General features: G+C 62.1%; 105 protein-coding genes and 3 pseudogenes (2 of these 108 cut by a window edge). 48 read left to right on the top strand and 60 right to left on the bottom strand.

The window, feature by feature from the left end; genetic code table 11:
* The 4 genes from D8767_RS15740 to D8767_RS15725 form a co-directional block, all read right to left on the bottom strand.
* Positions 1-448, bottom strand: the 5' portion of a protein-coding gene (locus D8767_RS15740) for a DUF2589 domain-containing protein (protein ID WP_016714114.1). Its footprint begins 107 nt before the window's first position; the window shows 448 of its 555 coding nt (coding positions 1-448); its start codon is at positions 446-448; its stop codon lies off the left edge, out of view.
* 74 nt (positions 449-522) lie between these two features.
* Positions 523-1167, bottom strand: a complete 645-nt coding sequence (locus D8767_RS15735) for a DUF2589 domain-containing protein (RefSeq protein ID WP_016714113.1) — start codon at positions 1165-1167, stop codon at positions 523-525.
* Between the two features lie 61 nt (positions 1168-1228).
* Positions 1229-1609: a Mor transcription activator family protein gene (locus D8767_RS15730; protein ID WP_016714112.1), complete on the bottom strand. Its 381-nt coding sequence runs from the start codon at positions 1607-1609 to the stop codon at positions 1229-1231.
* Positions 1610-1860: 251 nt separating this feature from the next.
* Positions 1861-2319 carry a hypothetical protein gene (locus D8767_RS15725; RefSeq protein ID WP_016714111.1) on the bottom strand — a complete coding sequence of 153 codons (459 nt, stop codon included), beginning with the start codon at positions 2317-2319 and terminating at the stop codon, positions 1861-1863.
* A gap of 151 nt (positions 2320-2470) precedes the next feature.
* On the opposite strand from D8767_RS15725, the gene D8767_RS15720 reads away from it, so the two are divergent.
* Complete coding sequence (locus D8767_RS15720) at positions 2471-2659, top strand: hypothetical protein (protein WP_003248064.1); 189 nt, start codon at positions 2471-2473, stop codon at positions 2657-2659.
* Between the two features lie 36 nt (positions 2660-2695).
* On the opposite strand, the gene D8767_RS15715 is transcribed toward D8767_RS15720, so the two are convergent.
* Entirely contained in the window at positions 2696-3070 is a 375-nt protein-coding gene (locus D8767_RS15715) for a fe2+ zn2+ uptake regulation protein (protein ID WP_016714110.1), read from the bottom strand.
* A gap of 196 nt (positions 3071-3266) precedes the next feature.
* Here D8767_RS15715 and D8767_RS15710 point away from each other — a divergent pair, with 196 nt between their 5' ends.
* Positions 3267-5573 carry an acylase gene (locus D8767_RS15710; RefSeq protein ID WP_016714109.1) on the top strand — a complete coding sequence of 769 codons (2307 nt, stop codon included), beginning with the start codon at positions 3267-3269 and terminating at the stop codon, positions 5571-5573.
* 61 nt (positions 5574-5634) lie between these two features.
* On the opposite strand, the gene D8767_RS15705 is transcribed toward D8767_RS15710, so the two are convergent.
* Both D8767_RS15705 and D8767_RS15700 read right to left on the bottom strand, forming a co-directional pair.
* Positions 5635-6357, bottom strand: a complete 723-nt coding sequence (locus D8767_RS15705; protein WP_016714108.1) for a UDP-2,3-diacylglucosamine diphosphatase — start codon at positions 6355-6357, stop codon at positions 5635-5637.
* Entirely contained in the window at positions 6354-6854 is a 501-nt protein-coding gene (locus tag D8767_RS15700; RefSeq protein WP_016714107.1) for a peptidylprolyl isomerase, read from the bottom strand. Before D8767_RS15700 ends, D8767_RS15705 begins: the two co-directional genes overlap by 4 nt.
* 248 nt (positions 6855-7102) lie before the next feature.
* Between D8767_RS15700 and D8767_RS15695 the strand changes: the two genes are divergently transcribed.
* Together D8767_RS15695 and cysS are read left to right on the top strand one after the other, a co-directional pair.
* Positions 7103-8806, top strand: a complete 1704-nt coding sequence (locus tag D8767_RS15695) for a glutamine--tRNA ligase/YqeY domain fusion protein (RefSeq protein WP_016714106.1) — start codon at positions 7103-7105, stop codon at positions 8804-8806.
* Positions 8807-8815: 9 nt separating this feature from the next.
* The gene (gene cysS, locus D8767_RS15690; protein ID WP_016714105.1) at positions 8816-10198 is read left to right on the top strand and encodes a cysteine--tRNA ligase; all 1383 of its coding nucleotides are present in this window, start codon (positions 8816-8818) and stop codon (positions 10196-10198) included.
* Between the two features lie 38 nt (positions 10199-10236).
* Here the strand turns inward: cysS and D8767_RS15685 are convergent, their stop codons facing one another.
* The 3 genes from D8767_RS15685 to csiR form a co-directional block, all read right to left on the bottom strand.
* Positions 10237-11628: a HAMP domain-containing sensor histidine kinase gene (locus D8767_RS15685; protein ID WP_016714104.1), complete on the bottom strand. Its 1392-nt coding sequence runs from the start codon at positions 11626-11628 to the stop codon at positions 10237-10239.
* Positions 11606-12286: a response regulator transcription factor gene (locus tag D8767_RS15680; protein ID WP_016714103.1), complete on the bottom strand. Its 681-nt coding sequence runs from the start codon at positions 12284-12286 to the stop codon at positions 11606-11608. The genes D8767_RS15685 and D8767_RS15680 overlap by 23 nt, the downstream gene beginning before the upstream one ends.
* 74 nt (positions 12287-12360) lie before the next feature.
* Positions 12361-13056, bottom strand: a complete 696-nt coding sequence (gene csiR, locus D8767_RS15675; RefSeq protein ID WP_012272506.1) for a DNA-binding transcriptional regulator CsiR — start codon at positions 13054-13056, stop codon at positions 12361-12363.
* Between the two features lie 194 nt (positions 13057-13250).
* Here csiR and glaH point away from each other — a divergent pair, with 194 nt between their 5' ends.
* The 6 genes from glaH to proP all read left to right on the top strand — a co-directional run bounded on the left by glaH (position 13251) and on the right by proP (position 20956).
* The gene (glaH, locus tag D8767_RS15670; RefSeq protein ID WP_016714102.1) at positions 13251-14228 is read left to right on the top strand and encodes a glutarate dioxygenase GlaH; all 978 of its coding nucleotides are present in this window, start codon (positions 13251-13253) and stop codon (positions 14226-14228) included.
* Between the two features lie 114 nt (positions 14229-14342).
* Positions 14343-15593, top strand: coding sequence for an L-2-hydroxyglutarate oxidase (lhgO, locus tag D8767_RS15665; RefSeq protein WP_016714101.1), 1251 nt, complete (start codon positions 14343-14345; stop codon positions 15591-15593).
* A gap of 152 nt (positions 15594-15745) precedes the next feature.
* Positions 15746-17137, top strand: coding sequence for a GABA permease (gabP, locus tag D8767_RS15660; protein WP_016714100.1), 1392 nt, complete (start codon positions 15746-15748; stop codon positions 17135-17137).
* Between the two features lie 87 nt (positions 17138-17224).
* Entirely contained in the window at positions 17225-18118 is an 894-nt protein-coding gene (locus D8767_RS15655; RefSeq protein WP_063977187.1) for a PA4780 family RIO1-like protein kinase, read from the top strand.
* A gap of 174 nt (positions 18119-18292) precedes the next feature.
* A complete protein-coding gene (gene hemB, locus D8767_RS15650; protein ID WP_013972900.1) occupies positions 18293-19267 on the top strand; it encodes a porphobilinogen synthase in 975 nt (324 codons plus the stop codon).
* Between the two features lie 186 nt (positions 19268-19453).
* Positions 19454-20956, top strand: coding sequence for a glycine betaine/L-proline transporter ProP (gene proP / locus D8767_RS15645; RefSeq protein ID WP_016714098.1), 1503 nt, complete (start codon positions 19454-19456; stop codon positions 20954-20956).
* On the opposite strand, the gene D8767_RS15640 is transcribed toward proP, so the two are convergent.
* The 4 genes from D8767_RS15640 to D8767_RS15625 all read right to left on the bottom strand — a co-directional run bounded on the left by D8767_RS15640 (position 20957) and on the right by D8767_RS15625 (position 25465).
* Positions 20957-21658 (bottom strand): YoaK family protein, encoded by a 702-nt coding sequence (locus D8767_RS15640; protein ID WP_016714097.1) that lies wholly within the window; start codon positions 21656-21658, stop codon positions 20957-20959. It lies immediately after the preceding gene.
* A gap of 9 nt (positions 21659-21667) precedes the next feature.
* Positions 21668-22297, bottom strand: coding sequence for a riboflavin synthase (locus D8767_RS15635; protein ID WP_016714096.1), 630 nt, complete (start codon positions 22295-22297; stop codon positions 21668-21670).
* An 83-nt stretch (positions 22298-22380) separates the two neighbouring features.
* Entirely contained in the window at positions 22381-24447 is a 2067-nt protein-coding gene (gene treS / locus D8767_RS15630; RefSeq protein WP_016714095.1) for a maltose alpha-D-glucosyltransferase, read from the bottom strand.
* Positions 24448-24547: 100 nt separating this feature from the next.
* A complete protein-coding gene (locus D8767_RS15625) occupies positions 24548-25465 on the bottom strand; it encodes a LysR family transcriptional regulator (protein ID WP_016714094.1) in 918 nt (305 codons plus the stop codon).
* Between the two features lie 121 nt (positions 25466-25586).
* Here D8767_RS15625 and D8767_RS15620 point away from each other — a divergent pair, with 121 nt between their 5' ends.
* The 9 genes and pseudogenes from D8767_RS15620 to D8767_RS15580 all read left to right on the top strand — a co-directional run bounded on the left by D8767_RS15620 (position 25587) and on the right by D8767_RS15580 (position 32733).
* Positions 25587-26345: a 5-oxoprolinase subunit PxpA gene (locus tag D8767_RS15620; RefSeq protein WP_016714093.1), complete on the top strand. Its 759-nt coding sequence runs from the start codon at positions 25587-25589 to the stop codon at positions 26343-26345.
* A gap of 89 nt (positions 26346-26434) precedes the next feature.
* Positions 26435-27322, top strand: a complete 888-nt coding sequence (locus D8767_RS15615) for an allophanate hydrolase subunit 1 (RefSeq protein WP_016714092.1) — start codon at positions 26435-26437, stop codon at positions 27320-27322.
* Complete coding sequence (locus tag D8767_RS15610) at positions 27319-28296, top strand: biotin-dependent carboxyltransferase family protein (protein WP_016714091.1); 978 nt, start codon at positions 27319-27321, stop codon at positions 28294-28296. Before D8767_RS15615 ends, D8767_RS15610 begins: the two co-directional genes overlap by 4 nt.
* A 114-nt stretch (positions 28297-28410) precedes the next feature.
* Positions 28411-28687: pseudogene (locus D8767_RS29670) on the top strand (DotU family type IV/VI secretion system protein); the annotation flags it as partial.
* 2 nt (positions 28688-28689) lie between these two features.
* Positions 28690-30702 (top strand): type VI secretion system Vgr family protein, encoded by a 2013-nt coding sequence (locus D8767_RS15600; protein WP_122048340.1) that lies wholly within the window; start codon positions 28690-28692, stop codon positions 30700-30702.
* Positions 30699-31214: a hypothetical protein gene (locus D8767_RS15595; protein ID WP_016715651.1), complete on the top strand. Its 516-nt coding sequence runs from the start codon at positions 30699-30701 to the stop codon at positions 31212-31214. Before D8767_RS15600 ends, D8767_RS15595 begins: the two co-directional genes overlap by 4 nt.
* 18 nt (positions 31215-31232) lie before the next feature.
* Positions 31233-31670 (top strand): hypothetical protein, encoded by a 438-nt coding sequence (locus D8767_RS15590; protein ID WP_174442271.1) that lies wholly within the window; start codon positions 31233-31235, stop codon positions 31668-31670.
* Complete coding sequence (locus tag D8767_RS29665) at positions 31667-32482, top strand: DUF6708 domain-containing protein (protein ID WP_230852990.1); 816 nt, start codon at positions 31667-31669, stop codon at positions 32480-32482. Before D8767_RS15590 ends, D8767_RS29665 begins: the two co-directional genes overlap by 4 nt.
* The gene (locus tag D8767_RS15580) at positions 32479-32733 is read left to right on the top strand and encodes a PAAR domain-containing protein (protein WP_016715649.1); all 255 of its coding nucleotides are present in this window, start codon (positions 32479-32481) and stop codon (positions 32731-32733) included. Before D8767_RS29665 ends, D8767_RS15580 begins: the two co-directional genes overlap by 4 nt.
* On the opposite strand, the gene D8767_RS15575 is transcribed toward D8767_RS15580, so the two are convergent.
* Both D8767_RS15575 and D8767_RS15570 read right to left on the bottom strand, forming a co-directional pair.
* Entirely contained in the window at positions 32688-33575 is an 888-nt protein-coding gene (locus tag D8767_RS15575) for a TIGR03915 family putative DNA repair protein (RefSeq protein ID WP_016715648.1), read from the bottom strand. The two genes, D8767_RS15580 and D8767_RS15575, sit on opposite strands and share 46 nt — an antisense overlap.
* Positions 33566-34786, bottom strand: a complete 1221-nt coding sequence (locus tag D8767_RS15570; protein WP_016715647.1) for a putative DNA modification/repair radical SAM protein — start codon at positions 34784-34786, stop codon at positions 33566-33568. Before D8767_RS15570 ends, D8767_RS15575 begins: the two co-directional genes overlap by 10 nt.
* Before the next feature lie 151 nt (positions 34787-34937).
* On the opposite strand from D8767_RS15570, the gene mqo reads away from it, so the two are divergent.
* Complete coding sequence (mqo, locus tag D8767_RS15565; RefSeq protein ID WP_016715646.1) at positions 34938-36515, top strand: malate dehydrogenase (quinone); 1578 nt, start codon at positions 34938-34940, stop codon at positions 36513-36515.
* A gap of 39 nt (positions 36516-36554) precedes the next feature.
* Here the strand turns inward: mqo and D8767_RS15560 are convergent, their stop codons facing one another.
* Positions 36555-37892 (bottom strand): UDP-glucose/GDP-mannose dehydrogenase family protein, encoded by a 1338-nt coding sequence (locus D8767_RS15560; protein ID WP_016715645.1) that lies wholly within the window; start codon positions 37890-37892, stop codon positions 36555-36557.
* A 48-nt stretch (positions 37893-37940) separates the two neighbouring features.
* Positions 37941-38876, bottom strand: a complete 936-nt coding sequence (locus tag D8767_RS15555) for a LysR family transcriptional regulator (RefSeq protein WP_019096775.1) — start codon at positions 38874-38876, stop codon at positions 37941-37943.
* 109 nt (positions 38877-38985) lie between these two features.
* Here D8767_RS15555 and D8767_RS15550 point away from each other — a divergent pair, with 109 nt between their 5' ends.
* A complete protein-coding gene (locus D8767_RS15550; RefSeq protein ID WP_019096776.1) occupies positions 38986-39849 on the top strand; it encodes a type 1 glutamine amidotransferase domain-containing protein in 864 nt (287 codons plus the stop codon).
* A 119-nt stretch (positions 39850-39968) separates the two neighbouring features.
* Entirely contained in the window at positions 39969-41015 is a 1047-nt protein-coding gene (locus D8767_RS15545; RefSeq protein WP_016715641.1) for a class I SAM-dependent methyltransferase, read from the top strand.
* A 56-nt stretch (positions 41016-41071) separates the two neighbouring features.
* On the opposite strand, the gene D8767_RS15540 is transcribed toward D8767_RS15545, so the two are convergent.
* The 6 genes from D8767_RS15540 to yghU all read right to left on the bottom strand — a co-directional run bounded on the left by D8767_RS15540 (position 41072) and on the right by yghU (position 47991).
* Positions 41072-42316, bottom strand: a complete 1245-nt coding sequence (locus D8767_RS15540; protein ID WP_016394970.1) for a saccharopine dehydrogenase family protein — start codon at positions 42314-42316, stop codon at positions 41072-41074.
* A gap of 33 nt (positions 42317-42349) precedes the next feature.
* On the bottom strand, positions 42350-43447 hold the full coding sequence (gene nspC / locus D8767_RS15535; protein WP_016715639.1) for a carboxynorspermidine decarboxylase: 1098 nt from the start codon (positions 43445-43447) through the stop codon (positions 42350-42352).
* Between the two features lie 187 nt (positions 43448-43634).
* Positions 43635-44552 carry a pyridoxal-phosphate dependent enzyme gene (locus D8767_RS15530; protein WP_016715638.1) on the bottom strand — a complete coding sequence of 306 codons (918 nt, stop codon included), beginning with the start codon at positions 44550-44552 and terminating at the stop codon, positions 43635-43637.
* Positions 44549-45223: a transcriptional regulator gene (locus D8767_RS15525; RefSeq protein WP_016715637.1), complete on the bottom strand. Its 675-nt coding sequence runs from the start codon at positions 45221-45223 to the stop codon at positions 44549-44551. The genes D8767_RS15530 and D8767_RS15525 overlap by 4 nt, the downstream gene beginning before the upstream one ends.
* 84 nt (positions 45224-45307) lie before the next feature.
* Positions 45308-47011, bottom strand: coding sequence for an amidase (locus D8767_RS15520; protein WP_016715636.1), 1704 nt, complete (start codon positions 47009-47011; stop codon positions 45308-45310).
* A gap of 140 nt (positions 47012-47151) precedes the next feature.
* Positions 47152-47991: a glutathione-dependent disulfide-bond oxidoreductase gene (gene yghU / locus D8767_RS15515; protein WP_016715635.1), complete on the bottom strand. Its 840-nt coding sequence runs from the start codon at positions 47989-47991 to the stop codon at positions 47152-47154.
* 202 nt (positions 47992-48193) lie between these two features.
* Here yghU and D8767_RS15510 point away from each other — a divergent pair, with 202 nt between their 5' ends.
* A complete protein-coding gene (locus tag D8767_RS15510) occupies positions 48194-49240 on the top strand; it encodes a dienelactone hydrolase (protein ID WP_029380354.1) in 1047 nt (348 codons plus the stop codon).
* On the opposite strand, the gene D8767_RS15505 is transcribed toward D8767_RS15510, so the two are convergent.
* The 3 genes and pseudogenes from D8767_RS15505 to D8767_RS29260 form a co-directional block, all read right to left on the bottom strand.
* Entirely contained in the window at positions 49202-50395 is a 1194-nt protein-coding gene (locus D8767_RS15505; RefSeq protein ID WP_016715633.1) for an MFS transporter, read from the bottom strand. The genes D8767_RS15510 and D8767_RS15505 overlap by 39 nt on opposite strands.
* Positions 50396-50639: 244 nt before the next feature.
* Complete coding sequence (locus tag D8767_RS15500) at positions 50640-52226, bottom strand: ABC-F family ATPase (protein ID WP_016715632.1); 1587 nt, start codon at positions 52224-52226, stop codon at positions 50640-50642.
* Between the two features lie 20 nt (positions 52227-52246).
* Positions 52247-52652: pseudogene (locus tag D8767_RS29260) on the bottom strand (site-specific integrase); the annotation flags it as partial.
* Between the two features lie 524 nt (positions 52653-53176).
* On the opposite strand from D8767_RS29260, the gene D8767_RS28765 reads away from it, so the two are divergent.
* Both D8767_RS28765 and D8767_RS15490 read left to right on the top strand, forming a co-directional pair.
* On the top strand, positions 53177-53317 hold the full coding sequence (locus D8767_RS28765; protein WP_162998267.1) for a hypothetical protein: 141 nt from the start codon (positions 53177-53179) through the stop codon (positions 53315-53317).
* Positions 53318-53571: 254 nt separating this feature from the next.
* Positions 53572-53880 carry a hypothetical protein gene (locus D8767_RS15490; protein WP_016715630.1) on the top strand — a complete coding sequence of 103 codons (309 nt, stop codon included), beginning with the start codon at positions 53572-53574 and terminating at the stop codon, positions 53878-53880.
* 282 nt (positions 53881-54162) lie between these two features.
* Here the strand turns inward: D8767_RS15490 and D8767_RS15485 are convergent, their stop codons facing one another.
* Positions 54163-54381: a hypothetical protein gene (locus D8767_RS15485; protein ID WP_016715628.1), complete on the bottom strand. Its 219-nt coding sequence runs from the start codon at positions 54379-54381 to the stop codon at positions 54163-54165.
* 157 nt (positions 54382-54538) lie between these two features.
* A complete protein-coding gene (locus D8767_RS15480; protein WP_016715627.1) occupies positions 54539-54739 on the bottom strand; it encodes a hypothetical protein in 201 nt (66 codons plus the stop codon).
* Between the two features lie 169 nt (positions 54740-54908).
* Here D8767_RS15480 and D8767_RS15475 point away from each other — a divergent pair, with 169 nt between their 5' ends.
* The gene (locus D8767_RS15475) at positions 54909-55268 is read left to right on the top strand and encodes a hypothetical protein (protein WP_016715626.1); all 360 of its coding nucleotides are present in this window, start codon (positions 54909-54911) and stop codon (positions 55266-55268) included.
* A 104-nt stretch (positions 55269-55372) separates the two neighbouring features.
* Here D8767_RS15475 and D8767_RS15470 read toward each other — a convergent pair whose 3' ends face one another.
* Positions 55373-55579: a hypothetical protein gene (locus tag D8767_RS15470; protein ID WP_020371287.1), complete on the bottom strand. Its 207-nt coding sequence runs from the start codon at positions 55577-55579 to the stop codon at positions 55373-55375.
* 227 nt (positions 55580-55806) lie between these two features.
* Between D8767_RS15470 and D8767_RS15465 the strand changes: the two genes are divergently transcribed.
* The 6 genes from D8767_RS15465 to D8767_RS15440 all read left to right on the top strand — a co-directional run bounded on the left by D8767_RS15465 (position 55807) and on the right by D8767_RS15440 (position 61138).
* The gene (locus D8767_RS15465) at positions 55807-56787 is read left to right on the top strand and encodes a quinone oxidoreductase (protein ID WP_121757657.1); all 981 of its coding nucleotides are present in this window, start codon (positions 55807-55809) and stop codon (positions 56785-56787) included.
* Between the two features lie 13 nt (positions 56788-56800).
* The gene (locus D8767_RS15460) at positions 56801-57649 is read left to right on the top strand and encodes a TauD/TfdA family dioxygenase (protein ID WP_016715623.1); all 849 of its coding nucleotides are present in this window, start codon (positions 56801-56803) and stop codon (positions 57647-57649) included.
* 54 nt (positions 57650-57703) lie between these two features.
* Positions 57704-58756 carry a 3-keto-5-aminohexanoate cleavage protein gene (locus D8767_RS15455; RefSeq protein WP_016715622.1) on the top strand — a complete coding sequence of 351 codons (1053 nt, stop codon included), beginning with the start codon at positions 57704-57706 and terminating at the stop codon, positions 58754-58756.
* A gap of 120 nt (positions 58757-58876) precedes the next feature.
* A complete protein-coding gene (locus D8767_RS15450) occupies positions 58877-60157 on the top strand; it encodes an MFS transporter (RefSeq protein WP_016715621.1) in 1281 nt (426 codons plus the stop codon).
* Between the two features lie 4 nt (positions 60158-60161).
* The gene (locus tag D8767_RS15445; RefSeq protein ID WP_016715620.1) at positions 60162-60815 is read left to right on the top strand and encodes a DsbA family oxidoreductase; all 654 of its coding nucleotides are present in this window, start codon (positions 60162-60164) and stop codon (positions 60813-60815) included.
* Complete coding sequence (locus tag D8767_RS15440) at positions 60812-61138, top strand: Rieske 2Fe-2S domain-containing protein (RefSeq protein ID WP_026020371.1); 327 nt, start codon at positions 60812-60814, stop codon at positions 61136-61138. Before D8767_RS15445 ends, D8767_RS15440 begins: the two co-directional genes overlap by 4 nt.
* On the opposite strand, the gene D8767_RS15435 is transcribed toward D8767_RS15440, so the two are convergent.
* Positions 61135-62145, bottom strand: a complete 1011-nt coding sequence (locus tag D8767_RS15435) for an AraC family transcriptional regulator (protein ID WP_016715618.1) — start codon at positions 62143-62145, stop codon at positions 61135-61137. The genes D8767_RS15440 and D8767_RS15435 overlap by 4 nt on opposite strands.
* Before the next feature lie 194 nt (positions 62146-62339).
* On the opposite strand from D8767_RS15435, the gene D8767_RS15430 reads away from it, so the two are divergent.
* The 9 genes from D8767_RS15430 (at position 62340) to D8767_RS15390 (ending at position 74803) form a co-directional block, all read left to right on the top strand.
* Positions 62340-62918, top strand: coding sequence for an alpha/beta hydrolase (locus D8767_RS15430; RefSeq protein ID WP_016715617.1), 579 nt, complete (start codon positions 62340-62342; stop codon positions 62916-62918).
* Between the two features lie 74 nt (positions 62919-62992).
* Positions 62993-64948 carry a DUF1302 domain-containing protein gene (locus D8767_RS15425; protein ID WP_016715616.1) on the top strand — a complete coding sequence of 652 codons (1956 nt, stop codon included), beginning with the start codon at positions 62993-62995 and terminating at the stop codon, positions 64946-64948.
* Between the two features lie 38 nt (positions 64949-64986).
* Positions 64987-66345, top strand: a complete 1359-nt coding sequence (locus tag D8767_RS15420; protein WP_016715615.1) for a DUF1329 domain-containing protein — start codon at positions 64987-64989, stop codon at positions 66343-66345.
* A 22-nt stretch (positions 66346-66367) separates the two neighbouring features.
* Positions 66368-67363: a YCF48-related protein gene (locus D8767_RS15415; protein ID WP_029380353.1), complete on the top strand. Its 996-nt coding sequence runs from the start codon at positions 66368-66370 to the stop codon at positions 67361-67363.
* Between the two features lie 15 nt (positions 67364-67378).
* Positions 67379-69844 carry an RND family transporter gene (locus D8767_RS15410; RefSeq protein ID WP_016715613.1) on the top strand — a complete coding sequence of 822 codons (2466 nt, stop codon included), beginning with the start codon at positions 67379-67381 and terminating at the stop codon, positions 69842-69844.
* The gene (locus D8767_RS15405; RefSeq protein WP_016715612.1) at positions 69837-71615 is read left to right on the top strand and encodes an acyl-CoA dehydrogenase C-terminal domain-containing protein; all 1779 of its coding nucleotides are present in this window, start codon (positions 69837-69839) and stop codon (positions 71613-71615) included. The genes D8767_RS15410 and D8767_RS15405 overlap by 8 nt, the downstream gene beginning before the upstream one ends.
* 11 nt (positions 71616-71626) lie before the next feature.
* On the top strand, positions 71627-73267 hold the full coding sequence (locus tag D8767_RS15400; RefSeq protein WP_028698795.1) for a fatty acid--CoA ligase: 1641 nt from the start codon (positions 71627-71629) through the stop codon (positions 73265-73267).
* A 162-nt stretch (positions 73268-73429) separates the two neighbouring features.
* A complete protein-coding gene (locus D8767_RS15395; protein ID WP_016715611.1) occupies positions 73430-74230 on the top strand; it encodes an LPS biosynthesis protein in 801 nt (266 codons plus the stop codon).
* Between the two features lie 72 nt (positions 74231-74302).
* Positions 74303-74803 (top strand): methylated-DNA--[protein]-cysteine S-methyltransferase, encoded by a 501-nt coding sequence (locus D8767_RS15390; protein WP_016715610.1) that lies wholly within the window; start codon positions 74303-74305, stop codon positions 74801-74803.
* Positions 74804-74807: 4 nt separating this feature from the next.
* Here D8767_RS15390 and D8767_RS15385 read toward each other — a convergent pair whose 3' ends face one another.
* From D8767_RS15385 to D8767_RS15375, 3 genes are all read right to left on the bottom strand, one after another.
* Positions 74808-75050 (bottom strand): hypothetical protein, encoded by a 243-nt coding sequence (locus D8767_RS15385; protein ID WP_016715609.1) that lies wholly within the window; start codon positions 75048-75050, stop codon positions 74808-74810.
* The gene (locus tag D8767_RS15380; protein WP_016715608.1) at positions 75047-75790 is read right to left on the bottom strand and encodes a carbon-nitrogen hydrolase family protein; all 744 of its coding nucleotides are present in this window, start codon (positions 75788-75790) and stop codon (positions 75047-75049) included. Before D8767_RS15380 ends, D8767_RS15385 begins: the two co-directional genes overlap by 4 nt.
* Positions 75791-75865: 75 nt before the next feature.
* The gene (locus D8767_RS15375) at positions 75866-76381 is read right to left on the bottom strand and encodes a DUF3016 domain-containing protein (protein ID WP_016715607.1); all 516 of its coding nucleotides are present in this window, start codon (positions 76379-76381) and stop codon (positions 75866-75868) included.
* A 75-nt stretch (positions 76382-76456) separates the two neighbouring features.
* Here D8767_RS15375 and D8767_RS15370 point away from each other — a divergent pair, with 75 nt between their 5' ends.
* Positions 76457-77188 (top strand): metallophosphoesterase, encoded by a 732-nt coding sequence (locus D8767_RS15370; RefSeq protein ID WP_016715606.1) that lies wholly within the window; start codon positions 76457-76459, stop codon positions 77186-77188.
* Here the strand turns inward: D8767_RS15370 and D8767_RS15365 are convergent.
* Together D8767_RS15365 and D8767_RS15360 are read right to left on the bottom strand one after the other, a co-directional pair.
* The gene (locus tag D8767_RS15365) at positions 77136-77750 is read right to left on the bottom strand and encodes a LysE family translocator (RefSeq protein WP_016715605.1); all 615 of its coding nucleotides are present in this window, start codon (positions 77748-77750) and stop codon (positions 77136-77138) included. The genes D8767_RS15370 and D8767_RS15365 overlap by 53 nt on opposite strands.
* Positions 77751-77837: 87 nt before the next feature.
* Positions 77838-78647 carry an AraC family transcriptional regulator gene (locus D8767_RS15360; RefSeq protein ID WP_016715604.1) on the bottom strand — a complete coding sequence of 270 codons (810 nt, stop codon included), beginning with the start codon at positions 78645-78647 and terminating at the stop codon, positions 77838-77840.
* 131 nt (positions 78648-78778) lie between these two features.
* Here D8767_RS15360 and D8767_RS15355 point away from each other — a divergent pair, with 131 nt between their 5' ends.
* Positions 78779-79402: a LysE family translocator gene (locus D8767_RS15355; RefSeq protein ID WP_028698799.1), complete on the top strand. Its 624-nt coding sequence runs from the start codon at positions 78779-78781 to the stop codon at positions 79400-79402.
* Here D8767_RS15355 and D8767_RS15350 read toward each other — a convergent pair.
* The 19 genes and pseudogenes from D8767_RS15350 to D8767_RS15255 form a co-directional block, all read right to left on the bottom strand.
* The gene (locus tag D8767_RS15350) at positions 79399-81798 is read right to left on the bottom strand and encodes an autotransporter outer membrane beta-barrel domain-containing protein (protein WP_016715602.1); all 2400 of its coding nucleotides are present in this window, start codon (positions 81796-81798) and stop codon (positions 79399-79401) included. The two genes, D8767_RS15355 and D8767_RS15350, sit on opposite strands and share 4 nt — an antisense overlap.
* A gap of 121 nt (positions 81799-81919) precedes the next feature.
* On the bottom strand, positions 81920-82195 hold the full coding sequence (locus D8767_RS15345; protein WP_016715601.1) for a peptidylprolyl isomerase: 276 nt from the start codon (positions 82193-82195) through the stop codon (positions 81920-81922).
* A 32-nt stretch (positions 82196-82227) separates the two neighbouring features.
* A complete protein-coding gene (locus D8767_RS15340) occupies positions 82228-84186 on the bottom strand; it encodes an acetoacetate--CoA ligase (RefSeq protein WP_016715600.1) in 1959 nt (652 codons plus the stop codon).
* 104 nt (positions 84187-84290) lie between these two features.
* Complete coding sequence (eco, locus tag D8767_RS15335; RefSeq protein ID WP_016715599.1) at positions 84291-84770, bottom strand: serine protease inhibitor ecotin; 480 nt, start codon at positions 84768-84770, stop codon at positions 84291-84293.
* 55 nt (positions 84771-84825) lie between these two features.
* On the bottom strand, positions 84826-85596 hold the full coding sequence (hbdH, locus tag D8767_RS15330) for a 3-hydroxybutyrate dehydrogenase (RefSeq protein ID WP_016715598.1): 771 nt from the start codon (positions 85594-85596) through the stop codon (positions 84826-84828).
* A gap of 10 nt (positions 85597-85606) precedes the next feature.
* Positions 85607-86998, bottom strand: coding sequence for a GntP family permease (locus D8767_RS15325; RefSeq protein WP_016715597.1), 1392 nt, complete (start codon positions 86996-86998; stop codon positions 85607-85609).
* Positions 86999-87209: 211 nt separating this feature from the next.
* A complete protein-coding gene (locus D8767_RS15320) occupies positions 87210-88592 on the bottom strand; it encodes a sigma-54-dependent Fis family transcriptional regulator (protein WP_121757660.1) in 1383 nt (460 codons plus the stop codon).
* 41 nt (positions 88593-88633) lie between these two features.
* A complete protein-coding gene (locus D8767_RS15315) occupies positions 88634-89650 on the bottom strand; it encodes an ABC transporter permease (protein ID WP_016715595.1) in 1017 nt (338 codons plus the stop codon).
* On the bottom strand, positions 89650-90708 hold the full coding sequence (locus D8767_RS15310) for a microcin C ABC transporter permease YejB (protein WP_016715594.1): 1059 nt from the start codon (positions 90706-90708) through the stop codon (positions 89650-89652). Before D8767_RS15310 ends, D8767_RS15315 begins: the two co-directional genes overlap by 1 nt.
* Positions 90705-92630: an extracellular solute-binding protein gene (locus D8767_RS15305; RefSeq protein WP_122048339.1), complete on the bottom strand. Its 1926-nt coding sequence runs from the start codon at positions 92628-92630 to the stop codon at positions 90705-90707. The genes D8767_RS15310 and D8767_RS15305 overlap by 4 nt, the downstream gene beginning before the upstream one ends.
* Before the next feature lie 13 nt (positions 92631-92643).
* Positions 92644-92925, bottom strand: coding sequence for a peptidylprolyl isomerase (locus D8767_RS15300; protein ID WP_016715592.1), 282 nt, complete (start codon positions 92923-92925; stop codon positions 92644-92646).
* Between the two features lie 79 nt (positions 92926-93004).
* Entirely contained in the window at positions 93005-94066 is a 1062-nt protein-coding gene (locus D8767_RS15295; protein ID WP_016715591.1) for a 3-deoxy-7-phosphoheptulonate synthase, read from the bottom strand.
* 575 nt (positions 94067-94641) lie between these two features.
* A complete protein-coding gene (locus D8767_RS15290; RefSeq protein WP_016715589.1) occupies positions 94642-94962 on the bottom strand; it encodes a hypothetical protein in 321 nt (106 codons plus the stop codon).
* 110 nt (positions 94963-95072) lie between these two features.
* On the bottom strand, positions 95073-96371 hold the full coding sequence (locus D8767_RS15285) for an MFS transporter (RefSeq protein ID WP_016715588.1): 1299 nt from the start codon (positions 96369-96371) through the stop codon (positions 95073-95075).
* Positions 96372-96739: 368 nt separating this feature from the next.
* A complete protein-coding gene (locus tag D8767_RS15280; RefSeq protein WP_016715587.1) occupies positions 96740-97333 on the bottom strand; it encodes a hypothetical protein in 594 nt (197 codons plus the stop codon).
* 92 nt (positions 97334-97425) lie between these two features.
* Positions 97426-98559 carry an HlyD family secretion protein gene (locus D8767_RS15275; RefSeq protein WP_028698806.1) on the bottom strand — a complete coding sequence of 378 codons (1134 nt, stop codon included), beginning with the start codon at positions 98557-98559 and terminating at the stop codon, positions 97426-97428.
* Positions 98556-100205 carry an MFS transporter gene (locus D8767_RS15270; RefSeq protein WP_016715586.1) on the bottom strand — a complete coding sequence of 550 codons (1650 nt, stop codon included), beginning with the start codon at positions 100203-100205 and terminating at the stop codon, positions 98556-98558. Before D8767_RS15270 ends, D8767_RS15275 begins: the two co-directional genes overlap by 4 nt.
* Positions 100206-100276: 71 nt before the next feature.
* Positions 100277-100544: pseudogene (locus tag D8767_RS29255) on the bottom strand (hypothetical protein); the annotation flags it as partial.
* Between the two features lie 179 nt (positions 100545-100723).
* Complete coding sequence (locus D8767_RS15255; protein WP_016715585.1) at positions 100724-103240, bottom strand: excinuclease ABC subunit UvrA; 2517 nt, start codon at positions 103238-103240, stop codon at positions 100724-100726.
* 160 nt (positions 103241-103400) lie between these two features.
* Between D8767_RS15255 and D8767_RS15250 the strand changes: the two genes are divergently transcribed.
* From D8767_RS15250 to D8767_RS15230, 5 genes are all read left to right on the top strand, one after another.
* A complete protein-coding gene (locus D8767_RS15250; RefSeq protein ID WP_016715584.1) occupies positions 103401-104213 on the top strand; it encodes an RHS repeat-associated core domain-containing protein in 813 nt (270 codons plus the stop codon).
* A gap of 182 nt (positions 104214-104395) precedes the next feature.
* Complete coding sequence (locus D8767_RS15245; RefSeq protein ID WP_016715583.1) at positions 104396-105571, top strand: M20 aminoacylase family protein; 1176 nt, start codon at positions 104396-104398, stop codon at positions 105569-105571.
* Between the two features lie 82 nt (positions 105572-105653).
* The gene (locus D8767_RS15240; RefSeq protein WP_063977184.1) at positions 105654-106964 is read left to right on the top strand and encodes a citrate-proton symporter; all 1311 of its coding nucleotides are present in this window, start codon (positions 105654-105656) and stop codon (positions 106962-106964) included.
* Complete coding sequence (locus D8767_RS15235) at positions 106961-108415, top strand: amidase (protein ID WP_063977183.1); 1455 nt, start codon at positions 106961-106963, stop codon at positions 108413-108415. Before D8767_RS15240 ends, D8767_RS15235 begins: the two co-directional genes overlap by 4 nt.
* Before the next feature lie 68 nt (positions 108416-108483).
* Positions 108484-109257 (top strand): IclR family transcriptional regulator, encoded by a 774-nt coding sequence (locus D8767_RS15230; RefSeq protein WP_016715580.1) that lies wholly within the window; start codon positions 108484-108486, stop codon positions 109255-109257.
* A 307-nt stretch (positions 109258-109564) separates the two neighbouring features.
* Here the strand turns inward: D8767_RS15230 and D8767_RS15225 are convergent, their stop codons facing one another.
* From D8767_RS15225 to D8767_RS15205, 5 genes are all read right to left on the bottom strand, one after another.
* Entirely contained in the window at positions 109565-109828 is a 264-nt protein-coding gene (locus D8767_RS15225; RefSeq protein WP_020371286.1) for a PAAR domain-containing protein, read from the bottom strand.
* 799 nt (positions 109829-110627) lie between these two features.
* Complete coding sequence (locus D8767_RS29460; RefSeq protein WP_060710057.1) at positions 110628-111851, bottom strand: RHS repeat-associated core domain-containing protein; 1224 nt, start codon at positions 111849-111851, stop codon at positions 110628-110630.
* 125 nt (positions 111852-111976) lie between these two features.
* Positions 111977-112189: a PAAR domain-containing protein gene (locus D8767_RS15215; RefSeq protein ID WP_042131384.1), complete on the bottom strand. Its 213-nt coding sequence runs from the start codon at positions 112187-112189 to the stop codon at positions 111977-111979.
* A gap of 185 nt (positions 112190-112374) precedes the next feature.
* Positions 112375-112842, bottom strand: a complete 468-nt coding sequence (locus D8767_RS15210; protein ID WP_028698813.1) for a hypothetical protein — start codon at positions 112840-112842, stop codon at positions 112375-112377.
* A protein-coding gene (locus D8767_RS15205) for an RHS repeat protein (protein WP_177412725.1) crosses the window boundary here: on the bottom strand, positions 112839-114374 show its 3' portion. Its footprint extends 1884 nt past the window's final position; only the last 1536 of its 3420 coding nucleotides appear in the window; its start codon lies off the right edge, out of view; the stop codon is at positions 112839-112841. The genes D8767_RS15210 and D8767_RS15205 overlap by 4 nt, the downstream gene beginning before the upstream one ends.

Below are 114374 nucleotides of genomic sequence, written 5' to 3'. Positions count from 1 at the left end.
TCAGGGCTTCGGGTGGTTCGCTGGCCTGGAACTGCATGCGTATCTGCACTTCGTCAGGGTCACGGCTGTCACCCTGACGGCCCTGGCCGCCGATGGTGACCTTGAAGCTGGCGGCCTTGTTCTCGCCTGCCGTCAGCAGGGCCTGCTGCGCTTCAGTACCTTTGACCCGCACCGACAAGTCGACCTGCATGCGCTCCAGGGCCAGGCCTTTGGGCGACACCAAAGCAAACAGGGGAACGCGCATGATGTGCTGGCCGTCCATTGCCACTTCGACCATCTTGGCCTTCATAGGGGCGCCCAACGCCTCGGTGTCGCACTCGAAAAATTGATCGAACAGGTTGATGTACTGTTGTGCAATCAAGCTGTTGGTGGCGCTGGCGGCTTCTTGCAGACCACGGGTGATTTCGCGCAGGTCGATGGAGGTCATGGGGGCGGGGGGCTTTTGCAACGATTCGACTCCTCAAGCCAGTTGGTGCCCCTCCCGTTGCGGGCAGGAGGGGTTGATGGGGGCACTCAAGCGTCTCACGGCGCCGGTGGGCCTTCGGGTTTTGGCCCTTTCAGGGTATCTGCCTGAGAAATCTCGTCCGGGCTTTCCAATGCGGCGGTTCTGACAACGGTTGGCTTGGTCGCGGCGTCCGTCAGGAACTCGATCACCCTCATCATCGCTTCGGGCGGCTCCTGGCGCTTTAGGGTGGTGTTGAAGGCATAGCGGGCGCGTGTATCCGTCTTGCGGGTTTGCGTGGACTTGTGGCTGACGCTGCCTTTCACGTTCAGCTTGAACGGCCCCCAGCCCAGTGAGCCGGTCGCTTCTGCGTTCATGTCCTTGCTGGATGTATCCTCCGACATCTGGTTGATCACCAGTTCGAACTCTACGTTGCCCTCTTCAATCGAGATGTTCGGGTGCGTAATGGCAGCCAGCAGCGGCACTTTCATGGTCTTGCTGACCACGCCTTTGTATTCGCCCTGTTCATCGACGATGGTTTCGTCGTAGTCGAACTGGATGGCGACCGCCTTGCCATCCTGGACGCACACCTGCATCAGGAAGTCGGCGTACGATTTGCTGGCGGTTACCTGCGCCTGGACCATGGCCTGCAGGGGGCCGGCGATCATGCGGTCCATCGGCAGGGCGTTGATGACCGAGCCAATAAGGCTGTTGTCTATCGACATATCGGGATGCTCTTTCTAGTGGGGTAAGGAAGCCGCCAATGGCGGCCACGGGGCAGTGGCGTCAGCGAGGGCAAGGCTCCTGGCGCCGAATGTTGCCGATCTGGCGCAGGCTCAGGCCGTACTTGTTGGCCAACAGGCTGCGGGACAAGCCGTTGGCGCTTTCCTTCTGGATCTGCTGGTTGCGCAGCTGGCGCAGGAAGTGGTCAGCCTTGGGGATCTCCAGGGCAACCCCGGCAAAGCGCTTGATCAGCGCATCGAGCGCATCGGCCGGCAGCACGTCGGCAAGCTTGGTACGCTCGCGGTGCTTGGGGATGTACTTGGGCCTGCCACCAAAGGCGCAGGTCAGCTGGTAGGCGTTTTCGATGCCGATGCAGTCGATCAGGGCCTGTAGCGAGTGGGGCAGTTGGCTGATATCGATCTGGCTCAAGTCTGGCGTTTGCATATGGCGCTCCTTCGGGATGGGTGGGATGTGCGACCCGATCACCCGCGGCGGTATGTCGAAGGTGTGAGCAAATTCTGTGCGACTGCCAAGGCGCGTCGCTAGGCGGCATATGGGTTGGGAGTTGTAGCTTCGGTGAACAGGTTTTGCAGGCAGCGATATCCGGTGCTGTAGGAAATGGCATCGACATTTGGCGGGGACTGGCGATTTCTCATCTGATCATGCCAATGGTTGTGGGATGGGGCCGGTAACCTTCACTCGCACGGATAGCTGCTCAGCAAGCTGGCGCTACTCAGGTAGGCTTGAGGGGTGGCGCGCATGCCCTGGGGCAATGTGCGCCAGTCAACCAGCAGGCACAGCGCATGCAGGGGCTGGCCGTTGCGCTGGCCGATGACCTGGCCCGCAAAGTGGCGGCGGTACAGGGCCTGGGTCTGGCGCTGAGCCTGTACCTGATCGGCCTGGGCCAGGGTTTGCCGGGCCAGGTCGGGTAGCCGGGCCGCAGGCACGCTGAAATGGACCTGCGCCGCATTGGCCTGCAGGTACCCGGCCTGGCGCACGCGTTGCCACAGTTGTTGCCATTGGCTGCTGCCGGCATGGGCAGCCAGCTCGCGCCCCAGTTCGAGCAGGTGCTCGGCGGGTGTCTGCCGGGTGTCTAACGCATGAAGGGAAAAGGGGGTCAGAAACAGCGAAGTGAACAGCAGGGGTTTGTACATGGTGACTCCGGCTTGGGTGCTTGGGAGCCTCATGCTTTCAGGCTGACCCCGCCCCACCCAGCAGGAAATGCAGCGCCGGGGACGGTGGCCGTTGTATCATTGCCGCGGCTCGTTGCGAGCCTTTTGCCCCTGATGTTGCAAGGAACCTTCGATGACACACGTGCAGCGCCTGAAATATTCCCTTTTGATCATCCTGGTTGTACTGGGCCTGATGCTGGGCCTGTCCCACCTGCAGAAGCAGGGCACGATCAGTGAGCAGACCTTCCAGATGCTGGCCATTGCCATTGCGGTGGTGGTCGTGGTGATCAATGGCATCCTGCGGCGCAAGGTCAAGCCCTGACCTGTGCGGGCCGGCCAGGTCTGGCCGGCCATACGCTCAGCGCAGCGGTGTTTGCTCCAGCACGGCGCGGGCCTGAGGGTTCAGGCTGTAGCACTTGTCGCTGCCCAGCTGAATGACGCCTTCGGCGCACAGGCGTTTGAGCACTTCGCGCACGCTGAGAAACGACAGCGGGATATCCAGCTGTTCCAGTTGGGCATGCACTCCGCGCACGCCAATGCTGCGGCCGTTGCGGTCGGCGGCGTGCAGGGCGTCGATCACCTTGAGGCGAATCAGGCTGGTACGCAGGCCAAAAGTGCGCAGCAGTTCGCGGATCTGTTCGTTGCCGGTGCGTTCCTCAGCAAAAATGCCCTGTCCCTTGGGCGCTTTGCCTGGGACGCGCCCAGCCTGGATCGAGGGTTGCGGGTTGTACATGTGAATGCTCCTTTTCGTGGACGAACCCGAAATGTGGTTGCCTCACTTACTAGGACGAATGAGAACGCAAAAACTGCAACCCACTCGTGAAAAAAATGCCGCTTTCTCATCAAGACGTTCCATCGCCTTGTAATACGTAAAATTTTCATCTGGCCATTCGTCTGATCGGGATGACCCCCGAACCCGAGGAGTGCCCGTGTTTCCACTTTCCCGTCCCATGACTTGCGCTGGCCTGGCCGCCGCGCTGGTGGCCTTCAGCGTTACCGTTCAGGCGCAGCCCGACCTTGATGCCAGTGCGCAGATCCGACGTACCAGTTACGGGGTGCCGCATATCGTGGCCAAGGATGAGCGTGGTCTGGGCTATGGTGTCGGCTACGCCTACGCGCAGGACAACTTGTGCCTGCTGGCCAACGAGGTATTGACCGTAAGCGGCGAGCGGTCCCGCCATTTCGGCGCCAAAGGCAAGACCCTGGAACAGCGTGACAACTTGGCCAGTGACCTGTTCTTCACCTGGCTCAACAGCCCGGCGGCGGTCAGCGCGTACTTGCAGGCGCAGCCCGCGCCGGTGAAAGCGCTGCTGGAGGGCTATGCCACCGGCTACAACCGGGCGTTGGCTGAGCGCCGCAGCCAAGGCTTGCCTGCCGAGTGCGGCAATGGCGAGTGGGTGCGGCCCATCCGTAGCGAGGACCTGGTCAAGCTGACCCGTCGGCTGCTGGCCGAAGGCGGTGTCGGGCAGTTCGTCGAGGCGCTGGCGGGGGCGCAACCACCAGCACAGACCAGCCAACAGGCACCGGCTGGCTTCGGCGCCGCACTGGCGAGGCAAGAGCGCTTTGCCACGGAGCGCGGCAGCAACGCAGTGGCCGTAGGCGCGCAGCGTTCGGCCAATGGCCGTGGCTTGCTGTTGGCCAACCCGCACTTCCCGTGGATGGGCGGCATGCGCTTTTACCAGATGCAGCTGACCATCCCCGGCCAGCTTGACGTCATGGGTGCCGCATTGCCGGGCCTGCCGGTAGTCAACATCGGGTTCAACCGACACCTGGCCTGGACGCACACCGTCGATACGTCGAATCACTTCACCTTGTACCGTTTGCAGCTCGATCCCAAGGACCCGACCCGGTACCTGCTGGATGGCAAATCGCTTCCACTGGCGAGACAAACCGTCAGCGTTGCGGTCAAGGCCGAGGATGGCAGCGTGAGCCAAATGGAACGGCAGGTCTACAGCTCGCAATTCGGCCCGGTGGTGCAGTGGCCTGGGCGCCTGGATTGGGATGCACAGGCGGCCTACAGCTTGCGTGATGCCAACCTGGACAACACCCGGGTGCTGCAGCAGTGGTACCAGATCAACCGTGCCGACAGCCTGGCCGCGTTGAAAGGCTCGGTCGAGCAACTGCAGGGCATCCCATGGGTCAATACCCTGGCGGTGGACCAAGGCGGCCGTGCGTTGTACCTGAACCAGTCGGTGGTGCCCTACGTGGATCAGCCACTGCTGGACGCCTGCAGTAACCCGAAAGGGCAGGGACGCCTGGTGGTGCTGGATGGTTCGCGCAGCGCATGCCAGTGGAAGGTCGATGCGCAGGCTGCGCAACCGGGTATTTTTCCGGCGCGACTGCTGCCGAGCCTTGAGCGCGAGGACTTTGTGCAGAACTCCAACGACCCTGCCTGGATGGCCAACCCGGCCCAGCCGCTGACCGGTTATTCACCGTTGGTCAGCCGCAATGACCAGCCGTTGGGCATGCGCGGGCGCTTTGCCCTGCAACGCCTGCAGGGCACGGCAAAGCTGGGCGTGGATGACCTGCAGCGCATGGTGACCGACGACGAGGTTTACCTGGCCAGCCTGGTGCTGCCAGACCTGCTGCAGTGGTGCAAGGGCGCAGCCGTGGATGTGCAAGCCGTCTGCAGCAGCCTGGCGGCCTGGAATGGCAAGGCTGACCTGGACAGCGGCATTGGCCTGGTGCACTTCCAGAACCTGTTCAATGCCCTGGCCGAACACCCGGAAAGCTGGCGGGTGGCCTTCAACCCGACCGATCCGCAGCACACCCCGCGAGGCTTGGCAGTAGAGCAAGCGGCCGTGAGCAGGCTGGTGCATGAGGCTGCGCTGGCTTCGCTCAAGGAGGTGGATGAAAGCGGCGTGGCGGCTGAGGCGCGTTGGGGGCAAGTACAGCAGGCGCTCGATGGCACGCCGGTGCCGGGTGGCCCGCAGGCGCTGGGCGTGTACAACGCGATGTACAGTGTGCCGCACGGGCAGGGCAAGCGGCTGGTGGTGAGTGGTACCAGCTACCTGCAACTGGTCAGCTTCACCGACAAAGGGCCAGAGGCCCGTGGGATATTGGCATTTTCGCAGTCGAGCGAAGCGGCTTCAGCGCATGCCAGCGACCAGACCAAGGCGTTTGCGGCCAAGCAGCTGGCAGTGATTCCGTTTACCGAAGAGCAGATCAAGGCTGACCCAGAGTATCGGGAAGTGGTGATCAGTGAGCGAGACAAGGGGGCAGTGGCTCAGCAGTAAGCCATTCCGGCCCTTTCGCGGGCAAGCCCGCGAAAGGGGCAGTGCGGGCAACCCTGCACTCTCAGGAAAACTCGAAAGGCGCCAGCTGAAACCCTTGCTCGTCCACCTGCAAGGCCCAGCCCCGGCGGTCCCAGTCCCCCAGCACGATACGCCGTGCCGGCTCCCCATCGACCACCAGCTTGTGTATCGCCGGCCGGTGGGTATGGCCATGCACCAGCGTGCGCACGCCATGTTCCGCCATCACCTTGGGCACTTCCTCCGGCGTGACGTCGACAATCTCGGTAGACTTCATCCGCGTTTGCGTGCGGCTTTCGCTGCGCAGCTTGCGCGCCAGCTTGTAGCGGGCCGACAGCGGCAGGTGACGCAAGATCCACAAACTCAGCGGATTGCGCAGTAACCGGCGCATCTTCATGTAGCCCAGGTCGCGGGTGCACAGGGTGTCGCCATGCATCAGCAGCACCTGCTCACCGCCCAGCTCGATCACGCTGGGGTCACTCAACAGCGTGCAGCCAGCAGCGTCGCAAAAGGCTTGGCCAATCAGGAAGTCGCGGTTGCCGTGCATCAGGTAGATGGCCGTGCCGCTGTCGCTCAGCCGGCGCATGGCCTGGCAGATCGACTGCTGGAAGGGCGTCATGGCATCGTCGCCAATCCACGCTTCGAAAAAATCACCCAGGATGTACAGCGCCTTGGCGTGGCGGGCGCGGCCATCGAGCAGATCAAGAAACGCCCGGGAAATATCCGGGCGTTCTTCTTGCAAATGCAGATCGGAGATCAGCAGGATCACTCAATGATCTCGGCTTTCTCGATGATCACGTCGTCTTTCGGAACGTCCTGGTGGCCAGCTTTGGAGCCGGTGGCGACCTTTTCGATGGCGTCGACGATTTCACGGCCTTCGATCACTTCGCCGAACACGGCGTAGCCCCAGCCCTGCACGTTCTTGCCGCTGTGGTTGAGGAAGTCGTTGTCGGACGAGTTGATGAAGAACTGCGCCGAGGCGGAGTGCGGCTCCATGGTACGGGCCATGGCGATGCTGTACTTCTTGTTCTTCAGGCCGTTGTCGGCTTCGTTCTGGATGGTGGCGCGGGTTTTCTTCTGGCTCATGTTGGTGTCGAAGCCGCCACCCTGGATCATGAAGCCCTTGATCACGCGGTGGAACACGGTGCCATTGTAGTGGCCGTCCTTGACGTACTGAACGAAGTTTTCGGTGGTCTGCGGCGCTTTCTCGGCGTCCAGTTGCAGGACGATGTCGCCGTGGTTGGTGCTCAGTTTGACTTTGGACATGCTGAAACTCGCTTTTTCAAGGCAATCAGAAATTAGGGTGCGCAGGGCGCGGGTTATTACCTGACGCAGGATCAGGTGATCGCGACACATGGCGCGCACTGGCCATTTTGCCAGGCTGCGGCAAAAAGCCGTGATAAATCACGCCAGTTTGTCCGGGCCCGACTGTCAGCAGCTTGACTGCTTCGGCTATGATAGGCCCTTTGATTCAATCGGCCTACCCAGGCCGGACACGTGCATTCAAGGATCCTATGAGCAAGCCCACTGCCGACAACGCGCCCAACGCCGCTGCCAAAGGCGCCCCCGCTGTCCCTGCGAACTTCCTGCGGCCGATCATCCAGGCCGACCTGGACTCGGGCAAGCACAGCAGCATCGTCACCCGTTTCCCGCCGGAGCCTAACGGCTACCTGCACATCGGCCACGCCAAGTCGATTTGTGTCAACTTCGGCCTGGCCAAGGAATTCGGCGGTGTCTGTCACCTGCGCTTCGACGACACCAACCCGGCCAAGGAAGACCAGGAGTACATCGACGCCATCCAGAGCGATGTGAAGTGGCTGGGCTTCGATTGGGCGGGCGACGTGCGCTACGCCTCTGACTACTTCGACCAGTTGCACGACTGGGCAGTCGAGCTGATCAAGCAGGGCAAGGCTTACGTTTGCGACCTTACCCCCGAGCAAGCCAAGGAGTACCGTGGCAACCTCAAGGAGCCGGGCAAGAACAGCCCGTTCCGCGAGCGCAGCGTGGAAGACAACCTCGACCTGTTCGCCCGCATGAAGGCTGGCGAGTTCAAGGACGGTGAGCGCGTGTTGCGGGCCAAGATCGACATGGCCTCGCCAAACATGAACCTGCGCGACCCGATCCTGTACCGCATTCGCCATGCCCACCACCACCAGACCGGTGACAAGTGGTGCATCTACCCCAACTACGACTTTACCCACGGCCAGTCGGATGCCATCGAGGGCATTACCCACTCGATCTGCACCCTGGAGTTCGAAGGGCATCGTCCGCTGTACGACTGGTTCCTCGACAACCTGCCGGTGCCGGCGCACCCGCGTCAGTACGAATTCAGCCGCCTGAACCTGAACTACACCATCACGTCCAAGCGCAAGCTGAAGCAGCTGGTTGACGAGAAGCACGTCGACGCCTGGGACGACCCGCGCATGTCGACCCTGTCCGGCTTCCGTCGCCGTGGCTACACCCCGGCTTCGATCCGCAACTTCTGCGAAATGATCGGCACCAACCGTTCCGACGGCGTGGTCGACATGTCGATGCTCGAATTCAGCATCCGTGACGACCTCGACCGCACCGCGCCGCGCGCCATGTGCGTGCTGCGCCCACTGAAAGTGGTCATCACCAACTACCCGGAAGGCCAGGTCGAGCAGCTTGAACTGCCGCGCCACCCGAAAGAAGACATGGGCATGCGCGTACTGCCGTTCTCCCGTGAGCTGTACATCGATCGCGACGACTTCATGGAAGAGCCGCCGAAGGGCTACAAGCGCCTGGAACCGGCCGGCGAAGTGCGCCTGCGTGGCAGCTACGTGATCCGCGCCGACGAGGCCATCAAGGACGCCGACGGCAACATCGTCGAGCTGCGCTGCTCGTACGACCCCGACACCCTGGGCAAAAACCCAGAAGGCCGCAAGGTCAAGGGCGTGATCCACTGGGTACCGGCCGAAGGCAGCGTCGAGTGTGAAGTGCGCCTGTACGACCGTCTGTTCCGCTCGCCGAACCCGGAAAAGACCGAGGAGGGCGGCAGCTTCCTGGACAACATCAACCCGGATTCGCTGCAAGTGCTCAGCGGCTGCCGTGCCGAGCCTTCGCTGGCCAAGGCCCAGCCCGAGGACCGCTTCCAGTTCGAGCGCGAAGGCTACTTCTGCGCCGACCTGAAAGACAGCCAGCCGGGCCGCCCGGTGTTCAACCGCACTGTCACCCTGCGTGACTCCTGGGGCAGCTGAGGAAACGCCGTGCTTACCATCTACAACACCCTGAGCAAAGCGAAGGAAACCTTCAAGCCGCTGGATGGCAACAAGGTGCGCATGTACGTGTGCGGCATGACCGTGTACGACTACTGCCACCTGGGCCATGGCCGCAGCATGGTGGCCTTCGACCTGGTCACCCGCTGGCTGCGCAAGAGCGGCTACGACCTGACCTACGTGCGCAACATCACCGACATCGATGACAAGATCATCAACCGGGCCAACGAGAACGGTGAAACCTTCGACGCCTTGACCGCCCGCATGATCGATGCGATGCACGAAGACGAGCGCCGCCTGAACATCCTGCCGCCAGACCAGGAACCGCGTGCCACCGACCACATCGCCGGCATGCACGCGATGATCCAGACCCTGATCGACAAGGGTTACGCCTACGCCCCGGGCAATGGCGACGTGTACTACCGCGTCGGCAAGTTCGTCGGTTACGGCAAACTGTCGCGCAAGAAGATCGAAGACCTGCGCATCGGCGCGCGCATCGAGGTCGACGAAGCCAAGCAGGACCCGCTGGACTTCGTGCTGTGGAAGGGTGTGAAGCCGGGCGAGCCGAGCTGGGAGTCGCCATGGGGCCCGGGCCGTCCGGGCTGGCACATCGAGTGCTCGGTGATGTCCACCTGCTGCCTGGGCGAGAGCTTCGACATTCACGGCGGTGGCAGCGACCTGGAGTTTCCGCACCACGAGAACGAGATTGCCCAGAGCGAAGCGGCCACTGGCAAGCAGTACGCCAACGCCTGGATGCATTGCGGCATGATCCGTATCAATGGCGAGAAGATGTCCAAGTCGTTGAACAACTTCTTCACCATCCGTGACGTGCTGGAAAAGTACCACCCGGAAGTGGTGCGTTACCTGCTGGTGGCCAGCCACTACCGCAGCGCGATCAACTACTCCGAAGACAGCCTGCGTGACGCCAAGGGCGCGCTGGAGCGCTTCTACCACGCCCTGCGCGGCTTGCCACGCGTGGCAGCCAAGGGTGGCGAAGCGTTCGTCGAGCGCTTCAGCGTGGCGATGAACGACGACTTCGGTACCCCTGAAGCCTGCGCCGTGCTGTTCGACCTGGTGCGTGAGATCAACCGCCTGCGCGACAGCGACCCGCAGGCCGCTGCCGGCCTGGCGGGTCGCCTGCGCGAGCTGGGTGATGTGCTGGGTGTGCTGCAGCTGGAAGCCGATGACTTCCTGCGAGCGGGCGCCGAAGGCAAGGTCGATGCGGCCGAGGTTGAAAGCCTGATTCAGGCGCGCCTGCAGGCACGCGCGGACAAGAACTGGGCTGAGTCGGACCGGATTCGCGACCAGTTGACCGCCATGGGTGTGGTGCTGGAAGACAGCAAGGGTACCACTACCTGGCGTCTGGCTGACTGATCGGCTTGATGATTGGGGCCGCTCTGCGGCCCCAATGGTTACTTGGTTAGCCCCGCCAGCGGGCAATGCAGCACTAACTTCGCCCCACCCAACTCGCTCTCTCCAATCTCCAGCCCGAACCCATGCAGGTCGACGATCGCCGCAACGATCGATAACCCCAGCCCGAACCCGGCATGGCGATGGCCTTCATCGCTGCGATAGAACCGCTTCAACACCGCAGCACGCTCTTGCTCGGGAATACCCGGCCCGCTGTCCTCGATGGCCAGGTGCACGCCGTTATCGTCCTGTGTCGCGCAAATCCGCACTTGCCCACTCTCGGGCGTGAACTTGATAGCATTGCCCACCAGGTTGGCCAGTGCCTCGAACAGCAGCTCGCGGTCACCGTGCAGAGTCGACAGCTGCGCGGGCTGGTGCAATTCCAGATGAATACCACCATCTTCGGCCAACGGTAGATAAAAGTCGTGCAGTTCGACCAGCAAATCATGCGGGTCCAGCTGAACGAAGCCGGCCCGGCGCTGGCGGTCTTCCAGTTCGCTGATGCGTAACAATCCGCGAAAACGTGCCATCAGGGTGTCGGTTTCGCCAATGGCCTGGTCCAGCGCCTCGGCTTGCGCAGAGTCGACATCGCTCTGCTGGCGAATGCGGTACAGCTGGGCGCGCAGACGAGTCAGAGGGGTGCGCAGGTCATGGGCAATGTTGTCGCACACACCTTTCACCTCATGCATCAACCGCTCGATACGGTCGAGCATGGCATTGACGATGGCGGCCAGCATGTCCAGTTCGTCGCGCCTGGCCGACAAGGGCAGGCGGTGAGTCAGGTCACCGGCGACGATAAGCTCGGCCTGGGCCTGGATCGCGCGGATACGCTTTAGCGGCCGACGGCGCAACAAATACCAGCCTGCAAAGCCTGGAATCAGCGTCAAGGAGATACCCCAGAGCAGGGCATCGAGAATGATCCGGGTCACCACGAACAGTGAGCCGTTATCGCGGAACAGTACCAGCCAGCGGCCATCTTGCACTTTGATCGCCACCGCATCGCAGCTGTCGCGGGGCAGGTGTGGGTCGTCGGCATCCAGGCAGCGTTTCAACTCATGGATCTTGCCGTCCAGCCTGAGCTCCGGGGGCAGGGCACGCACACTGCCGCCCATCGGGTTGAGCTGGGCGTCAAACAGGCCGTAGGCGTCGAAGCTGCGTTCTTCGAAGGCCTGGCTGGCGATCAGGGCGTCATCCAGCTGCTTGCCGCTCATGTGCGCGAACAGGTGTTGGCGTTGCAGCATGGAGTGGCGGGTGAGTTTGTTCAGGTAGCTGGACACCTCGAAATACAGCACCCCCATGAGGATGCTGCTCCAGGCCACGAACAAAAAGCTGTACAGCGCCAGCAGGCGGCTGGTCGAAGAGCTCCAGCCTTTAGACGGGTTCAGCAATGGCATAGCCGGAGCCCCGCACCGTACGGATCAGCGGCGACTGGCCGGGGGAGTCGATTTTCTTGCGCAGACGGCCGATGTGCACGTCGATCAGGTTAGTGCCCGGGTCGAAGTGGTAGCCCCAGACTTCCTCGAAAATCATCATCCGTGTGATTACCTGGCCGCTGTGGCGCATCAGGTACTCCAGCAGCTTGTACTCGGTGGGCAGCAGGTTGAGGGTGTTGTCTCCACGGCGCGCCTCGTGGCTGATCAGGTCCAGCTGCAGGTCGGCGACCTGCAGGCGGGTCTGGGTCATGGGCACGCTGTTGCGGCGCAGCAATACCTCGACCCGCGCAGCCATCTCGTCGGAGGCAAACGGCTTGGTCAGGTAGTCGTCACCGCCGGCACGCAGGCCGCGCACCCGCTCATCGACGTCGGAGAGGGCGCTGATCATCAGGATCGGCGTGGCGATCTTGAGGCTGCGCAGGGTGGTAACGATGGTCAGGCCGTCGACCTCGGGCAGCATGCGGTCGAGGGTGATCAGGTCATAGCCGCCGGCAATGGCTTTGGCCAGGCCTTCACGGCCATTGTCGGCCCAATCCACGTCCAGGCCGTGGCTGGTAAGTTCGGCGACGATTTCCTGGCCGGTGACGGCGTCGTCTTCGATGGTCAGTACGCGAGGCATGCTGGTTCCTGGGCATCTAATAGAGATTTGATTGTGCCAAAGAATAGACAACCGGCGATTTAAGAAAAATTCATCTAGCGTGCGCCGATACCCTCGGCATGCATGATCTGCGCAATGATCGGCACCGGAGTCATCAGGTGCGAGCGCATCATGGCGCTGGCGCGCTTGGCGTCGCGGGCGAGAATCACCTCCACCAGTGCCGCATGCTCCTGGCGCTTGAGCTCCAGCGCCTGTTCGGAAAACACCGTCTGCGTCAGCCACAGGTGGCGATAACGCTCGGCCTGGTCGAACAGGTAGGTGCGCGCCTGCAGCAGGTGCTTGGAACCGCAACCCGAGGCAATGGCAGTGTGAAACGCCTTGTGCCGTTCGTCCCACACATCCAGGCGCTGTTCGCGGGTTTTTACTTCCACGACCTTGGCCAGTGTATGCGAGTGGGCCAGCACTGACGCCTCCCAGGCGTCATCACCGCGCTCGATGGCCAAGGCAATGATCATCGCCTCCAGGTTGGCGCGGGCATCGTAGATGTCGTTCATCTCGTCCAGCGACATGGGCGCCACCCGGTAGCCTTTCTGGCTGATGGCGTTGACCAGGTGTTCGGCCACCAGTTGCGAAAGCGCTTCGCGCAGCGGGCCCACGCCCAGGTCGTAGCGTTCCTTCAGGGCGCTCATCAACAGTTTTTCACCGGGCTTGAATACACCACGGATGATGTCCTTCTTGAGCCTCTCATACCCGCTGAATGCTGAGTTTTGTCGGGGGGCGAGCGCTTCCAAGATCCTGTTCCTCAAAACGTTTTGGCGATCATACCGAAACCGTCTGCGGACGAAAAACAATGGACAATAACGACTAATAGCTATGAAAAATAAAAATGTAGACATTTTGATTGAGTGGCGATATTTTTAGCTCGCCCGCACTGATCCAGGTCATCACTGGATAGCGCCAACCACCTTTTTGCCAGGACACTGCCATGAACGCCTTTACGCAGATCGACGAACTTGTGATGCCGCTGCCGCTCGAACCGCGTGGTTACACCATCGCTCCCTCGAAACAGTCGCCGCGCCTGCTGGAACTGACCTTTGCCCGAGAAACCGTCGAAGCGTTCGTCCAGGCCGTCGCCCAATGGCCGGTGCAGGCGCTGGAGTACAAGTCGTTCCTGCGCTTCCGGGTAGGTGAAATTCTTGATGAGCTGTGCCAGGGCACCTTGCGCCCCGTGCTGCTCAACACCATCCTCGACCGCACGACCGGCGGCATGCTGATTACCCCGATCGGCCTGGATGACGTGAGCCAGGCCGAGGACATGGTCAAGTTCACCACCGCCTGTGCACACCTGATCGGCCGTTCCAACTACGACGCCATGAGTGGGCAGTTCTATGCGCGCTTCGTGGTGGTCAACAGCGACAACTCCGACAGCTACCTGCGCCAGCCGCACCGGGTCATGGAGCTGCACAACGACGGCACCTTCGTGAACCAGATCACCGACTACGTGCTGATGCTGAAAATCGACGAAAAGAACATGGAAGGTGGCAACTCGCTGCTGCTGCACCTTGACGACTGGGAGCAGTGCGAGGAATTCTTCCGCCACCCCATGGCACGCCGCGAAATGCGCTGGACCGCGCCACCCAGCAAAAAGGTTGCCGAGGATGTGTTCCACTCGGTGTTCGACACCGATGGCGAAGGCCGCCCGACCATGCGCTACATTGACCAGTTCGTGCAGCCGGAAAACTACGAGGAAGGTATCTGGCTGAACGCCTTGTCCGACTCGCTGGAAGGCAGCGAGAAGAAGGTGTCGGTACCGGTAGGTGTAGGCAGCTTCCTGCTGATCAACAACCTGTTCTGGCTGCATGGCCGCGACCGCTTCACCCCGCACGAGGGCCTGCGCCGTGAACTGATGCGTCAGCGTGGTTACGTCGCCTTCCCAAAACCGCTGTACCAGCGCGGGCAATAATCAAGGGTGCCGGGCGGGCGCCCGCCCACGCGCTTTTGCAAAAAAACGATGCCACCAAGGCCCGTGCGGGCCTTGGTGAGCCAGCCAGGCAATGCCTGCGTGTGAGGTAAGGCTGTGTACGATTTCATCATTATTGGCGGTGGCATTGTGGGCATGTCCACGGCCATGCACCTGATCAAGGTCTACCCGGACGCGAAGATTCTCCTGCTGGAGAAGGAGTCCGGCCCGGCCCGCCATCAGACCGGCCACAACAGCGGTGTGATTCATGCCGGCGTGTATTACACCCCCGGCAGCCTCAAGGCGCGTTTCTGCCTGGAAGGCAACAAGGCCACCAAGGCCTTCTGCACCCAGCACGGCATCCGCTTCGATGAGTGTGGCAAATTGCTGGTGGCCACCAACGACCTGGAAATGCAGCGCATGAAGGCGCTGTGGGAACGCACTGCGGCCAATGGCCTGGAGCGCTATTGGCTGTCGGCGGACGAACTGCGCGAGCGCGAGCCCAACATCGTCGGCATGGGTGGCATCTTCGTGCCGTCCAGTGGCATCGTCAATTACGCGCAAGTGACCGCTGCCATGGGGGCTGAGTTTCAGCGTGCCGGTGGTGAAATCCGCTATGGCGCCGAGGTGGTCGGCTTGCAGGAGCAGGCCAGCGAAGTGATCGTACGCACGCAGCGCGACGAGTTCCGCAGCCGTTTCCTGGTAACGTGCTCGGGCCTGATGGCCGACCGCGTGGTGAGCATGCTGGGGCTGCGCACCGAATTCGTGATCTGCCCGTTCCGTGGCGAGTACTACTTGCTGCCCAAGCAGCATAACCAGATCGTCAACCACCTGATCTACCCGATTCCTGATCCGTCGATGCCGTTCCTGGGCGTGCACCTGACCCGCATGATCGATGGCACCGTCACCGTCGGCCCCAACGCCGTACTGGCGATGAAGCGCGAGGGCTACCGCAAGACCGACGTCAGCCCTGGTGACCTGTTCCAGACCCTGACGACCCCCGGCATTCTCAAGGTACTGGCGAAGAACTTCCGCCCGGGCCTGATCGAGATGAAAAACTCGCTGTTCAAGGGCGGCTACCTCAAGCAGGTGCAGAAGTACTGCCCGAGCATCACCAAAGCCGACCTCACGCCGTACCCGGCCGGCGTACGCGCCCAGGCGGTGTCGCGCGACGGCAAGCTGATCGACGACTTCCTGTTCGTCAACACCGCGCGCAGCGTCAACGTGTGCAATGCGCCGTCGCCGGCCGCCACCTCGGCCATTCCGATCGGCGCCTACATTGTCGAAAAGGTGTGCGAGCAGGTCAGCCTGCAAGGGGGGCACTTCCCCAAGGCTGATCGTGCAGCCAGCCAGCGGGCTGCCAGCTGACACACCCGTAATACGTTTTGCGGTCTCCTCTTACTCAACCCGAACTGCCCTACTCACCATTTGGGGCAGGGCGGGCTTTTTCGCGCCTGCGTCGGTGATCGTGCCAGCCGACGGCCCCTTCGCGGGCATGACAAAAACAACAAGGTAGCGCCATGCAAACCCACAAGAACAATTTGAGTCATGGATTGAAATCACGGCATGTCACCATGCTGTCCATTGCCGGCGTGATCGGTGCAGGCCTGTTTGTCGGCTCTGGCCGTGCCATTGCTGAAGCCGGGCCGGCCACCATCCTGGCCTATATTCTGGCCGGTGGCCTGGTAGTGCTGGTGATGCGCATGCTGGCCGAAATGGCGGTTGCCTCGCCGGATACCGGGTCGTTTTCCACCTATGCCGACCTCGCCATCGGCAAATGGGCCGGCTACACCATCGGTTGGCTGTATTGGTGGTTCTGGGTGCTGATCATCCCGATCGAAGCCAACATCGCCGCCACCATCATCAATTCCTGGGTCCCGCAAATGGAGATCTGGGTATTGTCGCTGGTCATCACGTTGCTGCTGACCGCTACCAACCTGTTCAGCGTGAAGAACTACGGTGAGTTCGAGTTCTGGCTGGCACTGGTCAAGGTGGTGGCTATCGTCAGCTTCATTGCGCTTGGCGTATGCGCTATTTTCGGTTTGTTGCCGGGTTCCGGCGTCAGCGGCGTCTCGCGCCTGTGGGACACCGGCGGTTTCATGCCAAATGGCTTCGGCGCAGTGCTCAGCGCCATGCTGATCACCATGTTCTCGTTCCTCGGCGCCGAGGTGGTGACGATTGCGGCAGCCGAGTCTGACGAGGCGGGCAAGCACATTTCCAAGGCCACCAATTCGGTGATCTGGCGGATCACGCTGTTCTACATCCTGTCGATCTTCATCGTGATTGCACTGGTACCGTGGACCGACCCGCGCCTGGCCACCGAAGGCTCATACGTTACGGTGCTGGATACCCTGGGTGTGCCAAATGCCAAGGCCATCATCGACTTCGTGGTACTGACATCGGTGACCAGCTGCCTTAACTCGTCGTTGTACACCGCCTCACGCATGGTCTATTCGCTGAGCCGTCGCGGTGATGCACCGGCTTGCGCCCAGGTGACCAGCCGCAGCGGCACACCGGTGGTAGCGGTGCTGCTGTCTACCGGCGCTGCGTTCCTGGCGGTGATTGCCAATTACCTGGTGCCGGCCAAGGTGTTCGGCTTCCTCATGGCAAGCTCTGGCGCCATTGCCCTGCTGGTGTACCTGGTGATCGCCGTTTCCCAGCTGCGCCTGCGCCAACGCTTGACTGCACAGGGCAAGACGTTGGGTTATCGCATGTGGCTGTTCCCGTGGCTGACCTGGGGCGTGATCCTGTTCATCAGCGGCGTATTGGTGCTGATGCTGTTCCGGCCGGATCACCGCCTTGAGGTGGTGTCGACCATGGTGCTGGCGGTGCTTGTGGTGTGTTCCGGCCTGCTGGTCACGCGGCGCCGGGCACGCGCTGTGCCGGCGAACAGCATAGGGCAGGGTGCCTGACACGTCTGGTCTGAAGACAGACGAGCAAGTCGCATCAGGCTGTGAGAGGATGTCCGCCATTGCAGCCAGGACCCCGAACACAGCCTGATGAAGACACCCAAAAGAATCGAACCCCTGATCGAAGACGGCTTGGTCGACGAAGTACTGCGGCCGTTGATGAGTGGCAAGGAGGCCGCCGTGTACGTGGTGCGCTGTGGCAGCCAGGTGCGTTGCGCCAAAGTCTATAAAGAAGCCAACAAGCGCAGCTTCCGCCAGGCCGCCGAGTACCAGGAAGGCCGCAAGGTGCGCAACAGCCGTCAGGCCCGGGCCATGGCCAAGGGCAGCAAGTACGGCCGCAAGGAAGCCGAAGACGCTTGGCAGAACGCCGAAGTGGCGGCGTTGTTCCGCCTTGCCAGCGCGGGCGTGAGGGTGCCCAAGCCCTACGACTTCCAGGACGGCGTGCTGTTGATGGAGTTGGTAACCGATGCCGATGGCGACGCCGCACCAAGGTTGAACGACGTGCACCTTGAAGCCGAGGATGCCCGCACGTTCCATGCCTTTGTCATTCGTCAGATCGTGTTGATGCTGTGTGCCGGGCTGGTGCATGGCGACCTGTCGGAGTTCAACGTGTTGCTGGGCCCGGACGGGCCGGTGATCATCGACTTGCCACAGGCGGTGGATGCGGCGGCCAACAACCATGCCTTCAACATGCTGCAGCGCGATGTTGACAATATGGCCCACTATTTCGGGCGTTTTGCGCCGGAGCTGAAAAACACCCGGTATGCGCAGGAAATGTGGGCGCTTTACGAGGCCGGTGACTTGCTTCCCGACAGCCCTTTGTCTGGGGTGTTCGAGGATGACGAACATGAAGCTGACGTGACGGGGGTCATGCGCGAGATCGATTCAGCCCGGCTGGATGACGTCCGCCGCCGTGCAGCGCGCGCTGAGGCCGAGCATGGGCCGGCCAAGGCAGAAGAGCCGACGCCGCCCTGGCTTCAGTAATAGGTTGCCTGTACCGGCCTCTTCGCGGGCACGCCCGCGAAGAGGCCGGTACAGGATAACCAGGGCGCAAAACAGTCATTGCCTTTGACGCAAGACAATATCTCGTCATTTGTCCTTTTCACTGGCGCGTCACAGGCATAAGGTATACGCCGTTCAAAATGCCCTGGAGCTGTCATGTCCAACCAATTCCCGTCCGTTCGTCCCCGCCGCCTGCGCCAGAACGAGTCCCTGCGCACGATCTTCCAGGAAACCGAATTCCGCCTGGAAGACCTGATCCTGCCGATCTTCGTCGAGGAGGGCATCGATGACTTCGTGCCGATCACCAGCATGCCCGGTGTCAATCGCATCCCCGAAAAGCTGCTGGCCCAGGAAATCGAGCGCTACGCCCGTGCCGGCATCAAGTCGGTGATGACCTTTGGCGTATCGCACAACCTGGACGCTGTTGGCAGCGACACCTGGAACGAAAACGGCCTGGTTGCGCGCATGTCGCGCATCTGCAAAGACACCGTGCCGGAAATGGTGGTGATGTCCGACACCTGCTTCTGCGAATACACCAGCCATGGCCACTGCGGCGTGCTGCATGACCACGGTGTGGACAACGACGCCACCCTGGCCAACCTGGGCAAGCAGGCGGTCATCGCTGCCGCTGCCGGTGCCGACTTCATCGCCCCGTCGGCGGCAATGGACGGCCAGGTACAGGCTATCCGCAGCGCGCTGGATGGCGCCGGTTTCCATGACACGGCGATCATGGCCTATTCGACCAAGTTCGCCTCGTCGCTGTATGGCCCGTTCCGTGAAGCCGGTGGTACCGCGCTGAAGGGCGACCGCAAGAGCTACCAGATGAACCCGATGAACCGCCGCGAAGCGGTGCGCGAGTCGCTGCTGGATGAGCAGGAAGGGGCAGACGTGCTGATGGTCAAGCCGGCTGGCGCCTACCTTGACGTGATCGCCGACATCCGCGCCGCGTCGCGCCTGCCACTGGCGGCCTATCAGGTGAGTGGCGAGTACGCGATGATCAAGTTCGGCGGCCTGGCCGGCGCCATCGATGAAGGCCGCGTAGTGCGTGAAAGCATTGGCGCAATCAAGCGTGCCGGTGCTGACCTGATCCTGACCTACTTCGCCATGGACCTGGCCCGCGAAGGTATCTGACTGATAGGGCGCCGCTTTGCGGCGCCTCTGTTCACCTGTGCCCTGAAGCCGTGTAATACCCCTGTGGGAGCGGCTTCAGCCGCGAAGAGACCAGCAAGCCGATTCACAAAAAATCGGTAAGCGCTGAATTATTTAGTGTCCCGTTGTATCTGAACCCTTAGAGCATTCATCGACAGGGATACGGGCATGAAACCTCGCAAGAAAAGCGTCCAGCCAATCGGCCTCAAGGACATCACCATCGTCGACGACGCCAAGATGAAAAAGGCGATCACCGCGGCGGCGCTGGGCAATGCCATGGAGTGGTTCGACTTCGGCGTTTATGGCTTCGTCGCCTACGCATTGGGCAAGGTGTTTTTCCCCAACGCCGACCCCGGTGTGCAGATGATCGCGGCGCTGGCCACCTTCTCGGTGCCGTTCCTGATCCGGCCACTGGGCGGGCTGTTCTTCGGCGCCTTGGGCGACCGCTTCGGCCGGCAGAAAATCCTCGCCGCGACCATCGTGATCATGTCGCTCAGCACCTTCGCTATCGGCCTGATACCGTCCTATGCCAGCATCGGCATCTGGGCGCCGATTCTATTGCTGCTGGCCAAGATGGCCCAAGGGTTCTCGGTGGGTGGCGAGTACACGGGGGCGTCGATCTTCGTCGCCGAATACGCCCCCGACCGCAAGCGGGGTTTTCTCGGTAGCTGGCTGGACTTCGGCTCCATTGCCGGTTTTGTGCTAGGTGCAGGCGTGGTGGTGCTGATTTCTACCGTTCTCGGCGAGGAAAAGTTCCTGGAGTGGGGCTGGCGCCTGCCGTTCTTCCTGGCCCTGCCGTTGGGTATCATCGGCCTGTACCTGCGCCATGCGCTGGAAGAAACACCCGCGTTCCAGCAGCATGTCGACAAGCTGGAGCAGGGCGACCGCGAAGGGCTGGCCTCTGGGCCCAAGGTGTCGTTCAAGGAGGTGGCCACCCAGCATTGGCGCAGCCTGGTGACTTGCATTGGTGTGGTGATTGCCACCAACGTCACCTACTACATGCTGCTCACCTACATGCCCAGCTACCTGTCGCACAACCTGCATTACAGCGAAGACCACGGCGTGCTGATCATCATCGCGATCATGGTCGGCATGCTGTTCGTGCAGCCGATGATCGGGCTGCTCAGCGACAAGTTTGGCCGCCGGCCATTCATCATCGCCGGCAGTGTCGGCCTGTTCGCACTGGCCATTCCGGCGTTCATGCTGATCAACAGCGGTGAGCTGGCGGTGATTTTCGCCGGGTTGCTGATCATTGCCGTCATGCTCAACTTCTTCATCGGCGTGATGGCCTCGACGCTGCCGGCGATGTTCCCCACGCACATCCGCTACAGCGCCCTGGCCAGTGCCTTCAACATATCGGTGCTGATCGCCGGCCTTACCCCGACGCTCACTGCCTGGCTGGTAGAGAGCACCGGCAACCTGTACATGCCGGCTTATTACCTGATGGCGATTGCCGCCGTGGGCCTTGTCACTGGCCTGACCATGAAGGAAACCGCCAACAAGCCGCTGCGCGGTGCGGCACCGGCGGCATCGGACATCGAGGAAGCGCGTGAATTGCTGCAGGAGCACCACGACAACATCGAGCAGAAAATCGAAGACATCGACGCGCAGATCGCCGAGCTGGAAGCGAAACGCAAGGTGCTGGCTCAGCAGCACCCGCGCATCGACTGATCAGCGTGGCATGTAGCCACGCTGCCAGGCGCGCGGGATGAACCGCGATACCAGGGCCAGCACACACGCCAGCGCGCAGCTGCCGGCCAGTGCCTGCAGGCCCAGGTGTTGTTGCAACCAGGCGCCGAGCGCGGCCCCCGACAGCATGCCGGCCCAAGGCACCAGTTGCACCCGCCAGCCGTTACGCCGCTCGCCCAGCAGCCAGCGCCCCAGGCCACGGCCGAAACGGGACAAGGCGCCAGTAACGTAGGTCAGGCCGATGGGCAGGCCGTTCACCTGTTCGACCACGGCATTGATCATGCCCATCGCCAGTGTGGCGGCCAGTAATGCCGGGAAGGTGGCTGCCAACGGCCACACGGCCGCGAACGCCAGCAGTGCGGCGACCACCAGCAACACGGGCCAGGCCCGGCGGTGAAAGCCGCGCGCCAGCAGTACGCCCAGCGCATTGCCGGCGACAAAGCCCAATACCGCGCCACTCAGGCGCAGCACCAGGGCCAGGTCGGCTTCACTGATGGCCACCGCCAGGCGCGTGGTGTTGCCGCTCATGAACGACACGAAGTCACCCAGCGCCAGCAGGCCAATGGCATCGGTCATGCCAGCCAGGACCGACAGGGCGGCGACCAGGCCGAGGCCGACACGACCACGCAGGGTTTGCAGCCGCAGCCGCCTGGCCGTGCGCGCGGGAAGGGTATTGGGCAGCATGCGCAGACCTCAGGGCAGCAGTTTTTCGCGGGCCAGGGTGCCTTTGATGGTGCGCTCCACCACGTCGACCAGCACCATGGTCTGGTGATCGACCTCGATATTGAGCAGCTCGCCGGCCTTGTAGCGGGCGAAGGTGGTCTGGCGCAGGGTTTCCGGGATCAGGTTGATGGTGATGACATTGTCGTCGACATCGGCAACGGTCAGGCTGCAGCCGTTGACCCCGATGAAGCCGCGCGGGAACACGTACTTGCCCCATTCCGGCGGCATGCGAAACGTGATGAATGCACCGGTTTCCTTGATGGACAGCTGGACGATTTCCGCAGTGGTGGCGATGTGGCCGGCCATCAGGTGGCCGCCGACTTCGGCGTTCATTTTTGCCGAGCGTTCGATGTTGACGCCTTGGCCGGCCTTGAAATTGCGCAGGTTGGTACGTTCCAGGGTGGCGTTCATGGCGTCGAACCTGACCTGCGTACCGTGAATTTCGGTGACCGACAGGCAAGTGCCCTCGACACTGACGCTGGCGCCGATCTTCAGTTCGTCGAGCAGTTCCGGGGTGAGGTCGATGGTGAACTGGTTGTGGCCCGGGTAGGTGGTCACATCAAGCAGAGGGCGGACGGCCTGGACGATGCCGGTGTACATGGAGTTGCTCCTGGGCACAAAAAGAAATCACCCGAACGCTATGCCTCTGGTGCTGCAAAATCAAGGTCGGCCTCTGCGCGGGTTTACAAATGCCCGCTGCTGTTGACGATCCGCAGGCACAGCGCCTCGTACGGGTCCAGGTTCACCATCAGGCGCCCATCCTCGGTCAGGTCGCCTTCAACCGTCTCGTTGATCATGTCCACCACCGGCCCCGGCGTGAACCCGGTCAGTTGCAGTTCCTCCGCAATCACGTCCTGGCCAAAGTTCAACGCGCTGATCTGGATACCCCGCCCGGCCGGCAGTTCGTGCACCATCACCAGCAACCCCGGGCTGCTGACTTCAGGCACCAGCACCTGGCGGCTGGTGGCGATCCCATAGGCCTGGCGTACGGCCAGCAGTTTCTTCACCTTGCAGGCAAACGAATTGCTGTTTTCCAGCTGGCTGTCCAGGCTTCCGTAAAGGGCGCGTGCACGGGGCATGCCGCGCACCGATTGCTCGGCCTGCGTGTCCAGCCCGGCCAGGTCGTAACCGCCCCGGTGAATCCAGCGGGTGTCGCCATCGAGCATGCGCTCGGCCACCGCGTCAGCAGGCAAGGGCAGGGCACCGACCAGGTCCCAGCCAGACAACGCGACCACCCCCGGCTGCATGGCGTTGTACATGACCAGCAGCAGGTGCACCTTCTGGATCTGTTCGATTTCTGCCGTGCCGATCTGCTCCAGGTCGCGCAGGCCCAGTGCTGCGGCGATCAGGCTGGCCGTGGTGCAGGCGATGCCGTTGGTGACGAAGCGCAGGTTGTACGGCGCGTGTTCGCCCGATAGCCGTTCGTAAATCTCTTCACGGATGTGTTCGCGCAGGATGCTGCCGGGCAGCGTCTGGCCCTTGTACAGGTACATGTCATGGGCGTGCAGGGTCCAGAAATGCACCAGTTCCACGGTCAGCTCGTCATGGTTTTGCAGGGCATGGATCAGCGAAGCCGGGTCGATGCCGAAGGCGTGCATTTCCTTGAGCATCAGGCGCAGGAATGCAGTGTCGCCGGTCAGCAGTGCATGCTGGTAGGCCGGCCGGGTAATGAAATCGTAGGACAGGTCGGCGCCGCCCTTGGACATCTGTGCGATGTCGTCCAGGGTGAGGTTAAGCTCCTGGAAGCTGAAACCGCCGGCTTTGCGGATCATCCCGCCGATCAGCTGATTGCCGACAATCGACAGGGGGTGGCTTTCCGACCAGGCGGTGTCGCTGGCCCGTGTTTCCACGCCGAGAAAGCCGTTAGCGTCCAGGCGCAGGCCACGGGCGCCCAGGCAGTCCAGGGCGTGCAGGGCATCGCCAATGATCATTTGCTGGGCGGCGAAGGTTGGGTCCAGCCAGTTCAGAGACGGCTGGCCTTCCTTGAAATAGTGCAGGTATACCCAGCGCCGCGTCTTGCCGTCCACGCCGGTAACCGGTGGTGTAGCGCTCCAGTCGGTTTCCTTCACACCTGGCTCGAAGAAGATGACACGTTGCAGTTGGCCGACGATGTAATGGCGGGCCTTGAGCTCATCGCACTGGGCCGGCAGCAGGTTGACCGCGTCACGGCCGGCGGGCACTTGCGGCAACAGCGGCCAGTCTTCCTCGCGTATTTCGACCATGTGGTACAGCCCCGGGTACGGCCCATGTGCCAGTTCTGCCAGGCGGAAGTCAGCACCCTTGCCAGTGTGTGAGGGGATCAGGTCGTCGATGGTCACGGCGTTGTGCGCCGCAGCCATGCGGCTCATCTGGATCAGTTCCTGCTCACTGCCGTACAGAGGGTCGATGTCGAAGCTGATGCGGTCGAAGTTGCCGTCCACGCTGGGGGTGAGTTCGCGACCGCGAATACCGCCGGACAACTTGATCGGGCCGGTGTGCAGGCCCTGGATGCCGATATCCGACAAGCGCTTCCACAACGCTTCGTGGGCCAGGGCGCCGAGCACCGAGCAGCCTGGCGGGGCGATGATGGCGTCGGGGTATACCGTCAGCCACACCGAGGCGATTTCGGTGGCGCGGCGGGGCTGAGCTTCGGCGTACGGCTGCTGCCACAACCGGGACTGGCCTGAATACAGGCTGGCACGCGCTTGGGAGGCCTTGAGCATGGCGCGGTCTTCGAGCCATTTGACGTATGACGGGTCGGGCTGGGTCATTTCGCGTCCTCTTTGCGTGTCGGCACCGGCTCAGGTTATGACGGCATTGTTGCCTGATCGTTCGGCTGGGAGCTGTTTCAGGTGCCGCTGCAGCCGACGATCAACGCCGCGCCGACAACTGCTGCGGCGCCAGAAAAGCATCATGAAAGTAGTTACGCACGGCCTGCATCGCCGGGCTGAACGCTCGCTCCCGGTGCCAGGCCAACCCCACGCTCATCGGCGTAACCGGGTCGCTGATGGTCACTGTCTCGATGCGTTTGCCCTCCAGCGACCAGGGCCGGTGTACCAGGTCCGACAGGATCGCTACGCCACTGCCATTGGCAACCATGCTGCGCACGGCCTCCACCGAACTGGTCCGCACCCGCACGCTTGGCCGTTGCCCGGCGTGTTCCCAGTAGCGCATGGCGCTTTGCTCGGCTTCGTCCACGGTCAGCAGAATGAACGGCTCACAGGCCACGTCGGCCAGGCTCACCGACGAGCGCTCGCACAGCGGATGGTGGCCGGGCAGCCATAACCGGCGCTCGGAGTTGAACAGCGTCTCCGAGACGATATCGGGGTGGGTGAGGTTGGCGGTGAGCACTACCGCCATGTCGAAACGCCCCTCCAGCAAGCCTTGCTCGATGGCACTGCGCTCTTGCTCGTACAGCTCCAGGGTTACGTCCGGGTGCCAGTGTTCAAGGCGCTGCAGGTGGTGAGGCAGGAAGTAGCCAATCACGGTGTAGCTTGCCGCCAGGCGCAGCAGGCCGCTTGCACGCACGTTCGGCAGCGGGCTGTTCAACGCGTCATCGACACTGCGCAGAATCACATAGGCGCGGTTCAGAAAGTGCCGGCCAGCCTCGGTCAGGTTCATGCCCTGAGCCGAGCGCTGGAACAGCAGCACGCCAAGCATGGCTTCCAGTTCCTTGATGGCCGTGGTTACCGCCGACTGGGAGATATTCAGGTGGATCGCTGCCTGGGAAATCTGGCCGATCTCGGCGGTTGCGACAAAATAGCGGACCTGGCGCAGGGTCAGTGACACGGTTGGCTCCTGTGGTATCTGATTTTCCGAAGACACCCTATCTGTTTATAGATCTTCCCAAGGGGGGTGTGGAGAATCTAACGTGGCTTGCATGCGGTCACAAGCGCCAGGAGAAACAGTCATGCAGGTGGTGGATTTCAACTCGGACATGGGTGAGGGGTTTGGCCCGTGGACCATTGGCGATGGCGTCGACAACGAGCTGATGGGCCATATCAGCACGGCGAACATCGCCACGGGCTTCCATGCCGGCGACCCCGGTACCATGCGCCGCACCGTAGCGCGGGCCAAGGCGTTGGGCGTTGCGGTGGGCGCCCACCCGGGTTTCCGAGACCTGGTGGGCTTTGGCCGCCGGCATATCAACGCCCCGGCCCAGGAGCTGGTCGACGACATGCTTTACCAGCTGGGCGCCCTGCGAGAAATTGCCCGTGCACAAGGTGTGCGCCTGCAGCACATAAAGCCGCACGGTGCGCTGTACATGCACCTGGCGCGCGACGAAGAAGCCGCGCGCCTGCTGGTGGAAAACCTGCGGGTGATAGAGCCAGAGCTGTTGCTGTACTGCATGCCGGGCTCTGTGATTTGCCATATTGCCCAGGAACTTGGCCAACCGGTGGTCCGCGAGTTCTACGCCGACCGCGAGTACGACCTGAGCGGTTCTATCGTCTTTACCCGCAATGTGCGTGGCTACGACCCCACGGCTGTTGCAGAGCGGGTACTGCGTGCTTGCCAGCAAGGCGTGGTACGTACGGTCGAAGGCCAGGACCTGGCCATCGCGTTCGATTCCATCTGCCTGCACAGCGATACCCCCGGCGCGCTCGACCTGGTAGAAGCCACGCGTAAGGCGCTGGACGCGGCCGGTATCGTGGTGCGTGCGCCACGCTGAGCCCATGAGGCATCCGGCAGGCACAAGCCGGAGCCCGTATAGGTTGTTTTCGCCTGCCTTTCTATAAAGATTCCAAAAAAGGAACAGTCATGGCCGAATCGCTTGCTACAACCCCGATCCGCTACAGCTTCGGCGCGGACGAGCACCTGTTTGCCGAAGTGAGCGACAGCATGTCGCTGGAAGCCTTCTTCAAGGGCATGGCCGTCACCCGCGCTGTAGAGCGGCTGGCCCTCGAGGGCGTGCTGGACGTGTGCCTGGCCAACGCCTCGTTCCAGATCCGCTTCGACCCGGACCGTATCGCCCCCGATGCACTGCTTGAAGCCGTGCGCGGTGCTGAGGCGCAGGCCGTGGCCGAGCGTTCGTTGCAGACGCGAATCATCGAGATCCCGGTGCTGTACAACGACCCCTGGACCCATGAAACCCTGATGCGCTTTCGTGACCGTCATCAAGACCCGACCAGCACCGACCTGGAGTACGCGGCACGTATCAATGGCCTGGCCGATGTCGAGGCATTCATCGCCGCGCACAGCGGCGCGCCGTGGTTCGTGTCGATGGTCGGCTTCGTTGCCGGCCTGCCCTTCATGTTCCAGATGGTTGAGCGCGAACGGCAGTTGCAGGTGCCCAAGTACCTGCGCCCGCGTACCGACACACCCAAGCTCACCCTGGGCCATGGCGGCTGTTTCGGCTGTATCTACTCGGTGCGCGGAGCAGGGGGCTACCAGATGTTCGGCGTTACCCCGGCACCGATCTACGACCCGCAGCAGACCTTGAACTACCTGAAAGCGCACATGGTGTTCTTCCGTCCGGGTGACATCGTGCAATTCAAACCCATCGATCGCCGTGCCTATGACCAGGCCGTGGCGGATGTTGAAGAAGGCCGCTTCGACCTGCGCATTCGCCCTGTGGCGTTTTCCCTGGACGCCTTCCTCGCCGACCCGGTCGGCTACCCCAAATCGCTGCAGGAGGTATTGGCATGATCAAGGTCCTCAAACCGGGCTTGGCGACGTCTGTGCAGGACTTGGGGCGCGAAGGCTACTACCACTTGGGTATCCCGCCGTCAGGCGCCCTCGACCAGTACGCCCTGAGTGCGGCCAACCACCTGGTGGGCAACCCGGCCGGCGCCGCAGGCCTGGAGTGCGCGCTGGTGGGGCCGGAACTGGCGTTCCAGCAGGACGCACTGGTGGCCGTGTGCGGTGCGCAAATGCCAGCGTTGCTCGATGGCCGCGAGCAGCGCCCTGACACGGCGTTTGCCGTACGTGCCGGGCAAGTGTTGCGTTTCGGCTTTCCCACCGCAGGCGCGCGGGCTTACCTGGCGGTGGCCGGTGGCATCGATGTGCCCGAGGTACTGGGTAGCCGTTCCACCTACGCGTTGGGAGCGTTGGGCGGCTTCCAGGGGCGCAAACTGATGGCGGGCGACCTGCTGCCGGTCGGCATGCCCAGCGGCAAGACCCGCGCGGGTGCAAGCCTGCCCATGGCCCTGCGCCAGGCCTTGGGCGGCGAAGTGGTGTTGCGTGTGGTGCCGGGGCTGTACTTTCACCGCCTTACCGAAGCAGCAGCGCAGAGCTTCTTCACTGAAGCCTGGACCGTCGGCTCCGAAGCGGACCGTATCGGCTATCGCTACAAAGGCGGCAGTGCCTTGAGCTTTCAGCCACGGGAACAACCGTTCGGTGCGGGGTCGGATCCGTCGAACATCGTCGACAGCTGCTACCCGATCGGCTCGATCCAGGTGCCGGCAGGGTTGGAACCGATCATCCTGCACCGCGATGCCGTGTCGGGTGGCGGCTACGCCATGATCGGAACAGTGATCAGCGCCGACCTGGACCTGATCGGCCAGATGCAGCCCAACCAGCAGGCACGGTTCTTGGCGGTGACCTTGGACCAGGCGCTGGAGGCGCGGCGTTCGTACAAGAAGAAGCTGGCTTGCCTGGCCAGGCTCTTCGGAAATATTTAAAAACTAGACGAAGAGAAGAATCCTACAACCGTTTAGGAAGCCTCAGACTCCTTGAAGAATTGATTCCCCGATAGTGTGCCTGTCTTCAGCCTGCTGGAAGACAAGGACCACTTCATGCCCGGCCCACTCGATATTCCTCCGGTACAACCTGAGGGCGCTGCCGATGCCCGTGATGTAACCGAAAACACCCTGCACGGGATGCTCGATGGCCCGCATACGCGGCGGCTTCAAGAACCTGATGCTCGATGCGGCAACCCCGCTGTTCGGCCTGGTCATTCGCCTGCGTACGCTGGATGACCTGCCCAACATCGCCTACGTGCACAAGGCCGTGCAAAACCAGGTCAGTAACATCCGCAAAGAAATCCGGCAGCACGGCTACCCCATTGCCCAACAGTGTCGTTCGAGCTGGACGAGGCCATCAGCACGCCGTTCCAGTTGCAGCTGGAACTGATCAGTTTCGAAGACGATGTCGACTTCGGCCAGCTGCTCGACAAGCCGGTGCTGTTCACGATCTGGCGTGGTGAGCGCCCGTTGCGCTATGTGCACGGGCTGGTCAGCACCTTCAGCCAGGGCGAAACGGGGTTCCACCGCACCCGTTACCGCGCTCTGGTCGAGCCCGTGCTGGCCCGCGCGGGGCTGCGTTCGAACTGGCGCATCTTCCAGCAGAAAACCGTGCCACAGATTCTGCAGATCATGCTCGAGCGCCAGGGCATCACCGGCTACACGCTGCAGAGCATCGACAAACACGAGGTGCGCGAGTTTTGCGTGCAGGCCGGTGAAACCGACCTCGACTTCATCGCCCGCCTGGCCGCCGAAGAGGGCTTCGTCTACCGCTTCGAACACACGCCAAAAGGCCACACGCTGATCATCACCGACCGGCTGCTGGCGCTGGGGCAGATCAGCCGAGGCGCCATTCAGGCCGACGATGATGACGAAGGTTTCTTCGAGCCGGACGACATCGACCCCGACCAGGTGCTGTACCACGCCACCAGCGGCGGCAATCAGGCCAGGCCTTGCCTGCGCCGCCTGCGCTACAGCGAACAGGTGCGAACCGCCCGCCAGGTGCAGCGCGACTACACCTTCATCCACCCGGCGTACCGCCTGGAGCAGCGTGCCCAGGGCAACGACCTGACACACCAGTCCACCGGCTACGAACGCTTCGACTACCCCGGTCGCTACAAGCGTGAGGCGGTCGACGTGCGCTTCACTGCCACCCGCATCACCGCCCTGCGCCATGACGCCCGCCTGGCCGAAGTGGAAGGCGACGATGTACGCCTGCAACCGGGCCTGAGTTTCACCCTGATCGAGCACCCGCGCGAAGACCTGAACCTGCATTGGCGGGTCAACCGCGTGCACCACGAAGGCGTCCAGTTCACCAGCTTGCAAGAGGAAGCCGCAGATGCCCAGCAAGGCACACGGTACAAGCAGAAAGCCGTGCTGGTCCCCGGCAGAACCGAATGGCGGCCGGCCCCGTTGCCCAGGCCGCGCATCGACGGCCCGCACATGGCCATGGTGGTCGGGCCGAAGGGCGAAGAAATCTATTGCGACCAATGGGGCCGGGTGAAAGTCAGTTTCCCGTGGGACCGTGAAAGCCAGAACAACGAGTTCAGCTCTTGCTGGGTACGCGTGTCGCAGGGCTGGGCCGGTGGCAGTTGGGGCTCGATGGCCATTCCGCGCATTGGCCAGGATGTGATCATCCAGTACGTCAACGGCGACCCGGACCAGCCGATGATCACCGGGCGCACCTACTGCGGTGATCAGTTACCGCCCTACGACCTGCCCGAACACAAGACACGCATGACCATCAAGAGCCAGACCCATAAAGGTGATGGTTACAACGAACTGCGTTTCGAGGACGAACTGGGCAAAGAGGAAGTGTTCATCCATGCCCAGCGGGACAAGAACAATGTGGTCGGCAATGATGAGACCACGCGTGTGGGGCGCAATCGTGTCGAGCAGGTCGGTAATGATGAGCAACTGAGCATTGGCAACAACTTCCGTCAGGAAACGGCATACAACCATACCCAGGTCATAGGGCAAAACAGCCTGTTGGACATCAAGCGTGACCTGGTCGAAAACGTGGCCAACAACCGCACTGAGTCAACGGGTGGCAATCACCGCGTTGTCAATGGAAGCAACTGCGAGCTTGTGGTCAAAGGGGCTCAGTCGATCAGCGTCGGGCAGGGCGTGCAACAACGCACGACAGTATTCCAGTTGCTGGCCAGTGAGCGCATCGAATTGAGAAGCCCAGGCGGCAGCATCGTGCTGGATGCGCAGGGCATTACCATCAATGGCCTGACACTCGACTTGAAAGGGCAGACCAAGGCCGTTGCGAAAGGGGATGGCGATAGCCCGTCTTTTGAGCTTACGCCTGACGCCAGTAGCAAGTGCGAGGTCAAGGCATGAATGTCGAGAGCCTGATCAGCCGCATCGAAGGGCATCATGCGGCGCACCTGCATTGCCATGTATTGGTCGACCCGCTCGCGATAGCTGGCCAGAGTGACCATGCCTTGCTTGCACACCTGCGCGAAGCGTTGGGCGAGGCGGCATTGATGCGCGTGCACAGGGCCGATCTGGCCCATGTGCCCCACCTGCATCCCGTGTTGGCTTGCCTGGCTTCACCCGGAACGTTGCCCTGCCGTGAGTTGCTGGCGCTGACTGCGCGTGCAGCGTATAGAGGGCTGCACCACCCTCGGCGCTACCTGAGTGGCTGGCTGTTCAGTGAAGCAGCTTCGGCCACGGTAGCCGCCCATCTCACGGCCATGTGCCGAATACCCGATGCCAAACGGGCGTTCAGCTTCTATCCGGTGTACGAGCCGGTTCGCCTGGAGCTGCTCGCGGCGACGTTCAAGCAGGTCGAGCATGGCCCATGGTGGCCGATCAACGACTGGTTGTTCCTGAGTAGCGGTGGCAGGTAAATAGGAGGGTTGGTCAGCTTGGAGTTGGAGCATAAACTCAAGTTTAAAGTCGTATTGCCTGGCTATAGTGATGAACGCTCGGCTCTTCGTGTGACCCTCATAGTGCATCGGAGTGGTGATGGTGAATTGCCCGATTTCATTGGCGGGGAGACTGTGTTTGTAGATGAATATCAAGCCCTCCCGATCGAGGCTCTCACTAAAGCGGTAAAATTCCCTGGTTTTTCTCAGCCAAAATTGCCCGACTATAGACGTAAAGTTTCAGTGGATAGAAAACGTAAGTCGCCAAGCTTAGAGGGGGCGACAATATCCTGGCTGGAAATAACTGGATCTGTAGAGTTGTTGGCGACTATCGGACCACACACAATTTGTGCTGCGACGCTGCTAGTAATGTACTGGCCCGATAGATCGCTGGTGAATGCTTATGCTGAAGCTTGTGTCAGGGAAGTTAACGAATGAAAGTCAGATCTGGACCTCTTTGGAGGCGAGCTTTATTTTGGAGTTATGACCTGCCAGGTGTCAGTTCTCAGGAAGTGTCACGTTTCAGTGTGGAGGATATAAAGCCAGCGCCAAATTATTTTAATGACGTGTATCTAGAGTTGCCTCGGTCTACGGTCAGTTTGCGTGGTGTGGCAGCGCTGGTAGGAGGGGCGACTTTGGTCCTGTCTTTTGGTGCGGCTATATATCTGTATTCGCTCTTACTGAATTTTAGCTGGTCGCGTGATTGGTTTATGGGTCTTGTTCTGTTGCTCCTGCCACCATTCGCTATGTGGGCTGTTGCGTGCCATGTAAAAATTGACCTAATGCTCCCAAGAGATGAGCCAATCCGTTTCAATCGCCAGCGACGAAAGATATATTTCTATCAATACAGATTCCATTACGTCTACCTGTTCAGCCGAAAACACTGGGGCGTCAAACCGGTCGCCTACAACTGGGACGACGTAACCGCGGAGGTCTACCGCGTCTACGCCCCCGGCCACGGCGGCCTGATTGAAAACGTCATGCTGTCAGTCCGTAGTCCCGAAACCGGCGAAGTCATTGATCGTGTCTTCTTCACGCATACCCTGCACCAAGGTGAAGCCTACTGGGCCATCGCCCGTCTGTTCATGCAACAAGGCCCCGAAGCCTTGCCAAAATTCGTGCACCCACCCCGCGACTGGAACGACGACGACGGCCTCAGCCACATGCATTGCTTGGCCCCAAAGGTTGTGTGGCCAGCAGACATTGACCGTGAATCCCGTACAGCACCGTCTGAAGGAGAAAACCAATGAACCCGGTTGTACTTGTAGGCCACCGACATGAATGCCCGCTGCATGGTGTCAATCAGGTAGAGAGCGGCAGTGCGAGCTATACCTTCAACGGCAGGGCAGTTGCAAGGGTAGGTGACCGCACCACGTGTGGTGCGGTTATCGAGAGTGGGGCAGAGCATTTCCTGATCGAAGGCGCGGCGGTGGCGCGCAAAGGCGACCGTACGGATCATGGGGGTGTGCTGGATGAGGGCGATGTTGGGTGGTTGCTGTAGGACTGTGTGGGTTTACTGATCTGTTTGCCGGCCCGGGAGGCCACTTCAAGGGCTTGGCCGTCCCGTTGCTTGCCTTGGCGAGCAAGGCCTTCAAGCTGCGGTATCAGCATGCCTTCCGGCAAATGCCGCCAGAAACGCCCGGGCATGTGCAGGCGCAAGGCATCCGGGTTGAGGCGGGCAGGGTTGAAGGTATGGCGGTAATAGGTGCGCCACAGTTCGGCGCCAGGGTCGTCGGCATTGCGTGCCCATTGCTGCCAATACTCAGGGCAATGGCGTTGGTAATCGAAATGCTGGCCGTCGAAGCGAATGCCATCCTGTGGGGTGGCGATCAACCAGCGTAAACGCCCCAGACGGTCGGCAAAATGGGGGCTGGCACTTTCCAGAACGTCATGCGCCGGTTCGTGATAGGCCACCAGATCTAGTTGCAGGCGATCGGCCAGCGCCTCTGGCAGCGGTACGAAGCGCACAAAGGCATGCAGGTGATGCGCCTCCCGGGTGACTTGCTTGATGCGCCGTTGCAACTCACTGCCCAATCGGTCACCTGCCAGCATCGCCGTGCGGTCGCCATGGGCAACACGCCAGAGCACTTCATACAGCAGGTTCCAGCGCTGTTCGCCACGATAACGGGCAGCCTGTTCCAATTGGCTCAGCAGCACCGCCGGGACTTTGGCACGAAAGGGGCCTGGGCCTTCCGGGGGCGCTGTCGGTACTGCCAGCAGGTCGGCCATCGGGCCTTGCGACCAGGTGACCTCGGCGGGGTCGATGCCATGCCCCAGCAACACCCGGGCCTGATCCCGCCAAGTGGCGAACTGGTCATCACAATCGAGCGCGATCATCCCCACAACCCCATCTGCACGGGCGCCTGCGGCTCACGCAAACGCGCCCTTAGCAGGCCGCTGCGCAGCTCGGCCTGGGCCGGGCGATAATCGCTTGTGACGATGAACGGCCGTGCCTTGTCCAGTACGCAGCGCAGCTGAATGAGGTCGTCATAGCGAATGCGCCGCTCTCGGCGCAGTGCGACCAGGCGCTGTACGCTACGCAGGCCAATGCCGGGAATACGCGCCAGCAGCGCGGGCTCGGCGCGGTTCACGTCCAGCGGGAATACCTCCCGGTTGGCCAGCGCCCAGGCCAGCTTTGGGTCGATGTCCAGCGCCAGGTTGCCGCTCTGGCCCAGCAGTTCACCCGCCTTGTAGCCGTAGCCACGCAGCAGGAAGTCGGCCTGGTACAGGCGGTGCTCGCGCAGTAGCGGCGGGGCAGCCAAGGGTACGCTGCCCGGGCTGTCTGGGATCGGGCTGAACGCAGAGTAATACACGCGTTTGAGGCCGTAGCCTTGATACAGCGACTCGGCATTGCGCAGCAGGGTGCTGTCGTCGGTGCTGTCGGCACCGACGATCACTTGAGTGCTTTGGCCGGCAGGGGTGAAGCGCGGGGCCTTGGGTTCGTTGGCCACGGCTTGTTGGCCCAGGTGAATCACGCCCATTGCCTGGCGGATGGTGTGCGCCTGTTTTTCCGGTGCCAGGCGCTTGAGGCTGGCGTCGGTGGGCAGCTCGATGTTGACGCTGAGTCGGTCGGCCAGGCGGCCGGCTTCTTCGATCAACAGGGGGTCGGCATCCGGGATGGTCTTGAGGTGAATGTAACCGCGGAAGTTGTGTACTTCGCGCAGTAACCGGGCTACGCGGATCAATTGCTCCATGGTGTAGTCCGCCGAGCGGATGATGCCGGAGCTAAGGAACAGGCCGCTGATGCAGTTTCGCCGGTAGAAGTCCAGCGTCAGGCGGACCACCTCTTCGGGGGTAAAGCGCGCCCGAGGTACGTTGCTGGAGCGGCGGTTGACGCAGTACTGGCAGTCGTACAGGCAGAAGTTGGTCAATAGCACCTTGAGCAGCGACACGCAGCGGCCGTCGGGGGTGTAGCTGTGGCAGATGCCCATGCCGTTGGTGGCGCCCAGGCCGTCACCGCCGCGTGAATTACGCTTGGGCGCGCCGCTGCTGGCGCAGGAGGCGTCGTACTTGGCGGCGTCGGCGAGGATACCGAGTTTGGCGATGAGCTGCATGTGACTGACTCGCAATACTGAATATTCATACAGTATTTTGAGAATTCATGAATTGCAAGGGGCACGTCGCTTCGCCTTGAACATACCCGAGTAAATCCATCAGCTAAGCTTGTGCCGGACTAACGGACAGCAACGAGGCACGGGAGAGGTTATGAAGATCACCATCAAGCCGGAACTGGCGCTGGCCGGGCTGGCGCTGGCATTGAGCATGCTCAATGCCCAGGCAGCGGAAACCAGAAAGGTGGACGTGATGCTGGTGGGCGGCGGCATCATGAGTTCTACGCTGGCTGTCTGGCTCAACGAGCTGGAGCCAGGCTGGTCGATGGAGATGGTCGAGCGCCTGGACAAGGTGGCCGAAGAAAGTTCCAACGGCTGGAACAACGCCGGCACCGGCCACTCGGCCCTGGCTGAACTCAACTACACGCCGGAAAAAGACGGCAAGATCGACATCAGCAAAGCCGTGGAGATCAACGAGTCGTTCCAGGTCACCCGCCAGTTCCTGGCCTGGCAGGTGAAGCAGGGCGTGTTGAAGAACCCGCATTCCTTCATCAATACCACGCCGCACATGAGCTTCGTGTGGGGGGACGACAACATCCGCTTCCTGAAAAAGCGCTATGAGGCGCTGCAGGCCAGCCCGTTGTTCAAGCCCATGCAGTACTCCGAAGACCACGAGCAGATCCGCAAGTGGGTGCCGTTGATGATGGAAGGGCGCGATCCCAACCAGAAACTGGCCGTGACCTGGACGCCAATCGGCACCGATGTGAATTTTGGCGAGATCACCCGGCAGTACGTGGGTTACCTGCAGACTCGGCCCAACTTCGACCTCAAACTGTCCACCGAGGTGCAGGACATTACCCGCAACGGTGATGGCTCCTGGCATGTCGAATACAAGAACCTGAAAGATGGCAGCAAGGCGGCCACTGACGCCAGGTTCCTGTTCATTGGTGCCGGTGGTGCGGCGTTACCGCTGCTGCAGAAGTCGGGCATCGACGAAGCCAAGGACTATGCCGGCTTCCCGGTCGGAGGCTCGTTCCTGGTTACCGACAACCCGGCCATCGCCCAGCGCCACATGGCCAAGGCTTACGGCATTGCCGCGACCGGCGCCCCGCCGATGTCGGTGCCGCACCTGGACACCCGGGTGCTCGATGGCAAGCGGATGATTCTGTTCGGGCCGTTCGCTACGTTCTCGACCAAGTTCCTCAAACAGGGCTCGCTGCTCGACCTGCTTGCCAGTACCAGTGTGCACAACGCCTGGCCGATGGTGCGGGTGGGCGTACGCGAGTTTGACCTGGTGCAGTACCTGATCGGCCAGGTGCTGCAATCCGACAATGACCGCTTTGAAGCGCTGCGCACCTACTTCCCCGAGGCGAAGAAGGAAGACTGGCGGCTGTGGCAGGCCGGCCAGCGGGTGCAGATCATTAAGAAGGACGAAGCATTGGGTGGTGTGCTCAAGCTCGGTACCGAGGTGGTGACATCCAAGGACGGCAGTATCGCCGGCTTGTTGGGGGCTTCGCCGGGTGCCTCGACCGCACCACCCATCATGCTCGATGTGCTGAACAAGGTGTTCAAGGACAAGGTGGCAACGCCGGAGTGGCAGGCGAAGATCAAGCAGATCATCCCGTCCTATGGCATTCGCCTGAATGACCACCCGGACCAGGTACAGAAGGAATGGGCATACACCAATGAGGTGCTGCAGCTCAATCCGCCTGACAGTAATGCTGCACCGTAAGTGGCTATGGCCGGCTGCTTGAAAGCGGCCGGCCAAGGTTCACTGCTGGCTGACTGGCGGCACTTGGCCACGTCCAATGCCGTAGTATGTCAGGCCTGCAGAGGCCATGTGTTCGGGCTCGTAAAGGTTGCGGCCATCGAATACCACTCGGTCTGCAAGCAATTGGGGCACCGTGTCCAGGTTGAGCACACGGTAGTCTTGCCATTCCGTCACGATCACCAAGGCATCAGCGCCTTGCAGGGCAGCTTCCTTGGAAGGCACAAGCTGCAGGTCGGCGCGTGGGCCGTAATGCCGCAGAATTTCTGGCATCGCCTGTGGATCGTGCGCCTGTACTCGTGCCCCGGCAGCCCACAGCGCCTCAAGTACCACCCGGCTGGAGGCTTCGCGAATGTCGTTGGTATTGGGCTTGAACGACAGTCCCCACAACGCAAAGACCTTGCCACGCAGTCCGCGTGAGTAGTGACGCTGGATCTTGTTGAACAGCCGGCCTTTTTGCTGTTCGTTGATCGACTCTACCGCGCGCAGCAGCTGCGGCTCGAAGCCTTCAGCTTCGGCGCTGCGGCGCAGGGCTTGCAGATCCTTGGGGAAGCACGAACCGCCGAAACCGCAGCCGGCGTAGATGAAGTCGTAGCCAATGCGCGAGTCTGAGCCGATCCCGCGACGTACCATTTCGATGTCGGCACCTAAATGCTCGGCCAGATTGGCGATTTCGTTCATGAAGGAGATCTTGGTGGCCAGCATGCAGTTGGCTGCGTATTTACTGAGCTCGGCGCTACGCGCATCCATGACCATGAATTTTTCGCGATTTCGGTTGAACGGCAGGTATAGCTCGCGCAGCAACTCTACCTCAGCTGGCGTGGCGCCACCGATAATGATGCGCTCCGGGCGCATGCAATCGTCCACGGCCGAGCCTTCCTTGAGGAATTCGGGATTACTGATTACCTGAAAGCGGTTGGTGTCGGCCACAGCCTGTGCAATACGCTCCTTTATACGGTGCACGGTGCCAACTGGCGCGGTAGATTTGTTGACGATTAACTTGGCACCTTCGGCATGTTTGAGAATGTTGTCGACCACGGTGAAAACCTGTTTCAGGTCAGCACTGCCGTCGGCCTGTGCAGGGGTTCCGACCGCGATAAACAGCACTGTGGCGAAATTGGTGGCTTCGTCGGTATCGGTGGTGAAGCGCAGGCGTCCGCAGGCCAGGTTTTTTTCCAGCATCGGTGCAAGGCCTGGCTCGAAGATAGGGCAATGGCCTCTATTGAGTGTGGCGACACGCTCGGCGTCGACGTCCATGCACAACACCGAATGCCCCACATGGGCCAGGCACGCTGCCTGGGTGAGGCCGACATAGCCAGTACCGAAAACCGTGACTTTCATCTGACAGCTCCTTGGCAAGAACGCTGACGAAAAATGTCACAGTGGTATTTAGATTTTGTTACCTGACCGGGCTGCTACTTCCTGCGCGACTGCCCATAGTTGCTGGCGGAACCACTGGCGCAAGGGATCGGCATGGGTGCGTTCGTGCCAGATCTGCATTACCTCGATTGCAGGCAGTACCAGCGGAAGTGGGTACATGAGCAGGTCGTCATCACGTTTGACTGCTTCAATAGCCAGCGAGCGCAGGCAGGTAAGCAGAAGGTCTGTGCCTTGTATCATGCGCATGGGGGCTATGAAACTCGACAGGCCTGCCACTACCCGCCTGTGCTTTCCTTGGGCGCGCAAGGCGCGGTCGACCAAACCATCAAGGTCGCCGGTGAGGGTGGTGAGCAGGTGGTCGCATGCCAGGAAGGTGTTGAGGTCCAGGCCATTTCCAAGGCGAGGATGACTGCGAGAGGCCAGTACTACGAAGTCATCGCTGAGCAGGCGCTGCTGGTGGAAGCTATCCGCCAGGTCAGTGAAGAATCCGGCGACGGCAAGGTCGCAAGTACCTTTCTCCAAGGCTTCCCGCGGGAGCTGGCCACGGGTGTTATGGGTGACCAGTGTCAAGTTTGGCGCCTGGTTACGCAGGATCGGGAGCAGCCCAGGTAGTAGCGTCTGCTCTACATAATCAGTGCTGTACAGGTGCAGGCGGGCAGGGCGTAAAAGAAAATCCTGCCCTTCGCAGCGTTCGTAGAAACTTTCCAGGCCCATGATCAGGCGCTCGACTTCGGCAGCCAATTCGTGAGCGCGTGGCGTGGGCGTCAAGCCCCTCGGGGCGCGTACGAACAATGGATCACCGAACTGATGGCGCAGCTTGTTGAGCTTGTGACTGAGTGCAGGCTGGCTCAGGGCCATGCGCTGCGCGGCGAGGGTGAGGTTGCGCTCTTGATAAAGCACATGAAACAGATGCAGCAGATTGAGATCCTTGCGGGTGATATTCATTTTATGGATCACAGGTATGCGAGCATTCGAATTATCGAATTCTAGCCGGGTCGTTAGGATGTGCCCATCCCGCCAATCTTAGACGGCGCTTAGATCAGGAGATTGATGCATGACCAGGCTGTCCTCGCTTGCCCTCACTATTGCCACCGCCTTACTGACCAGTGGCGCCCATGCCTCGTCCAAGGGTGAAGTTCTTGTGCTGCTCTCCAGCGAGAACCAACTGGCGCTACAGGACGGCAAGCCCTATGCCACCGGCTATTACCTCAATGAGTTCGGCGTGCCTGCCGACCAGTTGCTCCAGGCCGGTTACACGGTGGTGCTGGTGACACCCAAGGGTAACGCCCCGAGCGTTGACCCACTTTCGATCGATCCTCAGTACTTTGCGGGTGATGCGAGCGAAATGCGGAGGATCGAGAAGGTGGTCCAAGGCTTGGCGGACATTGGCGATACCTTGTCGGTGAAAGAGGTGCTCGCCAGTGACATGGGGCGGTACGCCGGTTTGTTCATTCCCGGCGGCCACGCCCCCTTGATCGACCTGGCCAACAACCCGGACGTCGGTGCCTTGCTGCGGCATTTTCATGAGGCTGGCAAGCCTACGGCCGCTATTTGTCATGGCCCCATCGCCTTGCTCTCGGCGCAGCGGGACCCGGGAAGCTATCAACGGATGTTGGCTCGTGGTGAAACACCGGCCGCCACCGACTGGTTGTACAAGGGGTACAGGATGACTATTTTCTCCGACCCGGAAGAGCAAGTGTTCGAAGGTTCGCTCAAGGGCCAGCGGCTGTTGTTCTACCCGGCCAAGGCCATGGCGACGGCCGGTGGCGATATGGCTTACGCCAAGGCCTGGCAGCCCAATGTGGTAGTGGACCGCGAACTGATCACGGGGCAAAACCCATTTTCGGACAAGCTGCTGGCCAAAGCGCTACTGGAAAAGCTTACTGAGCAGGCCCAAGGCGCTGAGCAAGCCAACTAGACTTACACAGGGTCTGTTTTGCGAGCGTTATGGCAGGCCCATCCAATAACCCCGACCACCGCCTCCCCGGAGCGGATGTCCCTCGCTGGCGATGGCCTTCTTGCAGAGGAGGGCAGGTCATGGACGAGGCAAGGCTTCATGATTTCATGGGCAAGCTGGTGGGCGACATGGGCGCCGCAGCGACGCTGGCAAATGTCATCCTGGGTGACGAGCTGGGCCTGTACCGGGCGATGGCCGACAGCCAGCCGACCACGCCCGAGGCGCTGGCCGCCAAAACCGGCTGCCACCCTCGGTTGGTGCGCGAATGGTTGAACGCCCAGGCGGCATCGGGCTACATGACGCACGACAAGGGCCTTTTTGTGTTGCCCGAAGAACAGGCCATGGCCTTGGCGCTGGAGGACTCCCCAGCTTACATGGCGGGTGGTGCTGCAGTGATCGCCGCATTGTTCCATGACAAGGACAAGCTGGTCGCGGCCATGCGCGGCGATGGCGGGCTGGCCTGGGGCGACCACCACCCGTGCATGTTCAGCGGTACCGAACGGTTCTTCCGGCCGGGTTATCGGACGTTCCTGGTGGCTGAGTGGCTGCCGGCGCTGGAGGGTGTGGTGGCCAAACTGCAGGCGGGCGCCAAGGTGGCGGATGTGGGGTGTGGGCACGGCGCCTCCACGCTGGTCATGGCCCAGGCATTTCCGGCGTCGACTTTTGTAGGTTATGACTACCACGGTCCCTCTATCACCACCGCCAACGAACGGGCGCGCGAAGCGGGGCTGTCGAAGCGGGTGAGTTTCCAGCAGGCAAGTGCCAAGGATTACCCGGGAGATGACCATGACCTAGTGTGCTTTTTCGATTGCCTGCACGACATGGGCGACCCGGTGGGTGCGGCTAGGCACGCCTACCGTGCATTGAAGCCTGACGGTACGGTGATGCTGGTAGAGCCATATGCCGAGGATTCGCTGGACGGCAACCTGAACCCGGTCGGGCGGTTGTTTTATGCCGCGTCGACGTTCATCTGCACGCCGAATTCGTTGTCGCAGGAAGTGGGCTTGGGGCTGGGCGCGCAGGCCGGGGAGGTGCGGTTGCGGGCGGTGTTCGAAGAGGCTGGGTTCAGCCGGTTCCGGCGGGCGACGCAAACGCCGTTCAACCTGATTCTGGAGGCCCGGAAGTAGAGGCCTGGCCTGGAAAAGCAGAAGGGGCGCCATGTGGCACCCCTTCGGTTTGCTGCTTAGGCTTCAGCGTCCCAAGGACGATCGCCTTTTTCATCTTTCACGCGGGTCGGCAGGCCCATCACGTCCAGCGCCTTGAGGAACGGCTCGGCTGGCAGCTCCTCGACGTTGACCATGCGCTTGGCATCCCACTCGCCACGAGCTACCAGCAGGGCGGCAGCCACTGGCGGTACGCCAGCAGTGTAGGAAATACCCTGGCTGTCGGTTTCGGCGTAGGCCTCTTCGTGGTCAGCCACGTTGTAGATGAACACTTCGCGCGGCTGGCCATCCTTGGTGCCTTTGACCAGGTCACCGATGCAGGTCTTGCCGGTGTAGCCTGGGGCCAGCGAGGCTGGGTCCGGCAGTACGGCCTTGACCACTTTCAGCGGTACCACTTCCAGGCCTTCGGCGGTTTTCACCGGTTGCTCGCTGAGCAGGCCCAGGTTTTTCAGCACGGTGAACACGTTGATGTAGTGCTCGCCGAAGCTCATCCAGAAACGCACGTTCGGCACGTTGAGGTTCTTCGAGATCGAGTGAACTTCATCGTGACCGGTCAGGTACAGGTTTTGCGAACCTACCACCGGCAGGTCGTCAGTACGCTTGACCTCGAACATGGTGTTGCTGGTCCACTGGCTGTTCTGCCAGCTCCACACTTGCCCGGTAAACTCGCGGAAGTTGATTTCCGGGTCGAAGTTGGTGGCAAAGTACTTGCCATGCGAACCGGCATTGACGTCGAGAATGTCGATCGAATCAATGCTGTCGAAATACTGCTGCTGCGCCAGTTTGGCGTAGCTGTTCACCACACCCGGGTCGAAACCGACGCCGAGAATGGCAGTGATGTTCTTTTGTTGGCACTCTTCGAGGTGTTTCCACTCGTAGTTGCCGTACCACGGCGGGGTTTCGCAGATCTTGCCCGGCTCTTCGTGGATGGCGGTGTCCAGGTAGGCGACACCGGTATCGATGCAGGCGCGCAGCACCGACATGTTGAGGAAGGCGGACCCCACGTTGATCACGATCTGCGATTCGGTTTCGCGGATCAGTGCCTTGGTTGCCTCGACATCGAGGGCGTTGAGCGAGAAGGCCTGGATGTCGGCGGGTACCTTGAGGCTACCCTTGGCCTTGACGCTGTCGATGATGGCCTGGCATTTGGAGATGTTCCGTGACGCGATAGCGATACGACCCAGTTCGTCGTTATGCTGCGCGCACTTGTGGGCCACCACCTTGGCGACACCTCCTGCACCAATGATAAGAACGTTCTTCTTCAATTTACCCTTTGCTCCTTACTTGAGTAGCCAGTCTTACGACAGGCTGGAAACGTAGTCTTCGAAACCGAACTCGCGGACGACTTCGACGCTGCCGTCGAGTTGCTTGACCACGATGGAAGGCATTTTCAGACCGTTGAACCAGTTTTTCTTGACCATGGTGTAACCCGCCGTGTCGACGAACGACAGGCGATCACCAATGGCCAACGGACGATCGAATTGGTACTCGCCGAAAATGTCACCGGCCAGGCACGACTTGCCGCAGACCATGTAGGTGTGCTCGCCGTCATTCGGGGCCATCTTGGCATTGAGGCGGTAGATCAGCAGGTCGAGCAGGTGCGCTTCGATGGAGCTGTCAACCACGGCCAGGTGCTTGCCGTTGTACAGGGTGTCGAGCACGGTCACTTCCAGCGAGGCGCTGTTGGTGATGGCCGCTTCGCCCGGCTCCAGGTACACCTGTACGCCGTATTTCTCCGAGAAGGCCTTGAGGCGCGCGCAGAAGGCGTCTACCGCATAGTCTTCACCGGTGAAGTGGATGCCGCCACCCAGGCTGACCCACTCGACCTTGTGCAGCAGGTGGCCGAAGCGTTCTTCGATGTGCGTGAGCATCTTGTCGAACAGGCCGAAGTCGCCGTTCTCGCAGTTGTTGTGGAACATGAAGCCGGAGATCTGCTCGATCACCTGTTCGATCTTGGCCGGGTCCCACTCGCCCAGGCGGCTGAACGGGCGGGCCGGGTCGGCCAGCAGGTAGTCGGAGCTGCTGACTTGTGGGTTGACGCGCAGGCCGCGTACCTTGCCTTCGGACTGTTCGGCAAAGCGCTGCAGTTGGCCGATCGAGTTGAAGATGATCTTGTCGCAGTTCTCCAGCATTTCCTCGACCTCATCGTCGGCCCAGGCCACGCTGTAGGCGTGGGTTTCGCCGGCGAACTTCTGGCGGCCGAGCTTGAGCTCGAAGAGGGAGGACGAGGTGGTGCCGTCCATGTACTGCTGCATCAGGTCGAACACCGACCAGGTGGCGAAGCACTTGAGGGCAAGCAGCGCCTTGGCTCCGGAGTGTTCACGCACGTAGGCGATCTTCTCCATGTTGCTGAGCAGCTTGGTTTTGTCGATGAGGTAATACGGCGTCTTGATCATTTAAAGGCCCCCGGCCAGGCCGGCCAAAAAAAGGACACGCATTGTGCCTTCACTTGCCGCAGACCGAAAGGGTGCGATACGCATTTCGTCAGGGGTGACGCCGTTGCGAGGGCATTTTTCCGGTTGCGGCGGGCTCAGTAGAACAGACGCATGTGACTATCGTAATCACCACCGACAGGTGGCAGCCTCAATCAGCTTGCTGCAACCACGCCTTAATCTGCTCCAGCGTTGCGGTAGCACCGCCACAAACCACCACCAGCACGCTCTGGTATTGCGCCAGTGCGCCCGGCGCATACGCCAATGCCAACGCGGCCCCGCACGCCGGTTCGACCAGCAGGCGATGGTCCAGCAGGAACCGCTCGCAGGCCTCCAGCGCTGCGCGATCGCTGACCAAGTGGCTGTGCACCGGGTGCTGCTGCGCGCAGATCAGCGCCTGATTTGCGACGCGCTTTGCCCCCAGCGACGTTGCCACGGAAGCAATACGCTCCAGTTCAACCGAATGCCCCGCCTGCATGGCCGCATGCAGTGAAGCTGCACCGTTGGTTTCCACTGCCAGCACCGGTACCTCGCCCCACCCGTTGCGCTGCAACCCTTCGACCACGCCGCTGAGCAAGCCGCCACCACCTACCGACAGCACCACCGCGTCGGGCTTCACGCCGGCTTCGGCCACTTCATCGATCAGGCTGGCATGCCCGGTCCACAATAGCGGGTCGTCAAACGGGTGGATAAAGGCGTCATCCGGGCCGATGAGGGTCTGTGCCAGGGCGTTGGCTTCTTGCCAGGAGCTGCCATGCACCACCACCTTGGCGTCTTCCAGGCGCAGCAATTGCTTGGCTCGGTCAGTGGTGGTTTCGGGGACTACCACGGTTACCGGTACGCCCAGCTTGCGCCCGGCGTATGCCACCGCCAGGCCGGCGTTGCCCCCCGAGGACGAGATGAACTGTTTGGCGCCGCGGGCCTGATGCACTTCGCAGGCATGGCCCACCCCGCGCAGCTTGAACGAGCCGCAAGGTTGCAGGGCATCGAGTTTGAGCCAGACATTGCAGCCGGCGGCCAACGACAGCGGTCGGGATTCGATCAGGGGTGTGTGGATATGCAAGGTCATTGGCTGGCTCCGCGCAATTGTTCAAGGTAGTTGTAAATGGTGTAGCGGGTCACGCCGAGGGCACTGGCAGCCTTTTCCACGCCGCCTTTGACGATGAACAAGCCACGCTCCTGCATGACTCGAACAGCCTCGACTTTGGCCTGTTTGTTCATTCGCCCCTGGCCGCTGCGCTGAAGCGAGGCCTGGATGATTTCACTCATCAGCAGTTCCATGTCGGCAGGCTCGCTTACCGCGGGTGTGGCACCCAACGGTTGCAACTGCTGGAGAAAGCTCATGGCTGCGTCCAGGCCGGTGATGTCGGTGTTGACACAGAGGCTGGCGAAGGGGTGGCCGGTGCTATCGCGAAAGATAGCGGTGGCGCTGCGCAGGGTGCGGCCCTTGAGCGTGGTGGGGTAGTCGGGGAGTACCACGGGCTCGCAGCCGCGCTGATCGGCCGAGGCCTGCATCAATGCTTTGAAGCCTTGGTCCTGTTCCGGGGCTGCAATAATCGGGCTGCCGACGCTACGGCCGGACAGGTGGCCGTTGACGATCGCCACCACGGAGTGCTCCGGGTGGTCGAGGTCGTGCAGGAGGATTTCCATGTTGCGTGCGGCAACGCTACCCAAGGCCTGGATGGCGGCCTTGAGCACAGAGAGGGTGAGGTGGCGTTCTTCGCTGGGGGAGATGGGCATGGCAGATCGCACAATTCAACTTTTTGTGTATTTTTACACATTAAGTTGAATTGTGCGATCTTCGCTGCAAAGCAGCCCCAATAATCAGCTCAGGGCTGGGGTGCGTGGCGGGATCATGCGGCGCGAGCCGGTCGCCTCGAAGGCTGCACCAAAGCTCAACAGCGCATTGTCGCTGTAAGCCCGCCCGGCAAAGGTCAGCCCCACCGGCATGCCGATGTCGGCCATCACGCCCATCGGCACGGTGACGGTTGGCACACCCAGGTGACGGATCGCCAGGTTGCCGTTGGCCACCCAGATACCGTTGCTCCAGGCGATGTCGGCCGAGGCCGGGTTGACATCGGCGTCGGCCGGGCCCACATCGGCAACGGTCGGGAACAGCACCGCGTCCAGGCCTAGGTTGTCCATCCAGTCTTCCAGGTCCAGCTTGCGGGTCTTTTCCAGGCCGCGCAGGCCGTCAGGCAGGGTCTCGATCTGGTCCCAGGTTTTCAGGCCACGCTTGGCCATGTTGACGTATTCGTCCATGCCGGCAGCCAGGTCGTCTTCACGGTTGGGCAGGGTACCCGGGTCGTGGGGGTAGATCTGTGGGCCATCGACATCGGCCAGGCGGTTGAGCTTGGGGTCGTCGTTGGCGCGCAGGAAGTCGTCGAAGGCCCAGCCCGAAAGCTCCCACAGTTCGTCGTGCAGGAATTCCTTGCTGACAATGCCACGGTTGTAAACAGTCGGTGCGCCCGGGCGGTCGCCCTCGCAGTTGGACACCAGCGGGAAGTCCACTTCCAGCACTTCGGCACCGGCCGCTTCCAGGGCCTGGCGCGCCTGCTGCCACAAGTCGATCACCGTGGCGCGGGTGTTGATGCGCTGGCCGGTCGGGCCGCCGATGCCCGGCTTTTCGGAGGTGCCAGCTTCGGCATCCGCATTGATGTACATGCGTGGCACACCAAAGCGCTTGCCTTTGAGGGCACCGGCATCCACAGCCAGGTCCAGGTAAGACGCAGGGCGCACCGTCGACGCTGCCGGAATCGGCACCCAAGGCTGCAAGCGCCACAGGTCGCCGCGCTTGTCAGCGTCATCGGCTACCACCACATCGAGGATTTCCAGCAAGTCGGCCATGGTGCGGGCGTAAGGCACCACCACGTCCATGGTCGGGGTCAGCGGCCAGTTGCCACGCACCGAAATCACCCCGCGCGATGGGGTATAGGCGCACAAACCGTTGTTGGACGCCGGGCCACGGCCACTGGACCAGGTTTCTTCAGCCAGGCCGAAGGCGCTGAAGCTGGCGGCGGTGGCGGTGCCGGCACCATTGGACGAGCCCGAGGCGAACGGCGCGGTCAGGTAGTTGGCGTTGTACGGGCTTTCGGCGCGGCCATACACGCCGCGCTGCATACCACCGTTGGCCATGGGCGGCATGTTGGTCTTGCCCAGGCATACGGCACCGGCGGCGCGCAGGCGCTCGATGGTGAAGGCGTCGCGCTGGGCGACCAGGTCCTTGAAGGCAGGGCTGCCGGAAGCTGCGGTCAAGCCTTTGACCAGGTAGCTGTCCTTGGCGGTGTAGGGGATGCCGTCCAGCGGGCTCAGCACCTGGCCCTGTGCGCGGCGGGCGTCGGAGGCCTCGGCTTCTTTCAGCGCCTCCGGGTTGCGCACCACCACGGCGTTCAGGGCCGTGGCGGTGTCGGCGCCATCGTAGGCGTCGATACGCGCCAGGTAGGCCTTGACCAGCTCGACCGCCGTCGTGCGGCCCGACTCGAGCGCGTCGCGCAGCTCGGCAATGGAAACCTCGGTTACCTCGATCATGCGTTCACCAAAAAAATGTGCAGGTGGGGGCTAATGCGAGGAGTGTACAAGAAGGGCTTGACGGACGCAGGTTTGCGCGGTGGCAAATGGTTTTATGCAAGCGGGCATTGTTGGGGTCGCGTAGCGACCCCGGCTAGCCCTCAATCCAGGTCCGCCGCGCAATGCCGCTCGGGCACCTGGCTGTCTTCATCTCCCCAGGTCCGGTTCACCCGGGTACCGCGCTGCACCGCCGGGCGCTGGGCAACTTCATCGGCCCAGCGCTGCACGTTGGGGTATTCGTCAACCGCCAGGAACTCCGCCGCGCCGTACAGGTTGCCGCGCACCAACTGGCCATACCATGGCCACACGGCGATATCGGCAATGCTGTACTCGTCGCCCCCCAGGTAGCGGCTTTCGGCCAGGCGGCGGTCGAGTACATCCAGCTGGCGCTTGGCTTCCATGGTGAAGCGGTTGATGGCGTACTCGTACTTCTCTGGTGCATAGACGTAGAAGTGGCCAAAGCCGCCACCCAGGTAAGGCGCTGCGCCCATCTGCCAGAACAACCAGTTCAGGCTTTCGGTGCGTGCAGCCGGCGATTTCGGCAGCAGGGCACCGAACTTGTCCGCCAGATACAGCAAGATCGACCCCGATTCGAACACCCGCACAGGCGGCTCGACGCTACGGTCGAGCAGGGCAGGGATCTTCGAGTTGGGGTTTACCTGGACGAAGCCACTGGAGAACTGGTCGCCCTCGCCGATGCGGATCAGCCAGGCATCGTACTCGGCACCGCTGTGGCCCAAAGCAAGCAGTTCTTCAAGGGCAACGGTGACCTTGACGCCATTGGGCGTGGCCAGGGAATACAGCTGCAGCGGGTGTTGGCCCTGCGGCAGGTCCTTGTCGTGCGTCGGGCCTGCAACCGGGCGGTTGATGCTGGCGAACTGGCCGCCGGATGCTGCGTCGTTGCGCCAGACCTTAGGTGGCACATAGGCGGGCTTGCTCATGCATGAATCTCCTTCAATGGCGCGAAACGGTCACGTAAAAGACGTGGACCTGCATCTATGCCACGGGTTCGACGCCATGCGCAAATGCATAGGGCGCGCACGCCACATGCATGACGACGGTTTCATCCAGTTTTCATGCGGTTCCGGCCAGGCCGGCTCTATGCTGGGCTATCACTTCGCCCTGCAAAGGAACCGCCGGCCGATGACCCTTCCACGCTGCATGTTGGCACTGGCCCTGCTCAGCAGCCTGCTGGCCCACGCCGAGGCTGCGCCTTGGGTAGCCGGCCTGCACCACATGACGCTGGCCGACCCGGTCGATAACCGGCCAATGCAAGCACTGGCTTTTTACCCGGCGGCTGGGTCAACCCATCGCAGCCGTATAGACGGCTACCCAGTCGAGGTGGCTGAAGAGGCACCCGTTGCCATGGGCCAGTTCCCGTTACTGGTGTTGTCCCACGGCAACACCGGCAGCCCGTTGGCCTTGCATTACCTGGCCACGTCCCTGGCGCGCCAGGGGTTCGTGGTGGTAGCGGTCGTGCATCCGGGGGACAACGCCCGAGACCACACTCGCCTGGGTACCCTGAGCAATCTTTATGGCCGGCCACTGCAAGTCAGCGCTGCCATTGGCGCTGCCCGTGACGATGCATTGCTCGGGCCTTATCTGAATGAAGGCAAGGTCGGTGTGATCGGCTATTCGGCCGGCGGCGAAACCGCGTTGATACTGTCTGGCGCGCGCCCTGACCTGGACCGCCTGCGCCAGTACTGCCTGGAACGCCCGAACGACGCCGACGCCTGCAAAACCCACGGGATTCTGATTGCCGACCGCAGCGAGCTGGCGCCCCAGGCAGACCGGCGGGTGGGGGCGGTGATGCTGATGGCCCCGTTAAGCTTGCTGTTCGGGCGCCATGCCCTGGCCGGGGTGCAGGTACCCGCCCTGATCTATAGCGGAGACAGCGATCAATTGGTGGCCGTGGACCGCAACGCCGAAGCATTGGCCCGCAAACTGCCGGTTACACCGGATTACCGCCTGCTGGCCGGCGCTGGCCACTTTGTGTTCATGGCCCGTTGCGACGCCGAGCAATACACGCGAATGCCCGTACTGTGCAAAGATGCCGAGGGCGTGGATCGACGCCATATTCATCATTCGTTGGAGCGCGAAACGGCGGCGTTCTTCAGCCAGGCGCTGGATGCACCGCAATCGGGCGAGCGGTCAGCCGAGGCGGGCGCGCCGCGACAGCAACAGCGTTAGGCCCACCCCGGCCAAGGCCAGCAGGGCCGCCACGCAGAAGATCGAGGCATAGCCGAAGTGCACGGCCACTGCGCCCATTACCGGCCCGGCGATGGCCAGGGCCATGTCAAAGAACACCGCATAGGCGCCTAGCCCCGCGCCACGGCTGCTGCTGGGGACCTGCTTGATTGCCTCGACGCCCAGCGCCGGGTACACCAGCGACAGCCCGAAACCGGTAAGCCCTGCGCCGACCAGCGCCCAGGCAGGGGAAGGTGCCAGCCATAGCAAGCTAAGGCCAAGCACTTCGGTGGTCATGCAGGCGACCGCCACGTTGTAGCCACCAAAGCGGTTGACCGCATTGACGAACAGCAGCCGCGAAATGATGAAGCACACACCAAACGCACTCAGGCACCAGGCAGCGCCGGCCCAGCCGCGCTCCAGGTAGTACAGGGTGACAAAGGTGGTCAGGGTGCCATAGCCGATCGAGGCAAGCGTCAGGCCCAGGCCACACGGGGCGACACGGCCGAACGCGGACCAGAAGGGCAGGCGCTCGCCGCGCACCACCGCCACGTCAGGACGTTTGCGCAGTACCAGCAGGGCAGCCACGGCCAGCACCAGCAAGGCGGGCCCCAGTACGCTGAAGTCCAGCCCGTCCACGGCCAGTACGCCCAAGGGGGCGCCTATCGCGATAGCACCATACGAGGCAATCCCGTTCCACGAGATCACCCTGGCGGTGTGTTCGGGGCCGACCTGGCTGATGCCCCAGCTCAAGGTGGCTACACCAATCAACCCCTGGGCGATGCCCAGCAGCAAACGGCCTGCGAGCAGCAACCCGAGGCTCAGCAGCGGCAGCGTCAGGGTCCAGGCCGACAGCAGGGTCAATACCCCGCAGCTGGCGATCCCCAGCAGGCCGAAGCGGATGGCCTGCTTGCCCCCAAGCGTATCGGCAACGCGCCCGGCAAACGGGCGGCTGAGCAAGGTGGCCAGGTATTGCAGGCCTATGGTCACCCCGGCGATCACCGCGCCAAAGCCCAGCTGGTCGTGCACATAGCTGGGCAGTACCGCAATCGGCAGGCCGATGCAGAGGAAGGCAATGAAGGTGTAGAAAACGATCGACAGGATCTGCAGGGTGATGTGCAGGGTATTGCGGGTGGGGGAGGGTTGTTGCGCGGTCATGGGCTCTTTCGCGGGCGGGCGGTTGGGCGTGGTTCCATGATGGCTGTTACAGGAAGGAAATGAAAGCAGGCTAACGAATTATTCGCCGGGCAGCACCGGCCTGCGGGACTGGCGGTGGATGTTTCGCGGGTCAATCCGCTCCGTGAGGGGGCTGCACAGGCCTCAAAGGCTACGCGGTCCCTGTGGGAGCGGTTTTACCCGCGAAGAGGCTGGCCCGGCCAGTAAATGGTCGGGCCTTACTCAATCAGACCAGCACACCCTGGCTACGCAGGTAGTCGTCATAGGTACCGCTGAAGTCCACCACGCCATCGGCCGACAGCTCGATGATGCGCGTGGCCAGCGACGATACGAACTCGCGGTCGTGGCTGACGAACAGCAGGGTGCCCGGGTAGTTTTCCAGCGCCAGGTTCAGCGCTTCGATCGATTCCATGTCCAGGTGGTTGGTCGGCTCGTCCATCACCAGTACGTTCGGCTTCTGCAGGATCAGCTTGCCGAACAGCATGCGGCCTTGCTCACCACCGGAAATCACCTTCACCGACTTGAGAATCTCGTCGTTGGAGAACAGCATGCGCCCCAGGGTGCCGCGGATCACCTGCTCGCCAGAGGTCCATTGGCCCATCCAGTCGAACAGGGTCATGTCGTCTTCGAAGTCGTGGGCGTGATCCTGGGCGTAGTAGCCCACTTCGGCGCTGTCGGTCCACTTGACCGAACCTGCATCCGGGGTCATCTCGCCGACCAGGGTGCGCAGCAGCGTGGTCTTGCCAATACCGTTGGGGCCGATGATGGCAACGCGCTCGCCCGCTTCGACGGTGATGTCGAAGTTCTTGAACAACACCTTGTCGTCGAAGGCTTTGGCCATTTTTTCGACGACCACGGCCTGGCGGTGCAGTTTCTTGGTCTGTTCGAAACGAATGAACGGGCTGACACGGCTGGACGGCTTGACCTCGGCCAGCTGGATCTTGTCGATCTGCTTGGCGCGCGAAGTCGCCTGCTTGGCCTTCGAGGCGTTGGCCGAGAAGCGGCTGACGAAGGTCTGCAGCTCGGCGATCTGGGCTTTCTTCTTGGCGTTGTCCGACAGCAGTTGCTCACGCGACTGGGTGGCTGCGGTCATGTACTCGTCATAGTTGCCCGGGAACAGGCGCAGTTCGCCGTAATCCAGGTCAGCCATGTGGGTGCAGACGCTGTTGAGGAAGTGTCGGTCGTGGGAAATGATGATCATGGTGCTGTTACGCGCCGTGAGGATCGTTTCCAGCCAGCGGATGGTATTGATGTCCAGGTGGTTGGTCGGTTCGTCGAGCAGCAGCACGTCCGGGTCCGAGAACAGCGCCTGGGCCAATAGCACGCGCAGCTTCCAGCCCGGTGCCACTTCGCTCATCGGGCCGAAGTGTTGCTCCAGTGGGATACCCAGGCCCAGCAACAGTTCACCCGCACGGGATTCGGCGGTGTAGCCGTCCATTTCGGCGAATTCGGTTTCCAGCTCGGCGACGGCCATGCCGTCTTCCTCGGTCATTTCCGGCAGCGAGTAGATGCGGTCGCGCTCGGCCTTGACCTTCCACAGTTGACCGTGGCCCATGATCACCGTATCGATCACGGTGAATTCCTCGTAGGCGAACTGGTCCTGGCGCAGTTTGCCCAGGCGGGTGTTCGGCTCGAGCATGACCTGGCCACCGGATGGCTCCAGGTCACCGCCGAGGATCTTCATGAAGGTCGACTTGCCGCAACCATTGGCGCCGATCAGGCCGTAGCGGTTGCCGTTGTTGAATTTGACGGAAACGTTTTCGAACAGCGGCTTGGAGCCGAACTGCATGGTGATGTTAGCGGTGGAGATCAAAGGGCTTACCTATCAGTAACTTACGACGCTGGGCTTTCAGCTGATACCGATTTGATACCAATCTTGAGCTTTTCCAGCTCGCTCCAGTCGGAGCTTGAGTTAAGCCAACGGGCATACGTCGACAGCAGCATCTGAACGCTGTGACCCAGCTGTTGGGCGATAAATGCGGGGTTGAGGCCGGACATTGCGCGTATTGTCGCATAGGTGTGACGGCAGTTGTATGGGGGGGCGACGCTTGATCCCCAATTCATTCAGCCTCGGCCTCCACCGCTTGTGCAGGTCACAGGCCTGATTCACGTACTCGGCGCTCTTCGACGGCGGGAACAACAACGGGGTTTCGGTCACCGCTGCCTTGGCATTTCTGCGGTGAGCCGCGTACTGCCTGGCGAACTGGATTGTCCGCAAGGTCCAATCGCTCAGCAGCACAACCGGCCTTCAGGCACTTGGCTGGACTCTTGTGGTTCTGCGCCGCCCTCACTGGGGTGGCTTTATCGTCGAATAGGGGGGATATGCTTCGCCGCTTACCAAGCAGGGAGCGTAGTGATGGGTAGACGGCTGGAAGAATTTCGAGGGTGGTTGGGTAAAAGGCGATAGGCACTCGCGGGCCGCGCCGGAGGGATCGCGCCCCTGAGGGAAATCGACGCTGGAACAGGAATTGCTGAAGCCCTGAGACATTGATCATGCGGGGTACGCAGAAATGACTCAGGATGACCGCTATTACATGATTTTCAGCGTTGTGGCTGTGCTGGTACTGGACCTGGCGGCGACTTATGTGTTTCTCAATGCCATATCCTGACCCCGATTGTGGGGCACGCCATACGCGTAATCGGGCCAGCCGCTACATGAAACCTGGCGGGGAAGATGACCAGCGGCGTGCGCCAGCCTGAACATCCCGATTGAGTGCGGTCCAACGTAAGCAAGCCTTGGCTTCGCTTGTCGGAGGTGCGCACATGAAACGCAAGACTGCATGGGTTGTGGTGTTGTCCGGTTCGCTGCTGCTCAGTGGCTGCTGGCCATACGGGCCTGACGGGCGGCATCATCGCCATTATTACGACGGTGATCATGGCGGGCAGGAGTATCGTCGCTACTGATGGCGGGCGCGAGAAGGCGCCCCGAGGTCCATATAGCCAATAAGCCTGATACCGGGTTGCCTTCAAGCAGTAACATGGGCACACGAGGTTGCTGGACGCCGCACTGATGTGTTCCAAGGCATGAGGGTTAGCACTGGAAAACACAAAAAGCCCGCTGTTGAGAGCGGGCTTTTTGCATTTGCTGGCCACGGCCGCAATAATCCGCCTATTTAGAAGGAGAATCTCGGGTGCAAGCAAGAAGCGTTGTCGCCGAAATGTTCATTGGGATCCCGACGCATTTCTGGGTGTTGCCCGTTGCCGGCCTGGTTGCGTACTACGGCTTGAAGTGGTCTGCCAAATCCAGGAATCGCGCTACCTTACTGCAAACCTCGACTTACCTGTTGCTGCTGGCGCTGGCGGTGCTGCCCAACGGTTTTTATGCGCTGTTTCCCCCTGCGCCCGACCCGGATGTGTTGTTGAATAACGCGCCGTTGCCCAACTATGCAGGGCGCCTCTACCTGGATGTGTTCTACGTCTTCGGGGGGTGGGCGCTGAGCAAAGTGGTGAAGCTCAAGTTCAGCTGAGTCGCTGCCCGAATATCTGATGCGCCGACTGGAACGGATATTGCTCTTACCCTTTCAAACCGGCGCATTTGGGGGATACGGCAATGCTTCCTGAAGACCTGTATGTCATGTTTCTCTTTGTCGCCATCGTGCTGGCCCTCGATGTAGCGGCCATCGTGCTGTACCGGGGAGCCAAACCCTGACCCCCATTTGGGGGGGCTGGCACCCTGAACCGGGTATGTAGTCGCGGTCAGGAATGGATTAGCCAGGCAAACCAAGGCGATTTCCAGACCGTGAAGTCAGTCAACAAGTGCCTTCCATGTCGTCGATTCTTGCGGCGACAGAGCGTAACTCGTCCGCAACCACATCGATGGACTTGATGTGCGCGGCAACATCCACCTCGCTTTGCGAGCTACCGCGCGCCGCCATGAACCTGGCATGACCACTCATGGCCTGACTGAGCTGGTCCAGGTGATCGGCTGTTCTGACCAGGTCTGACTTGATGCTATGAAGCGTTTCCATGATGTTAAAGGCCTTCCTTGTCAGTTGCTTCAACGGGCCTGTGAGCATCGCCGCAGGGCAGGGTGAAACGCAACCGATTTGTAGAAGGCGCTTTCTCGCCCAAACCCGGAAGAGCCTACGCGATCATTGCTGGGGCGCCGGCGAGTGCCCAGGTTTTTCAGCGGTCTGTTTCCACCTGAAGTACCGAACCTTTATCGTCCGTTACCAACAATCCGATGGACTGGTTACCGTCTGATTGTTGCTCGGCAAGTGGCACGTCTGAGTGGCGAAAAATGCTACGGTTCTGTTCACCGGTTTTAAGGGTGGTGAGTTTGCCATTCTGATAGAAAAGAAGTGTTTTGTTGGCGTTATTTTGCATTGTGGAATTCCTTGCCGACTGGTGGGTTAACACCTTTACTGTCGCAGCCTCCACCTGCTCACGCTACTGGCAGAATTATCAGGTGCCACAGCGCCCATGGCCGTGTCAATTGCGCGAAAACTGCAGCCAGACCTTGGTTGATTAGTAACTCGGCGCAAGCCCCGTTAGAATGCAGCGTATCCCTAATGGCCAATTGCAAATGCCTACCTTTCGTATTTTTATCACCTCTGCGTTAGTTGCCAGCCTTGCCGGCTGCGCAACCCCTGGCAAACCCACGGCCAGTAAACTGACCAAAAAATCGCCGCAGCAGTACGCCGCATGTGTCCTGCCTAAGTGGCAGGCACTGGCGCCGCAGGCTACGCAGAAGTCGATAGCCCACGGTTATCGGCTGACGGCGCCCAGTGCCGTAGCGAGCGACGATGTGCTGGACGTGGTCGATTCTCGCGATGGCAGCCGCGCTACGTTCTACAAGGGCAGCTTCCTGTCGGGCGACAAATTGCGCCAGGCTGCCAGAGAGTGCCTGGACTGAGTCAGTAGCCCGAGCCGCTCGAACCGCCCATGCTGGGCAGGCGGGCCTTGTGCTCGCGAAGCAGGGTCACTGCCACGGAGATCGCTTAGGGCTTGGCATATTGATCAACCCACGTCCCCGCGCTTGTTCATCTGCTCGCACTGAACCTGCGCATCCGTCCTGCTCGGGTAGCTCGGTTTGAGCCGCTCCTTCACCTGGTTATCGTAAATGTCGAACCCTCCACAAACGGTAGCGGCGTAATAGCGGCTGCCCATGCGGAACGACTCCTTTTCGATCGGCACAGCGGGAACGATAACGAATCTTGGTTGCATGTTTCGTGCCTCCCCAGGCAGAGACTTAAGTATTAGTCTCGCCATGGATAAGCATCAAGCAGGCTCATCAATAAAACAGCGTTCATGCAGGGCAGGGTGCCGATCGCGCTGTCATCAAATGAAAACCCGCTGTCGTCCGATGCGAAGCATCCCGAAAGCCAAGGGCATACAGTCCAGTCATCCAGAACTGACGCCAGGCGTCCAGATCGATGAGTGGAGAGACAAGCATGTCCAAAGTCGTACGTTTCCATCAGACCGGTGGCCCCGAAGTGCTGCGCTACGAGGATGCCGAGGTGGGCGAGCCCGGCCCAGGCCAGGTGCGTTTGCGCCAGGTGGCGGTGGGCCTGAACTACGCCGACACCTACTTCCGCAATGGCACCTACCCGATTCCGTTGCCCAATGGCATCGGCGTGGAAGCTGCCGGGGTGGTAGAGCCCGTGGGCGAGGGCGTGACGCAGGTGAGGGTCGGTGACCGTGTCACCTATACCGGCTTCCTCAATACCCTGGGTGCTTATTGTACCGAGCGACTCATACCCGCCGCGGCACTGATAAAACTGCCGGAAACCATTGCCTTCGAGACCGCTGCCGCCATGACCATGCGCGGCCTGACCTCGGCCTACTTGCTACGCCGGCTCTATGACTTCAAGCCCGGTGACAGCGTGCTGCTGCATGCCGCTGCTGGCGGGGTGGGCCTGATTGTCGCGCAGTGGGCGAGGTTGTTGGGGCTGAACGTGATCGGCACCGTATCCACCGAGGCCAAGGCTGAAGTGGCCCGCGCCCATGGCTGTAACCACATCATCAACTACAGCGTCGAGGACGTGGCCAGCCGCGTGCGTGAGCTGACCGACGGGGTAGGGGTGAACGTGGTGTTTGACAGCGTTGGCAAGAACACCTTCATGGGCTCGCTCGATGCGCTCAAACGCCGTGGCCTGATGGTATGCGTTGGCACGGCTTCGGGCACCATCCCGCCATTCGACCCGCAATTGCTGGCGATCAAGGGTTCGCTGCAGCTCACCCGCCCGGCACTGGCCGACTTCATTGCCGACCCGGCAGAAAAGGCCGACCTGGCCGGTGAACTGTTCGACCACGTCAGCAGCGGGCGCATCCGGATCGAAATCAACCAGCACTACGCTTTGCAGGATGCCGCTCAGGCCCACCGTGACCTGGAAGCTCGCAAAACCACCGGCTCGTCGATCTTCGTCATCTGAAGAGGGCAACAGCATGCACATCGAACAACTGACCTGCGCGATCGGTGCTGAGGTAAGTGGCGTCAACCTGGCCGACGCGATTCACGATGATGACCTGTTCGCCCAACTGCGCCAGCAGCTGCTTCAACACCGTGTGCTGTTCATGCGCGACCAGCACTTCAGCCGTGCCGAGCATGTGGCCTTCGCCCGTCGCTTCGGCGAATTGGAAGATCACCCGGTGGCCGGTAGCGATCCTGAGCACCCAGGGCTGGTGCAGATCTACAAGCGCCCGGACCAGCCCAACGACCGTTATGAAAATGCCTGGCACACCGACGCCACCTGGCGCGAGGCGCCCCCCATGGGCTGCGTACTGCGCTGCGTCGAGTGCCCCCCGGTGGGCGGCGATACGATGTGGGCGAACATGGTGCTGGCTTATGAAAACCTGCCCAGCGACGTAAAAGCCAAGATCGAAGGCCTGCGCGCCCGCCACAGCATCGAGGCCAGTTTCGGCGCCGCCATGCCGCTGGACAAACGCCTGGCGCTGAAGGCGCAGTTCCCCGATGCCGAGCACCCGGTGGTGCGCACCCACCCGGAAACGGGCGAGCAGGTGTTGTTCGTCAACGCCTTCACCACCCATTTCAGCAACTACCACACCCCGCAGCGGGTGCGTTTCGGCCAGGACGCCAACCCGGGTGCCAGCGACCTGCTGCGTTACCTGATCAGCCAGGCGTACCTGCCCGAGTACCAGGTGCGCTGGCGCTGGAAGCCTAACAGCGTGGCGATCTGGGACAACCGCAGCACTCAGCATTACGCCGTCATGGACTACCCGCCGTGCCACCGCAAGATGGAGCGCGCCGGGATCAAGGGCAGCCGCACGTTCTAAGCCTGTCGCCGTCACTGGCGGCAACCGCACAATAACAATAGCGAGGACTACAGCATGCAATTCTTCGACGATTCGTTGCACCCGGAAAACATGGAAAAGGTGGTGATCACCGTGGCCCCCTATGGCCCGGAGTGGATGCCCGAAGACTTCCCTGAAGACATTCCGCTGACCATGGACGAGCAGGTGCAGAAGGCCGTCGACTGTTACGAGGCAGGCGCCACCGTGCTGCACTTGCATGTGCGCGAGCTGGACGGCAAAGGCTCCAAGCGCTTGTCCAAATTCAACGAGCTGATCGCCGGTGTGCGTGAGGCGGTTCCGGACATGATCATCCAGGTGGGTGGTTCTATTTCCTTCGCGCCGGAAGGCGAAGGCGAGGCGGCCAAATGGCTGTCGGACGACACCCGACACATGCTCGCCGAACTGACGCCGCGCCCCGACCAGGTCACCGTGGCGATCAACACCACGCAGATGAACATCATGGAGCTGTTGTACCCCGAGTACCTCGAAGGCACCTCGCTGGCCAGCCCCGCAATCCATGCAGCTTACAGCGAGATGACCGTGCCGGCTGGCCCGGCCTGGGTCCGCGAACACCTGCGCCGCCTACAGGCCAGCAATATCCAGCCGCATTTCCAGCTGACTGGCATGCATGCCCTGGAAACCCTTGAGCGCATTGTGCGCCGGGGTGACTACATGGGCCCGCTGAACCTGACCTGGATCGGCATTGGCGGCGGTTTCGACGGCCCCAACCCGTTCAACTTCTTCAATTTCATCCACCGCGCACCGGACGGCTGCACGTTGACCGCCGAGTCGTTGCTGAAGAACGTGCTGCCGTTCAACACCATGGCCTTGGCCATGGGCCTGCACCCGCGCTGTGGCAACGAAGACACCATCATCGACCAGCACGGCAAACGCTTCACCTCGGTGCAGCAGGTCCGGCAGACCGTGCGCGTGGCGCATGAACTGGGTCGCGAGATTGCCACTGGCAAAGAGGCCCGCGCCATTTACCGCATCGGCCAGCAGTACGACAGCATCGAGCAGACCCTGAAGGCCAACGGCATGGCGCCAAACCGCCTGTCGGGTGTGAAGGGGGTGCCGCAGCGTACCTGAAAGGCAGGCCCGACCCTTTCGCGGGCTTGCCCGCGAAGCGGCCCGCAAGAGCAACATCAGTTCTGGCTGTTACCCATAACAACAAAAACAACACCCAAGCCCTACACCCAAGGAGGCAACATGGCCACCTACCTCGCCAGCGCCGAAGACTCCGGTAGCGAATCCGCCCACAGCGTGCCCCGGCGTTATGCCTGGGTGGTCTTTGCCCTGACCTTTGGTCTGTTGATCTCCGACTACATGTCGCGCCAGGTACTCAACGCGGTGTTCCCGCTGCTCAAGGGCGAATGGGCGCTCAGTGACAGCCAATTGGGCCTGCTCAGCGGGATCGTCGCGCTGATGGTCGGCTTGCTGACGTTCCCGCTGTCACTGTTGGCCGACCGTTTCGGCCGGGTACGCAGCCTGGTGTTGATGGCGGTACTGTGGAGCCTGGCGACGCTCGGCTGCGCCTTGGCAGAAAATTACCCGCAAATGTTCATTGCGCGTTTTCTGGTCGGGGTCGGAGAGGCCGCTTACGGCAGTGTCGGCATTGCCGTGGTGGTCGCCGTGTTCCCCCGCGACATGCGCTCGACCCTGGCCGGGGCATTCATGGCCGGTGGCATGTTCGGCTCGGTGCTGGGCATGGCCCTGGGCGGCGTGTTGGCTCAGCACCTGGGTTGGCGCTGGGCATTCGCCGGCATGGCACTGTTCGGCCTGGTGCTGGCGATGCTGTACCCCATGATCGTCAAGGAAGTACGCATTGCGCCCAAGTGCGCGCAGCAGGCGCTGGGCAAGGTCAGCCGCCCGCTGCGCAGCTTGTACAGCAGCCGCTCGGTCATCGCCGCCTATATCGGCAGCGGCCTGCAGCTGTTTGTTGGCGGCACCTTGATTGTGTGGATGCCTAGCTACCTGAACCGCTATTACGCCATGGGCACTGACCGCGCCGGTGCGGTCGCCGCTGTCATCGTGTTGTGCAGCGGCGTCGGCATGATCGTCTGCGCCATGCTCTGCGACCGCCTGGGCCGGCAGCGCCCGGACCGCAAGATCAGCCTGGCCATCGGTTACTGCCTGGGCAGCTGCGTGCTGCTGAGCATGGCCTTCGCGTTGCCCGCTGGCACCGCACAACTGGTGCTGATCTGCCTGGGCATGATGATTGCCGCCGGCACCAACGGCCCGTCCAGTGCCATGGTTGCCAACCTTACCCACGCCTCGGTACATGGCACCGCTTTCGCCACCCTGACCCTGGCCAACAACCTGCTGGGCCTGGCGACCGGGCCGCTGATTACTGGCCGGGTATCCGACCTGATCGGCCTGCAGGCCGCATTACAGCTGGTACCGCTGACAAGCATCGCGGCGGCGGCTGTGTTCTTTTTCGCTAAACGTCATTACCACCGCGACATGGACTGTCTGCGCTCCAGGAGTTGAAACCGTGAAACAGCTGTTGTCCGTCGAGGTGTTCTTCGATTTTGTCTGCCCTTGGTGCCTGATTGGGCAGCGGCACCTGCAGGCGGCCCTTTTGTGGTTGCAACGTGAGCAACCTCAGGTAGAGGTGCAGGTGCACTGGCAGGGCGTGCAGTTGTTGCCTGGGCTGCCTGCCAACGGGGTGTCGTTCAGTACGTTTTACCTGCAACGCCTGGGCAGTGAACAAGCCGTACGCGAGCGCCAGGCCCAGGTGCGCGCCGCTGCCAGCGTGGTGGGCGAGGATATCGATTTCTCGCGCATACGCCGCATGCCCAATACCGGCAATGCTCACCGGTTGATGCAACGGGCCGGCAGCCTGCTCGGTGCACCGCAACAGGAGGCGTTGCTGGCGCAGTTGTTCATTGCCTATTTCCATCAGGGCCGTGACCTGGGGGACAGCGGCACCTTGCTCGGTATTGCCCAGAGCTGCGGGCTGCAGGCCGCACAAGTGGTCGACTGCCTGCGTGACGACGGTAGCCCGTTTCTCGATGGGGCAGGGCGCGCAGGCAGTGCCGTGCCGCGCTACCGCTTCAATCAGGGGCCGTTGATTGCAGGCGTGCGGCCGGCCGAGGCGCTGTTTGCGGCCATGAACGACGCCTTGCAGGAGGTGGTGCAGGCATGAAACGACGTATGGCACTGGCCCCCGATCAAGTACCCGAACGCAACGGGCGGGTGCTGTTGGACCTTGAAGGCCACAGTGTGGCCTTGTTCAACATTGCCGATTCGTTCTATGCCGTCGATGACAGTTGCCCGCACCAGGGGGCATCGCTGTGCGGTGGTCGCCTGGAGGGTCGCGTCATCCAGTGCTGTGCCCACGGGTTGCGTTTCGACCTGGCCAGCGGTTATCTGCAGAACTCCACCGCGCTCAAGCTGAACACGTACCCTGTCGAGCACGAGAAGGGTGAGGTGTTTATCGTCATCGATGAGCCCGCAACGGGCGGTTAATGCAACTGCCCATTGTGCTGTGCGCGCCAGTTTGCCGGCGGCATGCCGTACTGGGCAATGAACCAGCGGGTGAATGAGCTGGGCATCGAATAACCGAGCATGTCGGCAATGCGCCCCAGCGAATAGCTGGGGTTTTCCAGGTAGCGCATCACCAGGTCACGGCGCACGCTGTTGATCAGGTCCTTGAAGGTCAGCGCGTTCTCTTCCAGCCGCCGCTGCAGGGTGCGCACGTTCATGCCTTGGGTCTGCGCCACTTGCTCGATGGTGGCACGGCCCATGGGTAGCAGCAGGTAGATGGTCTTGCGTAGCTCCAGTTCCAGCGACGGCACGCCGCTGGCCGGCAGCGTGTCCAGGTAGCGCCGCGCCAGCCGGGCCATGGCCTCGTTGGCCTGCGGGCTGGCGCTGTCGAGGTCGGCGGCGGGGCAGACGATGCCATTGAATTCGCTACCGAACACCAGTGTGCAACCGAAAATGCGCCGGTGAATGGCGGGGTCGGCAGGGGCCGCGTGGGTGAAGTTGGCACTGATCGGGTGCCAATGGGCACCCAGCAGTGCCGCGCACAGGCGCATCATCACGCCGATGGCCAACTCGGTGGCCTGGCGGCTGCACGGCGCTCGCTCGTTGATCACCTCCTCACGAATAACCACGGTCTTGCCGGCTTCCTCGATATGGATGGCCAGCGCGTCGTTGAGCAGGTGGCGGTACTGCACGATCACTTGCAGCGCATCGCGCAGGTTGCGTTGGTGGCTGAGCAGCAGGCTGATTTCGCCGAAGTCCGACAACTGACGCAATTCGGCCATGCGCAAACCGAAACTTTCGCACTTCGTGGCGCTGGCAGAGGCCTCCAGCAAGCTGATGACGCTGGCCACCGGGATACGCCGGTTGGGGTCGTCGAGCAGCGCGGCGCTCAGGCCAACCTGTGCCAGCAGTGCATGGGGATTGAGGCCCAGGTGGCGGGACACTTCCAGGTAGTTGGTCAAACTGGCGGCACGGACTAGAGCAGGCATTTTTTATTGTTGTCCCTGAAGTACGGGGGTTGCAGGTCCACTGGTTTTATAGCGTGCGTGTCATCAATTGAAAAGCAAAGCCCTGTTTTGACCGTTGTCATCAAATGAAAAGCGCCTGACGCCCAATGTAAAGCACCCGGGGGGAGGCCTGTTTACTGTGACCTTCAAGCGCTACATCGCACATGAGGTTCACCGTGGAAAAATTGCAAACCACAGCCACCGTGCTGATTGTCCCTGGCCTGCGTGACCACGTCGCCGAACATTGGCAAACCCTGCTGGCCGGCCGCCTGGCCAAGGTGCGCAGCGTACCGCCGTTGCAGGTTGACGGCCTGTGTTGCAACGCCCGGGTCGAGGCGATCCAGCGCGAGCTCGATAAGCTCGAAGGTGAGGTAATCCTGGTCGCGCACAGCGCTGGCGTACTGATGGTCGCCCATTGGGCGGCACGCTACCGGCGGCCGATCAAGGGGGCTTTGCTGGCGGCCCCGCCAGACCTCAATGCCCACTGGCCGGCGCATTACCCAAGCCCGGCCAGCCTGGCCGAGAAGGGTTGGTCACCGCTTCCGCCGACGTCGCTGCCATTCCCAAGCATTGTCGCGGCCAGCAGTAACGACCACCTCGCCAGCTACGCCGCCGCCGGTGAACTGGCCCGGCGTTGGGGCAGCGAACTGGTTGGCCTGGGCGCTGTTGGCCACCTTAACCCGGCTTCCGGTTTCGGCCCTTGGCCGCTGGCCGAGGCCCTGATCCGCCGACTGGACGGCGCAAACCTGCAGTAACGCATGGACGCCCCAGCCACGCCCGCAGCAGACGGGCGGCGTAAAAAACAATAACAATACGTGGAGCCATCGTAATGCCAGAACACCGCATTCACCGTGCTGTGAAGCCACAGCGCTGCCTGCTTGCCTGTGCCATCGGCCTGCTCACGCTGCCTGCCGCCCAAGCCTTCGAAGTCGATACCGGCAACGAAGACTGGGCCGTGCGCTTCGACAATACCGTCAAGTACAACTACGGCGTGCGCACTGAAAGTGCCGACAAGCGCTTGCTGGGCACGCCCAACAGCAACGACGGCGACTACAACTTCCGCAAGGCGGGCACCAACGTCACCAACCGGGTCGACCTGCTGACCGAGCTGGACGTGGTGTACCAGGGCAACACCGGTTTTCGCGTCAGCACTGCCAGCTGGTACGACAAGGCCTACGACAACACCGGCTCCAACAGCAACCCGTTCGTCAACGGCAACGGTGACCAGTCAGGCATCAACCCCAGCCTCAATGGCATGCCGGGCACCGGCATGCCGCTGGGCAGTCCGCACCTGAGCAACTACGCCCAGCGTTACTACAGCGGCCCCTCGGGCGAAGTGCTGGATGCCTTCGTGTTCATGAGCCGTGACGTGGGCGAAGCATCACAGGTCAGCGCCAAGCTGGGCCAGCACAACCTGTTCTGGGGTGAAACCCTGCTCAACCCGGTGCATTCGTTGAGCTACGGCCAGTCCGGCCTGGACCTGGCCAAGCTGGCGGCATCGCCGGGCACCGAGGCCAAGGAGCTGTTCGTGCCCCGTAACCAGCTGTCCACTTCGTTTCTGGTCAATTCCGAGCTCACCCTGGGCGCTCAGTACTTCTTCGACTGGGACGCGGCCCGACTGCCCGAGGCGGGTACCTACTATGGCGGCTCCGACGTGGTAGGCGAGGGCGCGCAGAGCTTACTGCTGGGCCATACCGGCACCCCGGGGCTGATCCCGGTGCGTGGTGCGCTGACCACCCTGCGCCGTGGTCATGACCTTACCCCTGGCAAAAGCGGCGACTGGGGCGTCATGGCCAAGTGGTCGCCGGAGTGGCTGGGCGGCACCCTGGGTTTCTACTACCGCAAGACCTCCGAAATCCTGCCCCAGGCCTGGCTCGATGCGCGTGGCATGACCGTGGCCAACGGTCCGTTCGGCAACCCGCCGGGCAGCCGCCAGGGCGCGGTCGGCAACCTCTACAACTCACTGCAAAGCACCACCTACCAGTTCGCCTATGCCGACAACATCGACATCTACGGGCTGAGCCTGTCCAAGGATGTGGCGGGCATCAGCGTCGGCAGCGACTTGAACATCCGCCACAACATGCCGCTGGCGAGCATCCCGGCAATCGTCAGTGCCCCCGGCCAGGCAGGCCTGGGGGGCGGCTTCGGCCTGCTGCCGGCGCGCCTGCCCAGCAGCGGGGTGATCTACGACGTGCCCAAGGACGGCGACAGCCTGAGCGCCACTGGTGACACCCTGCACTTCACCCTCAACGGCCTGATGACCATCGGTGATACGCCGCTGTTCGACTCGGCAACCCTGCTCGGCGAGCTGTTCTACAGCAACCTGCTCAAGCTCGATGGCCACAACGAGGCCTTGTACAAAGGCAAGAGCAGCTACCGCGGTATCGACAAGGCCACCCGCGATAACTGGGGCATCGCCGTCAACTTCACCCCCACCTGGTACCAGGTGGTGCCGGGCATGGACCTGAGCATGCCGCTGTCGGTCAACGTTGGCATCGACGGTGTGTCGCCGGTGCAGGGCGGCGGTGCCGAAAACACCGGCAACTATGCGCTTGGCGTAAGCGCGGCGATCTACAACCAGTACTTCGTCGACCTCAAGTACGTCGACAGCTTCGGTGAGACCAAGGCCTGCAAGGATGGCCAGACCGACGGCAGCACCCCCAATGCCCTGGACGGCGAACAGGATTACACCTGCTACGGCGGCGGCTACGCCTCCTTCTCCGGTGGTGGTGCCACCACCGAGGACCGTGGCGCCCTGTACCTGACCGTCAAGACGACCTTCTGACTCATGTTTCCTACCGCCTACACAGGAAGACAACCATCATGAATTTCGTACGTACCCTGCTGGCCTCGTGCCTGTCGCTGGCCGCGCTCAACGCCGCCCAAGCCGCTGTTTCCTCTGATCAGGCTGCCCGCCTGGGCACCAACCTGACCGCCATCGGTGCCGAAAAGGCCGGCAATGCCGACGGTTCGATCCCGGCTTACCAGGGTGGCCTGCAGACACCGCCTGCCAACTTCCAGAGCGGTGCCAGCATGCGCCCCGACCCGTTTGCCAGCGACAAGCCGCTGCTGGTCATCGATGGCAAGAACGCCGACCAGTACAAGGGCCAGCTGACTGCCACCACCCTGGAACTGCTCAAGCGCTATCCCAGTTACCGTGTCGACGTGTACCCGACTCATCGCAGCGTAGCGCTGCCGCAGGCGGTGCTAGACAACACCCGCAAAAACGCCACCGCTGCCAAAAGCCTGGAGGGTGGCACGGCGGTGGACAACGTGCTGCCCGGCATCCCGTTCCCCATTCCGCAAAACGGCGCCGAGGCCATGTGGAACTTCCTGCTGCGCTACCAGGGCGTGAGCATGACCGCCAAGTACGACTCATGGAACGTCGATGCCGCCGGCAAAGCGTCACTGTCGACCACCGGCCAGGCCAATATCAGCTACCCGATCTACGAGGACATGGCCAAGCCGATCGGTGCCAAGGACACCTATTACCAGATGAAGCTGGTGTACACCGGGCCCGCGCGCCGTGCCGGCGAAGCCATGATGCTGCGCGATGCCGCCAACCCGCTGGAGCAGCCGCGCAGCGCCTGGCAGTACCTGCCGGGGCAGCGCCGGGTCAAGCTGGCACCCAACCTGGCCTACGACACGCCCAACCCGGGCACGTCGGGCTCGGGCACCTACGATGACGTGTTCGTCTTCAATGGCGCCCTGGACCGCTACGACTGGACCTTGGTCGGCAAGCAGGAGATGTACGTGCCTTACAACACTTACCCGCTCACCTATAACACCGACGTCAAGCAACTGATCACCCCCAACCACCTGGCCCCGCAGTTCGTGCGCTGGGAAAAGCACCGCGTGTGGGTGGTGGAGGGCAAGCTCAAGGACGGCGCACGCCACATCTATCACAAGCGCCGCTTCTACCTTGACGAAGACAGCTGGATCGCCCTGGCCTCGGACCAGTACGACGCCCGTGGCCAGCTTTATCGCGGCTCGTTCGCCTTCCTCACCCAGAGCTACGACAAACAGACCCCGGACGCCACGCCTTTCATGATCTACGACCTGATCGGCGGCACCTACAACCTCAACGGCGTGGTGGGTGCCTACGGCGGTATCCGCTACATCGACCCATTGTCGAAAACCCAGTGGTCGCCCGAGTCGCTGGCCGGCAATGGCATTCGCTGAGCGCACGGAGCAGAGGTTGCCAATGTCTGTCTTCAAACGATGCAGCGTAGTGATGCTGGCCCTGGCGGCGCTGCAGGGCACGGCGCAGGCCGCGCCCTTCACCGACGTGCTGGAGGTGCCCGCCATGCCCAGTGCCCTGGCCAGCAGCAGCGCCCTGCGTGACGTGACCTTGGCCGGGCCGCGCCTGGTCGCGGTCGGCCCGCGCGGGCACATCCTGTATTCCGATGACCACGGCGCACACTGGCAGCAAGCCCAGGTGCCCGTCAGCGCCGACCTGAATGGGGTGAGCTTTGCTACGCCCGAACTGGGCTGGGCGGTCGGCCACGACGGTGTGGTGCTGCACAGCCGCGATGGTGGCGTGCACTGGCACAAACAGCTGGATGGCCGCGCGCTGGCCGAGCAGTTGCCTGCGGCGGCCACCGATAATGCCTTGCTCGACGTGTGGTTCAGCGATGCCCGCAACGGCTATGCGGTGGGGGTGTTCAACCTGTTGTTGCGCACCACCGACGGCGGCGAGCACTGGCAACCCTGGCTCGACCACAGCGACAACCCGCAAGGCCTGCACCTGACCAGCCTGGCGGCGGTGGGTGACGACCTGTACATCACCGGCGAGCAGGGCCTGCTGCTGAAGTGGAGCGGCGCACGCTTCAGCCGCGTCGACACGCCCTATGCCGGCACCCTGTTCGGCGCCGTCGGCAAACCCGGCGTGCTGCTGGTCTACGGCCTGCGCGGCCACGCCTACCGCAGCACCGATGGCGGCCAGCAGTGGCAGCCGGTGAATACGGGTATCAACACCAGCCTCACCGCCGCCGGCGTCGACCGTAACGGCCAGCTGTGGCTGGCCAGCCAGGCCGGCGACCTGCTGCTCAGTCGGGATGACGGTGCCAGCTTCAGCCAGGTGCCGCAAAGCGCCCGTGGCCCGGTGACCGCGCTCGTCAGCGACACCGGCAACGGCCTGGTGCTGGTGGGCGAGCGGGGCGTGCGCAACCAGGCCGGTAACCCCACGCAACACCCATAACAAGAGAAGACCCTGATGGCCGCTACCCGCCAAGATACCCTTCCGGTAATCCGCAACCTTGCCGACTTCGATCCACATTCGGGCAACGGCCTGGAACGCCTTGTGTTCAACCACCGCCTGCCATTTCTGCTGTGCATGCTGGTGGCGACGCTGGTGCTGGGCTTCATGGCGCTGACCCGCCTGGAACTGCGCCCCAGCTTCGACAAGATGCTGCCGCAGAGCCACCCCTACATTCAGCATTACCTGGAAAACCGCGCCTCGTTGCGCGGCCTGGGCAATGCGGTGCGGGTAGTGGTAGAGCACACTCAGGGCGACATTTTCGACCCGGGCTACCTGCAGACCCTGCGTCACATCAACGACGAGCTGTTCCTCAGCCAGGGGGTGGACCGGGCCTGGGTGAAGTCGCTGTGGAGCCCGGCGGTGCGCTGGACCGAGGTCACCGAGGAAGGCTTCCAGGGTGGTCCGGTCATGCCTGACGGCTATCAGGGCGCGGCCGGTGACATCGAACAGCTACGGCAGAACATCGAACGTGCCAACATCGTCGGCAGTCTGGTGGCGCGCGACTTCAAGTCGAGCATGCTGGTGGTGCCGCTGCTCGACCAGGATTCAGCCACCGGCAAAGGCCTGGACTACCATGCCTTTTCGCAAAAGCTCGAACAGCTGCGCAGCCAGTACCAGGCCAGCGGCCAGTACCGTATTCATGTGATTGGCTTCGCCAAGCTGATGGGCGACCTGATCGACGGCTTGATCGAGGTGATGGCGTTCTTTGCACTGGCGGTGTTGACCAGCCTGGTGATCATCTACTGCTATACCCGCTGTATACGCAGCACCTTGCTGGTGGTGCTGTGTTCGCTGACGGCGGTGGTATGGCAACTGGGTATCGTCGCCTGGCTGGGCTATGCCATCGACCCGTATTCGATCCTGGTGCCCTTCCTGATCTTTGCCATCGGCGTGTCGCATGCGGCGCAGAAGATGAACGGCATCCTTCAGGACATCGGTCGCGGTACCCATCGGCAGATCGCCGCTCGCTATACCTTCCGTCGCCTGTTCGTGGCCGGGGTGACCGCCTTGCTGGCCGATGCCGTGGGCTTTGCCGTGCTGATGATCATCGATATTCCGGTGATTCAGGACCTGGCGATTACCGCCAGCATTGGCGTGGCAGTGCTGATCTTTACCTCATTGCTGTTGATGCCGGTGGCCCTGTCCTATGTCGGGGTAGGCCGCAAGGCCGCCGACCGGGCGCTGCGTATCGATGCCCGCGCGGCTCGGCACCGTGGCTTCGGTCGGCTGTGGGACCTGCTCGACCGCTTCACTGAACGCAAATGGGCCAGCGCCGCTGTGCTGACAGCCCTTGCCTTGGCCGCCCTGGGCATCTGGGGCAGCTTGCATCTGAAAATCGGCGACCTCGACAGTGGCGCCCCCGAGCTTCGCGCTGATTCGCGCTACAACCTCGACAATGCCTACATCACCCAGCATTACGCACTGTCCAGCGACACCTTCGCGGTCATGGTCAAGACCGCTCCCGAAGGCTGCCTGAAGTACCCGACCTTGATTCTTGCCGACCGCCTCGCCTGGGAGCTGCAGCAACTGCCGGGTGTGCAGACCACTGTGTCGCTGGCCAACGCTGTGCGCCAGATCACCGCTGGTACCTACGAAGGCAACCCACGGCTGAACAGTCTGCAGCGTAACCAGGACGTGCTCAATTACGCCGCCCAGCAGGCTTCGGTCAACGCCCCGGAGCTGTTCAACAACGACTGCTCGCTGATGCCGGTGATCGCCTACCTCAAAGACCATCGCGCCGATACGCTGGCCGAGGTGGCTGCCGTGGCCGAACGCTTTGCCCAGGCCAACAGCAGTGCCGAGCACCAGTTCCTGCTGGCCGCCGGCAGCGCCGGTATCGAGGCCGCCACCAACGTGGTGGTACGCGAGGCCAACCACCGTATGCTGTTGCTGGTGTACCTGGCGGTCACGTTGTTCTGCCTGGTCACCTTCCGCAGCTGGCGCGCAACGCTGGTGGCGATCCTGCCGCTGATACTCACCTCGGTGCTGTGCGAGGCGCTGATGGTGGCCATGGGGATTGGCGTCAAGGTTGCCACTTTGCCGGTGATCGCCCTTGGCGTGGGCATTGGCGTGGACTATGCGCTGTACCTGCTTAGCGTGCAGCTGCACTACCAGCGCGCCGGGCTGAGCCTGGCTCAGGCCTACCAGAACGCCGTGGCGTTCACCGGCCGGGTGGTAGGGCTGGTCGGCATTACCCTGGCTGCCGGTGTGGTTGGCTGGGCCTGGTCGCCCATCAAGTTCCAGGCCGACATGGGCCTGCTGCTGACCTTCATGTTCCTGTGGAACATGCTCGGCGCGCTGGTGCTGATACCCGCGCTGTCGCACTTCCTCCTGCGTGGTCAGGGCACCCCGGCGGCTGCCGAAACCCGGGCCGTAGCACTTTCGCAAACCCAAGAAACCGAGTGTTCGCCTCATGTCTGATTACCTTCCGCCACTGCGCGACATGGATTTTCTGTTCAACGACGTGTTCGACATCCCCGCCTGGTGGGCGCAAACGCCCGCATTGGCCGACGTGGTCGATGGCGACACTGCCCGGGCCATATTCGAGCAGGCCGGCAAACTGATTGCCGAGCAGGTGGCGCCGCTCAACCGCAGTGGCGACGAGCAGGGATGCCGTTGGGAAGCTGGCCTGGTTCGGACGCCCGACGGTTTCGCCGATGCCTACCGGGCATTCGCCGCTGACGGCTGGGTCGGGGTGGCCGGTGCACCAGAATATGGCGGCATGGGCATGCCGAAAGTGATCGGCGCCCAGCTCGAAGAAATGCTCAATGCCGCCAACCTGTCATTCGGCCTGTACCCAATGTTGACGGCCGGCGCCTGCCTGGCACTGCTGAACCATGCCAGCGAGGCGTTGAAGGCGCTGTACCTGCCGCCGATGTACCAAGGGCGTTGGAGCGGATCGATGTGCCTGACCGAGCCCCACGCCGGTACCGACCTGGGCCTGATCCGCACCCGCGCCGAGCCCGTTGCTGATGGCGGCTACCGCATCAGCGGCACGAAGATTTTCATCACCGGCGGCGAGCAGGACCTGACCGAGAACATCATCCATCTGGTGCTGGCGAGGCTGCCGGATGCCCCTGCTGGCCCCAAAGGTATCTCGCTGTTCCTGGTACCCAAAGTGCTGGTTGGCGCCGACGGCACATTGGGCCAGGCCAATGCGGTGGGCTGCGGCTCGATCGAGCACAAGATGGGCATCAAGGCGTCGGCAACCTGCGTGATGAACTTTGACGGTGCCATCGGCTACCTGGTCGGTGAGCCGAACAAGGGGCTCAATGCGATGTTCACCATGATGAACTACGAGCGCCTCGGCGTGGGTATCCAAGGCCTGGCCTTGGGCGAGCGTTCGTATCAGGGGGCCATCGCCTATGCTCGCGATCGCCAGCAAGGCCGCGCACCGACGGGGGCTGAAGAGCCGGCGCAGCATGCCGACCCGATTATTGTCCACCCGGACGTACGCCGCATGCTGATGACCATGAAAGCGCTGAACGAAGGTGGTCGGGCATTTTCCACCTACGTGGCATTGCAGCTGGACCTGGCCAAATACAGCGGCGACCCGGTTGCGCGCGCGCAGGCCGATGCCAAGGTGGCGTTGCTCACGCCGGTGGCCAAGGCCTTCCTCACCGACATGGGGCTGGAGGCCACCGTTCACGGCCAGCAGGTGCTGGGTGGCCACGGCTATATCCGTGAATGGGGCCAGGAGCAGTTGATCCGCGACTGCCGCATTACCCAGATCTACGAAGGCACCAATGGCATTCAGGCCCTCGACCTGGTGGGGCGCAAACTGTTTGCCGATGGTGGCGAGGCGTACCTTGCTGTGTCCGCTGAACTCACCACCTTTGCCGAGGCGCTGCCGGCCGCATGTGCCGAGTTCAGCGCACCGTTGCTCGCTGCCGTGCGCAACCTTGACGAACTCAGTGCCTGGCTGCTCGACCGTGCCCAAGGCAACCCGCGCGAGCTTGGCGCGGCGGCGGTCGAGTACCTGCAGGTGTTTGGCTACACCTTCTACGCCTACCTGTGGGCACGCATGGCCGTGGTGTGCCAGCGCCAAGCGGCATCGGAGCCGTTCCACGTGAGCAAGCTCGGTACCGCGCGCTTCTACTTTGCACGCCTGCTGCCGCGCATCCATTCGCTCAGTGCCAGTGTCAGGGCCGGCAGCGACAGCCTGTACCTGCTCGAGGCCGGGCAACTGTGATGGCCGCGAACATGACCTCGACCCGCATCATGCCTGCGGCCGAGCAGGCGTATGCCTACCCGCTGCTGATCAAGCGCCTGCTGCTGTCGGGCGTGCGCTACCAGCCCAACCAGGAAATCGTGTACGCCGACCAGCTGCGCTACACCTACACGACGTTGCTGGCGCGCATTCAGCGACTGGCCAATGCGCTCACCGCCGCCGGGGTGAAACCCGGCGATACCGTGGCCTTGCTCGACTGGGACAGCCATCGCGCACTGGAGTGTTTCTTTGCCGTACCGATGCTGGGGGCGGTGCTGCATACGGTAAATGTGCGGCTGTCCACCGAGCAGGTGCGCTATACCATGAACCATGCCGAGGACCGGTGGGTGCTGGTGCATGACGACTTCCTGCCGCTGATGCAGCAGCTACAGGCCGACCTGCCGACAGTCGATGGCTTCATCCGCCTCAGCGATGGCGCCCCCGCCGCGCAGGTGGTACCTATGCTGGGCGAGTATGAAGCCATGCTGGCGGCTGCCGAGCCCCAGTTCGAATTCCCGGACTTCGACGAGAATTCCCTGGCCACGCTGTTCTATACCAGCGGTACCACCGGCAACCCCAAAGGCGTTTACTTCAGCCACCGGCAACTGGTGCTGCACACCTTGGTCGAGCAGGGCACCCTGGCCGCGTGCGGCGACGTACCGCTGCTGCGAACGGGCGATGTGTACATGCCGATCACGCCCATGTTCCACGTACATGCCTGGGGCGTGCCCTATGTGGCCACCGCGCTGGGTATCAAGCAGGTCTACCCCGGGCGCTACGAGCCCAATCGCCTGGTGCGCCTTTATCGCGACGAGGGTGTGACCTTCTCCCATTGTGTGCCCACGGTGCTGCAGATGATGCTCGACAGCGAGCAAGGGCGCTGCACCGACCTGGCTGGCTGGAAGATGCTGCTGGGCGGCAGCGCGTTGACCTTGGGCCTGGCCCAGCGAGCCAGCGAGCGGGGCATCAGCGTGCATTGTGGCTATGGCATGTCGGAAAGCTGCCCGCTGCTGAGCATCACCCACCTGAGCGCCGACCTGCTGGCACAACCCATGGCGCAACAACTGCCTCTGCGCATCGATGCCGGCGTGCCGATTGCTTTGGTGGACCTGCGTATCGTCGACAATGAGGGCAGGGCGGTGCCGCACGATGGCGAAAGCCTGGGCGAAGTGGTGGTGCGTGCGCCGTGGCTCACCCAGGGCTACCTGCACGAACCGGAGCAAGGCGCGGCGCTGTGGCTGGGGGGCTGGATGCACACCGGTGACCTGGCCTGCATCGACGCAGCCGGCGTGGTGCGCATCCGTGACCGGATCAAGGATGTGATCAAGACCGGTGGCGAGTGGGTGAGCTCGGTGGCGCTGGAAAACCTCATCAGCCAGCACCCGTCCGTCGCCTCGGTGGCGGTCATCGGTATTCCTGACCCACAGTGGGGGGAACAACCGTTGGCGCTGGTGGTCTGTTGTGACGGTGTGCAACTGGACCAGCCAGCATTGGCCAGGCACCTGCAGCCGTATGTCGACAGCGGGCACCTGAACAAATGGGCGATACCACGGCAGCTTCGTTGTGTGGACGAGATCCCCAGGACCAGTGTCGGCAAGATCGACAAGAAGCGCATTCGCCAGGCTGAAATCTAGGTTTGGCGTGCGACTTTCAGGGGCGCAAAGCGCCCCAAATCCCCGCCAGGCAAGGGAACGGCGGTTTGCTCATGTTTAGCCAGGTAAAGTTAGGTAAAAGCGGCCACGGCATATACACGGATCAGTATTGTGGTTTGTACTGTTCGGTCAAAGATGCCAAAGATGAACACACTTCCGTCGCAGCCAAGCGCTGAACGCGGGGCGTTCTCCAGTTTCGAGGCGTGTCGCAACACCCAGCAGGGCCCCGTGGTGATCCTTGCCTCCGGCGCTTCTGCCAGGCATTTTCCGTTGGGCGAGTTCGCACATTTGCCCATCATTGCCATGAACGGCTCGGTCGCCATGACCGCCGAACACGGTATCCACCCCTTCTTCTACGTGTGCACCGACAAAAGCTTTAGCCAGCAGCAGCCGGCCTTGTTTGCCACTGCCTTGCGCGACAGCGAACGCTTGGCACTCTGGCCCGAGCAATACGAAGGTGCCGATGTGCCGGCCAGTACCGAGTGTTATGCCCTGCACAAAGCCGACACACCGGGCCTGCTGGACGGTTTGCGCGGCCATGGTGACAGTTGCGTGTGCAACCGCGCGCTGTGGAGCAAGCGCAGCCGCTCGATTGCCTTCAGCAAAGACCTGACACATGGTTTTTTCGATGCCCGCACAGTGGCCTATGTGGCCTTGCAGCTGGCGTATCACCTGGGCTTTGAAGAAGTGCTGCTGGTCGGGGTGGACCTGGACCAGACCGTGGGGCGCTTCTATGAAAACGGGCAGGGCCAGTGTTCGCCGTGCGGGCTCGACCAGCACTGGGACAGCCGCATCCTGCCGTCGCTGACGCTGATGGCGCGGGAGGTGGTGAGCGCGCATTTTCACGTCTACAACCTGTCGGCCACCTCACGTATCCCCGCCGAACTGATCCCCAAGGTCAACCTCAACGAAGCGCGGCGGATTGCCGGTTGTGCCATTACCTGAGCAAGAAAGCGGATGCGCACGGGGCTGTGGATGCGTACAGTGCGCCCATCGCAAACAGGCAGGTTCACGCTTATGTCCAGCGCATTCACCCTCATGCAGTCGCCCGTCGGCACCTTGACCCTGGTGGCGCGCGGCGAATGCCTGGCAGCCGTATTGTGGGAAGAGGAGCGGGAAAACCGCGTTCGCCTCGGCGAGGTGTACCGTGACGACCAGTGCCCGGTGCTGCGGGAAACTGCACGACAGCTGGGTGAGTACTTTGCGGGTAAGCGGCAGCGCTTCGAATTGGCGCTGGATTTTGCCGGCACCGAGTTCCAGCGCCAGGTATGGGCCGCGTTACTGGCGATACCCTTCGGTGAAACCCGCAGCTACAGTGACATCGCCCGGCAGATCGGCAACCCCGACGCGGTGCGCGCAGTAGGCGCCGCCAACGGCCGCAACCCGATTTCGATCATCGCACCGTGCCACCGCGTGATCGGTGCTTCAGGCAGCCTTACCGGCTTTGCCGGCGGCCTGGCGGCCAAGCAGTACCTGCTGGCGCTGGAGGGCCGGCAAAGCCTGGCACTGGACCTGTAATGCGTCAGCGGAACCAGCTGGCGACCACGCAGGCCAGTATGGCCAACACCGACCCGGCCATCAGGGTGTAGTGCCGGTGGGCCCGCCGTGCATGGGGCTTGACCTCGCGCAGGTACTCGCCGGGTGTCGGCGCGTCCGGCCTATGGCGTAAGCCTTCGGCCACATCGGCAAGCTGGCCCTGGATGAGCAGGCCGACCAGGTAGTAGGTGCAGGCGTAGCTCAGCAACGCCAGTAACAGGTAGATCATGCCGGGCGTAGGTCCAAAGGCAGGGCCACGGCGCTGGTGTTGCCAGTGTCCAGCAGGATCAGCCCTTCAATGCGGTCATCCAGGCTCGCCAGCAAGCATCCCTGGCTGTCCCACGCCGCCGAGCCGCCAGCGCCGATGAACGTGTCGGCCGGCCCCACGCAGTTGGCCATCAGCACCGGCATGCCCAGTTCACGCGCCACTGCCGGGTAATGCAAGTAGCCTTCGCGGATGCCCTTGGCGGTTTTCGCCACACTGACCAGATACAGGTCGGCGCCGTGCTCGCGGGCGGCGGCAGCGTGGGCCATGAACATCGACTCGTAGCAGATTGCCGGTGCCACTCGGTGCTCACCGACCTGCAGCAGCAATGCCTGATCGCCCGGGGTAAAGTAAGGCAGCTCGTCTTCATGAAGGCGCCGTTTGGCATAGGCCTGGCGCGCAGCCATGGGGCTAAGAATCGGCATGCCGATGCGGATACCTTCGGGTGTCGGCAACGGCAAGCCAGCCGCAATGGTGATGCCCAAGCGGTCACAGGCGGCTTGCAGCGGGTCCAGCCGTGCGGAGCTGACCGGCAGGGCGGCCTGGCGCGCCAGGGTGGGCTCGTAGCCCGTCAGCGAGAGTTCGGGGAAGACCACCAGCTCGGCACCCAGTGCCGCCGCCTGCTCGATGCAGGCCAGGTGACGTTGGACGTTGCCTGGTACATCGCCCTTGAGCGACGCCAGTTGTACGGCACACAGTTTCATCTAAACCCTTCCCTGGTAAAGGTTGAAGGGCCGAGCATACTACCGGCACCAACACCTGTACCAGTGAAGGGTTTTTCAGGTTGCCGGGTGCGCGGCGAAGCGTTGGCGGAACCAGTCGTCGAGCATGGCCTTCTCGGCATACAGGCGGTCGTTGCTGCTGGCGACCCGGCCCGGGCGGCTGAGGTACATCTTGTCGCTGACCCGTTCCTCCGCTTGCCGGGCGGGTTTGCCTGGCTGGTTGAGGGTGTAGGTCAGGTCAATCGTCGGCCAGGTGATCTCGCGCATGAAGCGCACATCGTAGGCCTGGCTGTGCCAAGGCTCGAAGCGCCCGGCCAGGTCGATGTCGCGGATGTCGATGACCAGTTGCTGGCCCGGTTGCAGGTAGCGTTGGCCGAGCTTCTGCAAGTACTGGGTGAGGGTTTTCATCACATAGTCATCGGTGCCACGCTCATAACCGTGGCTGTCCAGGCTGGCATCGCGGAATTTTTCCGGGTGGTCGAAACGCACCTCGACCTGCGCGGGCGGGGCTCCTTGTGCCATGCTGTCCAGTGACAGCGCCATGAGCACGGCACACACGAGGGCGGTACGCATGATGCACCTTCGGGGTAGAGTGGGAGTGCTTCCATTTTACGCCTGCCATGGCGCCACCAGCAGAGGAAGATTGTAATGGGACGGTTTCGGCGGTTGCTCGCCAATATCCGGGGGCGGGACCTGGCAGTGGGTGATATCCATGGTCATTTCCAGCGGCTGGAGAAGTGCCTGGAAGCGGTAGGGTTCGACCCGGCCGTGGACCGCCTGTTCAGCGTAGGTGACCTGGTCGACCGTGGCCCGCACAGCGAGGCCGCTCTGGAATGGCTTGCGCAGCCATGGTTTCATGCGGTGCAAGGCAACCATGAGGCGCTCGCAATCACCCGCGTGCGAGGGGGGCGGCTTGACCTGGAGATGTACCGTGCAGCGGGTGGGAACTGGTTCCTCGACCTGCCCCGGGCCGAGCAACTTCGCTACGTGGAGCGCTTCGAGCAGTTGCCGATTGCGATAGAAGTGGAAAGCGCAGATGGCCTGGTAGGCCTGCTGCATGCCGACAGCCCGTTTGCCGATTGGGCAGCCTTGAGGCGTTGGCTGGAGCTGGAACTGGATGACGACCCCAAAGTGCGGGAAGTGTGCCAGTGGTCGCGGCGGCGGCTGAAGGAAGGCAATACCCAGCCGGTGCAAGGCCTGCGGGCCTTGTTGGTGGGGCACACGCCGGTGCTGGAGCCCAAGCTGCTGGGCAATGTCTGGCACCTGGACACCGGCGGTTGGGCCAGTGGCCACTTCAGCTTGATGGACATGCGGACGCTGAAACTGCTCAGCGCCGCGCCAGATGCAGCAGCAACGCCAACGCCAATGCCACCAGCATGACGCCTGAGGCTCGCTCCAGCCACGGCAGGCTACGGGCGAAACGCCGCAGTACCCGCTGGTTACCGATGGCCACGGCAACCAGCAAGTCCCAGAGCAGCACGATGCTGAACATCCACAAGGCATACGCCGTTTTCCAGCTGTCGCTGGCACTGGCGACCATGCTGGCCAGGCTGGCATAGAACAGCGCGTTCTTGGGGTTGAGGATGCCGGACAAGAAACCCATGCCCAAGCCCCGCCACCAACCCGGTACCGCCGACTCGCCCGCGACTGCGCCCAGGCGGGTTTGCCCGGCATGGCGTAAGAACAGCACGCCGATGTACAGCAGGTAGCTGGCGCCCGCCAGTTGCAGGGCGGTGAACAGCAGGCTGCCTTCCTGCAGCACCGACAGGCCAGTGAACGCCATGGCGATGAACGCGCCATTGGCCAGGGCGATGCCCAGGCAGGCACCGCTGGCGATGCGCCAGCCGCTGTTGATCGAGGTACGCGCCACCAGGAAGAAGTCCGGGCCAGGTGATAGCAATGCGAGGAAGTGGGCGAGGGCGATGATCAGAAACTGTTGCATGGGTGGGGCTGCTCTGCGGAAAACCGCAGTCTGCTGCAGGGCCTGTCAGGCGTATTGAACAATATTGCAAGCCCAGGCGGCGGGCCTTCAGCGCCCTCGGTACTGCCCCGGCGTCACCCCCACATGGGCCTTGAACACCCGCTGGAAGTGGCTCTGATCGGCAAACCCGAGCTGGTAGGCCACCTCCGCCAGCGCCGCCCCTTCACCCAACAGCTGCCGCCCGCGATTGACCCGGGCATTGAGCAGGTAGGCATGTGGTGTCAACCCGGTAGCCGCACGAAACGCACGGATCAGCTGATAGCGCCCGAGCCCGGCCTGATGGGCCAGTGCTTCCACGCTCAAGTGCGCCGGGTCCTGGCCTTCGATACGTGCGATCAACCCGCTCAATGCGCTTGCCTCCACGGCTGGGGCTGCAGATAGCGGTGGCTGTGCCGAGTAGTCCAGGTCCCCCAGAAAGGCAATCAGCGCTGCATCCTTCTCACCGTTGCTGGCGCAGGAGAACAACAGGCTGTTCAACTCGCAGAATTGCCGATACACCTGTGGTGCCCGACAGATACGCGCCGGTTCGCCTGCGCCGGCACTACTCAGCCCCGATTCCAGGCGCAACTGCGTCAGCCAGTCGGCGTCCACATGCAGCATCTGGTAGCTCCAGGCTTGCCCGGGCGCGGGGTTGCAGGCATGTACGCGGTGGGCCGGGACAAACACCAGCGTGCCAGGCGTCAGGCGTTCCTGCCCGTCGGCAGCCCCGGTGAAATGGCTGTGGCCAGCATCCACCGCGCCGATGGAAAACGTGGGGTGGCTGTGGGCCTTGTAGCAAGCCCGGCTATGGCAGGCGCGGCGACTTTCCACATGCGCAAGTGCCGGGTCGCGCCATAGCGCGGTGTGGGGGCGGGGCATCACAAGGTCCTCGGTTTTGCCAGCAGGGTAACAGTTGCTGCGTACCCGTACAGTTTTTAACGCTGACTGTAACTTGACCGCAAGGCCCGGCAGCCGCCGAAATAGACGCCTGTTGCCAAAGGAAAACAACAATGGACCTTTCTAGCCTGCTGCTTTTCATACCTGCCTGCTTCGCCTTGAACATGGCACCCGGGCCAAACAACCTGCTGTCGCTTCATAACGCCAGCCGCTACGGCCTGCGCACCGCCTGCGTGGCGGGTGGCGGGCGTATCCTGGCCTTCAGCGGTATGATCGCCCTGGCGGCCATGGGCCTGGCGGTGGTGCTGCACACCAGCGAATACTTGTTCCTGGCCATCAAGGTGGTGGGCGCGGCCTACCTGTTCTACATCGCCTGGCAATTGTGGCGCGCACCGGTGGGCGAAGCCGTGGTGGCAACTGACCACCCCAGTGGCACGTGGCGCCTGGCGCGCCAGGAGTTCTGGGTGGCGGCCGGCAATCCCAAGGCGATCCTGATCTTTACCGCCTTCCTGCCACAGTTCGTCTCGGTCGGCAGCGCCACACCGGTGAGCGAGCAGTTCCTGTGGCTGGGTGTATTGTTCCTGCTGCTGGAGTGGGCGGCCATTGCCATTTACTCAGGCCTGGGCGCCTACATGCAGCGTTGGTTCAGCCAGCCTGGCCCGCGCCGCCTGTTCAACCGGGTCAGTGCCTCCCTGCTGGGCTGCGCCGGCCTCGGCTTGCTGGCGGCACGCCGCTAGAACTGCCAGCGCACGCCCAGGTTCACGCCGCTGGCTTCCTGCTGGCGGCTGTCCAGGTTGGCGGTGTACTGCACGCCGCCATGCAGGCTCAGCGCCCCACTGACCTGCGCCACCACGCCGCCTTCCAGTTGTGCCGAGGTGTAGCGGTAGTCGGTCTTGATCTTGTCGACATCATCGAAGGTCAACGTATCGCGGCCACCGTCGCCGTGCCACAGGTTGAGCTGTGCATAGGGCTGCAACAGGCGGCCGCTGCTGCCCGTAAACGCACCTTCAAGACGTACCCCCAATCGGCCGGTCAGTTCTACTTGTGCGTCATGGCTGATGCGCGAAACACTGTCGCTTGCGCTGTCGAGCGAGACCTTCTGTGCAATCAACTGCGCTTGTGGCTCCAGGGTCCAGCGCTCGGACAGCGCGATGGGGTAGCCGGACTCCAGCGAAGCCGTCCAGGCATGGCCGTCGATGTTCAGCTTGTCGCCACGGTCCGAACGGGCACGGCCATCGAGGCGGGTGTACTGCAACACGGTATCCAGATAAGCACCTTGTGGCCCGACCAGCGTCCAGTAGGTGCCGACGCTATCGCCATCAAGCCTCAGATCGCCGACGCTTCGGTTCTCCTCGGCCAAGGCGAAACCCTTGACGTCGGCCTCCAGGCGGCTGTGACTGACGTAGAGGCCAACATGCTGCCGATAACCGTTGTCGCCAACCTTGGCGTACAAGTCCTGCCCAACCTTGAAACCGTACAGATCGCCATCCAGGCTCGGGCTGACCGTACCGCTCCATTGCTGGCGCACCGTGCCGCCGTAGGCCTGGCCCCAACTGGCGGGTAGGGCGCTTTTGCCCTTGAGCAACTGTTGGTCACCCTGGCGTTGGTGGAAGGTGCCTAACGCTTGGCGGGCGATGATTGCGGCGCCTCGGGGGGCTGCGGCGTAAACCGGTACTTCTGGGCGATAAAGCGGCAAGCTCTCGCCTTGCACGGGGGCGGGCAAGTCGACCTGGCCCGGCGCCGGGGCAGCGACAGGTGGTGTTTCGGCAGGCGCTATCACGGGGGGCTCGCCGGGCGCTGGCACCGGTGCAGGCGCGGGTGGTGCCTCCACGTTCGAGCGCAGGTACCAGCTGTTTTCGCTGCCAGCAGTAACGCCGCCTTTGAACAGGCGATAGTCGTAGGCGCCAACCGATAGCGTCTTCGTCTGCACAAAGGCTTTAGAAGTACTGGTGGCACCATCACGGGCTTCGACGACCTGGATACCATTCTGAGCAGTCGCTGCACCCGCACCATTGAGGTTGTTGATGGACAATTTGGTAGAGCCGCTGATGGCCCCTCGGCTGACCACCAGGCGGTCGGAGTCGGCACCGTCACCTGCCAGCACGCTGTTCAGGCGCAAAGTGCCGTTGTTGCCGGTGTAATCGCCCAGGATGGTCAAACGGCCCTTTGCGTCGCTGCCACTGCTCAGGTCGATGGTACCGGCGTTAACCACCGATGCCTTGCTGTCACTCTGGATACTGACGATGCTGCCCTGGCGGCTGATCAGCGAGCTGCTCGCATCAATTTGCAAGGTGCCGGTGCCCGTGGGAGGGATTACGCGTGGTTGGTCGGCGCCCAGATCTCCCAGGGTGAGGGTATCGTCGAGGGTCAGCTGGCTGCCTTGTTTGAGGTTGATGCTTTCCCAGTTGGCGTACAAGGCACCTTTGCCGACCTGACTCTGCTCGAACGAAAGCGTGTCCGTGCCGGTGCCGCCGTCCAGGATAACGGCCGAGTTGCCGAGGTCGAGGGTGCGGACAGTAGCCGTGTCATTCCCATTCTCCAGGATGACTCGTTTGCCGATCTGACCGCCAGCCCAGGTAAACACATCATCGTCATTGCCAGTGCGTATTTCGCCTTTGAGCGTGCCGCCACTGAGGGTGATCTTGTCTACGCCGCTACTGGTGCTGATATCACCGCCGATGGTGCCACCGGTCATGGTGATCGTGTCATTGCCAAGCCCACTGACGACATTGCCGACAACGAGGGTTTCAATCCCGAGATTTTGGGAAATATTGAGAATGTTGTCAGCAAGCTTGAGATCTATCCGGCCAATGCTGCCGCCCTGGAAGTCGGCGATGTCACCATCTTCAAACGCGCCCGTAATAGTTCCGCCGGTCATGGTGAACGTGTCCATGTCACCCCCCTGGTTCAGCGACCCCAACGTACCGCCAGTCATGGTGAACGAGTCTTGGCCATTGCCTTGCTGCAATGACAGTACCGTGCCGCCGCCGATGGTGAACGTGTCAGCCGCATTTGTCTGCACCAGGGCACCCAGATTGTCACCGGGTGAAACGGTCAGGGATTCAGCGTGAGCCAGCAAAGGCAGGGTAAGCAGGGGGAATGCGGCAGGCAGCAGCAGGCGAGGGCAGCGCATAGGCAGGTCTCCGTGTCCATTGAAGGGGCCACTACCTGAAGCGTCGCTTCGGCCCTGCCTGTGTTTTATGTAATGCGCAGTGACGGGACAACTGGCAGAAATGTCAGGTGGCCCGCTGCCATCAATCGCGGTAGAAGGTTTGCACCAGGTGGTAGCCGAACTTGCTCTTGATCGGCCCGTGCACCACGCGCAGCGGCTTTTTGAAGATCACCTGGTCGATGGCACCGACCATCTGGCCCGGGCGGATTTCACCCAGGTCGCCACCGCGTTTGCCTGATGGGCAAATGGAGAACTTTTTAGCCAGTACGTCGAAAGCCTCGCCGTTGGCGATGCGCTGCTTGAGCTTTTCGGCTTCGTCAGCGGTCTTGACCAGGATGTGGCGGGCTTGGGCTTTCATGGGGTACCTGTGCTTCGGGGAAAAGGGCGGCATTATGCCTGCTCGCGCAACTCCACGCGATCTCGAAACTGCTCCAGCGCTTGCGGGTTAGCAAGCGCGTCGGTGTTCTTCACCGGTAACCCATGCACCACATTGCGAACCGCCAACTCCACAAGCTTGCCGCTGATGGTACGTGGTATGTCACTGACCTGGGCAATCACCGCCGGCACGTGGCGGGGGGTGGTGAATTGGCGTATCACCTGGCGAATGCGCTGACGCAGGGCTTCATCGAGCAGCAGGCCGTCTTGCAGGCGTACGAACAGCACCACGCGCACATCGCCTTTCCAGTCCTGGCCGATGGCCACGCTTTCCAGCACCTGTTCGACTTTCTCCACCTGGCGGTAGATCTCCGCCGTGCCAATGCGCACGCCGCCCGGGTTGAGCACGGCATCCGAGCGGCCGTGAATCACCAGGCCGCCATGGGTGCGCTGTTCGGCATAGTCGCCTTGGGCCCAAACCCCCGGGTACTGGCTGAAATAGGCGTCGTGATAGCGGCTGCCGTCCGGGTCGTGCCAAAACCCCAACGGCATGCTGGGAAAGTTGCGGGTACACACCAGCTCGCCTTTTTCGTCCTGCACCGGCTGGCCGTGCTCATTCCACACTTCCACCGCCATGCCCAGGCCCTTGCACTGGATTTCGCCACGGCGCACTGGCAAGGTCGGGTTGCCCAGCACGAAGCACGAGACAATGTCGGTACCGCCGGACATGGACGCCAGGCACAGATCAGCCTTGATCTTGCTGTACACGTAGTCATAACTGTGGGGTGACAGCGGCGAGCCGGTAGACAGCAGCAACCGCAGGCTGGCCAGGTTGTGGCTGGCTGCAGGCTCAAGGCCCGCCTGTTCCAGCGCTGCCAGGTACTTGGGGCTGGTCCCGAAGGCGTGGATGCCCTCGGCGTCGATCAGGTCCAGCAGCCGTTCGGGGCCGGGGTGAAACGGCGAGCCGTCGTACAGCACCAGCGTGGCGCCTACTGCCAGGCCGCTGGCCAGCCAGTTCCACATCATCCAGCCGCAGGTGGTGTAGTAGAACAACACGTCATCGGCTTTCAGGTCGTTGTGCAGGCCGTGTTCCTTGAGGTGCTGCAGCAACACGCCACCGGCGCGGTGGACGATGCACTTGGGCACGCCGGTGGTGCCGCTGGAGTAGAGGATGTACAGCGGGTGGTCAAACGGTAGCGGGGTGAAGCGCGGTTCGCCACCGGGCTGGTAGACGTCATCCCACAGGCTCACCCGGGCCGCGTGGAACTCGTCGGGGCGAGTGCCGCTGCGGGTATGAGGCACTACGATCAGCTGCTCCAGGCTCGGCAGCTGCTCGCACACCTGGTTGACCTTGGCCACCTGATCGATGTCTTTTCCAGCGTATTGATAGCCGGCACAGACGATCAGCAGTTTGGGCGCAATCTGGCCGAAACGGTCGATGATGCCATGCACGCCGAACTCGGGCGAAGAGGTCGACCAGATCGCGCCGAGGCTGGTGCAGGCAAGCATGGCCACCAGTGTTTGCCAGGTATTGGGCATCATGGCAGCCACACGGTCGCCTGCGACGATGCCTGCGGCCTTGAACGCCGTTTGCAACCCCGCTACGTGGGCAGCCAGCTGGGCGTGGGTGAACGCCTGGCGGTGGCCATCCTCGCGTATGGAAACGACGGCCGGGCGGTCATCGCGACGGCGCAGCAGGTGTTCGGCGAAGTTCAGGCTGGCGTTGGCGAACCACTGCGCTTCGGGCATTTGTGGCCCTTCACTCAGCACTTGGCTCGGCGGGGTGTGCCAGCGCACGTGGAAATAGTCGGCAAGGGTCTGCCAGAAGGCGGCCCGCTGTTCGATGCTCCAGCGGTGCAGCGCCTGGTAGTCGGTGAGTTGCAGGTTGTAGCGCAGGTTGACCCGTCGGCGGAAGGCATCCATCCGGCTGGCCTCAATCTGCGCCGTGGAGGGGCGCCAGAGCACATCGTTCATGCGGTTCCTCCCGTTACTGCCAACTGCGGGCTTGTTCTTTGTGGGACAGGTATCTGCTATCCCCTGTGGGAGCGCAAGCTTTCAGATGCCGAGCAAGGCCGTGCTTACTCTACTTTAGCCTTTTGCACGTCCTGCGATGCCGACCACACGCGGTAGCGGACTTCGACATCCTTGGGTACATACACCACCACTGGCAATTTGCTGTTGTAGCGCAGCAGGAAGCCGTCACCGACCACCGGCACGAAGGCGTCGGTCTTTTTGCCATCCGGGCAGGCCATCAGCGTGCTGGCCGGGCCGCTGACCTTGTCCAGGCGGTAGTAGTTGTAGCCCCAGCCTTCCAGGGTGCGTTCTTCCAGGTTGCCGCCCAGGCGTTGGCGATTGCAGTCCACCTGCAGCGTCTTGCCGGCGAGGATTTCCAGTTTATAGGCCGACTCATCGGCCTGTGCCGGCAGGTGGATCACCTGCCGGGTGAAGCCTTTTTCTGCCTCGGGGTAGGGGGCGACGTCCTTCAGGCTGGCAGCCATCACAGGGGCTGCGGCAGCCAGGGTCAGGGCTAGAATCGCGGTCATCGGGGTAGGGCGCATAAGGCCTCCTTGCAAATAATCGAATGCGAGATCACCGCCAGGCCCAGGCTGCCCGTCACTGGGCCAACCAGCCACCATCGACGTTCCAGGCGGCGCCGCGAACCTGGCTTGCGGCCTCGCTGCACAAGAATAGTACCAGCTCACCCAGGTGTTCGGGGGTGACGAACGCCAGCGATGGTTGTTTCTCGGCCAGCAGATCATGCTGTGCCTGCAGCGGATCGCCACCGTTGGCAGCACGGTCGTCGATCTGCTTCTGCACCAGCGGGGTCAGCACCCAGCCTGGGCAGATGGCATTGCAGGTGACATTGCTGGTGGCCGTTTCCAGCCCGACCACCTTGGTCAGGCCGACCACACCATGTTTGGCCGCCACATAGGCTGCCTTGCCAGTCGAACCGACCAGGCCATGTACCGAAGCGATGTTGATGATGCGCCCCCAGTTGCGCGCGCGCATGCCCGGCAGCGCCAGCCGCGTGCCATGGAACACGGCCGACAGGTTGAGGGCGATGATCTTGTCCCAGCTTTCCTGCGGGAACTGCTCCACCGGTGCTACATGCTGGATGCCGGCATTGTTGACCAGCATGTCGACACCACCGAATTCGCGTTCGGCCAGGGCGAACAACGCTTCGATCTGGGCCACGTCCGACAGGTCTGCCGGGTGGTGAACGGCCTTCACCCCGTGCCGGCTGATCTCGGCCAGCGCCGGTGCCGGGTCGCCAAAGCCGTTGAGCACGATATCGGCGCCCGCGCGGGCCAGCACCTGGGCAATCCCTAAGCCGATGCCGCTGGTGGAACCGGTGACGAGTGCAGTCTTGCCTTTGAGGGTCATGCATAGCTCCTTAGACGATGCCAGTGGCGTAGAACGTGGCGATGACAACGAACACCGCCAGGGTCTTGATCAGGGTAATACCGAAAATATCCTTGTAGGCCTCGCGGTGGGTCAGGCCGGTCACCGCCAGCAAGGTGATCACCGCGCCGTTGTGTGGCAGGGTGTCCATGCCACCGCTGGCCATGGCGGCCACCCGGTGCAGTACTTCGAGCGGGATGTTGGCGGCATGGGCGGCGGCGATGAACGTGTCGCCCATGGCCGCCAGGGCGATGCTCATGCCGCCCGAAGCGGAGCCTGTGATGCCGGCGAGCAAGGTCACGGTGATGGCTTCGTTGACCAGCGGGTTGGGGATGCCACGCAGGGCATCGGCCAGCACCAGAAAGCCTGGCAGCGAGGCGATCACTGCACCAAAGCCATATTCAGAAGCGGTATTCATGGCCGCCAGCAAGGCACCACCCACCGCGCTTTTGGTGCCTTCGGCAAGGCGCGTGCGGATGGCGCCAAAGGCACACACCAGCACCATGAGGATGCCCACCAGCAATGCCGCCTGCACTGCCCAGATGGCCGTGAGCTTGGCCACGTCGCTTTGCACTGGCGCGTTCATGCCGGGCAGTTGCAGGCTGTGGCTGGGGCCGTACCACTGCGGGATCCAGTGGGTGAACAGCAGGTTCATCACCCCCACCAGCAGCAGGGGCGCCAAGGCCAGCCAGGGGTTAGGCAGGGCCAGGTCGGCAGCGGTTTCCGGCTCATTGCGCAGGTCGGTGCCATAGCCTTCACCCGCACGCTGGGCTTTGTTGCGTTGGCGTTGCAAGTAGGCCATGCCGGTAAAGAACACGAACAACGTGCCGATCAGGCCCAGCCACGGCGCCGCCCAGGCGGTGGTGTTGAAGAAGGTGCTGGGGATGATGTTCTGGATTTGCGGGGTGCCCGGCAGGGCGTCCATGGTGAACGAGAACGCGCCCAAGGCGATGGTGGCCGGGATCAGGCGCTTGGGGATGTTGCTCTGGCGGAACATTTCGGCGGCGAACGGGTACACCGCGAACACCACCACGAACAGCGAGACACCGCCATAGGTGAGCAGGGCACAAACCAGCACGATTACCAGCATCGCCTGACGGGTGCCAAGCAGGCGGATGGCGGCGGCGACGATCGATCGGGAAAAGCCGGACAGTTCGATCAGCTTGCCAAACACTGCGCCCAGCAGGAACACCGGGAAGTAGAGCTTGATGAAGCCAACCATTTTCTCCATGAACACCCCGGTGAACGCGGGGGCCACGGCAGAGGGGTCGGTGAGCAGGACGGCGCCGAGGGCGGCAATGGGGGCAAAGAGGATTACGCTGTAACCGCGATAGGCAGCCAGCATCAGCAGGGCCAGAGCGGCGAGGGCGATGAGCACGGTCATCGGGGTGGGTCTCCTGGGTGAGTCTTGTTTTTATCGGTGTGCAGGAGATAGCGGGAATCGTGCCAAAATGTAAGTTATTGATTTGTAGGTGTTTTTTGTTTGTTCTGAAATATTTGTCTCTAATTCGAGATTTTTGTTTCGCTTTGCGTCCTGTCAAGGCACAAGGGCAAAGCCCTTGCCATAGTCTCAATATAGAAACTAGAGTCTCTAATCAGAGACCTAGTGCAACCATCTTCTTGTACAGGGTCGACCGTCCTAGCCCCAATGCCTGAGCAGCCTGCGGTACATTGCCCTCGCATTCTGCGAGCGCCTCGCCAATCAGCTTGCGCTCGAATGCCTCGCAGGCCTCCCGGTATGTCTGTTGCACCGGCCCGCTCGCTACCGGGCTCAACGGCCCCAATGCCGCACGCAAGTCCGCCACCCCCAATCGTGGCTGATCCGCCAGCAATGTCGCGCGCTCCAGCACATTGCGCAGCTCGCGAATGTTCCCCGGCCATGCATGCCGCGCCAGCAGTTGTTGCGCGTCGGCCTCCAGCTCGTACTGGCTGCCCAGTTCACCCAGTATGGTCTCGCACAGCGCTGGCAAATCCTCCAGTCGCTCCCGCAGCGGCGGCACGTCGATCGGCAGCACATTCAGCCGGTAATACAGGTCGGCGCGAAACGCCCCACGGGCCATGGCCGCCTGCAGGTCGATGGAGGTGGCGGCAATGATGCGCACGTCGCTGCGCAGCATCTGGTTCGAGCCAACCGGCTCGTATTCCTTTTCCTTCAGCACGCGCAGCAGCTTGCTCTGCAGGGCTAGCGGCATGTCGCCGATCTCGTCGAGGAACAGCGTGCCGCCTTCGGCCAGCTGCAGCTTGCCACTGCGGCCCTTGCGGTCGGCGCCGGTAAACGCACCCGGCGCGGTGCCGAAAAATTCGGCTTCGAGCAGCGTTTCAGGGATCGCTGCACTGTTGATGCTGACGAAGGCTTTGTGCGCCCGCGCCGACGCCGCGTGGATGGCATGGGCCAGTAGCTCTTTGCCCGTACCGGTTTCGCCCAGCAACAACACCGGCGAATCGCTACCAGCACCGCGCCGGGCGCGGCGCTTGGCTTCCAGGCTGGCAGCACTGCTGCCCACGAACTGGGCGAAGCTGTACTTGGCTTGGCGGGCGCGCAGTTGCGAGCGGGTCGAGGCCAGTTCCTGCTGCATGCTGGCGTAGCGTTTGAGCAGTGGCGACAGGCTGCGCAGTTCGTCGAACAGGGCAAAGCCGATGGCACCGATCAGTGCGCCCTGGTCGTCGTGGATCGGCAGGCGCATCACCACCAAGGGCTCGTTCGGGGTGTCGAGCATGTCCAGCAGGATTGGCCGGCCATTGCTCACCACCTCGCGCATCAGGCTGCCCGGGATCACCGCTTCGCACGGCTGGCCGATGGCACTGGCGGCATCGGCCAGGCCAAAGCGCCGGGCGTAGCGTTCGTTCATCCAGACGATACGTGCATTGCGGTCAACGATGACCGTGCCTTCGCTGGACTGCTCGATGATCTCGAACAGCGAGTGAATTGCCAGTTGCCGTACCTGGGGGTAGTTCTTGAGGCTGTCGTTGTCGTGCATGGGGCAAATTCCGAATCATGTGAAGGCCGGGCCTGTAAAACCTAACCTCTGGGGTCGAATGCTTCGCGCAAGGCGTCCCCGATAAACACCAGCAACGACAAGATCACCGCCAGCGCGAAAAACGCGGTAAAGCCCAGCCATGGCGCCTCCAGGTGTTGCTTGCCCTGGGTCACCAACTCACCCAGCGAAGCACTCCCGGCCGGCATGCCAAACCCGAGGAAATCCAGTGCGGTCAGGGTAGTGATCGCCCCGGTCAGCATGAATGGCACGTAGGTCAGCGTGGCGTTCATGGCGTTGGGCAAAATATGTCGCAGCATCACCTGGCTGTCCGGCAGGCCCAACGCCCGGGCTGCCTTTACATACTCCAGGTTTCGCCCCCGCAGAAACTCGGCGCGTACCACATCGACCAACGTCAGCCAAGAGAACAGCGCCATGATCCCCAGCAACCACCAGAAATCCGGTTCGACAAAGCCGCTGAGGATGATCAGCAGGTACAGCACCGGTAAGCCTGACCACACTTCCAGCAGCCGCTGGCCGAGCAGGTCGACCCAACCGCCGTGGTAGCCCTGCAACGCGCCGGCTATCACGCCAATGAGCACGCTTACGACGGTCAGGGCAAAAGCGAACAGCAGCGATACCCGCGTGCCGTACAGTACCCGCGCCAGCACATCGCGCCCTTGATCGTCGGTACCCAGCCAGTTGCTTGCACTTGGCGGGCTGGGGGTGGGTACTTGCAGGTCGTAGTTGGGGGTGTCGGCGCTGAACGGGATGGGCGCGAACAGCATCCAGCCGCCTTGTTCCGCGATCAGTTGGCGCACATACGCACTGCGGTAATCGGGCTGGAACGGCAACTGGCCACCAAACTGCTGCTCGGTGTAGCGTTTGAGTGCAGGCATGTACAGCTCGCCCTTGTAGCCCAGCAGCAGGGGTTTATCGTTGGCCACCAGCTCTGCACCCATGCTCAACAGCAACAGGCCGGCGAACAGCCACAGCGAGACCCAGCCCAGGCGGTTGCGGCGAAAGCGTTGCAGGCGACGGCGCGAGACGGGGGAAAGCATCAGTGCGCCCTCGTATCGAAGTCGATGCGAGGGTCGAGCAACGTGTACGACAGGTCGCCGATCAGGCGGATCAAAAGGCCCGCCAGGGTGAAGATGAACAGTGTGCCGAACACGACCGGGTAATCCCGCGACACTGCTGCGTCATAGCTCATGCGGCCCAGGCCATCGAGCGAAAAGATCACTTCGATCAGCAAGGAACCGGCGAAGAACACCGTTATCAGTGCCTGCGGCAAGCCCGCTACCACCAACAGCATGGCATTGCGCAGTACATGGCCATACAGCACCCGGCGTTCACTCAGGCCTTTGGCCCGGGCGGTGACCACGTATTGGCGGGAAATCTCGTCGAGGAAGGCGTTCTTGGTCAGCAACGTGAGGGTCGCGAAACCGCCAATCACCAAGGCGCCGACTGGCAGCACCAGGTGCCAGAAGTAGTCGGCAACCTTGCCCAGCAGGCTGAGTTCGTCGAAGTTGTCCGAAACCAGGCCACGCACCGGGAACCAGTTGAGCGAGGTCCCTCCGGCGAACAGCACGATCAGCAGCAAGGCGAACAGGAACGAGGGCAGGGCATAGCCGACCACAATCAGCGCGCTGCTCCAGGCATCGAACCGGCTGCCGTGGCGCACCGCTTTGCGTATGCCCAGCGGGATCGACACCAGGTAGGTGATCAGCGTGGCCCAGAAACCCAGCGACAGGGTGACCGGCAACTTGTCCAGGATCAGGTCCGTGACCTTGGCACCGCGGAAGAAACTGTTGCCGAAGTCCAGCCGGGCATACTGGCCCAGCATCAGCCACAAGCGCTCGGGGGCGGATTTGTCGAAACCGTACTGGCGCTTGATCTCCTCGATCAGTTTCGGGTCCAGGCCTCGTGTGGCGCGGGACTCACCATGCACCACTTCGGCCCGCGCGCCGGGTGCGCCGCCGCCAAGGCCTTGCAGGCGCGCCACGGCCTGTTCTACCGGGCCACCCGGCGCAGCCTGGACGATGGCGAAGTTGACCAGCAAGATCGCCAGCAGGGTCGGGATGATCAACAACAGACGGCGCAGGATGTAGGTGGTCATGGCAAGGCCTTCTGGCGTTCGGCCATTTGCGCGTTGGTCAGCGGGGTGGGGCTGATCTCCCACCAGGTGTCCAGGCCTTCGTCATAGGCCGCCTGGACCTTGGGCAGGCCAAAGCGGTTCCACCAGGCGGTGGAGCTACCTGGCGGGTAGTAGTTGGGGATCCAGTAGTAGTTCCATTGCAGCACCCGGTCCAGGGCGCGGGCGTGCTGCAGCATGTCGGCCTGGGTGTCGGCACGCACCAGGCCGTCGATCAGGCGGTCCACGGCCGGGTCTTGCAGCACCATCAGGTTGTTCGAGCCGGGGTCGTGGGCGGCTGCCGAGCCAAAGTAGTTGTACAACTCGGCACCCGGCGACAGGGTAACCGGGTAGCCGGTGACGATCATGTCGTACTCGCGCGCCATCAGCCGGTTGACGTACTGGGCAGCGTCGACATTGCGGATGTTCAGGGTGACGCCGATCTGGGCCAGGTTGCGCTTCCACGGCAGCAGCAGGCGCTCCATGCCCGCCTGGCCGTTGAGGAAGGTGAATGCCAGCGGTGTGCCGTCGCTGTTCACCAGCCGGTCGCCTTCGGGGTGCCAACCGGCTTGTTCAAGCAGGGCCAGGGCCTGCAACTGTTGTTTGCGGATGATCCCGGACCCGTCGGTGACCGGGGCGCTGAACACCGTGGTGAAAACTTCGCCCGGTACGTTTCCGCGCAACGGTTCAAGCAGCTTCAGCTCGCCAGCATCCGGCAGCTTGCGGGCTGCCAGCGGCGTGTTGGAGAACACGCTTTGTTGGCGGATGTACATATTGCGCATCATCTGCCGGTTGCTCCACTCGTAGTCCCACAACATGCCCAGCGCCTGGCGCACCCGGCGGTCCTTGAACTGCGGCTGGTCGAGGTTGAACACGAAGCCTTGGGCCACTTGCGGTTTGGCCGGGCCAAGGTGGGCGCGTTGCAGGCGACCATCCTCCAGTTGCGCACCGTTGTAGCCCAGGGTGTAAGCGGTGGCGGAGAACTCACGGTTGTAGTCGTAACCCCCGCCTTTGAGCACCTGCCGGGCCACCTCGGTATCGCCGAAGTACTCGATGCGTAGCTTGTCGAAATTGTAGCGGCCACGGCTGGCGGGCAGGTCGCGCGCCCACCAGGTGGGGTCGCGTTCGAAGGTGATGCTGCGGCCGTTGTCGATGCGCCCGATGCGGTACGGGCCGCTGCCGACTGGCTTGTCAAAACCGGCACCGTTGGCGAAGTCGCGTTGCTGCCAGTCGTGTTCGGGCAGTACCGGCAGGCTGGCGAGGTCAAGGGCCAGGGTGCGGCCGTGCCCGGGCTTGAAGTCGAAGCGCACGCTGTGCGGGTTTTCCACGGTCACACCAGTGACGTCGGCGAACTGGGTGCGGTACTTGAGGCTGCCTTTGTTCATCAACAGCTCGAAGGTGAAACGTACGTCTTCGGCACGCACCGGTTTGCCATCGGCGAAGGTGGCACGCGGGTCGATATTGAAACGTAGCCAGGCATCGTCGGGGCCGCGCTCCATGCTGTGGGCGATCAGGCCATAGACGGTATAGGGTTCATCGAACGAGCGCACGGCCAGTGGCGCATACAACAGGCCATCGACTTCGCTGACGCCAATGCCTTTGTCGATGTACGGCAGGATATGGTCGAACTGGCCGATCTCGATGGCCGAGCGGCGCAGGATGCCGCCCTTGGGGGCGTTGGGGTTGACGTAGTCAAAGTGCTGGAAGCTGGCGTTGTAGCGGGGAGCTTCACCGTAGACGGTGAGTGCATGGGTGGGGGCGGCTTGGGTATTGAAAGCTAGACAAAGCAAGAACAGGCCCCACAAACCCTGTGGGAGCGGGCGTGCCCGCGAATGCGTCGGCCCAGGCAACGAGGTTGTCTGGTCTGGGCTATTCGCGGGCAAGCCCGCTCCCACACGGACTTTCATCGGCTGCGAGGACTTAATCCTGGCGGCTGGTCACTTCCAGCAGGTGGTAGCCGAACTGGGTTTTCACCGGGCCTTGCACGGTGTTGACCGGGGCGCTGAACACCACGGTGTCGAATTCCTTGACCATCTGGCCTGGGCCGAACGAGCCCAGGTCACCGCCCTGACGGCTGGACGGGCAGGTGGAGTTGGCTTTGGCGATTTCAGCGAAGTCGGCGCCTGCTTCGATCTGGGCTTTGAGTTCGTTGCATTTATCGATGCTGCTGACCAGGATGTGGCGGGCGGTTGCACGGGCCATGGGTACTGCTCCTTGGGGTAAAAAGGCAAGCCTAGCGCACTTGCTTGGGGTATGTCTCGCCAGGCTTGCAACCTTCGTCTTACAGTTTTTGTGCCGCTTCGCGCAACAGGGTTTCGGTCGAGTTCCAGCCCAGGCAGCCGTCGGTGATCGACACGCCGTACTTCAGTACACCCTTGCCCAGCGCCTGACAGCCATCGAACAAATGCCCCTCGATCATCACGCCAACGAGCGAGCGGTCGCCGGCCAGGCGTTGCGCCAGCACATCGTTGAACACCGCGGGCTGGCGAGCCGGGTCCTTGCCGCTGTTGGCGTGGCTGCAATCGACCATGATTCGCGCCTGCACGCCAACCTTGGCCAGTGCCTGGCGGGCCATGGCGATGCTGTTGGCATCGTAGTTGGGGCCTTTGTGGCCACCGCGCAGTACCAGGTGAGTGTCCGGGTTGCCCTGGGTTTCGATGATCGCCGGGTGGCCCTGCGCATCCATGCCGAAGTGGCGGTGCGGGTGGGCGGCGCTGCGCATGGCGTCGCTGGCGATGGCGATGCCGCCGTCGGTGCCGTTCTTGAAGCCGACTGGCAGCTCCAGGCCGCTGACCATTTCCCGGTGAATCTGCGATTCGGTGGTGCGCGCCCCAATCGCGGCCCAGGCCAGTAGGTCGTCGAAGTAGCCGGCGGCCATCGGTTGCAGCAGCTCGGTGGCGATCGGCAGGCCGCGTTCGATCATGCTCAGCATCAGCCCACGGGACAACGCGATGCCCGAGTGCATGTCGTCACTGCCATCGAGGTGCGGGTCGTAGGCGAGGCCTTTCCAGCCCACGGTAGTGCGCGGTTTTTCGACGTACGCGCGCATCACCAGCAGCAGCTTGTCGCTGACTTCACGGCTGAGAGCGGCCAGGCGGTCGGCGTATTCCAGGGCTGAGCGAGGGTCGTGGATCGAGCAGGGGCCGACGATCACCAACAGGCGCGGATCGCGGCCTTCGAGGATGTCCCGGATGGCCTGACGGTGTGCATGGACTTGCTGGGTGAGTTCGCTGGACAGCGGCATTTGCTGCTTGAGCAGGTGCGGGCTGGGCAGGCGCTTGCTGACGGTGGTGTTGGCCGCTTGCGGCTGGGTCAGGGGCAGGGCGAGGCTGGAAGCTTGCATGGCGTTTTTCCCTGGGCGGACGGCGGGTTCTGGCCCGCGTGGTCGGCCCTATCGAGGTGTTCGACAGATCGTTGAATTCGTATTGGCTGCTGCATTGCCACCTGTGGAAGACCGGACGGAGGCGGCAGGCTGGCCCGAACGGGATTGGCTAAATCGCCAGGCATAGGTGTTTGCGTAGTAATAAGTGGCGTAGTTCATGAATCTGTCCTCAATGTGAATCGGTGTTGTTCAAAGGCCTGAAAAGCAAAACCCCCGGTCGGGAAGCCGACCGGGGGTTTGAGTATTCTCATGTTCGGCGGCCCCTCGAAGGTGGGCGCCGTGTGGGTATCGGCGCCTAGTGGCTAAACCAATACCCAAAGTAATAGCTGGCAGGTGCCACGCAGCCGGCAACGGCCAGCACAGGGCGCAGGGTGCGACCGGTGTGGTTGGCGTGGTTGCGGGTGTGTTTCGGCATGTTGCTCTCCAGTGAATGAGCCCGAGCTTACTTCAGTTCGGCCGGGCCATTCAATGGATAAATGCTATAGGGTTGATCATTTGCTTTTGTACTGGTTGGTTCAATGACCGTAACGCCCGACCTAGTGGCTGTCTTGGTCCTCTGCAGTACCTCCGGTGTGCCCCGCACCGGAGCCGGTAGCCTCGCCGGTGCTGTTAGAGCCGCCGCTGGCGCCGTCGGCGGCATCGGTGTTGTTGCCGGTGTCGCTGCTGTCGTTGCTTTTACCACTGCCGGGGCTGTTGACGCTGCTGCCCTCACCAGCCGACTTGCCGCCAGACTGATCGGTCTGTGGGCGACTGTCGGTGTTGGTGTGTGTGTCGGTGTTGGTGGCAGCGAAGGCGGTGCCGGTGAGGCTGGTCAGGGCCAGCGCGAGGTACAGGGAAAGCGGACGAATGCGGATCATGGGAAGTCTCCTTTGCGGATGATCTGTCATTCGTTTGGCCAAGTGCGGGGAGCGGGGTGCGCTTTGGGCGACGAGCGGTAACTTCAGGGGCCGCAAAGCGGCCCCTGGGATCAATGAGATTCCGAGCGCTGTGCTGGCGCCGGGTTTTCTACCGGCTCCAGCGGCGGATGCTCCTGCGCGGCGTGCATCAGGTCTTCGGTCACGCGCAGCTCGGCGCCGGTTGGCGAGAAGGTGGTCGAAGCCGTAAACGGTGCCGGGTGCTCCGCCGCCGGGCGTTTGCCACGGCGCCACATGAAGAAGCACACCATGCCCAGGTTGACCACGGCAAAGGCCCAGAACAGGCCGGCCTCGCCAAACTCGGTCATCATCGGCGACATGGCGACCGGCGCCATGGCAGAGCCCAGCGAGTTGATCAACAGCAGGCCCTGAATCATCGGTACCAGCGCATCGGACGGCGCCCGGTCGGCGGCATGGCTGACCGCCACCGGGTACAGGGTGAACACGCCACCACCCAGCAGGAACAGCATGGCTGGCAGCAGGAACGAGTCCGACGGCAGGAACACCGTGACCAGCGACAGCACCACACACAGCGCAGCCAGGGCGATCAGCACATCTTGGCGGTCCTTGCGGTCGGACCAGCGCCCGACCGGGTATTGCAGCAGCATGGCGCCGAGGATCACCCAAGCCATCATGTTACCGACCTCGCCCACCTCCAGGCCGATGCGTTGCAGGTACAGCGGCAGCAGGGAATAGATCCCGGCAATGGCCACACCCGAACCGAAGCAGCCCACCAGGCCTGACGGTGCCACACCCAGCAGCTGGCGGGGTTTGAGCGGTTCGACCTGGTCCAGCAGGGGCGATACCCGCGGCAAGATCACGATAGGCAGCACCGACAGTGCTGCCAGCACGCCAGCCAGCATGAAGGGGGCGGTGTCACCCAGCTGGGTGATTTCGCCAAGGCCGGCCTGGGCGATTACCCCGGCGCCGTAGAAGGCAATCATGTACAGCGCAAGCAGGCGGCCGCGAATCTTGGCGTCGCCGGCCAGTAGCAGCCAGCTTTCGATCACCAGGAACACGCCGACCGCCGCCCAGCCGTTGATCAGGCGCAGCACAGACCACCAGGTGACGTCGTAGAACAACCCTTGCAGCAGGATGGTCGCGGCGATCAGCGAAGCGAAGCTGGTGTAGGCGCGGATATGGCCGATGCGCAAGATCAGCCGGTCGTTGAAGATTGCACCCAGGGTCAGGCCGATGAAGTAGGTCGACGAGACAATACCGATGGTGGTGGCTGACTCACCGGCAGCGCCCAGGCGCAGGGTGGTCAGGGAAGACATGAAGCCGTTGCCCAGGGCAATGATGAACAACCCGAGCAGGGGCGCCAGCGCCATGGCCAGCAAACGCGGAGACATACGTACCTCTAGTTGGATGAGCGGATGAGCGCCTTCTCGGACGCGCACACCGGCCCGACCCGGCAAGGGGCGAGTGGTTACACGGATGCGACCTGGGCAAGACTCAACCGCTGGGCCCTTTGGGAAATGGGCCGTGCGGGGAGGGTTGAGCCTATTTCACATGTGCGTTCATGTGTTCAGGCACGGACTCTGTCATTGCTGCCGGTTGCCACCGTTCAAGGCGACGGGCGAAAAGGAGGCGCGATTCTACGGGCTTGCGCGGTTTTGCCCAAGGGGCATTGGCGTGCGACGAGACGCCGCAGTCTGTGGGCGACATGAATGTGTCTGCGGTAGACAAGCCAGTGCTGCAGGGCAAACCCGGTAATCCACTACCTGTCCCGCAGTTGCCATCCTTGATGGGTCAGCACCATGGCCCGGGTATCTTTGAGCGGCGTATCATGACTGGCCACAGCCTTGCCCAGTTCGGCAATGCTGGCTTTGACCTGTTCATCACCGGCCCATGCCGGTAGCCCGGTAATCGTGTAGGCATAGGTCACATTCGATGTCTTTTGTCCCGTGGCTTCGCTTGGCGCGCTGAACTGTTCGATCGCTGTTACCTGCGCCTTGCCAAAGCACAGGCCGTGGCCCGCCTTGTAATACTTGCGGCCTTCATCGGTAAGCGCGTAGGCATAGTAGATGTCCGTTCGTGCCGGTTGCCACAGCCGGGCAGGCACCTCGGTGCGCGAGATTTCCTTCTCACTGACCACGCCCACCTTAGCCAAGGCATGCAGCGCCTTGTTGGTGCCGTGCAGGTCGAAGTCCTGTGTCTTGGTGGGGAATGAGCTGATGACGAAGCAGTGCGGATACTGGGTGTCGAGGTAGGCCTGGGCGGCTTTCTTGAAACTGGCCTCGGAGGTGTCGTTGCTGTCGGAGCAACCTGCCAGGGTTGCCAGCAGCGCCAGCGGCATGATCTTCCTGTACATGGTGAAACGTCCTTGAATGGCGAAGATAAAACCGATGGCTGAAGATTAGAACCCACGGGTTAGAGCGGCGCAATCGTGGCAAGACGGCATCGCTATGGCTCACCTCGGGTATCGATACTGACGACCACCGACATGCCTGGGCGCAGTTGCCTGGCTTCGTCCTGGCCGGCATCCACAGTAATGCGCACCGGAATCCGCTGGGCGATCTTGACGAAGTTGCCGGTGGCATTGTCCGCCTGCAGCAGGGCGAACTCCGAGCCGGTGGCTGGCGATATCTGCTGCACGTGTCCCTGCAACTTCAGGTGGTTCAGGGCATCCACGGTGAACGTCACCGGCTGGCCGATGCGTACATTGGCCATTTGGGTTTCCTTCATGTTGGCGATGACCCACAAGGTGTCGGGTACCAGCGCCATCAACTGCGCGCCAGAGTTCACATAAGCCCCCAGGCGTGTGCCGATTTGCCCCAGCTGGCCGTCGCGCGGGGCAGTGACGCGGGTATTGTCGAGGTCGATGCGCGCCAGTTCCACGGCCGCCTTGGCATTCTCTACCGATGCTTCCAGCGCTGCCCGGTTGACCACCACCGTTTCACGGTCCTGGCGGGCGATTTCCAGCGCTGCCTTGGCCTGGGCCAGGCTGGCGACCGCTGCCGCTTCGCTGGCACGGGCCAGGTCCAGGTCGCGCCGCGACACCGAGCCGTCGTTGACCAGCGCCTGGTTGCGGCTCAGGTCGGCTTTGGCCTTGATCGCCTGGGCCATCGCATCGCCGATGGCCGCCTGGCGCTGGGCGATGGTGGCTTCGGCACTGTTGCGCTGCTGCAGGTTGTTGGCCAGGGCTGCCTGTTGTTGCTGCAGTTGGGCGATGGCCTGGGCCAGGCGCTGTTTGTAGATGCGGTCGTCCAGTTGCACCAAGAGGTCACCGGCCTTGACGAACTGGAAGTCGTGCACCGGCACGTCGACAATGTAGCCACTCAGTTGTGGGCCGATGATAGTCACCTGGCCGCGTACCAGCGCATTCTCGGTACTTTCGATGGCGCTGCCGAACGGTGGCAGGCGCCAGGCATACAGCACCAGCAGGATGCCGGCCAGGGCCACGCAGGCGAAACTGATTGACGAGAGGATGCGTACCCGCCGCGAACGTACCGGGCTGGTCGGCTCGCTGGGCGGTGTGGCACCTTCCGGGGCTTCGGCGATGGCGGTGGTGGTCGTGGTGCGGGTGTCGTCGGTCATCGGTTGGGCGCGCCGGGGGTGGAGTCGGTGAGGGAGGCCTGGCGTTTTGCGTACCAGAGCCAGGTGCTACGGATGCAGATCCAGGCCATTGTCAGGATAGCGATACTGCCAATCAGCACGAACACGTCGTTGTAGGCCATGATGTTCGCCTCGCGGGTGGCGGCGCTGGCCAGCAGGCGCATGCCGGCTTCGCTACGCAGGGCCGGGTCGGCGATGATGCTGCCGTAACCGCTGCCGCCGCTCTGCACGCGCGCATTGACCAGGGGTTCGAGGTAGCTGAGGCGGTCCATCAGGTGGCTGGAATGGAATTTTTCCCGCCAGATCTGGAAGGTGCCCAGCAGCGCCGCGCCAATCAGGCCGCCGAGGTTGTTGCAGATGCCGAACAGTACCGAAAAGCTCACCAGGTTACGTGGGTTGGCGCGCACATGGCTGATGCCCAAGGCCATCGACGGGCCAAGAAAGAAGGTGCTGCCAAAAGCCAGCAGAAACTGGCTGAAGTACATTTGTGCCGGGCGCGTGAGGTTGCTGGAGCTGCTGTCCATGAAGGCGCCGGCAGCCATGGCCAGCAACGAGACGAACAGCGGAATCACCAAGTGGTTGGGGTTGATGGTGAGGGCGCTGCTGGCCAGGCCTGCCACGGCCCCCAGCAGCATGATCCAGTACAGCGTGCGCATTTGCTCGCTGCCCATGTTCAGCGCCTGCAAAAAGCCGACTGCGCCCGTGGACTGTTCGGACGTGACCATGCGGATCAACACCACGCACAGCGCCAGGCGAATGACTGCACCGCTGCCCAGCCAATGGGTCATCAACAACGGGTTCTGCCGGTTGTGCTCGATGGCCAGGCCGCTGAAGAGAAGGCCGATCGAGGCCGCCAGCGCCACGCCGATCCACGGCGCCTCCAGCCACCAGTCGATGCGCCCCAGCGACAGCACGGCGCAAAGCAGGGCTGTGCCACTGGCGATCAGGGTGAAGGTCAGGAAGTCCAGGGGCTCGAAGGTCTTGAAGCGGTCACCGGGTGGCAACTTGAGCATCAACACGCAACCCAGCGCGGCCAGCGCCAGGCCCAGCTCGAACAGGTACAGGCCACGCCATTCGGCAATTTGCAGCAGGTCTTCGGAAAAGATGCGTGCCAGCGGCAGTGCCAGCTGCGAGGCGCCCAGGCCCAGCACCATTGCCTTGAGCCGCCATTGCGCTGGGAACGCCTGGATCATGTAATACAGCCCCAGCGAGCTGAGCGCGGCGCCGACCATGCCGTGGGCCGCGCGTACAGCGATGGCCGAGTTGAGGTCGTTGACCAGCAGGTGGGCGAAGGTGACCAGGGCGTACAGCACCAGGAACACCTCGGTGAAGGCTCGCAGGCCGAATTGTTGGCGAAACTTCACCAGCAGCAGGTTGATGGACACGTTGGTCATGACGTAGGCGGCAGGCAGCCAGGCCATTTCTGCCGTGGTCGCGCCCAAGGCGCCTTGCAGGAACACCAGGTTGGCGGTGACCAACGCGTTGCCAAGGCCGCCGGTGATTGCGACCAGCAGGCCGACCACGCCATAGGCCAGGCGCTTGGCTGGCGAATGCAGGGGCGTGGAGGGGGACCCCGGCAGGCTGGGTTTTTCGTGGGGAAGCCACTGGCGTGGGGCGTACTTGTCCATGGGCAGACTGTACTTGAGCGGCGGTTGCTGCTGCTAGGTGCATGCCTTGGTTTTTGTGGTGGCATTGAGATCGTGTGCATGAACATCGCACCGGTCAGCAGCCGCAGGCCGTCCACCGGCTCACCGAACACATTCAGCTCCACCCCCTTGTTGAACTCTTCGCCGTCCATGTTGAAGGTGTCCTACTGCGAACGACACATGTTCCCAGGGCTTGATCACCAGGCCATACACCGGGGTAGTGATGGATTCGTCGTAAGGCGTGTTGCGCGCACCGGTGCCGGTCGCCCAGCTGTCGACGCTGATCGATTGCCGCCGCACGCCCACGGTCAGCGGTGCCCGACTGCAACTGCCCTAGCCAACCCTGCAGCCAGCCGTGGTGCTCGGTGTACAGCGTCTGGACCTGCAGGTTGAGGGTAGGGTCGGCGGGCGGCATGGCAGGCGCGAGGTTCCGGGAGAGGAGCGCAATTAAGAATTGATCGCAATCTAAGCCTCTGCCTGGAACCTGGCAATGCGCGCTTTTACAGGGCCTTGGCCAAAAATGCTGCTGTACGGCTTACCGCACACCCAGCCACCACCTGCGGCGTGCCACTGACCACCACCTTGCCCCCGGCATCGCCGGCACCCGGCCCGATATCGATCACCCAGTCGCTTTGCGCTACCACACGCATGTCATGTTCAACCACCACCACGCTGTGCCCGCCGTCGACCAGGCGGTTCAGTTGCACCAGCAACCGGTCGATGTCTTGCGGGTGCAAGCCGTTGGTGGGCTCGTCCAGCACATACAGCGTTGCCCCGCGGGCCGTGCGTTGCAGCTCGGTCGCCAGTTTGATCCGTTGCGCTTCACCACCGGACAGTTCGGTAGCCGGTTGGCCCAGGCGAAGGTAGCCCAGGCCGATGTCCTGCAACACTTGCAGGCAACGCCGCGCCGGTGGCTGTTCGGCAAAGACCTGCAGGGCTTGCTCGACAGTCAACTGCAGCACTTGCGCAATGTTCATGCCTTGCCAGCTCACCGCCAGGGTTTCAGGGTTGTAGCGGTCTCCATGGCAGGTGGGGCAGGGGGCGTAGACACTGGGCATGAACAGCAGCTCAACGCTGACGAAGCCTTCGCCTTCGCAATTGGCGCAGCGGCCCTTGGCAACGTTGAAGGAAAAGCGCCCCGCGTCGAAGCCCTGTGCCTTGGCCTGCTCAGTGGCCGCGAACAGCTTGCGCACGTGGTCGAACAGGCCGGTGTAGGTGGCCAGGTTGGAGCGAGGCGTGCGACCGATCGGCTTCTGGTCGACCTGTACCAGGCGCTTGATGCTATCCAGGCCAGCGCTGACATGCCCACTGCCGGTCTGCTCAGGCGCGTCCTCCAGGCTTGGTTCTTCGGGCTCGCTGCGTTGCTCGGCATGGCCCAGGTGCGCACCGACCAGCTCCAGCAGGGCCTGGCTGACCAGGCTGGACTTGCCCGAGCCGGAAATGCCCGTAACGGCGGTAAAGCAGCCCAGCGGGAATGCGGCGCTGAGGTTGTTGAGGTTGTTACGGGTAATGCCTTCAAGCGTGAGCCAGTTTCGGGCCTGGCGTGGCGCACGTGTGGCCCGGGACTGTGCATTGAACAGATAGGTGCGGGTGCAAGATGGCTCGACCTCGGCCAGGCCTGCGGGCGGCCCGCTGTAGAGTATGGTGCCACCATGCTCGCCGGCAGCCGGCCCTACATCCACCAGCCAGTCGGCGCGGCGCATGGTGTCCAGGTCGTGCTCCACCACATACACCGAGTTGCCCGCGTGCTTCAGGCGTTGCAGGGCTTCCAACAACGCCTCGCTGTCGGCCGGGTGTAAGCCGGCCGAGGGCTCGTCAAGCACGTAGATCACACCGAACAGCTGTGAGTTGAGCTGGGTGGCCAGGCGCAAGCGTTGCAGCTCACCCGAAGACAAGGTGGGGGTGCTGCGCTCCAGGGCCAGGTAACCGAGGCCAAGGTCGAGCAGCGTGTCGATGCGCTCCAGCAATTCCTTGGCGATGCGTTGTGCCGCCAGGCGCTTTTCCAGGGTCAGGTCGTCTTGCGGGTGCGCCAGATAGTCAGCTGCCGACACTTTGCGGAACACCTCGGCCAGCGCCTGCAGCGACAAGTGCGACAGTTCGGCGATATCCATGCCGGCGAAGGTCACGCCCAGCGACTCGCGCTTCAAGCGCTTGCCTTGGCACAGCGGGCAGGGGATGGGGCGCATGTACTGGGCCACGCGTTTACGCATCTGTGCGCTCTGCGAGTGCATGAAGGTATGCAGCACGTAACGCCGGGCACCCATGAACGTGCCTTGATAGCTAGGCTCCTGCTTGCGCTTGAGTGCGGCGCGGGTCTGCGCGGGCGTCAGGCCGGCATACACCGGCGCGGTGGGCGTTTCTTCGGTGAACAGGATCCAGTCGCGTTGCGCCTGGGGCAAGTCGCGCCAAGGGATATCGACGTCATAGCCCAGCGTTACCAGAATGTCGCGCTGGTTCTGGCCCTGCCAGGCCATCGGCCACGCTGCCACCGCGCGTTCGCGAATGGTCAGTGACGGGTCGGGGACCATGGTCGCTTCGGTCACCTCGAAGACCCGGCCCATGCCATGGCACTCCGGGCACGCGCCCTGGGGCGTGTTTGGCGAAAAGTCTTCGGCATATAGCATCGCTTGCCCGGCCGGGTAGTGGCCGGCGCGTGAGTAGAGCATGCGGATCGAGTTGGACAAGGTGGTCACGCTGCCCACCGAGGAACGCGCACTGGGTGTGCCACGTTGCTGCTGCAGGGCCACGGCTGGAGGCAGGCCTTCGATCGCATCTACGTCTGGCACGCCAACCTGGTCGATCAGGCGCCGGGCATAGGGTGCCACTGATTCGAAATAGCGGCGCTGGGCTTCGGCATACAACGTGGAGAAGGCCAGTGACGATTTGCCTGAGCCGGATACGCCGGTAAACACCACCAGCGCATCGCGGGGGATATCGACATCGATGTTCTTCAGGTTGTGCTCGCGGGCACCCCGCACACGGACGAAGCCGTTTGGGGTGATTGGGCGTGGAGGCATGACGCAGTCCTTGGCTGTTTCGGAACAGTGCGCCCAAGGTAACAGCAATTGCAGCCATCGTGTGTGGGTAATGTTTCCGCTCAGCAAATCTGCGAGTTATTGATTAAGGGTGATGGGGTTAGTGTGAAGGGGCAAGTAACACTAACAGGAACTGCAAAACATGCGAACTTCATATTTATTGGCCATTGACCAACAGGCCTCCGTGCACGCCAGTAATAACTTCCCGTTACAGCCCTATACACCCTATGGCTATCAGGGGGGCAAGGGCTGCCCGCTGTTGGCCTTTGCCGGAGAGGCCGGCGCGCTTCTGCCGCAGGGTTATCTACTTGGCAACGGCAAGCGTGCCTATCACACCGGGACAATGCGCTTTCACAGCCCGGACGTATTCAGCCCGTTTGGTCGTGGAGGGCTTAATGCCTATGCCTACTGCATGGGGGACCCGATTAACAAGGTCGACCGTGATGGTCATTCGCCCACACGGGTAGTCGGGCAAGCAACAGGACTTGTTTGGGGAACGGTAGGCATGTTGTCTTCACTGAACAAGGCATCCAAAGCAATCGTCAAACGTTCAATTGCCAAGGCTAACGGAACGCCAATACCCAAGGAGTTCAACAATTCAAGCCGTACCAATAATGCAATGATATTTATGGGCGGCCTGGCGGGTACCATCGTCAAGGCACCCAGTGCGGTGTTCGCTTTTTCAGCGCCCTTTGAGTCAGTGGGGGCTGAACTGGTGACCGGGGCCGGAATAGCCGCAGGCTCTCTCGCCGGAGTGGGCAAGCTGAGGCAACTGTTCAACGATGTAAAATCGACTTATCAGGAAGCCACAGCGAATAGATTGCCACTTGGCAAGTTGGTAATAGAGTCCATCAAGGAAGCCACCGGCTGGAACCAATTACGCGGCCGGGAATCGGCCATTCTCGAACCCTTGCCAGAACAAATATTATTGGTTCGCCTCCCCGCCATGAAGTAGTGCTTGCCGTTGCAAGCAATGGCAGCCCTGATCGGCGCTTTCGGTTCCACGCTGTGAAACCAGATTCGATTGTGCTTCATCGCTCCTCGCGCTTATCTGTTCGCAAGCACGACCTGCCTCAGCCGTCGTGACCTCAAGGCGAACAACAAGAACGGGAAACCACCCGCGCGAGGAGACTCTACATGTCCCGACATCAGCACATCCTGGCCTGGCTTGACGATGTGGTCAGCGAGCTGCACGCGATCCGTCACGATATCCACGCTCACCCGGAACTGGGTTTTGAAGAAAACCGCACGTCGGCACTGGTCGCCCAGTTGCTTGAGGCGTGGGGCTATGAGGTGCACACCGGCATCGGCAAGACTGGCGTGGTCGGCGTGTTACGCAATGGCAGCAGCTCACGCCGTCTGGGCCTGCGCGCCGACATGGACGCGCTGCCCATCCACGAGGCCACGGGCGCGACGTACAGCAGCCAGCACCAGGGTTGCATGCACGCCTGCGGCCATGACGGTCACACCACCATGCTGCTCGGCGCCGCGCGGTACCTGGCGGCGACCCGGCAGTTCGACGGCACGCTGACGCTGATCTTCCAGCCGGCCGAGGAGGGCCAGGGCGGCGCCGAGGCGATGCTGGCCGACGGCCTGCTGGAGCGCTTCCCTTGCGATGCCCTGTTCGGCATGCACAACATGCCGGGCCTGCCAGCCGGGCACCTGGGTTTTCGCGAGGGCCCGATGATGGCCTCGCAAGACTTGCTGACGGTGACAATCGACGGGGTTGGCGGCCATGGTTCGATGCCGCACCTGACCATCGACCCGCTGGTGGCGGCGGCCAGTGTGGTGATGGCACTGCAAACCGTGGTGGCGCGTAATATCGATGCGCAGGAGGCGGCTGTTGTCACGGTGGGTGCGCTGCAGGCCGGTGAAGCGGCCAACGTGATCCCGCAGCAGGCGTTGCTGCGCCTTAGCTTGCGCGCTCTGAACGCCGAGGTGCGGGCAAAGACCCTGGAACGGGTGCGGGCGATCATCGTCAGCCAGGCCGAAAGCTTTGGCTGCAGTGCCAGCATCGAACACCGTCCGGCTTACCCGGTGCTGGTCAACCATGGCGCAGAGAACGCCTTCGCCACGCAGGTCGGGGTGGAACTGCTGGGTGCCGAGGCGGTGGATGCCAACACCCGCAAGCTGATGGGCAGCGAAGACTTCGCCTGGATGCTGCAACGTTGCCCGGGTGCCTACCTGTTCATCGGCAATGGGGTATCGCGGCCGATGGTGCACAACCCGGCCTACGACTTCAACGACGACATCCTGCTGACCGGCGCCGCCTACTGGGGCGCGCTGGCAGAGCGCTGGCTCGCACCCGCCTGACCTTCCCATTTACGACTGCCGCTGGAACCCGGGTGCGACCGCGCCCGGGTGATCACCCAATCATTGTGTGGAGTGTTCCCCTATGCAGATTTCGAGCACTGGCGTGTCGCGTACCCGGCAGGTGGTCGCTGCCGTTATCGGCAATGCCCTGGAGTGGTATGACTTTATCGTGTATGGCTTTCTGGCCAGCATCATTGCCCGGCAGTTTTTTCCGTCCGACGATGAGTACGCCTCGCTGCTGATGGCCCTGGCCACCTTCGGCGTCGGCTTTTTCATGCGCCCGGTGGGGGGTGTGTTGCTGGGCATGTATTCCGATCGCAAGGGCCGCAAGGCGGCCATGCAGATGATCATCCGGCTGATGACCGTATCGATCGCCATGATCGCTTTTGCCCCCGATTACCTGGCCATAGGCATGGCCGCGCCGATGCTGATCGTGGTGGCGCGCATGCTGCAGGGTTTTGCTACCGGTGGCGAATACGCCAGCGCGACAGCGTTTCTGGTAGAAAGCGCGCCGGCCCACCGCAAGGGGCTGTATGGCTCGTGGCAACTGGTGGGGCAATGCCTGGCGGTGTTTTCCGGGGCGGCGATGGTCGCCCTGGTGACGCACCTGTGTTCGCCTGAGGCACTGGACAGCTGGGGGTGGCGCATTCCGTTCGTGCTCGGCCTGCTGATCGGCCCGGTGGGGCTGTGGATTCGCAAGCACATGGAAGAGCCCGAAGAGTTCGTCGAAGCGCGCCGCCAGGCCAAGGGCCAATCGCCCAGCCTGTGGCAGGTGTTGCGTGAGCACCGGCGCAGCCTGCTGGTGTCGATGGGCCTGGCCTGTGGCGCGACGGTGTCGTTCTACGTGGTGCTGGTGAACATGCCGACCTTCGCCCACAAGAACCTCGGGCTGCCGCTGGACCAGGTGCTGCTGGTGCAGATGCTGGCCGTGGGGCTGATGACCGTGGTGATTCCGTTGTCTGGCGCGCTGTCTGACCGGCTGGGGAGGCGCCCGGTGTTGATGGCCTTCACCCTGGCGTTCTTCGTGATGGTCTACCCGCTTTATGTGTGGGTGGCCACCGCGCCGTCCGTGGAGCGCCTGCTGATCATGCAACTGCTGCTGTGCACCGCCATCGGCGGCTTCTTCGGCCCGGCACCCACTGCCTTGGCCGAGCAGTTCCCGGTCGAGGTGCGCTCCACCGGTGTGTCGGTGGCCTATAACGTGGCAGTGATGGTGTTCGGCGGCTTTGCCCCGTTGATCGTGACCTGGCTGAGCAAGGTGCTCGGCACCCCGGTGGCGCCTTCGTTCTATGTGCTGTTCGCCTGCCTGCTGACGCTGCTGGGTACCTACTGCCTGAAAGAAGCACCTCGGTTGGCCAAGCCTGCCGCCTTCAACCTTGGAGTAAAACCGTGAAGCCGCTAGCCATCGACCCCCTCGTAGCCCTCGATGCCGAGGCATTGTCCCAGGCTATCCATGCCCGCCAGGTGTCGTGTCGGGACGTGATGCAGGCCTACCTGCTGCACATCGAACGCTGCAACCCTGTCGTCAATGCGCTGGTCTCACTGCGCCCGGCCGAAGCGCTGCTGGCCGAGGCCGATGAGCGTGACCGTGAACTGGCCCGTGGCCATTCGCGAGGCTGGATGCATGGCATGCCGCAGGCGATCAAGGACCTGGCAGCCACTGCCGGGCTGCGCACCACCCTTGGCTCCCCCTTGTTTGCCGAGCAGGTACCCGAGCAGGACGCGATCAGTGTTGCGCGGGTGCGGGCGAGCGGGGCGCTGATCGTGGGCAAGAGTAACGTGCCCGAGTTCGGCCTCGGCTCGCAAACCTACAACACCCTGTTCGGTACCACCACCAATGCCTACGACCCGCAGCGTGTGGCCGGTGGCAGCAGTGGCGGGGCGGCAGCGGCGCTGGCCATGCGCCTGCTGCCGGTCGCCGACGGTAGCGACATGATGGGCTCGCTGCGCAACCCGGCGGCGTTCAACAATGTGTTCGGCCTGCGCCCCTCACAGGGCCGAGTGCCCCATGGGCCTGCGCCCGAACTGTTCGTGCAGCAGCTGGCCACCGAGGGGCCCATGGGCCGCAGCGTGGTTGACGTGGCGCGGTTGCTGTCGATACAGGCTGGCGTCGACGCACGGGTACCCCTGTCGCTGAGCGAAGGTCGGCGGGATTTTACCGCCGGTTTGCAGCGTGATTTCCGGGGCGTGCGGGTCGGCTGGCTGGGTGATTACAACGGCTACCTGCCAATGGATGACGGGGTGATGAGCCTGTGCGAGTCGGCGCTGGCCGATTTTGCCGAACTGGGCTGCCGGGTGGAGGCTTGCCAGCCGGCATTCGACCTCGCGCGGTTGTGGCAATGCTGGCTGACCCATCGCCACTTCCTGGTGCACGGCAACCTCGGCGCGGCCTATGCCGACCCGGACAAGCGCGCACGGCTCAAGCCTGAGGCGCAGTGGGAAGTGGAAGGGGGCTTGCAACTGAGTGCGGCAGCGCTGTACCAGGCTTCGCTGGACCGCAGCGACTGGTACCGTGCGCTGGCCCATCTGTTCGAACGTTACGATTTCCTGCTGTTGCCATCGGCCCAGGTGTTCCCTTTCGATGCACGCCAGCCATGGCCGACGGTGGTTGGGGGGCGGGCGATGGACACGTACCACCGCTGGATGGAGGTGGTCATCGGGCCGACCCTGGCCGGCTTGCCGAGCATCAGCGTACCGGTCGGGTTCAGTGCGGCCGGGTTGCCCATGGGCCTGCAAATCATAGGCCCGGCCCAGGCTGACCATGCCGTGTTGCAGTTGGCGTATGCCCATGAACAGCTCACCCGGTGGGTGGAGCGTTGCCCACCCCAGTGCCTGCAGGTTTGATGAAAGCAGCGGGCAGGCGCGGATCTTGCTGGCTATGCTGACCATCCCGCAACAAGGAGGTCAAACCCATGGGCATCACGGCAGACAGTGGCGGCGTGCGTTCCGTGGAACGGGCGTTGGCCATTGTCGACCTGTTGGGCGAACACCAGGCACTGGGCCTGGAGGAACTGCATTACCTGACGGCGCTGCCCAAGGCCACGGTATCGCGCATGCTTGCCACCTTGCAGGAGCAAGGCTGGGTGTACCGTGGCCTGAGCGACCGGCGCTACCGGCTGTGCGCGCGGCGCCTGTTCGGCGACCGCCAGTTGCGTTTCAAGCGACGCCTGGTGGAAAGTGCTGCGCCCTTGCTGCTGGAGCTGAGCGAACGCACCGGGCTGGTAGCAGACCTGTCGTGCTTCGACGGCGAACGGCTGGAGGTGATGGAAAGCGCCATCCCCCAAGTGTTGCGCAAGCGCTATCCGCACACCTGCCAGATTGTTGGGCACCATGCCAGCCTGTTCCATTCGGCGATGGGGCGGGCCTGCCTGGGTGAGCTGGCGGAGGACGAAGTGCAGCGCCTGGCGGCCCACGAGCGGCTGGGTGATGACACAGTGCTGCGCAATATCGAGGAAGACGCACACAAGGGCTTTGGCCAGCGGACCGAAGGTCACTGGGAGTATCCGGTGCGGTTGCCGTTCCTGATTCGCGCCATCGCCTTGCCGGTGCATGCCGAAGGGCGCCTGGCCGGGAGCATTGCCTTGCACTGGCCACTGGACCAGGCGCCGGTCGAGCGGGTGTTGAACCTGCACCTTGGCAGCCTGGAGAGCACCGTAGGTGAAGTACAGCGGGCCATGATGGCCTGAGTTTTTTTGAGCCGGCCTTTTCGTGGGTAAACCCGCTTTTGTTCTTGTTGTGTCTGGTTTCGAGCAAGTGAGCCGATGGGTCATAGCGATAGCGCAAATCGCCGCTGTTCAGGTCTTTGATGTGGTGTAACTGGCTAGCTTCGTTGTAGCGATAACTGCGCGCCGCGATGCGTTTGGACTTCCCTTGGCGGGCTAGCGTCATCAGCCCACGTATACCAACGTAGAGGAGCTCGAAAGTTGGGAGCGGCGGCAACAGACATACTGCTTGGATGTCTGTTGTTCGCCTACTTCACTTGGCCAAGTTGGCTCAGCGATGGACGCTGCCATGTGATGCGCTGGCGATAAGGGTGGCGCCGCACGCGGTTTTCATGCCGTCAAGGGCGACGGGGATGCCGTTGACGCGGTAGGTGTCGCTGCCTTCGATTATTGGGAACTCGCCCTTGCATAGCGGGCAGAAGACCATGTTGCCTTTGCCGACCATTGGTTTGCCGTTGAGGTTTGTATGCGGGATACCTTCAATTACGTACCCTCCATGATCTGTCCTATCGCCAAGGCGAACGATGTGGCTCATAAAATATCGCCTTTAGGAAGTTTGTATTTTTAAGAGTCCGGCTTCAGTACCGCTCTCAGAAATATTAGGGGATAAAAGTAAGTAGCTCATGCCTCCTGCGAATAGGCCTCTGTGGTCTGGGAACAGCGCGTCTAGGTCGTATTCATCGATTTGCATAAAAAAAACCAATCCGTTGCTCTCGTCATCTTGTATCCAGCATGGTATTCCCCCTACTTTCGATATCCCATTTGCACTACTGTCTTGCTCGTTTGTTTCCTCCGTCCCAATGGGGAGTTTTTTGAGGGGGAAGGGGTGTTCACTTCTTTCAATATTCGCGACTGAGTACGCAATAGCAATGCCATTTTCATTCATTGCTTTATGTATGTGGTTTAGAGGGTTGGTGTCGAAGGGGGTGAATACAGAGATGGTAAGTTCGCGATCTACTGAGATCTCATTACTATTATCGTTAATAAAGCTTGCGGGCAGGCTGATTAGATGTATTAGTGGGCAGCCTTGTGAGTCATGCGGCCATGCTATATTTTGGGGTAGGCACGGACTTCCTCCTAGGAAGGCCTCATCTTTCTTTGGGGGGGCTGAGAATGTTAGTTTTTTCAAAGTAATAAACTCCTATGGGCAGAAACAATCGCAGTTGATGAATTGACTGGCTTGAACCCTAAGTCTTCTTGCCTGTGATGCTGGCACGCCTGCTTGCCGAAGGGCGCCTTGCCAAACATCCATCTGTCGTTTGCTGGGTGTGCCAGAACTGTTGAAGTCGAATTGATTGATTCCTAAGTTTAGGTGTTTTTCAGCCAGTGCGGACTCATTTCTGTGTGCAGCTGTATGCATGGAGCGTGGAATGGCTATCGAAGGGTTGTTGGGGGTTTCGCGCAGCGGAAGACGTTACTCCCATCTGCCGGAGTGCCTGGTGTCGTATGAATTCATGTGCATCTAAGCCGTCTCCTTCATGGCCTTGTCCAGTAAGGTCCGCATATCTCCCCAGCTGACAATTTCGCGCTAGCCCTAATGGGTCAATCCACTCGGTAGGATTTGGGGCGTAGTTGTATACATTAATCCCGCCTATGAACCCAATTGGATCCTTGGTGATGTATCTACCTATGCTGGGATTGTAGTATCGATGATGGTTGTAGTGTAGCCCTGTTTCGATGTCAAAATATTGCCCTTGGAAACGCCATTGACTATTGCACATCTCGCCGTTAGAGCTGTTGCCAAGATTTGTACTTGTTTGGCCCCAGGCCTTGTGGTCGCTGCTCCAAGCAATGTGTCCAAAATCATTGGTGAGTTCTTTAGGTGTTCCAAGATGATCGCATTGATACCAGTCAACCTTCTCAATAGATCTCGGCGCCGGTTGCTGCTGCCAGACCGGATCGCTGTCGACGTTATACGGGAACTCATAGTTCGGCTGATGCAGCATTTCCTCAATGTGGTTCATCACCCCTTGCGCCACCGGGATGAAACTCCCCGGCTCAAACACATAGTGCGTAGTCCGCCCCTTGCCCTCCCGACCGCGTTGCTCAAACGCCAGCGTGTCCCCATCCCAGATAAACAGCGTCAGATCGCAGCCCAGCTTTTCATCCAGCGCACGCCGCACGTTCTCGTTCCAGACCGGCCCCGCCTGTACCCGGTTGCGGTACTTTGAGCGCGAATCTTTGTACACACGGCGACCTAACGCGTCGTAGCCAAACTCGACAACCAGCCGGTCATCCTCATACCGCCGCAGCCGGTCATAGAGGTCCCAGGTGAACTTGCCGGCCTTGCCGTTCTCAATCCGCTCCTGCAGGTTGCCGCGCTCGTCATACCGGTACTGCGTGCCGCAGTAGCTGCGCAGCACGTTGTCCATCAGCTTGCGTGGCGAGTGGGGATTGGGGCCCGGTGGTGCCTCGGGGTCCAGCAGGTTGCTCGCGGGGTCGAAGGCGAACGTCTCTTTCTCGTAGTTGTGCCTGGCTTCGAGCAAGCGACCCACCGGGTCATAGCGATAGCTGCGCGCCGCGATGCGTTTGGACTCCCTTTGGTAAGCCAGCGTCATCAGCCCACGTATACCGACGGAGATGAGTACAAGCGGATCAGGCCTCAATCGAAAGTTGGGAGCGGCGGCAACAGACATACTGCTTGGATGTCTGTTGTCCGCTTACCCCACTTGGGCTGGTTGACTCAGCGATGGACGCTGACATGTGATGCGCTTGCGATCAGGCTGGCGCCGCACGCGGTCTTCATGCCGTCGAGTGCGACGGGGATGCCATTGACGCGGTAGGTGTCGCTGCATTCGATGATTGGGAACTCGCCCTTGCAGAGTGGGCAAAACACCATGCTGCCTTTCCCAGCAATTGGTTTGCCATTGAACTTGGTATGAGGAATTGCATCGATAACCCTTCCCTAATAGTCCGTAGTGTCATCTAAGCGAACAATATCCATCGACTCCTGCTCCTATAGTAATCTGAAGTCATGTTTCCTTTTCGTTGTCTCATTGCAATCGATATGAGTGATTCGATTTCTCTTTCTTAGTGGTAACGGACTGTTGCGCTTTACGGCTCCGCCCATCAGCTTATGGGTCACTTGCTGTCATCTCTATTGAGCGTGTTGAATTCTTTTGAAAGCTCAAGGATTCTCTGGATAAGTGCCTCACTATTTAATTTTACGAGCGGTGGGAGCTCCTCGAATTTCCCAAATATGGAGGCAGGGATGAATTCACCTTTTGATACGACTAGGCGAATGTCAGGCCTGATGTCAGATACCTGTTTCCTAGGAGGGGCCCATGTTGACTCTTCGTCTGGAAATGGGATGCTTGCAACTTTCGGCCATTCGCCGTTTTCCATGGGTTTTCGTATGGTTAGAATATCCTGATAAGATTTGAGCTCTATGAAATTCATGATATTTGATAGTATGCCCCTAGAGACGATGGGGAGAATTGCTATGTCAGGGTCTTGATATGCCCGAATGTATCCGTAGAGTGGTTCTCGACTTGATAGCGGGACCGCAAATATGTCCCCAGGGATCACCTTTAACTTCTTGCTTTTCATTTTGCTAGATGCCTCTCTGCGCATTCTATATAGGTCGGCTTGTTTCTATTTCGGCCCCCTATGGGGTTGTTCTGTTTGGTTGCTCTTTCTCCGAGTTGAACCTTTTCCATGTGCTCGATACCTCTCACCGCTGCATAAGAATCTGTAGTATGTATGATTGTGGCAGAGCTTAGGTCGATTTTGCGGTGATGGCCGCCACTGAATCGCCTGCTGAGAACACTTGCCGGTGTCCCATAGCCTGAGGCTTTCCCTGTATAGATCAAGGGGTTGTCATTTTGGTCTTTGTGCCTTGGATCTGGGGCTTGGTATACGATGTGAGTCTTGCCATCATCGGCGCAGGGGTCAATTTCTGTTGGACAGCAGGAGGGGGCGGCTTTCTTCTTAAGCCCGTACGGATCAGTCCACTGAACTGGATTGCTTGGAAAGATGAAGATGTTCAGCCCACCTAAGAAGCCAATTGGGTCCTTGCTTATGAAGCGACCAGTGTGCGGGTCATAGTATCGATATCGATTATAGTGAAGTTTTGTTTCGGCATCGAAATACTGGCCCTGAAAGCGAAGAAGGCTGTTTGTTGTTAATTGACCACCTCCATCTTTCGACGATTCAGCCGACGCCCCCCAAGCCTTGTAGCTTCCTTGCTCTGTCAACTTTCCGTCTTTATCAGTTATTCCTGATGATGTACCGAGCTGGTCACATTGGTGCCATTCAATGTCATCGAATGGTTTCGGTGTCGGCTTGTGTTGCCAAACCGGATCTCGATCGAAGTCATACGGAAACGCATACCTCGGTTGATGCAGCATCTCCTCAATATGATTCATCACCCCTTGCGCGACCGGAACGAAGGTCCCAGGCTCAAACACATAGTGCGTAGTCCGCCCCTTGCCCTCCCGACCGCGCTGCTCAAACGCCAGTGTGTCCCCGTCCCAGATAAACAGTGTCAGATCGCAGCCCAGCTTTTCATCCAGCGCACGCCGTGCGTTCTCGTTCCAGACCGGCCCCGCCTGTACCCGGTTGCGGTATTTCGAGCGTGAGTCCTTGTACACACGGCGGCCTAACGCGTCATAGCCAAACTCGACAACCAGCCGGTCATCCTCGTAGCGCCGCAGCCGGTCATAAAGGTCCCAGGTGAATTTGCCGGCCTTGCCGTTCTCAATCCGCTCCTGCAGGTTGCCGCGTTCGTCATACCTATACTGCGTACCGCAGTAGCTGCGCAGCACGTTGTCCATCAACTTGCGTGGCGAGTGCGGATTGGGGCCCGGCGGTGCTTCGGGGTCCAGCAGGTTGCTCGCCGGGTCGAAGGCGAACGTCTCTTTCTCGTAGTTGTGCCTGGCTTCGAGCAAGCGACCCACCGGGTCATAGCGATAGCGCAAGTCACCACGGTTCAGGTCTTTGATGTGGTGTAACTGGCCCGCCTCGTCGTAGCGATAGCTGCGCGCTGCGATGCGTTTGGACTCTCCCTGGCGGGCCAGTGTCTGTTCCAGCAACTGGCCATTTGGGCTCCAGGTTTGTCGCTGGACCAAGCCATTGCCTTG

The organism is Pseudomonas sp. LTGT-11-2Z, assembly GCF_003691445.1.
Taxonomy (GTDB): domain Bacteria; phylum Pseudomonadota; class Gammaproteobacteria; order Pseudomonadales; family Pseudomonadaceae; genus Aquipseudomonas; species Aquipseudomonas monteilii.
The sequence above is the reverse complement of the archived record's forward strand: the minus strand, read 5'-3'. Positions and strand labels throughout refer to the sequence as shown.

Excerpts from the sequence above, each read along its gene's own strand:
- D8767_RS15735 (WP_016714113.1), bottom strand. The coding sequence starts at position 1,167 with ATGTCGATAGACAACAGCCTTATTGGCTCGGTCATCAACGCCCTGCCG.
- D8767_RS15730 (WP_016714112.1), bottom strand. The coding sequence starts at position 1,609 with ATGCAAACGCCAGACTTGAGCCAGATCGATATCAGCCAACTGCCCCAC.
- D8767_RS15725 (WP_016714111.1), bottom strand. The coding sequence starts at position 2,319 with ATGTACAAACCCCTGCTGTTCACTTCGCTGTTTCTGACCCCCTTTTCC.
- D8767_RS15720 (WP_003248064.1), top strand. The coding sequence starts at position 2,471 with ATGACACACGTGCAGCGCCTGAAATATTCCCTTTTGATCATCCTGGTT.
- D8767_RS15715 (WP_016714110.1), bottom strand. The coding sequence starts at position 3,070 with ATGTACAACCCGCAACCCTCGATCCAGGCTGGGCGCGTCCCAGGCAAA.
- D8767_RS15700 (WP_016714107.1), bottom strand. The coding sequence starts at position 6,854 with ATGTCCAAAGTCAAACTGAGCACCAACCACGGCGACATCGTCCTGCAA.
- D8767_RS15695 (WP_016714106.1), top strand. The coding sequence starts at position 7,103 with ATGAGCAAGCCCACTGCCGACAACGCGCCCAACGCCGCTGCCAAAGGC.
- D8767_RS15685 (WP_016714104.1), bottom strand. The coding sequence starts at position 11,628 with ATGCCATTGCTGAACCCGTCTAAAGGCTGGAGCTCTTCGACCAGCCGC.
- D8767_RS15680 (WP_016714103.1), bottom strand. The coding sequence starts at position 12,286 with ATGCCTCGCGTACTGACCATCGAAGACGACGCCGTCACCGGCCAGGAA.
- glaH (WP_016714102.1), top strand. The coding sequence starts at position 13,251 with ATGAACGCCTTTACGCAGATCGACGAACTTGTGATGCCGCTGCCGCTC.
- gabP (WP_016714100.1), top strand. The coding sequence starts at position 15,746 with ATGCAAACCCACAAGAACAATTTGAGTCATGGATTGAAATCACGGCAT.
- D8767_RS15655 (WP_063977187.1), top strand. The coding sequence starts at position 17,225 with ATGAAGACACCCAAAAGAATCGAACCCCTGATCGAAGACGGCTTGGTC.
- hemB (WP_013972900.1), top strand. The coding sequence starts at position 18,293 with ATGTCCAACCAATTCCCGTCCGTTCGTCCCCGCCGCCTGCGCCAGAAC.
- proP (WP_016714098.1), top strand. The coding sequence starts at position 19,454 with ATGAAACCTCGCAAGAAAAGCGTCCAGCCAATCGGCCTCAAGGACATC.
- D8767_RS15640 (WP_016714097.1), bottom strand. The coding sequence starts at position 21,658 with ATGCTGCCCAATACCCTTCCCGCGCGCACGGCCAGGCGGCTGCGGCTG.
- D8767_RS15635 (WP_016714096.1), bottom strand. The coding sequence starts at position 22,297 with ATGTACACCGGCATCGTCCAGGCCGTCCGCCCTCTGCTTGATGTGACC.
- treS (WP_016714095.1), bottom strand. The coding sequence starts at position 24,447 with ATGACCCAGCCCGACCCGTCATACGTCAAATGGCTCGAAGACCGCGCC.
- D8767_RS15620 (WP_016714093.1), top strand. The coding sequence starts at position 25,587 with ATGCAGGTGGTGGATTTCAACTCGGACATGGGTGAGGGGTTTGGCCCG.
- D8767_RS15615 (WP_016714092.1), top strand. The coding sequence starts at position 26,435 with ATGGCCGAATCGCTTGCTACAACCCCGATCCGCTACAGCTTCGGCGCG.
- D8767_RS15610 (WP_016714091.1), top strand. The coding sequence starts at position 27,319 with ATGATCAAGGTCCTCAAACCGGGCTTGGCGACGTCTGTGCAGGACTTG.
- D8767_RS15595 (WP_016715651.1), top strand. The coding sequence starts at position 30,699 with ATGAATGTCGAGAGCCTGATCAGCCGCATCGAAGGGCATCATGCGGCG.
- D8767_RS29665 (WP_230852990.1), top strand. The coding sequence starts at position 31,667 with ATGAAAGTCAGATCTGGACCTCTTTGGAGGCGAGCTTTATTTTGGAGT.
- D8767_RS15580 (WP_016715649.1), top strand. The coding sequence starts at position 32,479 with ATGAACCCGGTTGTACTTGTAGGCCACCGACATGAATGCCCGCTGCAT.
- D8767_RS15570 (WP_016715647.1), bottom strand. The coding sequence starts at position 34,786 with ATGCAGCTCATCGCCAAACTCGGTATCCTCGCCGACGCCGCCAAGTAC.
- mqo (WP_016715646.1), top strand. The coding sequence starts at position 34,938 with ATGAAGATCACCATCAAGCCGGAACTGGCGCTGGCCGGGCTGGCGCTG.
- D8767_RS15560 (WP_016715645.1), bottom strand. The coding sequence starts at position 37,892 with ATGAAAGTCACGGTTTTCGGTACTGGCTATGTCGGCCTCACCCAGGCA.
- D8767_RS15555 (WP_019096775.1), bottom strand. The coding sequence starts at position 38,876 with ATGAATATCACCCGCAAGGATCTCAATCTGCTGCATCTGTTTCATGTG.
- D8767_RS15550 (WP_019096776.1), top strand. The coding sequence starts at position 38,986 with ATGACCAGGCTGTCCTCGCTTGCCCTCACTATTGCCACCGCCTTACTG.
- D8767_RS15545 (WP_016715641.1), top strand. The coding sequence starts at position 39,969 with ATGGACGAGGCAAGGCTTCATGATTTCATGGGCAAGCTGGTGGGCGAC.
- nspC (WP_016715639.1), bottom strand. The coding sequence starts at position 43,447 with ATGATCAAGACGCCGTATTACCTCATCGACAAAACCAAGCTGCTCAGC.
- D8767_RS15530 (WP_016715638.1), bottom strand. The coding sequence starts at position 44,552 with ATGACCTTGCATATCCACACACCCCTGATCGAATCCCGACCGCTGTCG.
- D8767_RS15525 (WP_016715637.1), bottom strand. The coding sequence starts at position 45,223 with ATGCCCATCTCCCCCAGCGAAGAACGCCACCTCACCCTCTCTGTGCTC.
- D8767_RS15520 (WP_016715636.1), bottom strand. The coding sequence starts at position 47,011 with ATGATCGAGGTAACCGAGGTTTCCATTGCCGAGCTGCGCGACGCGCTC.
- yghU (WP_016715635.1), bottom strand. The coding sequence starts at position 47,991 with ATGAGCAAGCCCGCCTATGTGCCACCTAAGGTCTGGCGCAACGACGCA.
- D8767_RS15510 (WP_029380354.1), top strand. The coding sequence starts at position 48,194 with ATGACCCTTCCACGCTGCATGTTGGCACTGGCCCTGCTCAGCAGCCTG.
- D8767_RS15505 (WP_016715633.1), bottom strand. The coding sequence starts at position 50,395 with ATGACCGCGCAACAACCCTCCCCCACCCGCAATACCCTGCACATCACC.
- D8767_RS28765 (WP_162998267.1), top strand. The coding sequence starts at position 53,177 with ATGAAACGCAAGACTGCATGGGTTGTGGTGTTGTCCGGTTCGCTGCTG.
- D8767_RS15490 (WP_016715630.1), top strand. The coding sequence starts at position 53,572 with ATGTTCATTGGGATCCCGACGCATTTCTGGGTGTTGCCCGTTGCCGGC.
- D8767_RS15485 (WP_016715628.1), bottom strand. The coding sequence starts at position 54,381 with ATGGAAACGCTTCATAGCATCAAGTCAGACCTGGTCAGAACAGCCGAT.
- D8767_RS15480 (WP_016715627.1), bottom strand. The coding sequence starts at position 54,739 with ATGCAAAATAACGCCAACAAAACACTTCTTTTCTATCAGAATGGCAAA.
- D8767_RS15475 (WP_016715626.1), top strand. The coding sequence starts at position 54,909 with ATGCAGCGTATCCCTAATGGCCAATTGCAAATGCCTACCTTTCGTATT.
- D8767_RS15470 (WP_020371287.1), bottom strand. The coding sequence starts at position 55,579 with ATGCAACCAAGATTCGTTATCGTTCCCGCTGTGCCGATCGAAAAGGAG.
- D8767_RS15465 (WP_121757657.1), top strand. The coding sequence starts at position 55,807 with ATGTCCAAAGTCGTACGTTTCCATCAGACCGGTGGCCCCGAAGTGCTG.
- D8767_RS15460 (WP_016715623.1), top strand. The coding sequence starts at position 56,801 with ATGCACATCGAACAACTGACCTGCGCGATCGGTGCTGAGGTAAGTGGC.
- D8767_RS15455 (WP_016715622.1), top strand. The coding sequence starts at position 57,704 with ATGCAATTCTTCGACGATTCGTTGCACCCGGAAAACATGGAAAAGGTG.
- D8767_RS15450 (WP_016715621.1), top strand. The coding sequence starts at position 58,877 with ATGGCCACCTACCTCGCCAGCGCCGAAGACTCCGGTAGCGAATCCGCC.
- D8767_RS15440 (WP_026020371.1), top strand. The coding sequence starts at position 60,812 with ATGAAACGACGTATGGCACTGGCCCCCGATCAAGTACCCGAACGCAAC.
- D8767_RS15435 (WP_016715618.1), bottom strand. The coding sequence starts at position 62,145 with ATGCCTGCTCTAGTCCGTGCCGCCAGTTTGACCAACTACCTGGAAGTG.
- D8767_RS15425 (WP_016715616.1), top strand. The coding sequence starts at position 62,993 with ATGCCAGAACACCGCATTCACCGTGCTGTGAAGCCACAGCGCTGCCTG.
- D8767_RS15420 (WP_016715615.1), top strand. The coding sequence starts at position 64,987 with ATGAATTTCGTACGTACCCTGCTGGCCTCGTGCCTGTCGCTGGCCGCG.
- D8767_RS15415 (WP_029380353.1), top strand. The coding sequence starts at position 66,368 with ATGTCTGTCTTCAAACGATGCAGCGTAGTGATGCTGGCCCTGGCGGCG.
- D8767_RS15410 (WP_016715613.1), top strand. The coding sequence starts at position 67,379 with ATGGCCGCTACCCGCCAAGATACCCTTCCGGTAATCCGCAACCTTGCC.
- D8767_RS15405 (WP_016715612.1), top strand. The coding sequence starts at position 69,837 with ATGTCTGATTACCTTCCGCCACTGCGCGACATGGATTTTCTGTTCAAC.
- D8767_RS15400 (WP_028698795.1), top strand. The coding sequence starts at position 71,627 with ATGACCTCGACCCGCATCATGCCTGCGGCCGAGCAGGCGTATGCCTAC.
- D8767_RS15395 (WP_016715611.1), top strand. The coding sequence starts at position 73,430 with ATGAACACACTTCCGTCGCAGCCAAGCGCTGAACGCGGGGCGTTCTCC.
- D8767_RS15390 (WP_016715610.1), top strand. The coding sequence starts at position 74,303 with ATGTCCAGCGCATTCACCCTCATGCAGTCGCCCGTCGGCACCTTGACC.
- D8767_RS15385 (WP_016715609.1), bottom strand. The coding sequence starts at position 75,050 with ATGATCTACCTGTTACTGGCGTTGCTGAGCTACGCCTGCACCTACTAC.
- D8767_RS15380 (WP_016715608.1), bottom strand. The coding sequence starts at position 75,790 with ATGAAACTGTGTGCCGTACAACTGGCGTCGCTCAAGGGCGATGTACCA.
- D8767_RS15375 (WP_016715607.1), bottom strand. The coding sequence starts at position 76,381 with ATGCGTACCGCCCTCGTGTGTGCCGTGCTCATGGCGCTGTCACTGGAC.
- D8767_RS15370 (WP_016715606.1), top strand. The coding sequence starts at position 76,457 with ATGGGACGGTTTCGGCGGTTGCTCGCCAATATCCGGGGGCGGGACCTG.
- D8767_RS15365 (WP_016715605.1), bottom strand. The coding sequence starts at position 77,750 with ATGCAACAGTTTCTGATCATCGCCCTCGCCCACTTCCTCGCATTGCTA.
- D8767_RS15360 (WP_016715604.1), bottom strand. The coding sequence starts at position 78,647 with ATGCCCCGCCCCCACACCGCGCTATGGCGCGACCCGGCACTTGCGCAT.
- D8767_RS15355 (WP_028698799.1), top strand. The coding sequence starts at position 78,779 with ATGGACCTTTCTAGCCTGCTGCTTTTCATACCTGCCTGCTTCGCCTTG.
- D8767_RS15350 (WP_016715602.1), bottom strand. The coding sequence starts at position 81,798 with ATGCGCTGCCCTCGCCTGCTGCTGCCTGCCGCATTCCCCCTGCTTACC.
- D8767_RS15345 (WP_016715601.1), bottom strand. The coding sequence starts at position 82,195 with ATGAAAGCCCAAGCCCGCCACATCCTGGTCAAGACCGCTGACGAAGCC.
- D8767_RS15340 (WP_016715600.1), bottom strand. The coding sequence starts at position 84,186 with ATGAACGATGTGCTCTGGCGCCCCTCCACGGCGCAGATTGAGGCCAGC.
- eco (WP_016715599.1), bottom strand. The coding sequence starts at position 84,770 with ATGCGCCCTACCCCGATGACCGCGATTCTAGCCCTGACCCTGGCTGCC.
- hbdH (WP_016715598.1), bottom strand. The coding sequence starts at position 85,596 with ATGACCCTCAAAGGCAAGACTGCACTCGTCACCGGTTCCACCAGCGGC.
- D8767_RS15325 (WP_016715597.1), bottom strand. The coding sequence starts at position 86,998 with ATGACCGTGCTCATCGCCCTCGCCGCTCTGGCCCTGCTGATGCTGGCT.
- D8767_RS15320 (WP_121757660.1), bottom strand. The coding sequence starts at position 88,592 with ATGCACGACAACGACAGCCTCAAGAACTACCCCCAGGTACGGCAACTG.
- D8767_RS15315 (WP_016715595.1), bottom strand. The coding sequence starts at position 89,650 with ATGCTTTCCCCCGTCTCGCGCCGTCGCCTGCAACGCTTTCGCCGCAAC.
- D8767_RS15310 (WP_016715594.1), bottom strand. The coding sequence starts at position 90,708 with ATGACCACCTACATCCTGCGCCGTCTGTTGTTGATCATCCCGACCCTG.
- D8767_RS15305 (WP_122048339.1), bottom strand. The coding sequence starts at position 92,630 with ATGAAAGTCCGTGTGGGAGCGGGCTTGCCCGCGAATAGCCCAGACCAG.
- D8767_RS15300 (WP_016715592.1), bottom strand. The coding sequence starts at position 92,925 with ATGGCCCGTGCAACCGCCCGCCACATCCTGGTCAGCAGCATCGATAAA.
- D8767_RS15295 (WP_016715591.1), bottom strand. The coding sequence starts at position 94,066 with ATGCAAGCTTCCAGCCTCGCCCTGCCCCTGACCCAGCCGCAAGCGGCC.
- D8767_RS15290 (WP_016715589.1), bottom strand. The coding sequence starts at position 94,962 with ATGATCCGCATTCGTCCGCTTTCCCTGTACCTCGCGCTGGCCCTGACC.
- D8767_RS15285 (WP_016715588.1), bottom strand. The coding sequence starts at position 96,371 with ATGTCTCCGCGTTTGCTGGCCATGGCGCTGGCGCCCCTGCTCGGGTTG.
- D8767_RS15280 (WP_016715587.1), bottom strand. The coding sequence starts at position 97,333 with ATGTACAGGAAGATCATGCCGCTGGCGCTGCTGGCAACCCTGGCAGGT.
- D8767_RS15275 (WP_028698806.1), bottom strand. The coding sequence starts at position 98,559 with ATGACCGACGACACCCGCACCACGACCACCACCGCCATCGCCGAAGCC.
- D8767_RS15270 (WP_016715586.1), bottom strand. The coding sequence starts at position 100,205 with ATGGACAAGTACGCCCCACGCCAGTGGCTTCCCCACGAAAAACCCAGC.
- D8767_RS15255 (WP_016715585.1), bottom strand. The coding sequence starts at position 103,240 with ATGCCTCCACGCCCAATCACCCCAAACGGCTTCGTCCGTGTGCGGGGT.
- D8767_RS15250 (WP_016715584.1), top strand. The coding sequence starts at position 103,401 with ATGCGAACTTCATATTTATTGGCCATTGACCAACAGGCCTCCGTGCAC.
- D8767_RS15245 (WP_016715583.1), top strand. The coding sequence starts at position 104,396 with ATGTCCCGACATCAGCACATCCTGGCCTGGCTTGACGATGTGGTCAGC.
- D8767_RS15240 (WP_063977184.1), top strand. The coding sequence starts at position 105,654 with ATGCAGATTTCGAGCACTGGCGTGTCGCGTACCCGGCAGGTGGTCGCT.
- D8767_RS15230 (WP_016715580.1), top strand. The coding sequence starts at position 108,484 with ATGGGCATCACGGCAGACAGTGGCGGCGTGCGTTCCGTGGAACGGGCG.
- D8767_RS15225 (WP_020371286.1), bottom strand. The coding sequence starts at position 109,828 with ATGAGCCACATCGTTCGCCTTGGCGATAGGACAGATCATGGAGGGTAC.
- D8767_RS29460 (WP_060710057.1), bottom strand. The coding sequence starts at position 111,851 with ATGACGCTGGCTTACCAAAGGGAGTCCAAACGCATCGCGGCGCGCAGC.
- D8767_RS15210 (WP_028698813.1), bottom strand. The coding sequence starts at position 112,842 with ATGAAAAGCAAGAAGTTAAAGGTGATCCCTGGGGACATATTTGCGGTC.